Here is a 113457-nt window from a genome sequence, read left to right as displayed (position 1 = left end):
GACCAGGCGGCGGCCGGCGCCGGTCAGCCGGGCGCGCAGGGCCAGCGCGTCGTCGAGGGTGCGCAGGGTGTGCACTCCGGCGATGCCCTGGGTGCCGGGCAGCGTACGGGCCGCCACACCGGTGGCGATGATCACTCCGGCGCAGGCGAGGGACGCGCCCCCGTCGAGGGTGAGGGTCCGGCCGGCCACGTCGAGGCCGGTCGCGCGGGTGCCGAGCCGCAGGTCCAGGCCGAGCGGTGCGAGCTGGTCCGCGGTGCGCAGCATGAGACGGTCCGGCTCCCATGCGCCGTGCAGCAGCTGCTTGGACAGCGGCGGCCGGTCGTACGGCAGATGCGGCTCCTCGCCGATCAGGGTGAGCGGGCCGCTCCAGCCGGAGCGGCGCAGCGCCTCGGCGGCGGCCAGCCCGGCCGCCGACGCGCCGACGATGGCCAGGGGCCGGGCGGTCATCAGTGCACCTCGATGACGGCGGCCGGGCAGACGGCGGCCGCTTCGCGGACCGCTTCGTGCTGCTCGGCGGGCGGTTCGGCGTCGAGGAGGACGACGATGCCGTCCTCGTCCCGCTGGTCGAAGACCTCGGGGGCGATCAGTACGCACTGGCCTGCGCCGCAGCACTTGTCGGCATCAATGGTGATCTTCATTGCGGTGACTCCGTGGGGGTTGTGGACGTGCGTGGTGGGACGTGCGGTGTGCAACTGGATTATGGAGCCCGGCCGTTGGGGATGTCCGGTCACCAGGTGACGGGCAGCGCATGGCAGCCGTAGATCGCCATGTCGGTACGGAACGGGATCTCCTCGACCGGCACCGCGGGCCGCATCGCGGGGAAGCGGCGCAGCAGGGTGGCGATCACCACCTGGAGTTCGACGCGGGCCAGCGCCTGGCCGAGGCACTGGTGGATGCCGTAGCCGAAGGCGACGTGGTGCTGGGCGTTGGGGCGGCAGATGTCGAGGCGGTCGGCGTCGGCGAAGACGCTCTCGTCGCGGTTGGCGGACGGTACGGCCGCCACGACGCCCTCGCCGGCCCGGATGAGGTGTCCGTCGATCTCGATGTCGGCGGTGGCGACCCGGCGCGGGCCGTTGCGGATGATGCTGTGGAAGCGCAGCAGTTCCTCGACGGCGCCGCGGATCAGCGCGGGCTCCCGGCGCAGCCGTTCCGCGGTCTCCGGGTCGCGCATGAGGGTCAGGGCGCTGAGGCCGATCATGTTGGCGGTGGTCTCGTGCCCGGCGATGAGCAGCAGGGCGGCGAAGGCGGCGACATCGTCGTGGGTGATCTCGCCGGTCCGCTGCTGTTCGGTGATCAGCCGGCCGAGGATGTCGTCGCCCGGGTCCGCCTCCTTGGCGGTGACCAACCGGTCGAGGTAGTCGCGTAGTTCGATCCTGGCGGCCTCCCGCTCGTCGTCCGGGACGGTACGGGAGAGCAGCGTGCCGGTGAGCCGCTGGAAGACGTCGTGGTCGTCGTAGGGGACGCCGAGCAGCAGGCTGATGACGAGCGAGGGAACGGGCAGCGCCAGCGCCTCGATGAGGTCCACGTCCTCGCCCGCCCGGCGCTCCATGGCGTCGCACAGCTCGTCGGTGAGGCGCTGGATCTCCGGGCGGAGCGCCTCGACCCGCTTGACCATGAATTCCCGGGTGACCATGCGGCGCAGCCGGGTGTGCTCGGGCGGGTCCATGCGGATGAAGCCGCGGTTCTGGGTGTTGCCGCCGCCGGTCATACCGCTGAGGGGGTAGCCGTGGAGGGTGGTGTCGGAGCTGAAGCGGGTGTCGCCGAGGATGGCGCGGAGGTCGCTGTAGCGGGTGGCCAGCCAGGCCCAACTGCCGTCCGGGAGCGAGATCTTGGAGATCGGCTGCTCGGTGCGCAGGGCGCCGAATTCGGTGGGGGGATCGAAGGGGCAGCCGGCCGGGGGCTGCACGGGGAGCGGCGCGGGTGCGGTGGGAAGTGTCATCTCGCTCATCTCGCTCATCTGGCTTCTCGCGCGCACACCGGGCAGCGGCGTGCGCCATGAGTCGAACGTTCGCCTAACGACTGTAAGCTTACATGTGTAATACACAGGTAAATGTGTGCCGGGCGATCACGCTTCGGGGGGAGAGCCGGGGGGAGAGCGGGTGACGGGGAGAGCGCGTGACGGGTGACTGCGCCTCGGGGGCGAGAACGGGCGACCGCGCGCCGGGAGAGCGGCTCAGCGCTCCAGCAGCAGCTGCAGCATCTCGTCCACGAACCGGTCCAGCCGGCGGGCGTCCTTGCGGCTCGGCATGACCTGCCAGAGCATGACCCGGCCGTGCACCGCCGACCACAGGACGTACGGCGCCTCGGAGCGCGAGCCGCGCACCTGCCAGCCGGCCTCCTCGCAGGCGGTCAGCGCGTCGTGGAAGCCGCGCACCAGCGGCGCGGCCGGGTGCCCGGCGAGCCGCTCGGGGCCCACCGGGGTCTGCCGGGTCTCGTAGAGCAGGCGGTAGGTGGCGGGGTGCCCGATGGCGTAGCGGCAGTAGGCACGCAGCTGGGCGCGCAGCCGTGCGACGGGATCGTCGTCCGCCTTCGCGGCGGCCTCGGCCATCGCCCGGCCGAGCCGTTCGTAGCTGACCTCCATGGTCGCCCAGACCAGCTCGGTCTTGTCGGCGAAGTGGCGGTAGATGCTCGGCGCGGCGACGCCCGCCTCGCGGGCCACCGCGCGCAGCGACAGCGCGTCCTCGCTGCCGACCTCCTCCAGGAGGCGTTCGGTGGCCCGCAGGAGCTCTTCCCGCAGCCGCTCGCCCTGGCCACGCGGATTACGGGGCCGGGCGGCCGCACTCTCGCTCACTGCCCTCCCGTCCTTCCCTGGCCTCGCGGATGTCACAGCGGTTCGCGATCCGGCGCGATCCGGCAGGTGACCAGGGTTTCATACCGCGGGGGCCGGCCGTACCGGAGTACGCCGGGGCGCCCGCGTCAGCCGCCCATGCGCAGCCCCTGCGCGCGGGCGCCCCGGCTGAGCACGGCCTTGCGGATCGCCTTGCGGACGTCCGTGTGGCCCGCGGTCCTGGTGAGGTTGCGCACCCGCAGCGGCGGCCCCAGGACGGCGAGCTGCGGAATGTATTCGGCCCTGGTGACCTCCCAGCGCCCGCCGGGCCGCTCCGGCGGGGCGAAGCGGAAGCGGGCGAGGGTGCCCCAGTTGCCCTCCGGTTTCTTCATGGCGCCGGAGATCTGGTCGCCGAGGCCGTAGACGACCCAGGTGCCGTTGACCTTCTCGTACGGCTGGGGGGTGTGCGCATGGGTGCCGACGATGAGGTCGATGTCGGGGCGGCCGTTGGTCTGCGAGGCGGTGAGCGCGCGGGCGAGCTGCAGCTGCCGGCCGGTGGGGGCGGTCCGGTACTCCTTGCCCCAGTGCGGGCTGACGACCACGACGTCGGCGCCGGCCCGGCGGGCGGCTCGGGCATCCTCGATGATCCGTCGCACATTGATCAGGTTCACGGTCCAGGGCGCCGACGCCGGGCGGCGCTTCTGGTCGGTGCCGTAGGTGTACGCGAGCTGGGCCACCCGCGCACCGCCGTCGGCCCGCAGCAGCGCCGGACGCCCTCCCTCGGCGAGGTTGCGCCCGGATCCGGCGTGCCGCAGCCCGACCGTGTCCAGGGCCTCCAGGGTGTGGCCCACCCCCGGCACGCCCCGGTCCAGGACGTGGTTGGACGCCGTGGAGCAGGCGTCGTAGCCGGTGTCCTTCAGCGCGGTGGCGAGCTGTGGCGGCGCCTGGTAGACGGGGTAGCCGGTGAAGGGGCCGGACAGCGGGCCGAGCGGGGCGCCCAGATGACACAGCGCCAGGTCGGCGCCGGAGACGAGGGGCTTCACGTCCGCGAGCATCGGCCGGTAGTCGTAGCCGGTGCCCGCCGCGTCGTCCCGTGCCGTGTCGAGGACGTCCGGGGAGGACGGCAGGATGTCACCGGCGGCGACCAGGGTGAAGGACCGGGCGGTATGCGTCATGGGGGCGCCGGCATGGCCGCGCGGCTGGGCCTTGGCGAGCGGCGGCCGGGGGCGGTGCGGGACGGGGTGCGGGGTGCTGGGCGGGCCGGCGCAGCCCACGGCCAGGGCGGCGACCAGGGCGAGGGCCGCACACCGTGTATACGCGCTCATGCCCGACACACATATCACCACTTTCCGGCGCATTTTTGCCGTACCGCCCCGTCGTCCGGCGCTCTCCCCCGTACGGCCCCCCGCCGCTCCCCTCCCGTCGTACGCTGCCCGGATGGCGCACACCTCGCAGGGCAGCACGCACGAGGACGAACGGTTTCCCGCCGGGCTGCCCGTCGTCACGCGGATCGGCCGGACCGCCTCCGGACGGGCCTGGCTCGACCGGCTCCCGGGGATCGTGCGGGAGGTCGAGGAGCGCTGGGAGCTGCGGCTCGGCGCCCCGTTCCACGGCGGCAGCTGCTCCTGGGCGGCACCGGCCCGGCTGCCCGGCGGCGGCGCGGCGGTCCTCAAGGTCACCTGGCCGCACCGCGAGGCCGACGGCGAGGCCCCGGGCCTGCACGCCTGGGACGGCAACGGCGCCGTACGGCTGCACCGCTGGGACCGCGAGCGCGGCGCGCTGCTCATCGAGCGGTGCACCCCCGGCACCTCGCTGGCCGACACCGCCGCGCTGCCGCCCGCGGAGCGGCTCACCCTCGCGGCCGGTCTGCTCCGCGGCCTGTGGAACGCGCCCGTACCGCCCGACGGCCACCTGGAGCGGGTCGAGACGGTGTGCGCCGAGTGGGCCGATGTCCTGCAGGAGCGGATGCTGCGGCTGCGCCCCGCCTACGACGCCGGGCTGGTCGCGCTCGGCGCCGACCTGCTGCGCAAGCTCCCGGCCACCGCCGCCCGGGAGGTCGTCGTCCACGGCGACTTCAACCCCGGCAATGTGCTGGCGGCGCAGCGCCGGCCCTGGCTGGCCATCGACCCCAAACCGATGGTCGGCGATCCGGCGTACGACCCCTGGCCGCTGCTGGCGCAGATCGACGACCCGTTCGCCCGTCCGGATCCGCGCCCGGTGCTCCGCGAGCGGTATGCGCTGGTCGCCGAGGCGCTGGGCGAGGACCCGGCGCGGCTGCTGGCGTGGTCGGTGGCGCGGGCCGTGGAGAGTGCGCTGTGGAGCGCCGACCATGACGATGCGGCGGGCGGGGCAGAAGAACTGACGAACGCTCGGATTCTGGCGGAGCTGGCCGGACTGTGACCGTGGCGCCGACGAGCCGGCCGGGCGGCCGAAAAGGCGCTCTGGCCGCGCGACGGCCGGCTCCCGCATAACTGGTGCGGCACACCGGCCCCGGAGCGACGGGCGCCGGCCCAGCAGCCACCGCATCCAGGGAGCGCATGCCGTGAAAATCTTCGTCTCCTCCGACATGGAGGGCACCGCGGGCGTCGTGGACTGGTCGCAGTGCCGGCCCGCGGAGCCCGAATACGGCTACTACCGGGACCTGTTGCAGGAGGAGGTCAACGCCGCGATCGAGGGGGCGCGGGCCGGCGGCGCGACCGGCTTCCTGGTCAACGACGCACATGCGGCGATGGCCAACCTCCGGCCGGACGCCCTCGCGGGCCGCAGCCGCTATGTGTCCGGGCGCCACAAGCCGCTCTACATGATGCAGGGCCTGGACGCCTCGTTCGACGCGGTCTTCTTCGTCTCCTACCACGGCTCGATGTCGGGCACCCCGGCCACGCTGTCGCACACCTACAACCCCCGGGCCATCAGCGAGGTGCGGCTGAACGGTGTGATCGCCGGGGAGAGCGGCATCAACGCCCTGGTGGCGCTGGGCCATGGCGTGCCCGTGGTGCTGGTCACCGGCGATGACACCACGGCCACCGAGATCGCACCCTTCTGCCCCGGCATCCGCAGCGCCGTGGTCAAGTCCTCGGTGTCGCGGTTCGCCGCGGACAGCCTGCACCCCTTCGAGGCACGGGAAGTGATCCATGAGGCGGCGCGCGAGGCCGTACGGTCCCTGCCGCGGGCCGTCCCGCCGCGTATCGCGTTGCCGGCCACGCTGACCGTGCGGTTCCGCAATCCGGACCTCGCCGAGATGGCCGCGTGGGTCACCGATGTCGTACGCGTCGACGCCGTGACCGTCCGGCTCAGCGACGAGGACCCCATCCGGCTCTACCGCAGGTTCGTCACCGTCGTGGTCCTCACCCGGGGCATCGCCGAGTGAGGACGCGGGTCCGGGGCGGCGAGTGCTAAGAGGCGCTGATGCAGAACGGATGACCGGACGGGTCCAGGAGGACCGTCCAGCGCTCTCCGCCCGGCTGGTGCGCGGGCTTCGTGGCCCCCAGGGCCAGCAGCCGCTCCTCGGCCGTGGGGATGTCGTCGACGGACAGCTCCAGGTGGAAGGCGAGTTCGTCCTCCGGCCAGTTGGGAGCCTGGAAGTCCCGGGCCGTGTAGAAGACATAGCCGGTCGTGCCGTCGCTGATCATCACCGCCGCATCGCCGAACGTCTGGGTGACCTCCCAGCCCAGGGCGGCGGCATAGAAGTCGGCCAGCACCTTGCCGTCGTGCCCGCCGAAACCCGCCCCGCTCAGCCGCGCCACGCCCTCGCCCGTGTTCTTCGCCCCGCTCATCGCGCCACTCCTCACCTACGTGCCGATCGCGCCCTTCGCGACCGGCTGCTGCCGACGCTAGGGGCCCAGTAGGACACCGGGTGTCCGCGATGCCGCTGCACGCGGTCGCCCCGGGGCTTCGGGGCATGCCGCAGCTGTCAGGCCGCGGCTTGCCGCTGCGCCGCCGACGCGTCGTAGTCGTCCGCGACACACGGCACCAGCACCAGATCCCCCTCGATGTGCCGGGTACGCAGCGGCAGGATCTCCTGATACGCGGGCGAGTCGTACCAGTCACGGGCCGCGTCGAAGTCCGGGAACTCGATGACCACGACGAATCCCGGCCAACTGCCCTCCTTGACCTCGTGCTTGGCGTTGTGGACCCGGAACCGGCCGCCGAAGGGGTCCAACGTCGCCTGGATCTCGTCGATGTAGCGGGCGATGTCGGGGTGCGGCGCGGTCGGGCGGATGTGGGCGATGGCGAATGCGGTCATGGGACTGCCTCTCTCGTGGTGTGCGGGCCTGGGGGCCGCTGACGACCACATTTCCATTCGCCGCCGGACGGGTCGATTACCTCCGGGGTAGGACGAGGCCGAACAGGCACAGGAAAGGACGCCCCAAGCCGGGACTGTGAGCTGGAGTTGCCCCACGGTCCGTCCGTCACCGTCCGGAAGAGTCCGACTGAATTTGCCTCTGGTGGCTCCCCCTTTGGCGATCTGGTGGCTCCCCGTTGGCGATCAGTCCGGCCAGCCAGTATGTGCCGTCGGCCTTCTGATCCGTAGCTCTGGATAGATCGGTTAGCGACGGTCTACCAGCTACCGAGTCGTTGGGATTGGGCGCTGCTGGACGAGGGGGGTTGCTGCGGCTGCTGTACTTCGCTTCTTCACGAGCCATCTCGCAGTGACGCCTACAGAACCATCATTTGTCCAGCGAGTCGCGCAGCATGCCAATCACTCGTCCCAGCCGTTCGTCAGCCTCGGTAGCAAGATCCGGGAAAGGAACGCCGGCGGCGATGTGCTCACCTACAAGGTCATCCGGCGTGCCGGCAAACCATCCGACGCGCCGCCGCGCGGCTCCACACACAGCACCGGGCGCCCAGCGGGCAAACACCCGATCCGCCTCGCGTTAAGTCACGCTTGGGCGCTTCGGCGCTGTGGATGGTCAGGTCGTCCGCCGGCAAGTTGCGTGCGGCGCGCTTCTCCCCGAGGTGGGCTGGTCAGCAGGTGTTGCCCTGTCGCTGCCTGACCTAAGGTGACGCTGTCAATGATGCTTAGGGGGCGTTCATGGATCCGGAGAAAGCAGCCTTAGCGGGCACCGCAGGTACAACACTCGTAACTCTGCCGGCAACCGATGCATGGAACAGCATCAGAGACGGCCTGGTCTCGCTGTGGCAGCGCGCCCGGCCCGACAGGGCGCCGGTCATCGCCGCTGAGCTCGGTGCAGCCCGGGAGGAGTTGCTCAGTGCTCAGGCCACAGGTGACCGGGAGATCGAAACTGAGGTCAGGGCTGACTGGCAGGGCCGGATCCGACGGCTGCTCTCCGCCCACCCCGAATCGGTCGAGGAACTGCGCACGCTGCTCGTTGACGTGGCCCCGGACAGCGCTGCGCTGCCTGTCATCACTCAACACGCCACTGCCTGCGGTCAGGCCCTGGCCTACCGGGCGGGCCGCGACATGCACCTGGGGCAGCGATGAACGGCCGCAACGACGGACAGGCCGACGGGCAGGGGCGCGTCTATCAAGCATCCGGCGACCAGCACATCACCGAGCACCACCATCACAGCCCATCCTGGGCCGGCCCCGACTCCGTACGTCGCCCAGCCGTCGGCCGGGCGCCTGTGGTACTCCGCGACCGCACCGAGCTGATGAGCCGCTTGGAGGCCTCTGTCGTCCAGGGCGTCGGGAACGAGGTGTTGGTACTCCATGGGCTCGGCGGCTGCGGCAAGACTGCCGTTGCCTACACGCTCTTCCAGCACGCGACCGCCAAGGGCGAGCGACTGGGCTTCTGGGTGAACGCTTCGGACCAGGCGTCCCTGCGAGCCGGAATGCTCGCTGTGGCCGCTGACCGAGGAGCGGGCGAGGGCGAGCTCATGGCTGCGCGCAGTGGTCTGCGCGCGGCAGCCGACCTGGTCTGGGAATACTTGGACCGCTCCGACCAGCCCTGGCTGCTGATCCTCGACAATGCTGACGACCCCGCGGTACTGCGCGACGGTGGCTGGCTGCGCACCAGCCCGCGCGGAACAGTCCTCGTAACCACCCGTCAGGCGGCTGCCCACTGGTGGCCCGCTGCGGAACTGCTCCACCTCGGAGTTCTGCCGCGAACTGAGGCCGCCGAAGTCTTGTGCGATCTCGCGCCGGGGACAGGAACCGTCGAAGAGGCCGCTGGTATCGCCGACAGGCTCGGCCGCCTCCCCCTCGCCCTGACCCTGGCCGGCGGGTTCCTGGCCCACCAGGTCATCCAGCCCTGGACCATGACCGAATATGGCCGCCGCCTAGAAGGCGACCAGGGACTCGACCCCATCGAACTGATCGACCAAGGCGCCGCATCCGACGCCGGCAACGACTCACGCCACCTGGTCAGCGGCACGTGGCAACTGTCATTGAACCAACTTGTCAGTCGTGGCCTGCCTGAAGCTGTCAGCCTCCTGCGCCTACTGGCCTGCTGGTCGAACGACCCGCTCCCGCTCTCTTTGCTGACAGACGCGTCACTCCACCCGGGTCTTCCAGCCGCCCGCGTCGAGCTTGCGCTGCGGGGCCTGCTTGATCACTCCCTCACAGAAATCGTGCCAAGCAGTGTGCGGTGCTTGCGTACCCACGGAGTCCTGCTCAACAGCGTCGCTCGCAGCACACCCCAAGACCAGCATGAACCACTCGCCGCCGCGGCCGCCAGGATCCTGGCGGCCGCGCTCCCGGAGGTGCCTGAGCGCGGGATGAAAGATGCCCGGCTCAGTCTCCTCGGGCCCCACGTCCTCGTCCTCCTTCGACGCGTACGCGACTGGGGTGCTGTGCGCCCGCAGACTGCGGAAGCCGCAGTGGAGTGCGCTCTGCGGCTCGCGATAGCCCAGCATCGTGCGGGCGACTACGCCTCTGCGCTCGCCCTGGCGACCCAGGCCACGGAACTCGGCGAACAACGCTTGGGGGAGGATCACCATTTGGTCCTGAGCCTCAGGCAGCGCGCCGGCAGGGATGTCTACCGGCTGGGGCGCTTCGAGGAAGCAGAGGCGATCCACCGCAAGGTCCTAGCGGACTGCGAGCGCACTGCCGGCCCTGCCTCGCTGGCTACCCTGGAGAGTTGCCTGGCCCTCTCGCGTCCACTGTGGCAGCGTGGGCGGACCGCGGAAGCCGTGTCCCTCATGCGTCGAGCCGCGACCGGCCGGGCCGATTCGTTGGGGCCGTTTCATCCCTTGACGCTGCTTGCAAGGTGTCACCCCTTGGAAGTGCCCCCGGGACCTGAATTGGAAGCTGAGGCACCGGCTGGACCCGGCCTGGTCACAGACTGCCATCGAGAGCTGGGCTCAGACCATCAGATCACCCTGGCAGCCGAGCTCAATTGCGCCTATGCCCTGTTTTACACCGGGCACCCAGCTGAAGCATTGCCCCGCGCCCGCAAGGCTCTTGCGGCACACGAGCTGCGCTACGGGGCCGACTACCCGATTACGTTGGCTGCACGAAATCTGCTGGGCAATGTCCTCGCCGCAGCAGGCGAGCACGCGGAGGCAGTCGAGGAGATGGCGATGGTGGTAGACGGGCGAGAACGCGTGCTGGGCCCCGAGCATCCCTGGACTCTGGCAGCCCGGGTAGAACTCGCCAAGCATCAGAAATCGAAGGCGACACTGCCGCCAAAATCCACAGGGCGTTGAACCACACCGACGAGCCGGAAGGGCAGCCACAACCTCATCTGTGCGCTCGCCATACAGGTCGTTGGCGGACTTGTTCGCGGCGGTCAGCCGTCGGCTTCGGTCCACCTGACTCCCACTGCCTCGGTCAGCAGAACGACACGGTCGGCTGAAGCGGACACACACCAAGCGGAAGCCATCGGGTACCGCCGGCGAGCGCGGCTGCTGTGCAGGACAGAGGAAACCTGCACAGCAGCCAGGCCTCGGGGCCCGTCGCCAAGGAGGGGCCGCACCAGCCCGGCGCCCCGCTCAGATGGTGCCGTCCCGCCCCTCCCAATACGGCTCCCGCAGTCGCCGTTTGAAGAGCTTGCCCGACTCGTCGCGGGGCAGTCGCTCCTCGAACACCACGGCCCTGGGCACCTTGTACCCGGCCAGCCGCTCCGCGACATGGGCGCGTACTTCCTCGGCGCTGAGCACCACACCCGGTTCGGTCTGCAGATGGGTGGCGAGCACCTCCCCGAACTCCTCGTCCGGGATGCCGAACACCGCCGCGTCCCGCACCCCGTCGAGGGCGAGCAGACAGCCTTCGATCTCGGCCGGGTAGATGTTGACGCCGCCGGAGATGACCATGTCGTTGCGGCGGTCGCTGAGGTAGAGATAGCCGTCCGCGTCGAGGTGGCCGATATCGCCGATGGTGACGTATCCGGGGAGGCCGGGGGCCTCCATCGCGGCGCGCTTGGCGGGGTCGCCGAGGTAGGTGAACCGCGGCCAGGTGTCGCTGGGTTTGAGGTAGATCTCGCCGGTGGCGCCGGTGGGCACCGGCGCGCCGTCCGGCCCGATGACCGCCACCCCGCAGGTCCCCTCGGCCCGGCCGACCGTACCGGGATGGGCCAGCCACTGCGCGCTGTCGCACCAGGTGACGGCGCCCGTCTCGCTGCCACCGTAGTACTCCCGCAGCACCGGCCCGAGCCAGTCGATCATGGCGTGTTTGATATGCGGCGGGCAGGGCGCCGCGGCATGCACCACCGAGGTGAGCGAGCTCAGGTCGTAGCGCTCGCGCACGTCCTTGGGCAGCCGCAGCAGCCGTACGAACATCGTGGGCACGACCTGCACCTGCTCGATCCGGTGCCGTTCGATCAGCCGCAGGAATTCCTCGGCGTCGAAGCGCGGCATCAGGGTGATGTCCAGACCCGCGGCGAGGGCGAGCACCGCGTGCTGGCTGGGCGAGGCGTGGTAGAGCGGCGCGGGAATGAGCGTACGGCCGCCGGGGGCGACCGCGAAGTACTCCAGGAAGGACTCCACCGCCTCGGCGATCCGCTCCTGGGGGACGGGCTCGCGCAGAACTCCCTTGGGGCGGCCGGTGGTTCCGGAGCTGTAGATGACGGTGGACGGGCGCTCCTCGGCGGCCTGCGCCAGCGGCTCGTGGCCCGCCAGCCAGGAGTCCAGGAGAGGGTGGCGGCCGGTGGCGGCCGGCGCGTCGATACCGCAGGCGGCCGCGACACCGGCGGGGACCGGGGCCTCGATGATCCGCGCGCCCTCGGGGAGCACCGCGGTCACCGCGTCCACCATGTCCGTGTGCACGAAGACGACCTTGCTGCCGCTGTCGGTGAGCACATGCCGCAGATCGTCGTGCTTGAAGTGCCAGTTGACGGGCACGGCCGAGGCGCCGAGCAGGGCGGCCGCGGCGGTGATCTCGAGATACGCCGGCTCGTTGCGCATGACGACGGAGATACGGTCGCCCGGCTCAACTCCCATGTTCTTCAAGCCCGTTGCGATACGTCCGGCCCGTTCGAAGAACTCTGGATAGCCCCGCTCATGGCCGGCCGAGCGGATGGCGGGCGCGGTGACGGAGGGAGCGAGGACATCATCCATGGTGCCTCCAATGAGTGTCGGCCGCGCCCATTGAACAGGCAGCCGGGACGGGTTTCCAGAGCGCTGACGCGATGTCAGTACGTACGCCCTCGCCCGGTCCGTGTGCCGCCGCGCATGACGTCGCCGGTCACTGGGCGTGAGGGGCAGGGGCCGCCACGGATCCGCCACCGCGGCGGTGCGCCGGCCGGGACCGCAGGCCGGCGCCGCGGCAGGCACCAGGGGCCGAGCGTCGCAGGGCGAGCAGCGCCGGACGGACCCGGCAGGGCAGGCAGCGCCGGACGGGCCCGTCCGGGCAGGCGGCCCGTGCGCACCACCGGAAAAAAGTTCCCGCACATTGGCCCGATCGAGTCATCGGTGTCCGGCGGACCGCGACTCCGCCCGCGCGCCGTGCGCCGTCGCGCCGCACTGTCAGTGCCCGCTTCTATCCTCGGGGAGCATGAACCATGACGAGATCCTGCGCCTCCATGGCGAGGCCCTTGAGCTCTTCGGGACCCGGGTCCATGCCGTGCGTGACGACCAGTGGGACAACCCCACACCGTGCACGGAGTGGTCGGTGCGCGATCTGGTGAACCACCTCACGGCGGAGCAGCTGTGGGTGCCCCGTCTGGTGCGTGACGGCGCCACGATTGCGCAGGTGGGCACGGATTTCGACGGCGATCGGCTGGGCGTCGACCCGGCCTCGGTCTGGGACCGCGCGGCGGTGGCCGCCGTGGCGGCGTTCAGCGAACCGGGCGCGCTCGACCGCACCGTCCATCTCTCCTACGGCTCCAGCCCGGCCGACGCGTACTGCGCCCAGATGATGGCCGACGCGGTGGTCCACGCCTGGGACCTGTCCCGCGCGATCGGCGCCGATGAGCGGCTCCCCGACGGCTTGGCGACGGCGGCCCTGCGCGAGGTCGAGCCGTACGCGCCGGGTCTGGGCGCCTCGGGGCTCTTCGCCCCCGCGATCGAGCCCCCGGCGGACGCCGACGACCTGACCCGGCTCCTGTGCCTGCTGGGCCGCCGGCCCTGACCCGCAGACGGTCGGGAGCGGCCGCCCATGGCGCCGCTCCCGTCCCTTCGCTGCCCCGGCCGCGGTGCCGCGGCCGGCCGATCGCCCGCGCGGAGACCTATGCCGGTCCGGTCTTCGTCGTCGCGACCGGCCTCGGTCGATCCCGCGGAACTCAGTCGATCCCGCGGAAGATATGCGGCTCGGCGGGGTCGTCGTCGCAGCCGGCGAGGCGCACCGGGACGCAGCGGCCCCAGACCTCGAGGTTACGGAGCTCCTTGATGCGACCTTGCCGGTCACCTTGCTTCATCGGGGGCTGCTTGTACTGAGCCTTGTGCAATGCCACCACGCACTCCTTCATTGAGGTAACGGTCCGACGCGGTGGCGCCTTGTTCACAAACCGGGAGGTCAGCCAGGGTTTGTGGCGGTCCCGCGACGGGCCAATGGTGTTGGCGTCTCCCCGAAGGGTCGTCCGTCGACCACCAGAGTATCGACGTCGGGCACCGCCCGCCCGGCATTTTCCGGCGATATCGGCATCGCGTCGGGAGGCGGAAATCACACCCCCACGATTAGTGAATTCGAACGAAATTCGTATGGCGGCGCTCTTGGAGAGAACAGGAGCCTTGGCGAGATCGGCAGCCATGGGATGCGGCGGCCCGCGAGAAAGCGGCGTCGGTCTTCGCGCCCGGCCGGTGACGCCCGGCCCGTGAGGGATCGCTCCCCGCGGCCGCGCGCCTGTCCCTCAGGTGTACGGCCGCAGTGCTACCCATGGGCGGGTGGAATGGTTCTCGGATCCTGCTTACTGGCTGGGGCGGCTCGTTTTTCAGCGGATGCTGGCGGTGACCTATGCCGTCGCGTTCCTTGCGGCGGCCCGGCAGTTCCGGGCGTTGATCGGGTCCCGGGGGATGCTGCCGGTGCCCGAATTCGTGGCGCGGGTGCCGTTCCGGGCATCGCCGTCGGTCTTTCAGCTGCACTACTCGGACCGGTTCTTCGCGCTGTGGGCGTGGAGCGGGGCGCTGCTGGCGGCGGCGGTCGCGGCGGGGGCGGCGGACGCCGTGCCGCTGTGGGCGTCGATGGTCATGTGGCTGGTGCTGTGGGCGATGTATCTGTCCGTCGTCAATGTGGGGCAGACCTGGTACAGCTTCGGCTGGGAGTCGCTGTTGCTGGAGACGGGCCTGCTCGCCGTCTTCCTCGGCAACGCCGATACCGCTCCCCCGGTCCTGGTGCTGTATTTGCTGCGCTGGGTGCTCTTCCGGGTGGAGTTCGGGGCCGGGCTGATCAAAATGCGCGGTGACCGCTGCTGGCGCGATCTGACCTGCCTGTACTACCACCACGAGACCCAGCCGATGCCGGGCCCGCTGAGCTGGTTCTTCCACCATCTGCCCAAGCCGCTGCACCGCGTCGAGGTCGCCGCGAACCATCTGGCCCAACTCGGCCTTCCGGTAATGCTGTTCGCTCCGCAGCCGGTGGCCGGATGGGCCGCGGTGGCGATGGCCGTCACCCAGCTGTGGCTGGTGCTGTCCGGCAACTTCGCCTGGCTGAACTGGCTCACCATCACGCTGGCCCTGTCGGCCGTCGCGCCTGCGTGGTGGCACCCCGCCTCGGCACCGGCCGCGCCGCCGCTGTGGTTCGAGGTCCTGGTCATCGCGGCCACGGCCGGCGTCGTCCTGCTCAGCTACCGCCCGGCCCGCAATCTGCTGAGCCGGCAGCAGCGTATGAACACCTCCTACGAATCCCTGCATCTGGTCAATTCCTACGGCGCGTTCGGCAGTATCACGCGGGTGCGCCGGGAGATCGTCGTGGAGGGGACGGCCGATGCGGTCACCGGTCCCGGCACGACCTGGCTCGCGTACGAGTTCCACGGCAAGCCGGGCGATATCCGGCGGCTGCCGCGCCAGTTCGCGCCGTATCACCTTCGGCTGGACTGGCTGATGTGGTTCGCCGCGCTCTCGCCGGCCTACGCACGGGCGTGGTTCATGACGTTCGTGGAGCGCCTGCTGGAGAACGACCGGGACACGCTGCGGCTGCTGCGCACCAATCCGTTCCCCGACGTCCCGCCCGCGCGGATCCGGGCCCGGGTCTTCCGGTACCGCTTCACGACCTGGCGGGAGCTGCGGGAGACCGGGGCGTGGTGGCACCGGACCCTGGAGCGGGACTTTCTGCCGCCCGTGGCGCTGTCGCCCCTGCCGCCGGCACCGTCCCGGCCCGCTCGCTGATCAGGCCGCTTCCTTGTCGTCGGCCGCCTCGGCCGTCCCGCCCCGGCCGCTCTCTTCCGTCACCTCGGCGCGGAAGGCGAGGACCATGGCGCGGGCATGACGCAGCCCTATGCGCGCGAAGTCCCGCTCCAGTACCGCGAGTTCGGCCAGCGTCTCGCCCAGGTCGCGGCCCAGGCGGGCGCGGGACTTGGTCAGGCCCAGGCGGGAGAGGGCGGCGCCGCGCGGTTCGTTCATATCGCTGAATTCGGCCAGGGCGAGGGCGTAGGTGTCGCGCGCCGCCTCGTACCCTCCGGCGCGGTAGTGGACGTTGGCGCGCATCTTGTGGTTGTAGGCGAGGGCGCTCGCGAGGTCCATGCTGCGGCAGATGGTCTCCGCCTCGGAGAGCAGGGCCAGCGCGCGGTCGGGGTCGCCCTGCACCGAGAGGACGTCGGCCACGCCGCGGAGCGACCAGGCGCGCCCCCGGGCGTCATCGGCCTCGGTGGCTATCCGGACGGACTCCTCGAACAGCTCCAGCGCCTTGGCGTAGTCGCCGGTGTTGCGGTGCATCTGGGCGATGCCGGACATCGCCCAGACCATATGGCGGGCCTCGCCGTGCGCCCGGCCCTCTTCGAGGAGGCGCTCGTGGAGTTCGGCGACCGCGGCGTAGTCGCCCTGTATGCGGCCGGTTTCGGCGAGGCCGGCGAGGGAGTAGCCGTGGGCGAGCCGGTCTCCGCTGTCGGCGGCCAGCTCCACGGCGTGCGCGAGCAGGCGGCGGGCGAGGGGGAGGGTGCCGCACTGGCGGGCCAGCGTGCCGCCGCTCCACAGGGCCCAGGACATGGCGGCCGCGTCGCCCGCATCGCGTGCGCTGCGGTAGCTGTCCCGCCAGGCGGTGCCGGCGTCCGCGACCCGGCCCAGCCGCCGGTTGGCCTCGGCAACCGCGAGGGCGGCGCGCGCCCGCTCCAGCGCCGTGCCCGCGTCGGCCTGTGCGCGGCTCGCCGTGGCCAGCACCTCCTCGTACGAGGAGTTCACGCCCAGCTCCGAGCCCAGTTCGCCCTGATATTCCGGGGCGAATGCCTTGCCGTACATAGATATGTTGCCTCTCGCTCATCTCCGTGCCTTGATCACGAAACTACGGGCCGTTGCGGCGCCGCGAATCACTCCAGATAGGGGTTCTTGATGTCCGTCTGGAGTGCCACTGAGGGGGTGCGGGTCATCATCTGGGTGTAGGGGAATCTCAGGGTCCGGTGCCCGGACCCCTTGCGGGATCGCCCCTCCCCCGCGTTGCGCACGGTGCAATGCGGGTTGCCGCACTTGCCTTGGCGTACGGCACCGGCCACCCTGGCTGCCACATCCGCCATCCGCGATCACCGACGCCGAGGAGTGGCATGAGCGCAGGACCGGGCACGGGGACCGGGGCAGGGTCAGGCATCGGCCGTCGTCAGTTCATGGGGATCGCCGTGGTCGGCGTGGCGGGGCTGACGGTCGGGGACGGGGCCCCCGCGCAAGGCCGCCGGCCCCGCGGCGCCCGGCGGCCCCGCGGCACCGGCCGCCCGAGCACCCGGCGCCCGCTCTTCCTGGGGACCTACACCTCGCAGGAGGGCGGCGGCACCGGCATCGGATGGGGGACGTACGACACCGCCGACGGCACCATCACCGCGACGGGGGTCGTGCCGGGCGTCGCCGACCCCTCCTATCTGGCGCTCGCGCCGTCCGGGCGGACCCTCTACGCGGTCGATGAGCAGGAGAACGGCGGTGTCACGGCGCTCGCCCTGCCGCCCGGCGGCGCGCCCCCCGAGGTCCTGGGGAGGCAGTCCACCGGCGGCGCCGGGCCCTGCCATCTGTCGGTGCACCCCGGCGGGCGCTGGCTGCTCAGCGCCAACTACCTCTCGGGCAGCGTGGCGGTGCATCCGATCGATCCGTCGAGCGGTGCCCTCGGGGAGCGTACGGACCTGGTCGCGCATACGAGCCCGCCGCCCGGTCCGGGCCAGGACGGGCCGCATGCGCATCAGATCATCACCAGCCCGGACGGCCGCCATGTCCTCGCCGTCGACCTCGGCAATGACACCGTCTACACCTACCGTCTGGACGAGAACACCGGGCGGCTCGGCCAGGTGGCGTATGCCGCGCTGCGGCCGGGCGCCGGCCCCCGGCATCTGACGTTCCATCCCTCCGGCGCCTTCGCCTATCTGGCGAACGAGGTCGACGACACGCTCGTGGTCTGCGGATACGAGAGGAGCAGCGGGCGGCTGACGCCCGGGGCTCCGCAGTCCACGGGGACGGGCGAGGGCACCAACTACCCGGCGCAGATTCTCGTCACCCGCAACGGCCGCTTCGCGTATCTCGCCAACCGGGGTCACAACAGCCTCACCCGCTATGCCGTGGAGGCGGGCGGGGCGCGGCTCCGGCTGCTGGACACGGTGCCGGTGAGCGGCGACTTCCCACGACAGATCGCGTTCTCGCCGGACGAGCGGCTGCTGTTCGCGGCGAACCAGAAGTCGGGGTCGGTGACGGTGTTCTCGGTCGATGCGGCGACGGGGGCGCTGCGGAGGACGGGCGAGCCGTTCGCCGCGCCGATGCCGGTGTGCGTCCTGCCGGTCTGACCCGAAACACTGCGGCAACAGCCCCGCAGGGTTGGCCGATTAGCGTCGCCCCCCATGAGTACGGAAACGGTACGGGACGACCGTCCCCCGCAGGCCGCTGCACCCGCGGCCGAGGGCGGACTGCGACAGGGCCTCAAGCGCCGCCATATGCAGCTGATCGCGCTGGGCGGGGTGATCGGGGCGGGGCTGTTCGTCGGCAGCGGTGTGGTCGTCCGGTCCGCCGGGCCGGCCGCCGTGCTGTCCTTCCTGGCGGCCGGTGTGCTGACCGTGCTGATCATGCGGATGCTGGCCGAGATGACCGTCGCCCGCCCGGCCCTCGGCTCGTTCTACGCCCATGTCCGCGAATCCCTCGGACTCCGGGCGGGATTCACGGTCGGCTGGCTGTACTGGTACTTCTTCGTCATCGTGGTCGCGGTCGAGGCGGTCGCGGGCGGCCGGATCATCCAACTCTGGCTTCCCGGCGCCCCGTTGTGGGCGATCAGCCTGGTGCTGATGGCGCTGCTGACGGCGAGCAACATGGTCTCGGCGCGGTCCTACGGCGAGTTCGAGTACTGGTTCTCGTCGATCAAGGTCGTGGCGATCGTGGTGTTCCTCTTCCTGGGCGCGGTGTACGTCCTGGGGCTGTGGCCCGGCGCTCAGGGCGGGCTGGCCCATCTGACGGCGCACGGCGGATTCGCACCGGAGGGGGTCGGCGCGGTGCTGGCCGCCGTCGTGCCCTGCATCGGGTTCTTCACCGGCGCGGAGATCGTGACGATCGCGGCCGCGGAGTCGGTGGAGCCGGAGCGGGCGGTGGCGGACGCGATCCGCTCCATCGTGCTGCGGGTCGTGGGTTTCTACGTGCTGTCGATCTTTCTGGTGGTCGCGGTGGTGCCCTGGACGTCGAAGGCGATCGAGGTGAGCCCGTACGCCGCGGTGCTGGACCGGCTGGCGGTACCCGCGGCCGGCACCGTCATGAACGCCGTGGTGCTGATCGCCGTGCTGTCCTGCCTGAATTCCGCGCTCTACACCTCGTCGCGGATGCTGTTCGCGCTCACCCGTAACGGGGACGCGCCGCGCGGATTCCTCGAGGTGAGCGGAAGCGGGGTGCCGCGCCGGGCGTTGCTCGCCGGGACGTCGGTCGGCTATCTGTCGGTGATCGCGGCCTGGATCTCGCCCGATGTCGTCTTCTCCTTCCTCATCAACTCCTATGGCGCCATTGCCCTGTTCGTCTATCTGGCGATCGCTGTCGCCCAGGTACGGCTGCGGCGCAAGCTGGAACGCACGGAGCCGGAACGGCTGACGCTGCGGATGTGGCTGTTCCCGTGGCTCAGCTGGGTGACCATCGCGCTGATGGTGCTGGTCATCGGGGCGATGGCGTTTCTGCCGGACAGCCGCGCGCAATTCTGGCTGAGCCTGCTGACCGTGGGTGTGGTGCTGGGCGCCTACGAAATCCGGCGACGCCGGGCGTGAATTCGACGCCGTATCGGCTACGAATTCGGTGTCGTCGGATGCGCATCCCGTGACGCCGGTACCGAAAATGCGGGCAGGCCGTCCGCGGCGCCACGGACGGCCTGCAAACCCTCGCTCACATCGCCCTCGACCGTATTCGAGGGCGCTCTTCCGGAGGATCCCGAAGCGATTCACCGGAATTCGGTCACCGGAATCTGGTCACCTGAATGCGGCCACCGGAGTCGGTGTCACGGAATACGGTCAGCTGGCGCCGGAGCGCCGTACGGCCAGGCGCATGCCCGGGTAAATGAGATCCGGGTCGGCGCCGATCACCGGACGGTTCAGCCGGTAGAATTCCTGCCAGCGCCAGCCGTGTGCGGAGGCGATACCGCTCACCGTGTCCCCGCGGTTCACCACGACGACATCGCCGGTACTCCGGTGGCGTGCCGCTTTCCATCGCTTCTCCGGGGAGGGCGCGGCGTGCGGGGCCGCGGTCCGCGGCGTGGTCGTGCGCGGGGTCGTGGCCCGCGGTGCCGCGGTGCGTGGCGTGGCCGCTCCCCGCAGGCCCAGCGAGGCCGAGCAGGCGGGCCAGGCCCCCCATCCCTGGCGGGCCAACACCCGCTCCGCCACGTTGATTTGCTGCGGCCGGCTGGCCAGCGCCGCCCGCGAGGCGTAGCTGCCGCCGCCGAACGAGTGCCAGGTGCTGTGCGCGAACTGCAGCCCGCCGGAGAACCCGTTGCCCGTGTCGGCGTGCCAGTTCCCGCCGCTCTCGCAGCCGGCCAGGCGGTCCCACGTCCCGTTGCTGACCGCTTCGGCCGATCCCTCGGCCGTCAGGTTCAGCGCGCCGGCCGCCAGCAGGACCGCGGCCGCCGCGACACCCCGGGCCCCCCGGCCCCGGAATTCACTCCGGCCGACAGATTCCGATCCGGTCTCGTACACCTGAGGAAATTCCACTTTTTGCTCCCGTCGCTCGCCGCGCAGTTGCCTGCCGGCCATTCAGGAAACCTGGCACCCTGACGTCCGCCGCCTGCGCAATGCCCTGCGTATTTCCGTGTGCCGTACCTTGCGAACCGCTTCGCGTATCGCCTTGTGCATTACCTCGCGCCTTACCTCGTGCAGTGCCTTGCGCAGCGAATTCTGCGGGTGCCATGAATTCGACGGGTCAGACACAACCACGCGCGGAGTTCGCATCGACAGAGCGCGCGGTAGCGCCTTCGCCGACCGGCTTGCCCCCTTGCCGCCACATCGGGGACAGGGACCGTCGCATGGTGCACGCGTGGGACGGGTAGGGGCGCACCCTTCATGCCAGAGGCACGTGAACCCCGGGCTGATCGCCCATGCGTTCGCCCCGGCGGTGTCCGCCGGGCGCACTCGTGGGGCTCGGTGCATACGCGCGGCGCAGGTCCGCACGCACCGCGCACGGCCCGTTCGGCCGTGCCACGGTCAGCCGGTGCGCGTGGGAGTGACGTACTGCCGTAGCAGATCGCGCAGCTCGGTCTCGAACTCGTCGTAGCGACAACGGAGTTCGGCCCCCGGCCAGTGACCTGGCAGCAGGGGTTCCGGGAGGAGTGGATCGGTGAGGAGATGGCGCAGTACAGCAGCCGAGACCGTGAAGCGTTGCGCGGGAGTGGCCGCCCCGTCAAGAGCGGCCACCAGGGCGCGCGCCCGCGCCGACCAGCCGGCCAGATCCCACAGCGTGCGCGCCAGCGCCGCCGGGTCGCCGTCCGGGGTTCCGGTCAGCAGGGTGCACTGCTCGGTGACCACGGCCGGGCGGGACCGTTCGAGGTTGCCGGGGCGCAGCCAGGTGCCCTCGCGCAGTTCCCCCAGCCGCAGGGCCGCCATCGCCTGCCGCAGCGCGGTCCGTTCGGCGGCCGGCCGGCGCTCGACGGTGACCACGGCGATCTCCCAGCCGCCGTCCCAGGGGCGGGTCCTGGGCGACCGGCTCTCGTCCTGCCGGGCCTGGCGCGCCAGCAGCCGGGCGGTGAGCTCGTAGCCGCCGTCGCACTGCCGCAGATCGCCGGCGGCCACCATCCGGGAGAGCGCGACCCGGACGGTGCCCTCGGCGATGCCGAAGAGTTCGCCGACCCGTACCAGGGCGCGCGCGGGCATCCGGGGCGGATGGTGCCCGAGAAGGGTGCTCAGCACGATGGAGCGGGCGGTGAGCGGCCGCAGCGCGAGGGAGTCGTCGTTCATATGTGCCCGGAATTCTAGCCAGCCGCTCCCCCCGCCCCACCGTGACTGCCAGGGCCGCCAGGACTGCCAGGACCGCCAGGACCACGACCACTGCCACCGCTGCCACCGCCGCCGCCCCTGCCACCACCGCCAAGGCCGCCAAGGCCGCCAACACACCCACCAGCCGCGCCTTACACTCTTCCCACGACTGTTCGAGATCTGTAACGTCGTCGGTATGACCGTCACTCACGAAGTCCTGAATCAGGCCCCGCCCCTGACCGAGTTCAGTACGGCGGACGAGCCGGCCCTGCTGGAGGCGCTGCGCCGGGAGGGCGCCGGGTGGGGCGAGCCGGAGGTGTCGGCGCTGGGGGCGCTGGCCGGTACGCAGGCGGTGCAGGACCAGGCGCGCTGGGCGGAGGAGCAGCCGCCGCGCCTGCACACCCACGACCGCTACGGGCACCGTGTCGACGAGGTGGAGTTCCACCCCGCCTGGCATCAGCTGATGACCGTCGCGGTGGAGCACGGTCTGCACGGTGCGCCCTGGTCCGACGACCGCCCCGGCGCGCATCTGGTGCGCGCCGCGAAGTTCTATGTCTGGTCGCAGGCCGAGCCGGGCCACGGCTGCCCGATCTCGATGACGTACGCCGCCGTCCCCGCGCTGCGCGCCGCCCCGGACCTGGCCGCGCAGTACGAGCCGCTGCTGGCGTCCCGCACGTACGACTTCGGGCTGCGCGCGCCGCTGACCAAGGCGGGCCTGATCGCGGGCATGTCGATGACAGAGAAGCAGGGCGGCTCCGACGTACGGGCGAACACCACCCGCGCGGTGCCGGCCGCCGACGGCACGTACCGGATCACCGGCCACAAGTGGTTCACCTCGGCGCCGATGAGCGATGTCTTTCTGGCGCTGGCCCACACGGCAGAGGGGCTGAGCTGTTTCCTGGTGCCGCGTGTACTGCCGGACGGCACGCTCAACGGCATGCGGCTGATGCGGCTCAAGGACAAGCTGGGCAACCGCTCCAACGCCTCCTCCGAGATCGAGTACGACGAGGCGGTGGCGTGGCCGGTCGGCGAGCCGGGCCGCGGGGTGCGGACCATCGTCGAGATGGTGAACATGACCCGGCTGGACTGTGTGCTGGGCTCGGCGGCCGGGATGCGGGCGGGGCTGCGGCAGGCGCTGCATCACACCGCTCACCGGAAGGCGTTCGGCCGGGAGCTGGACCAGCAGCCGCTGATGCGTGCGGTGCTGGCCGACCTCGCGATCGAGTCGGAGGCGGCGACGCTGCTGGCGATGCGGCTGGCGGCGGCGGTGGACCGGGCGCAGGCCGGGGACGCCGGGGAGGCGGCGCTGCGGCGGCTGGCGCTGGCGGCGGGCAAGTACTGGGTGTGCAAGCGGGGCAGCACGCATGCGGCGGAGGCGCTGGAGTGCCTGGGCGGCAACGGCTACGTCGAGGAGTCCGGTATGCCGCGGCTGTACCGGGAGGCGCCGCTGCTGTCGATCTGGGAGGGCTCGGGGAACGTCGCGGCGCTGGACGTCCTGCGCGCCCTGGGCAAGGAACCGGCCGCGCTGGACGCCTTCTTCGCCGAGGTGGACGCCGCCGCGGGTGCCGACCGGCGGCTGGACGCGGCGGTGGCCGGGGTCCGCGAGATGCTCGGCGGGCTGGCCGTTCCGGAGCGGGCGCAGCTGATGGCGCGGTCGCTGGCGGAGCGGATGGCGCTGGTGCTCCAGGGTTCGCTGCTGGTCCGGTACAGCCATCCGGCGGTCGCCGATGCGTTCTGCGCGTCGCGGCTCGGCGGGCAGTGGGGCCATGCGTTCGGCACGCTGCCGACGGGCGTCGACCTGGGCGCGATCCTGGACCGCGCCCGGCTGAAGGACCCGGCCGGGGCACGGGTCGGAGCGTGAGGTCCGTACGGGTCGAGCGCACGGGGCCGGTGACGACGGTGGTGCTGTCGCGGCCGGCCGCCCGTAATGCCGTGGACGGCGCGACGGCACGTGAACTGGCCGATGCCTTCCGGGAGTTCGAGGCCGACGACGGGGCGAGCGTCGCGGTGCTGTGGGGCGAGGGCGGCACGTTCTGCGCGGGCGCCGATCTCAAGGCGGTCGGCACCGAGCGCGGCAACGTCGTCGCCCCGGACGGCGACGGCCCGATGGGGCCGACCCGGATGCGCCTGAGCAAACCGGTGATCGCGGCGGTGGCCGGCCATGCGGTGGCCGGCGGCCTGGAGCTGGCGCTCTGGTGCGATCTGCGGGTGGCGGAGGAGGACGCGGTCTTCGGGGTGTTCTGCCGACGCTGGGGCGTGCCGCTGATCGACGGCGGTACGGTGCGGCTGCCCCGGCTGATCGGGGCGAGCCGGGCGATGGACCTGGTCCTGACCGGCCGCCCGGTCCCGGCCCAGGAGGCCTACGACATCGGACTGGCGAACCGCCTCGTCCCGACCGGGACGGCGCGCGTGGAGGCCGAGCTGCTGGCGGCGGAAATCGCCCGCTCCCCACAGGCCTGTCTGCGCAGCGACCGCGCCTCCCTGCTGGCGCAGGAGGGCAAGGACGAGGAGTCGGCGATGGCCACCGAACTCCGTTGCGGGCAGGCGGTGTTGGCGGAGGGACTGACGGGCGCCGCCCGGTTCGCGGCGGGTGCGGGGCGGCACGGGGAGCCGTACCGGGCCTGATGCGGCTGCGCGGCGCCGGGGCGGGCGCGACCGGCGGGCCCCTGGCGGTGGCTTCGTCGGCGCTCCGCCTCCGCGACCGCAGCGGTCGTCAGCCGGCCGACGGCCGCGGGCTGTCCGGCCGCAGGAAGCGGTGCAGGATCAGACGCAGGGTGGGGAGCTGGTCGGCCGGGCGGAAGGACGGGTCGGTGGCGGCGCTGGTGTAGAGGGCGGCGATGAGCGCCATGACCCAGGCCGCGGCGTCGTCGGGGTCCAGGGCGGGGTCGATCACCCCGGCCGCGGCGGCGTTCCGCAGCAGGGTGGTGACGGTGGACCGTTCCTCGTCGTTGTCACGGCTCAGCAGCGCTTCGAGCTCGGGGTCGCGGTAGGCCTGGATCATCGCCTCCATGACGAGGGCGGGGGCCGGCGGCTCCAGGGCGGGGGCGGCGAGCAGGTCCACGGTGTCGAGGAGGGCGGCCCAGGGGTCGTCGGCCGTGCGGGCGGCGGCGAGCCGCTCGGCCTTGGTCGCGCCGTCGTGCGCATCGTCCTCGAAGACAGCGTGGAAGATCGCGCGCTTGTTGGGGAAGTAGTGGAAGAGATTGCCCGCGCTCATACCGGCGGCCTTGCAGATCCCTGCCGTGGTGGTGCGCTCGAAGCCCTTGGCGGCGAAGAGTTCGGCCGCGACGCCGAGGATGTGCCGGCGCCGCGCCTGGTGCCTGGCCGGGTCGACTGTCCTCATCGCAACCTCTCTCGGGCCGGCTCCCGGCCATCTGCTTCGGTCTTCGGTCTTCGGTCTTCGGTGACGTAATAATAGACCGAGCGCTCGGTCTATTATTACGCCGCGATGAGCCAGGGGGAAACATGGACATGCGCAAGAACACCGGGCGGGAGCCGCAGGGAAACCGGCTCACCGTCCTCCGCGAGCCGACGGTGAACACCGTGGGCGTCTTCATCGTCTTCGTGCTGGTGGGAGCGGGTGTCGGCCGGCTCGTCGGCTTGCTGGCCGACTGGCTGGTGACACTGCCCTGGGCACCGTTCCAGGGACCGGCCGAGCTCGTCGCTTCGGTCCCCGCCTGGGCGCCGACCGCCGTGGGCTCGGTGGCGGGGCTGGTCCTGGGACTCGTCGCCCGGCACGAGCAGTTGGTGCTGCGCCTCTCGGACGACCGCGTGGTGCTCCTGCGCAAGGGTCGCGAGCAGGAATTCCCGCACGACGCCATCGCCACGGCGTTCCGGGACGGCAAGCAGCTCGTCCTGCTCGGCCACGACGGCGGCGAACTCACCCGGCAGCAGTGCGACCTGAACGCCGACCGCGTCGCCGACGCGTTCACCGCGTACGGCTACACCTGGGCGGACGCCGATCCGCACCAGGACGCGTTCCGCCGCTGGGTCCCGGACACCCCCGGACTCCCGACGGGCGCGAATGCCCTCCTCAAGGCCCGCCAGGAGTCGCTGGAGAAGAAGGGCCCCGCCGCCGACGACGTCCGGGAACTCCGTGACGAACTGGCCCGCCTCGGCGTCGTGGTGAAGGACGGGAAGCGACGTCAGTACTGGAGGGTCTTCCGGGAGGCGGGCCCGGCCGTGGAATGAGGGTCGCTCGCCCCGCCGGCTTCCGAATCTTCGAGCCGGCGGGCCGTCATTCCCCCGGGCCTGCGGACGACATGGCGGGTGTCGCAGAGGTCCCGGTCCTCGTTGACGATCCGGCCCCCGCCCATGCCGTCGAACAGCGCCTCCGCGAACCGCCGGTGATTCATTGACCAGCGCCGTCGTTCAGGCCGGTCCTACCGGGTCTCCACAGGCTTTCGAGCCCACCGGCTCCGCTCCCGCCCGCCCAGGCGCCGAGCGGCGGAGCCCGTGCCGGGTCCGTAATTCAGGGCCGGGGGTCATTCTTGAACGCGTTCAATTCTGCGGTACTGTCGGTCGCAGCAGGCATGCACACCGCACCGCAGGTACGGACGGAGGGGGACGAGATGACCGTATTGGTGCAACTCATCGTCATGCTCGGAATGTTCGTGGTGATCCCCCTGGGGGTCTCGCTGATCGACGGGCCCGGCCTGGCCCGTATCCGGGGGATCTGGCCGCTCGCCGCCGCGGCCGGCTCGCTCGCGCTGTGGCTGCCGCGCGGCCCGGTCGCCACCGGCTGCGCCGCCGGGTACGCGGCCGCCACCCTGGCACTCGCCGCGCAGGCGCCCCGGCGGCTGGCCCGGAACCGCTCGCTCGCGCCCGCCGAGATCGCCGTCCTGACCGCGCTGGCCACCCCGGCCGTCGCGGGACTGGCGCTGGTCGCCGAGCGCGCCGGGTACCGGCTGTTCGGCTTCGACCTCGACATCCTGGCGCTGACCGTCCCGCACTTCCACTTCGCCGGTTTCGCCGCGGCGCTGACGGCGGGGCTGGTCTGCCGGGGCAGCGGCGGCGGCCGGGCCGGCCGGTTCGCGGCGCTCAGCGTCCCGGTGGGCACCCTCCTCGTGCTCGCCGGATACTTCATCGACGACTGGGCCGAACTGGTCGGCGCGCTGGTCCTGACCGCCGGCATGTGGCTGGTGGGCCTGCTCACCTGGCGGGACATCCGGACCACCGGTCCCGACCGCACGACCCGCGCACTGCTCGGCTGCTCCGCCGTGGTCCTGGTGGCCACCATGCTGCTCGCGCTGAGCTGGGCGCTCGGCGAGGCGACCGGCCTGCCGCACCCCTCCGTCGCCTGGATGGCCGCCACCCATGGCCTGGGCAACGCCCTCGGCTTCGCCCTGTGCGCCCTCCTCGCACACCGCCGCCGGCACCGCGCGGCGCGGCGAGCCGGGGCAGGAGCCGCCGCCACCACCCGTCCTACCGCCTCCCTGAAGGAGCGTCACGCATGAGCGCCACCCACCACTCCGGAGACGTCAGCTACCCCGAGGAGGGGGGCACTCGGCGCACCCCGCTGCCCTCCGGCTACACCCACCTGTACGTCGAGGTGCCGGTCGGCCACGGCCGGGACGTCCTGGTGGCGGCGGGCGAGGCGGTCACCACGTTCCGGATGCACCGCTCGGCGGGCGCGGTCATCCAGGCCGACGCCACCCGGGCCGCACCGGGGGTGGCCGTCGAGGTCGGGCTGGGCATCGGCCCGCTGCGGCTGCGGGCGCCGTGCCGGGTGGTGTGGACGGTGGCCGACGAGGACCGGATCGGCTTCGCGTACGGCACTCGGCACGGGCACCCCGAGTGCGGCGAGGAAGCCTTCGTCGTCGAGCGGCGCGCCGACGGCTCGGTGTGGTTCACCGTGACGGCCTTCAGCCGACCCGGCGTGTGGTACACACGGCTCGCGGGGCCGCTCGTGCCCGTGCTCCAGCGCTGGTACGCCCGGCACCTCGGCCGGACCCTTCGCCGCCTCGCGCGCGGGGCCGTCCCGGGCTCGTATCTCACACCCTGATGACGTGCGGAGACGCGGAGTTACCGACTGGTAGCCCCGGCTACGGCCGATCGCCATACGTCCACCTCTGATTCATCTTTTCGTCACCATCACCCCTGCCGCTCGTGAGAGAAACCAGGCATGTGTGATGACGAACTGATCCCGCCTCAGGCGGACATGACCGAGCGGGAGTGGCTGCGGGCCGGCTCGGAGGCGACGGCGGACGGGCCGCCGATGCGCACCACCGGGCGGGTACCGCAGTGGGTGAACCGGCGGACGCTGCTGGGCGGCGCCATGGCCGGTGCCGCGCTCACGGTGCTGGCATCGGGAGCGGCGGCGCCCACCGCGTCCGCCGCGCCCCGCCTCGGGGCGCCGGGGGCCTTTCCGTTCCCCGAACACCCCAATGGGAAGGGCGAGTTCGCGGTCCTGGTGACCGGCGATGCGGGTACGGGCGACGAGGCGCAGTACGCGGTGGCGGCCGCCGCCCGCGATGTGTGCAAGGCCGAGGGGGTGGGTCTGGCGATCGGCCTCGGCGACAATATTTACGAGAACGGCCCGGAGTCGGCGCACGACTCGGAATTCCAGGACAAGTTCGAGAAGCCCAACAGCGGTATCGATGTGCCGTGGCTGATGGTTCTGGGCAACCACGACTGCTCCGGGCTGATACCGGGCAGCGGGGGCGACCCGTCCCGCGGCGACCGCGAGGTCGCCTATGCCACGACGTCGAAGCGCTGGTACATGCCGAGCCGCTACTACAGCGTGCCGCTGCCGGCCGCCGACCCGCTCGTGGAGTTCTTCGCCCTCGACACCATCCCCTGGTCGTCGTATGTCGCGCAGCTCGACCCGTACTTCCACTGGGACGGCCCCTACATGCGCGAGCAGCGCAGCTGGCTGGACGGCGCGCTGCGCGCCTCGCGGGCCCGCTGGAAGGTGGTGATCGGCCACCACCCGTACCTCAACAACGGCAAGCACGGCAGCGCCGGTTCCTACGACGGCTTCAAGATCGGGAACTACACCAGCGGGGTCCACCTCAAGGACATGTACGAGAAGGTGGTGTGCGGGCGCGCCGATCTGATCCTTTCCGGGCACGACCACACGCTGCAGGTGCTGGAGCCGACCGCCCGTACCGGCGGCACCCGGCAGGTGGTGTGCGGGGCGTCGGCCAAGACGGAGGACGGCAAGGCGCACTTCACGAACCCCGCGGCCTGGCAGAACTTCTCCGACCACGGGTTCATGGTGCTGAAGGTGGCACAGGCGCGGCTGACCATCGACGTCTACACGGTCGATGTGGCGACGCGGACGGCCACCTTGGCGCACCGCACGCGGCAGACCGGTCCGGTCGCGGCGGCGCGGGCGCACGCCTGACGTGGTGTACGCCTTACCTGCCCGTACGTGCCGCACATGCCGTACGGGCCGTACGTGCCGTACGTGCCTCACGTGCCGTACACCTGATGTGCCGTAGGCCGTCCCGGGACATCCGCGCCCCGGGACGGCTCGGCCGACCGGTGCAGGTGGTGCGTACGAGTGATGCGCAGGGGTGATGCGTACGGGTGATGCGTCCGGCGGCTGCATACGGCCGCCGCGCCCCGTCACCCGTCCTCCGTAACGCCCGTTGCCGCCGCTCGCCGCCCGCGGTGCAGGAAATGCGGGTCATCCGGCCGCCACCTAAGGTGATCGCACGGCCGCGTTCCGGTGGACAGCGGCCGCGGAGGCGCAGCGCACCATGACCACACAGAGCGGACCGCCGCCCGGCGGCTACGACCCCCGCGCCGACCGGGAACCGCGACGCGTCCCGGAGCACTGTCCCGGCGTCTCGCACCACGAACCGATCGGCCTGCGCCGGCGGCTCGCCCTCAACCGGATGGGCACCTTCGACTGGGACCTGGACCGGGGGTTCATGGACCTGGACGCCGGTGCGCTGGAGGTCTTCGATCTGCGCCCGGACGAATACGACGGCGCGCCGATGTCGCTGAGCGCCCGGGTGCCGCCGGAGGAGAGCCTCCGGCTGGATACCGCGGTCACCCAGGCGCTGCAGGCGGGCGGCTCGTCCTACGGCGCCTATTTCCGCGTCCGGTGCCGGGACGGGACGCCGCGCTGGGCGCACTCCCAGGGCCGGATCCTGCACGACGAGGACGGACTGCCCTACCGCATCATCGGCATCGTCCGGGAGGCGTCCGGCGAGCTGGCGGAATCCGCGCTGCTGCGCTCGCTCCAGCAGGAGCGGCAGCGGCAGACCGCGATGGTGCAGCAGGTCACCGTCGCGCTGTCCCGGGCGCTGTCGGTCGCGGATGTGACCCGGGTGCTCACCGGTATCGGCGGCGCCCGGCGGTTCGGCGCGGACGGGCTGGTGCTGGGGCTGACGGAGGGCGGCCGGTTCGAGGTCATCGCGATGGCCGGGATCGAGGGCGAGGTGCCCGAGGAGATGCGCAGAACCGAGCTGGACGACACCCTGCCGCTGTCCGATGCGGCGGTCTCGCGACGGCCCTCCTTCGTGGGCTCCCGGGGCGAGCTGCTGGCTCGCTATCCCCGGCTGCGCCCGTACGGGGAGCTCCTCCCGACCGGCAGCTCCTCCTTTCTTCCGCTGATCGCGCAGGACACCGTCATCGGGGCGCTGGGGCTGTTCAACACCGAGCCCGCGGTGCAGTCGACGGAGGCCAGGAATCTGGCGCTGGCGCTGGCCGGTGTCGTCGCCCAGTCGCTGCAGCGGGCCACGCTCTTCGACCAGGAGCGGGAGTTCGCCACCGGGCTGCAGGCCACCATGCTGCCGCGCCGGGTGCCGGACATCTGCGGGGGTGAGGTCACCGTCCGCTACCACCCGGCGAGCGTCGGACGGGACATCGGCGGCGACTGGTACGACGTGATCGCGCTGCCCCAGGGGCGGACCGGCCTGGTGGTCGGCGACGTCCAGGGCCACGACACCCACGCGGCCGCCGTGATGGGCCAGTTGCGCATCGCCCTGCGCGCCTACGCCACCGAGGGACACTCACCGGAGACCGTCCTGGTGCGGGCCTCCCGCTTTCTGGCCGAGCTGGAGACCGAGCGGTTCGCGACCTGTACGTACGTCCAGGCCGACCTGGAGTCGGGGGCGCTGTATGTGGCCAGGGCCGGCCATCTCGGCCCGCTGATCTGCGACAGTGCCCGGCACATCGACTGGCCCGAGGTCCGCGGCGGGCTGCCGCTGGGCCTGGCCAGCACCTTCGGGCACGACCATTTCCCGGAGACCCAGCTGTTCCTGGAACCGGGCTCCACGCTGCTGCTGTGCACCGACGGCCTGGTGGAGCAGCCGGGCCGGGACATCTCCGCGGGCATCGACGCGCTGTCCGCGGCGTTCCGTGCCGGGCCCGGGGAGCTGGAGGCGCTCGCCGACCAGCTCTCGGCGCATCTGTGGGCCGAGCCGGGCTCGGAGGACGATATGGCCCTTCTGCTGCTGCACCGGCTGGCGACTTCGGGCGGCACGGCCACGCCGCGGCTGCGGCTGCACGTCCATCAGGCCGACCCGTCGGGCGCCGGGGAGGTCCGCTCGGCGCTGCGCCGGATGCTGGACCAGTGGCGGGCGGGCGAGGTCACGCACAATGTCGAGGTGGCCGCCTCCGAACTGATCGCCAATGCGCTGACGCACACGGAGAGCGGCGCCCGGGTGTCCGTGGAGCTGCTGCCCGGGACCCCGCGGCGGATCCGTCTGGAGGTCGAGGACCGCTCCAGCTCCTGGCCGCGCCGCCGCAGCCCCGGCGAGACCGCCACGTCGGGCCGGGGGCTGCTGCTGGTCGAGGCGCTCGCGGACCGCTGGGGCGCGGAGCCGCGGGGCACCGGCAAGGCGCTGTGGTGCGAGTTCGTGGTGCCGGAGGTACCCGGGGCGCCGGAGGCGGCGCCGCGGGTGCGGTGAAATCCCCTCAGGGGAGGGGTTGTTGACGGTGGCCCCGATCCCTGCCGGGTGCGTCGGCGAGGGCCGAGCCGCCCAACCTGGCCGTTGGCCGACTCGGCCTGACAGGAACGTACACCCTGCCGCCCACCGCGAAAACCGCTCCGGCGCAAGGCCGGCCGGTCTCCTGGCTCACTCCTCCGGGCCGTACCACGTCGTCGTCATATTGCAGAACTCCCGCATGCCGTGCCCGGAGAGCTCCCGGCCGTAGCCGGACCGCTTGGCGCCGCCGAAGGGGAGGCCCGGATGCGAGGCGGTCATGCCGTTGAAGTACACGCAGCCGGACTGCAGGTCCCGTGCCAGGCGGGCCTGTTCGCCCGCGTCCCGGGTCCAGGCATTGGAACTGAGCCCGAACGGTGAGTCGTTGGCGACCGCCACCGCCTCGTCGAGGTCCGCCACGCGGTAGAGCGTGGCGACCGGGCCGAACGCCTCCTCGTGGTGGATGCGCATATCGGGCACGATGCCGGAGAGCACCGTCGGCTCGTAGAACCAGCCGGCCCGGTGGTCGGGCGGGCGGCGGCCGCCGCACAGTGCGGTGGCACCCTGGTGGACCGCGTCGTCGACCAGTTCCTCCAGGTCGGACCGGCCCTGCTCGCTGGCCAGCGGACCGACGTCGGTGTTCTCGTCCATCGGGTCGCCGACGGTCAGCGCGGCCATCCGCTCGGTGAAGCGGGCGGCGAAGGCGTCATAGACATCGGTGTGGACGATGAACCGCTTGGCCGCGATGCACGACTGCCCGTTGTTCTGGACGCGTGCGGTGACGGCGACGGCGGCCGCCTTTTCGAGGTCGGCCGACGGCATCACGACGTAGGGGTCGCTGCCGCCGAGCTCCAGCACGGTCTTCTTGATCTCGTCGCCGGCGATGGCGGCGACCGAACGGCCGGCGGGCTCGCTGCCGGTCAGTGTCGCGGCGGCGACCCGCGGGTCGCGCAGGATGTCCTCGACCGCGCCGGAACCGACCAGCAGGGTCTGGAAACAGCCCTCGGGGAAGCCGGCACGGCGGAAGAGTTCCTCGAGGTACAGGGCGGTCTGCGGGACGTTCGAGGCGTGCTTGAGCAGGCCGGTGTTGCCCGCCATCAGGGCGGGGGCGGCGAACCGTACGACCTGCCAGAGCGGGAAGTTCCAGGGCATCACGGCGAGCACGGTGCCGATCGGGCGGTAGCGCACCACCGCGCGGGCCGCGCCGGAGTCCTTGACGTCGGCGGGGTCGGGGTGCTCGTCGGCGAGGAGGTCCTCGGCGCGGTTCGCGTACCAGCGCATGGTCTTGGCGCATTTCGCGGCCTCGGCGCGCGCCTGGACGAGCGGTTTGCCCATCTCCGTGGTCATGGTGCGGGAGATGGAGTCCAGGTCGGCGTCGAGGAGGTCGGCGGCGGCGAGCATCCGTTCCTTGCGGTACGCGAAGGTCGTGGTCCGGTGGTCCTGATAGGCCCGCTCGGCACGGACCAGGCGGTCTTCGATCTCGCCCGCGTTGAGCGCGTCGAAGGTCTTCAGGGTCTCGCCGGTGGCCGGGTTGACCGTGGCGATGGCCATGATCGGCACCTCCCTTGGGAGCGCGGTGGGGGGACGGGGTGAGCGCCTTGGGTCAAGGGGCTCGGAAGCGTGGGGGAATCGGCTCAGGAGAGCGGTGAGGGAGCCGGGGACGGCTCGGGGACCGGGTCGGGGTCGGGGCCGGGCGGACGCGGTACCGGCGACGGGTCCGGCGGTATGGGATCGGGTGCCGGGGGCGGTGACGGCGGGCCGGGGAGCGGCTCCGGTATGGGCTGGGGAGAAGGTCCACCGGGGTCGGGGGGCGGCACGGGCTGGGGATCGCGGTCGCGCGTGTGGTCGCTGCGCGTGAGCGGTTGCCGCTGCACTGGGGGCCTCCAGAATGAGACGTCTAGTGGCACATTGGCCCCCGTACCCGAGTTTGGCCCGTTCAAGGCACCGGCGCACCATGGATTGCCCCCGGATGGATCACGCAGGCGGCCGGGTGGGTCCCGGCCGGGCCGATGTGACTCGATTGGGCGGCGCCCGCTCCCCGTGCCGCGCTCTACATTGTCGTCATGCCCATGACGATCCGGTCCCGTATGCGGAGCGGCACGGCGCTGTTCTCGGCGGCCTGCGCCACGCTGCTGCTCACCCTCGCCGCCCCCGCCCAGGCCGCTCCCCTCCCGCTCCCGTACCGCATGGCCGACACCGGAGGCGGCACGCAGCTGATCACCGCCCGCGCGCCCACCACGGGCGACACCACCGGGAGCGTGACGTGGTGGCAGCGGCACCACGGCCGATGGCGGGAAGTCGGTTCGGCGCCCGCCCGTTTCGGGTCCGCCGGCCTGACCGAGGGCAGCACCCGCGAGCAGGGCACCTCCACCACCCCGACCGGGCTGTACGACCTGCCGTACGGCTTCGGGAACGACCCGGCCCCGGCCGGCACCGCGGTCCCCTACCGCCGGGTCGGCCCGGACTCCTGGTGGTGCGAGGACAACGCCTCGGCCTCCTACAACCGCTGGGTGGAGCCCCTCCCCCAGGACTGCGCGGCCGGCGAGTCGGAGCGGCTGGCGGACTATCCGACCCAGTACGGCCGGGCGCTGGTCATCGGGTTCAACTACCACCGCCCGGTGCACGGCCGCGGCGCGGGGATCTTCCTGCACATCAACGGGAAGGGCGCGACGGCAGGTTGTGTGTCCGTACCGGCCGACGCGATGGCGCGGATCCTGTCCTGGGTGCGGCCGTCCGAGGAGCCGCATATCGCCATCGGGACGGCGTACGGGCCGACGGCGATCACCCGCTACTGACCCGCGGCGGAGGGAAAGGCGGGCCTGCGGGTGCCGGGAGTGAGCCCCGCCAGGGCTGCGACCTTCAGCGCGGCATCGAGGTCGAAGGGGCGGGTGCGGTCCGGGTCGGCGCGGCGCAGTACGGGCAGGAGGGTTTCGGCGTCCAGCGTGCCGGCGCGCGCCGCGGCGAACAGCGCATCGGCGAAGGCATGGGCCTCCGTCAGGTCGCCGGCCCCGTCGTACCGCTCGAAGAGCCGGTCGCCGTGGGCGTCGTACGGAGCGACGACGAGTCCGCTGCCGTCGTCCTGCGTGTCGTCCGTGGGCACATTGCCCCAGGTACCGTCCGCATCCGTCCAGAAGAAGAAGCCGATGGGTGCCCTGGAACGCACCGTGGCGCGCAGGGGGCCGTCCGCGCGCTCCCATGCGTCCCTGAGCCATCGGTGCCCGTCGGCAAGGGCTCCCGGCAGGTCGTCGTAGAGGTCCCCGGGCAGTTCGTGGTCCTTGCCCAGGACGACCGCCCGGCCGTTGCCGAGCGGCATCAGCTGCCACCAGTTGCTGCTGCCGTCGTCATGCTGCAGCCCGCTGTCCTCGACCCAGTAGCCCTGCTCCGGCCCGGCCGCGTGCAGCACCGCCATGACCGAACCCTCCAGCCACAGCTCGTCCAGGTCCCACATCCGCCCTCCCCCTGTCCGGCCTTCCGGCCGTGCGCCTTGCTGTCCGTGCGGGCCACCGCTTTCGCCCGCGCCATGGAAGCACGTCAGGGCTGAGGGTCGCGCGCGTCGTAGCGGGCGAAGGCGCGGCGCCCGAGGCCGAGTCCGGTGACGACCAGGACGCAGGCGAGACCGCCGCCGATCACCGCGGTGGCGGGTGAGGTCAGATCGGCCGCGGAGCCGGCGAGGAAGTCGCCGAGCCGCGGGCCGCCCGCGACCACCACGATGAAGACGCCCTGGAGACGGCCGCGCATCGCGTCCGGCGTCGCGGCCTGGAGCATGGTGCTGCGGAACACCATGGAGACGGTGTCCGCGCAGCCCGCGACGGCGAGGAAGAACAGTCCGAGCCACAGATGGCGGGAGAGGCCGAAGGCGGCGATGGCGGCGCCCCAGGCGGCCACCGCGATCAGGATGGCCAGGCCGTGGCGCCGGATCCCGCCGAGCCAGCCGGAGAACAGCCCGCCCAGAACGGCGCCCACCGCGGGCGCGGCGACCAGCAGGCCGACGGTCTTGGCGTCGCCGGCGAACCAGAGGACCGCGACCGCGGGGAAGAGGGCGCGCGGCTGGGCGAGCACCATCGCGGCCAGGTCGGAGAAGAACGTCATGCGGAGGTTGGGGCGGGTGGCGAGGAAGCGGAGCCCGTCGAGGACGGAGGCGCGGCGGCGGGGTCCCTCGCCCTGGTCGGGGCGCATGGCGGGCAGTCGCCACATCGCGTAGAGGGAGCCGGTGAAGGCCGCCACGTCGATGAGGTACGCCGCCTGGTAGCCCCACAGGCCGACGATCACGCCGCCGAGCATCGGGCCGCCCATCAGGCCGAGGTTGCTGGTCAGCGAGTTGAGGGCGTTGGCGGCGGGCAGCTGCTCGGTGGGCAGCAGGCGGGGGATCATCGAGGAGCGGGCCGGGGAGTTCATCGCGAAGCAGACGGCCTGGAGGGCGACCACGGTGTAGAGCAGCCAGACCCGGTGGTAGCCGGCCAGTGCGGCGGTCGCCAGCACGATGGACATCACGGTGGCGCCAAAGGCGCTGAACAGCCCCAGTTTGCGGCGGTCGACGGTGTCGGCGATGGCGCCGCCGTAGAGCCCGAAGACGACCAGCGGGATCAGCGAGCACAGGCCCACCAGGCCGACCGAGAAGGTGGACCGGGTGAGGGCGTAGACCTGGAGGGAGACCGCGAGGGCGGTCATCTGCTGGCCCATCCAGGAGACGGTGTTGCCGCACCACAGTCGGCGGTAGTCCGGGGAGGTGCGCAGCGGGGTCAGATCTGCGAATATCCGGGAACGCAGGGGTATTTCGCGCTTCGTCCGGCTCGCGTCGGTCGGTTTGCCGGTCGTCTCGCCGGAGGTCTCTCCCGACGTCTCGCCGGAGGTCGTTGTAGGGGGCACGCGGCGCAGTAAAGCACGCCGCCGGGGCGCGTTCGACGGCAGGGCGGGAAGTGGCGCCGGGCAGGTGCGCCCCTTACGCGGCGTGCGGGCCCGCCGGGAGGCCGTACACCCGTCGCGCGTTGTCCGCCGCGATCATCGCGCCCACCCGGCGCGCATCGTCGGCCGACCAGGCCCCGGAGGCGGTCCAGTCGCCGAGTACGGAGGCGAGCGCGGTGCGGAACAGGGCGCTGCCGACCAGATAGAGCTCCGGGAGGCCGTACGCGTCGGTGGAGAAGAGCAGTTTGCCGAAGGGGACGAGCTCCAGGAATTCGGCGAGGACGGCCGTGGCACGGGGGCCGATATGGGTCAGCGTCAGCCCGACGTCGGCGTAGACGTGCGGGAAGACGGCGGCGAGGTAGGCGGCCTGGCGGTGGTACGGGTAGCAGTGCAGCAGCACCAGATCGGTGCCGGTGCCGGCGGTGGCCCGTACGAGGTCGGTGAGCAGCGCCGGGTCGGCCCGGTCGAGGCGCAGGTCGGGGTCGCCGAAGCCGGTGTGCAGCTGGAGCGGGCGGCCGGTGGCGACGGCCTGCCAGACGAGGTGGCGCAGCAGGACGGGGTCGGTGAGGCGGGGCAGCCCGGCGGCCATCCAGTCGCGGACGGCGGTGTGCACCGCGTGCGGGGTCGGCGGCAGCGGGTCGAGGGCGAGGCCGTGGCGGTAGGCGACGACGGATTTGAAGGCGACGGCGGTGCGTGCCGCGTCCCGGATCGCGGCGTCGAGGGTGCCGGTGAACTCCTCGGCGTCCCGTGCGCCGAGGGCGGCGCGTTCGGCCAGCGCCTCCAGCCGGACGACCTCGTAGCCGGTGCCGCGCCCGGCCCGCGCGGTCTCGGCGGGGTCGGTGAGGTCGCCGGGCAGTCCGGTGTCGACGAGGTAGGCGCCGATGCCGGTGGCGCCCAGCAGCCGGCGGCGGGTCTCCTCCGGGCCGAGGTCGCGGCGGCGGGCCAGATAGCGGTCGGGCGGGCAGTGGGCGGGCAGGTCGAGCAGCGGCGGGCACCAGCGGCGGACCGCGAAGCCGGTCTGGGTGTCGAAGAAGCTGGTGCCCGCGGCGGGCGCGCGGTCGGATTCGGTGAGATAGGCGGCGAACGTCCCGGGGTCCGGTTCGTGCCGGAGCACTCCGTGGCAGTGGTGGTCCACCAGCGGCGGCAGGCCGTCGTCCGGTCCGGGGACGGTCCCCGGGGCGTTCGCCGTCATCACCAGCGCCAGCGGGTGGCGGCGACCAGCTCCTCGGCGTCGGCCTCGGCGAAGCGGGCCTCCTCGGCGCGCCGTACGGCGAGCACCGCGCCGTGCAGCACCTTGCCCATCGCCTCCTGCAGCGGCGCCGACTTCTCGAACCGGTCGGCGGCCTCCGTCAGGGTGCCGGGCAGCCGGACGATGCCGCGCCGGGCCCGCTCGCGGACGCCGAGGACGCCCGGGTCCTCGTCCTCCGGCGCGGGCAGCTGCGCCCCGGTCTCGATGCCGTGCAGTCCGGCGGCGATGACGGCGCCGACGGCGAGGTAGGGGTTGGCGGCGCCGTCGAAGGTCTTGATCTCCGCGCTGCCGCCGTCCGGGTCGTCCGGGGCGCCGGTGATCAGCCGCAGCGCCGCCTCGCGGTTCTCCACGCCCCAGCACTGGTAGACGCCGGCCCAGTGGGAGGGCTGCAGCCGCAGATAGCTGGCGGGCGAGGGGCAGCCGACGGCGAGCAGGGCGGGCAGGGCGCCGAAGACGCCGCCGAGGAAGGCGACCGCGTCGGGCGCCAGGCCCCATGCGGCGTCCGGGGTGCGGTGCAGGCTCTTCCCGTCGCGGTTGAGGCTGAGGTGGAGGTGGCAGCCGTTGCCGACCTCTCCGGCCGTGACGGCCGGGGCGAAGGAGGCGCGCAGTCCGTGCCGGACGGAGACGGCGCGGATCGTCTCGCGCACCAGGACGGCGTCGTCGGCGGCGCGCACCGGGTCGCCGGGGGCGCAGCTCACCTCGAACTGGCCGGGCGCGTACTCGGGGTGGATCTGGTGGACCTCGATGCCCTGGAGGGTCAGCGCTTCGGTGACATCGCGGAGGTAGTCGGAGAGCTCGACGATCCGGGTCATGCCGTACGCGGGTCCCGCGCAGGGGTGGTCGAGGGCCTCGAGCGCGCCGTTCGTGGCCGGATCGTGGCCCTTGGGCGCGCGGGTGACGACCCATTCGGTCTCGAAACCCATCCGCACGTCGATGCCGGCCGCCGCGGCGCGCTCGGCCATCGCGCGGGCGAACTGCCGCTGGCACGCGGGGTGCGGCCGGCCTTCCTGGTCGAACCGGTCCGCCGGGGCCCAGGCCCAGCCGGGCTGCGCGGCGAGTACGGTGAGGCGTTCGAGGTCGGGGAAGAGCCGCAGGTCGCCGGTGGGTCCGCCGAGGTGCTCGGATGCGGTGACGGCGTCCTCGGAGGTGAAGACGTCGAAGACGGGCGACATGCCGACGCCGCGGCGGACGGCGTGTGCCAGGCGCTCGGCCGGAACGGCCTTGGCGCGCACGATACCCGCGTTGTCCACCCAGGTCAGTGCGATGTTACGGACGCCTTCGGCGTCCAGCAGCGCCGCCACCTCGCGGGTGTACCCGTGCCGTTCCGCATCCTGCGGCGCTCCCATAACCGTCCTACCGTCCTCACTTGGCCGTGCCGATGACTCGGCGCCCGATCCCGCCGGTGCCGGTGCGGCTCAGTGCCTTCCCGGTCAGGGGCAGTTGAACTCGCACCATACGCACTTTCCGGTGCCGCGCGGTTCCACACCCCAGACATCTGCCAGCCGGTCCACCAGCAGCAGCCCGCGTCCCGAAACCCCGGCCTCGCCCGGTTCGCGGCGCCGCGGCAGGCTGCTGGAGTGGTCCTCGACCTCCAGGCGCAGCCGCCGCATGGCGCTGTGCGGCATGCGGATGTTGACGATCGCCTCGCCGTCGGTGTGCAGCAGGGCGTTGGTGATCAGCTCGTCGGCGACCAGCTCGATCTCCTCGGAGCGTTCGCGGGCGCCCCAGGCCCGTACGGCGGCGCGGATCATGTGCCGGGCGGCGGACAGCGCTTCGGGGTCGGCGGGCGGGATGTGCTGCCGGAAGCGGCCGACGGTGTCGTGCTCGGGTGCGCCCAGGCGCCGGAGCAGCAGCAGCGCCATATCGTCCTCGCCGGGGGCCTCGTCCAGCGCACAGCACAGCCGGTCGGCCAGTTGCTGGACGTCCTGCGGGCCCTCGCGGATCTCTCGGGCCAGATCGTGCATCCCGTCGTCGAGATCGATGCCGGGCTGCTCGACCAGGCCGTCGGTGCACAGCACGAGGGTGTCGCCGGGGGCGAGATGGACGGTCGTGACGGGGTAGTCGAGCCGCACGAACTCGGAGGCGATGCCGAGCGGCAGCCCGCCGGCCACCGGCAGGCGGCGGCAGATGCCCTCGGCGTGCCGCAGCAGCGGGTCGATGTGTCCGGCCCGGACGAACCGGGCGGCTCCGGTGCTCAGGTCCGCGTCGACGTAGATGCAGGTGGCGAAGCGGTCGGTGTCGAGTTCGTTCAGGAAGGCGGAGGCGCGCGCCATGACGGTCGCGGGCGCATGCCCTTCGGCGGCGTAGGCGCGCAGGACGATCCGCAGCTGGCCCATGAGGGCGGCGGCCTGGGTGTCGTGCCCCTGGACGTCGCCGATGACGGCGGCGACCCGGCCGTCGGGCAGCGGGATCACGTCGTACCAGTCGCCGCCGATGTCCCGGCCCATCCGGGCGGAGCGGTAGCGCACCGCCACCTGGGCGCCGGGGACGCCGGGGATCCGGCGGGGCAGCATGGCCTGCTGGAGGCCCGCGGCGAGATCGTGCTCCTGGTCGTAGAGCATGGCGCGGGCCAGGCTCTGCGCGATGCTGCTGCCGAGCGCGAGCAGGACATTGCGCTCCTGGTCGCGGAATTCGCTCTCCCGCTCGAAGAACAGCCCGATCACGGCGATGAGGCGGCCCTGGGCGATCAGTGGCAGATACGCGGCGGAATTCACGTTCAGCGGTTCGATGGCGTGCCACAGCCGCGGGTAGCCGTACTGGAATTCCTTGCGGCTGCGCACATAACGCGGGGTGAGGGTGCGCACGACCTCGCTCATCGGGAACTCGTCGCCGACCCGCGTGTACTCCAGGTCCGGTACGTAACTGCCCGCCTTGCCCTCCGACACCAGCCGGATGTGCCCCGCCTCGACCAGTCCGAGGATGACGTTCTCCGCGCCCAGCCGGTCCAGTCCCTGTTCATCGGCGAGTACGGCGATGACCTCGCCGACCGTCCGGGCGTGCGACAGGGCGGCGGTGACGCGCTCCACGACGCTGGTGTGCCGCCGCCGCTCCTCGTCGACCGCGAGCCGCTCCGCCGCGTGGGTGTATTCGTCGGTGGCGTCGCGGACCACGCCGATGATCCGGCGGGGTCTGCCGGTGGGGTCGCGGCGGATGCTGCCCTGGGCGTGCGTCCAGCGCAGCTCGCCGTCGCGCAGCCGTACCCGGAAATAGGCGCCGTAGGAGTCGCTGCCGTCCTTGAGGGCGCGGGCCACCAGGGCGTCCAGGCGGGCCGCCTCGTGGGCCGGGACACGGCAGCTGAGGGTGTCCGGGCGGTCGTCGTACTCCGCCGGCAGCATGTCGTAGACCTCAAGGGCGGGCGCGTCCATGTGCATCAGCCCGCTGTCGAGGTCCCAGTCGAAGCCGCCCATGCCGTTGAGAGCCAGGGTCAGGTCCGGGTGGGCGGGCCAGTCGTCCGGCACCGACACGGTGGGGCGCTTCGCTCCCCGATCAGCCATGTCGTCACTTTGCCACATTCCCCCTCCTTTCTGCTGCTCCAGCGGAATTGTCCGCCACATCCGCCCCGCACCTGACTCGTGCATCAGTCACCTCATCACGCACCCGTGCGCACCCCCAAAGAACAGGCCCATCTGCCTTCATCCCGCGCCCTGCTCGTTGCGAAGTTCTCAACACACTGTTACGGTCCCCGACCATGAAGGAAGACGCCTCGGATCCCGGAGCCCGGGTCGCCGATGAGGCCGGAGACATCACGGACCGTGTCCGGCAGGTGATCGACCGGCTCGGCTGCAGCCGTCGCGAGTTCGCCCGCCGGATGGTCATGGACCCCTCGAAGCTGTCCAGGTCGCTCGGCGGCACCCGGCGCTTCACGCTCGCCGAGATCGTGCGCATCGCCGATATCGGCGGCGTGGAGACCGGCTGGCTGCTCGGCGCCCCGGAGCGCCCGGCGCCGCCGCCGGGCCGCGAGCCGGCCGCGGTGCCCGAGGGCGGCCGGCCGCTGCAGATCGTGCGGGAGACCGTACGGCTGATCGCCGAGCACGGCTTCCACGGCGTCCGGGTCGCCGATATCGCGGCCGCCTGCGGTACGAGCACCGCCGCCGTGCACTACCACTTCCCCGGCCGCGACGAACTGCTCGAGGCGGCCGTGCGCTGGTGCATGGACGAGGACACCGAACGCCGCGCCGCGGGCCTGGCCGAGGCCGCCGACGCCCGCGCCGAACTGCTGCATCTGATCGCGCTGCAGACCCCGCGCACCGCTCAGCAGCGCCGGCAGTGGCTGGTCTGGCTCGACCTGTGGGCGCAGGCCGCCCGCTCCACCGCCGTCGGCCGGCTGCACGAGCACTACTACCGGCAGTGGCGCACCACGGTCGCCGACGTCCTGCGGCGGGGTGTCGCCCAAGGCGTCTTCCGCCCGCTGGATCCCGAGTTCACCGCGCTCCGCCTGACCGCGCTGATCGACGGCCTGGCCACCCAGGTGCTGGCCACCGCCCCGGACAGCACCTCCCCCGACACCATGCACGCCGCGCTCCTCGCCTTCGTCGAGAGCGAGCTCACGCCCGGCTGACACCGGGCCCACCACCGGCCGCCGCCGGGCCCGCACCGGCCGGCGCCGAGATCACCCCTGCCCGCCGCCGGTCCCCCACCGGCCCCAGAGAAGGGAACCCCGTGAACAACGAGGTCATCATCACCTGCGCGCTGACCGGCGCCGGTGACACCGTCCGCCGCTCCCCGCACGTCCCCGTGACGCCCCGGCAGATCGCCGAGTCGGCCGTCGAGGCGGCGGACGCCGGCGCCGCGGTGGTGCACATCCACGTACGCGACCCCGAGACCGGCGCCCCCTCGCGCGACCCGCGGCTGTACGCCGAGGTCGTGGACCGCATCAAGCAGACCGGCACCGACGTCGTCATCAACCTCACCGCCGGCATGGGCGGCGACCTGGTGATCGACCCCGACGCCCCGCTGACGCAGCTGCCCGGTACCGACCTGGTCAGCGGCCTGGAGCGGCTCCCGCACGTCGAGGAACTGCTCCCCGACATCTGCACCCTGGACTGCGGCTCGCTCAACTTCGGCGACGGTTCCAACCTCTACGTCTCCACCCCCGACATGCTGCGGACCGGCGCCCGGCGCATCCAGGAGCTGGGCGTACGGCCGGAGTTGGAGATCTTCGACACCGGCCAGCTGTGGTTCGCCAAGCAGCTGCTGGCCGAGGGGCTCCTCGACGACCCGACGATCTTCCAGCTGTGCATGGGCATCCCGTGGGGCGCACCGGCCGACCCGGGCGTGCTCCAGTCGATGGTGAACATGCTGCCCGAGGGCGCCCAGTGGGCCAGCTTCGCGCTCGGCCGGATGCAGATGCCGTGGGTCGCCCAGTCGATCCTGCTCGGCGGCAACGTCCGGGTCGGCCTGGAGGACAACCTGTACCTCAGCCGCGGCGTCAAGGCCACCAACGCCCAGCTGGTCGAACGGGCCGTGCAGATCACGGAGTTGCTCGGCGCATCGGTCGCCACGCCGGACCAGGCGCGGGCCCGGCTCAACCTGAAGCCGCGCGGCTGACCCCGCTCCCTCCCCCACCCCCACTCCCCCGTCTGGAGCCGCTCCCCCATGCCCGAAACCACCCCCGGCATCCCCGGAACCACCCCCGTTTCCCCCGCCGCCCCCTGCGCCCCCGAGGACGTACGCCGCGTGGCCTGCATCGGCGCCGGTGTCATCGGCGGCGGCTGGGTCGCCCACTTCCTGGCCCGTGGCTATGACGTCACCGCCTGGGACCCGGCCGACGACGCCGAGGACCGGCTGCGCCGTCTGGTCGCCGCCGCCTGGCCCGCGCTGGAGCGGATAGGCCTGGCCGAGGGCGCTTCCCCGGACCGTCTGACGGTCGCCGGGACGTTGGCCGAGGCCGTCGCCGACGCCGACTTCGTTCAGGAAAGCGCCCCGGAGAAGCTGGAGTTGAAGCGGTCGCTGCTGGCGGAGCTGGCCGCCGCCACCCGCCCGGGTGTCGCCATCGCCTCGTCCACCTCCGGCTACCCGATGACCGATATGCAGACCGAGGCGGCCGCGACGGCCGGCGCGGGCCGGCTGGTCGTGGGCCACCCGTTCAATCCCCCGTACCTCATCCCGCTGGTCGAGGTCGTCGGCGGCGAGCAGACCGACGCGGACGCCGTGGCGTGGGCCTCCCGCTTCTACGACGTGGCCGGCAAGTCCGTCATCACCATGGACCGCGAACTGCCCGGCTTCATCGCCAACCGCCTCCAGGAGGCGCTGTGGCGCGAGGCGCTGCACATGGTCGCCAACGGCGAGGCCTCCGTCGAGGACATCGACGCCTCGATAACCGAGGGTCCGGGCCTGCGGTGGGCCTTCATGGGCCCCTGCCTGACCTTCGCGCTGGCCGGCGGCGAGGGCGGCATGGCCCATATGCTCGACCACTTCGGCCCGTCGCTGAAGTCCCCCTGGACCCGGCTGGAGGCGCCGGAGCTGGACCGGGCGCTGCGCGATGCGATGGTCGACGGCTGCGCGACGGCCGCGGGCGACCGTACGTACGCGGACCTGGTCGCCGAACGGGACCAGGGCGTGATCGATGTGCTGCGCGCGACCGGCAGGCTGGGGGGCGACACGCGATGAGCGCCGCTCTCCCCCTCTTCCGGCAGACCGTCCGGGACGAGTGGATCGACTACAACGGCCACCTCAGCGAGGCCTACTACGTCCTGGTCTTCGGCTTCGCGACGGACGCGCTGATGGATGCGGTGGGGCTCGACGCCGACTACCGGGCGGGGAGCGGCTGCTCGCTCTACACCGTCGAGGCGCATGTGCGGTACCTCGACGAGGTCGCCCGGGACAGCCAACTCGCCGTCCGCACGACGGTGTTGGGGGTGGACGGGAAGAAGGTCCGCGTCCTGCACGAGATGTATGTCTGCGAGGCGTCGTCCGGCGAGCCGATCGGCGATCCGGTGGCGACGGAGGAGCTGTTCACCCTGCACGTCGACCAGGGGGCGGGGCGGGCGGCGGCGCTGCCCGAGGCTGCCCGCGCCCGCCTCGGCGCGCTCGTCGCCCCCGCGCCGGAGTGGGCGGGCCGCGGAATCCGGGAGGTCTGAGGCGCGCGCCGCCCGCTCCTCGCGGGCACGCCCGGTGCGACCCTGGAGTGACCAGCGCCCGCCCACCACCGACAGGGAGTCACCATGGCCACCACCCGAGGCCACCGCATCGAGGTCACCCAGGGCACCGAGCACATCCGCGTCGTCGTCAACGGCCGCCTCCTGGCCGACACCCACCGCCCCCTCCTCCTCTCCGAGACCGGCTACCCGGTCCGCTACTACCTCCCGCCGGAGGACGTCCGCACCGACGAACTCGTCCCGTCCGACACCCACACCGTCTGCCCCTTCAAGGGCACCGCCTCCTACTGGTCACTTCCCGGTGGCCCGGAGGACATCGCCTGGGCCTACCCTGAGCCGCACCCCGAGGTGGCGGAGATCAAGGACCATCTCTGCTTCTACGAGGTGGAGTTGGGCTGATCCAACGGGAACGCACGCGAGGTCCGGGATCGACGGCGGAGAAGTTGGGAAAGTTTCCTAACAAATACTCCGCAGCTCCTTGACGCGTACATGGCCTCCCGTCAGGATTCCTCGGAACGGCTCCCCCACGCCGACCCAGGAGACGGACATGACGTCGACCCCGCGCGCCGAGAAACACCCGAGGAAGCGCACCGGAAAGCACCCCGGGAAGCGCACCGGTCCCACCTCCCCCCGCTGGGGCCTCCCCGCCGCGGGCGCGGCGCTCGCGCTCGTCGGCGGGGTGGTGCTCTGGTCGCCCACCGGCCGGGCCGACGCCACACCGGACCGGGCGGCGGGCGCACGGGCCGGCGGCTTCACGGCCGTCGCGGCGGGCGATATCGCCGAGCGGTGCACCGCCGAGGACAGCGGCTGCGAGCATCCGAAGACCGCGGCGCTGGTGAAGAAGATCAACCCGGCGTTCGTCATGACCATGGGCGACAACCAGTACGACGACGCCCGGCTGAAGGACTTCAAGCGCTACTACGACACCAGCTGGGGCGCCTTCAAGGACCGGACGCACCCGGTGGCCGGGAACCACGAGACCTACGACCCGGACGGCGAACTGTCCGGCTACAAGGCCTACTTCGGCGATATCGCCTACCCCAAGGGCAAGAGCTACTACAGCTACGACCAGGGCAACTGGCACTTCATCGCGCTGGACTCCAACAACCTGGACTCCGCCCAGACCGACTGGCTCACCTCGGACCTCGCCGCCAACTCCAAGAAGTGCGTGGCCGCTTACTGGCACCATCCGCTCTTCTCCTCCGGCGAGCACGGCAACGACCCGGTCAGCCGCCCGGTCTGGAAGCTGCTCTACGACGCCAAGGCCGAGCTGATCCTCAACGGGCACGACCATCACTACGAGCGCTTCGCGCCGCAGAACCCGGACGGCAAGGCCGACAAGAACGGGATGGTCGAGCTGCTGGGCGGGATGGGCGGCGCGAACCCGTACAAGATCGAGGAGGTGCAGCCGAACAGCGAGAAGCGGCTGACCGACACCTTCGGCGTGGTCAAGCTCAACTTCACCGACGACGGCTTCTCCTGGGACCTGGTGGGCACGGACGGCAGCGTCAAGGACACCAGCCCGAGCTACCGGTGCCACTGAACCCCAGGGCGGACGGGCCACCGCGACCACGGGCGGTCTGAACGATGTATCTCGCGACCACCGACGCGGCCGCGACGGCGGCAAAGGTGACGCGGGGCCGCGTCGGGGGGCCGGTACTGGCCCTCGGCGCGGTCAGCCTCGTCACGGACATCTCCTCCGAGATGGTCACCGCCGTACTGCCGCTCTACTTCGTCCTCCAACTCGGTCTCTCGCCCCTCCAGTTCGGGTTTCTCGACGGCCTCTACAACGGTGTCACGGCGCTGGTACGGCTGCTGGGCGGGCAGGCCGCCGACCGCGGCGGGCGGCACAAACTCGTCGCCGGGGCGGGCTATGCGCTCTCCGCGCTGTCCCGCCTCGGGCTGCTGCTCGCGGGCGGCGGCACGGCCGGCATCGGCGCGTCGCTCGCCGCGGACCGTATCGGCAAGGGCATCCGAACCGCGCCGCGCGATGCGCTGATCTCGCTCAGCGCCCCGCCGGACGCGCTCGGCCGGGCGTTCGGCGTACACCGCGCCATGGACACCACCGGCGCCCTGCTGGGCCCGCTCGCCGCGTTCGCGCTGCTGTGGGCCACGGCGGATGCGTATGACGCGGTGTTCGTCGTCAGCTTCTGTGTGGGGCTGGTGGGGGTGTTGCTGCTGGTCGCCTTCGTACCGGGGCGCACTGCGCAGCCCGCGGCCCCGGCCACCGGGCCCCGCCCCCGCGCCGTCCCGCGCCGGCCCGCCCCGCTCCGCGACCCCGCCTTCCGCCGGATCTTCGCGGCCGCGGCGCTCCTCGGCGCGGCGACCATCGGCGACTCGTTCGTCTATCTGCTGCTCCAGCGCCAACTGGGTTTTGCGGTGAGCTGGTTCCCGCTCCTGCCGCTGGGCGCCGCCGCGGTCTATCTGCTGCTCGCGGTGCCCGCCGGGCGGCTCGGTGACCGCATCGGGCGGCGGGTTCCCTTCCTGTGCGGACATGCGGCGCTCCTCGGCGGCTACGTCCTGCTGCTGGCGACGGACGCGGGACCGGTGCTGCTGGTGGGCGTGCTGCTGTTGCTGGGGGTGTTCTACGCGGCCACGGACGGTGTCCTGATGGCGCTCGCCGGGCCCGTTCTGCCCGCCGCGCGACGGGCGAGCGGAATGGCGCTGCTGCAGACCGGCCAGGCGCTGTGCCGTCTGCTGGCGGCGGCCGGCTTCGGCGCCGCCTGGACGCTGTGGGGCGCCCGGCCCGCGCTGTTCCTCGCCGCCGCCGCGTTGGCCGTGGCGCTCGCGGCGGCCACCGCGCTGCTTCCCGGCCGCGGCCGGCGCGGACAACGCCCGGAGCGGCCGGAAGGGCGCCCGTCCGCGCCCACGCCCCCATGACCGCCCCCCGGTCCGCCCCGCCGAAGGACCCGAAGGAACCGAACGGACCGAAGGAACCGAAGGAACCCACGCCCGTGTCCGAAACGCCGTCCACACCGCCGCCGTCGCAGCAGGCGGACCGGCCCCTCCCGGCGCGCACCGCCGCGCCGCCGGCCGCCCTCTCCCTCCGCGCCCGGATCATCGCCGTGGCGACCGCCACCGCGCTCCTCGCCGCCGTCGCCGTCGTCTACACCGTGGGCGCCGCCCGGCGCGCCCAACCGGCCGACACCGCCTCGGCCTTCGGCCTGGACCGCGGCCGGCTGTACTTCCGCAGTACGGGCGCCGGTTTCGGCCGGGTGGCCCGGCTGCCCGCCCCCACGGGCGCCTCCTCCCGGGCATCGGCCCGCACCGCCCGCACCACCGGCGGTCCCGCCTGCGAGCGCTTCTACGCCGCCGCGGGCACCGGCCTCTGTCTGCAGCGCCGCCCCGGCATCCCGCCCCGGTCCTACGCCGTCGTACTGGACCGGCGGCTGCGCGAGAAGCGGCGGATCGCGCTCACCGGCATCCCCAACCGGGCGCGGATCTCGGCGTCCGGCCGGATGCTGTCGTGGACGATGTTCGCCACCGGGGACTCGTACGCCACCAGCGCGTTCTCCACCCGCACCTCGATCCTGGACACCCGCACCGGCTACCTCATCAAGAACATGGAAGAGATCCCCCTCACCCTCGACGGCCGCCGCTACCACTCCCCCGACGTCAACTACTGGGGCGTCACCTTCGCCCGCGACGACAACCGGTTCTACGCCACCGTCTCGACGAAGGGGAAGACGTACCTGGTCGAGGGCGATATGCGGAAGTGGGCGGCGCGCACCCTCCGCGAGAACGTCGAATGTCCGTCCCTCTCCCCCGACAACACCCGCCTCGCCTTCAAGAAACGGGTCCGCGAGGGTGCCACCCGCCCCTGGCGGCTGTACGTCCTGGACCTGCGCACGATGCGCGAGCACCCACTCGCCGAAACGCACAGCGTGGACGACCAGGCCGCCTGGCTGGACGACCACACCCTCGGCTACGCCCTGCCGGGCCGCGGCGGCCGGCCCTTCGACATCTGGACCGTCCCGGCGGACGGCGGCGGCAGCCCGTCCCTGCGCGTACCGGACGCCTCCTCGCCGGCGCCGGTCCGCTGACCGGGACTCCCGCCCCGACCGGGTCCGTCCGTCGCGGCCCGGACGCCACCCCCGCGACCGCCCTCACCCCCACGTCCCCTCACCCCGCACGCCCCAGGAGACGCAGGCCCCGCGCACCCCGCACAATCGAAGGATGAACGGCGCGGAGGAAACGAACGACAGGTCCGGCGGGTCCGGTACGGGCGGCGATCCGGCCTGCTGGCTGCACATGGTGTGCGACGCCTGCGGGCGGGTCCGCGAGCGCGCGGACAGCGAGGTGTGCGAGCACTGCGGTGCCGGTACGGGGATCGCCGCCGCATCGCCCCCGGAATCCCGCCCCGGCTCCCGTTCCCGTTCCCGGGACCGTGATGAGCAGGGCCGGGCCCGCAACGCCCGGCCGCGGGACGGGCTGGGCCGCCCGCTGCCCTACGACTCGCCCGGCGTGGCGCGGCAGCCCGAGGGGGTGCCGCGCACTCCCGAGCAGGCCCTGACCGAGGCGCAGCGGCTGCTGGACGAGGGGATGCCGTTCCATGCGCATGAGGTGCTGGAGGACGCCTGGAAGGCCGCACCGGAGGCGGAGCGCGGGCTGTGGCGGGGGCTGGCCCAGCTCGCGGTGGGCCTCACCCATGCGGCGCGGGGCAACGCCACGGGTGCCGTGGCGCTGCTCGACCGCGGCGCGGGCGCCATCGCCCCGTACGCGGACTCCGCTCCGTACGGCATCGACATCGCCGGACTGGCCCGCTGGGCAAGGGACTTGACGGGCAGGCTGCCGGAGCTCGGCGGCCCGGTTCCGGCGGCCGGGACGGCGCCCCGGCTGCGCACCGGGGCCGCGTAGGCCGCACAGGCCGCACAGGCCGCACAGGCCGCGTAGGCAGGGCCGTTGGCCCGATACCGGGGCCGGGGCCGGACCGGCCCCGGCCCCGGCCCCTCAGGCAGGCCTCAGGCCTTCCCCTCCGGCGGGCCCCCGCGGCGGCGGCCGTGCCGTCGCCAGGCGAGCGTGCCGACCAGCGCGAGCGCCAGGGCGCCGACACCGCCGCTCCACAGTGCGGTGGCGGAGTTCCTGGGCGTGTCGTGGTCGGCCTTGGTGGCGACCGTGGTCATGGTGCGGGTGGTGCGGGTGGCTCCCTTGGGGCCGCTGGTCACCGGGCGTCGCACGGCACGGTCCTCGGGAGCTGTCGCGGTCCGGCTCTCGGGGGCGGCACGTACCGCGCGCAGGGCGTCGATCGGGCGGGCCTTGCCGGCGCTTTCGAAGCCCCAGTCGAGGAGGGCTCCGGCCTCCTTGTAGACGGCGTTGTACTCGCCGGACCGCGGGTTCATGACCGTGACCAGCAGCGTACGGCCGTCCCGCCGGGCGGCGGCGATGAGGGTGTTGCCGGCGTGGGTGGTGTAGCCGTTCTTGACGCCGATGATCCCGGGGTAGGGGGTCAGGCCGTGCGTACCGGCCAGCATCCGGTTGGTGTTCTCGATCTGGGTGAGGCCGTCGCGGGTGGGGAAGCGGGCGCGGGCGGTGGCGCAGTAGCGCGCGAACTCGGCGTTGGCGAGCCCGGCGCGGCCGAAGACGGTCAGGTCGTACGCCGAGGAGAGCTGGCCCGGCGTGTCGTAGCCGTCCGGGGATTTCACCGTGGTGTCCCGGGCGCCCAGCCTGCGGGCGGTCTTCTGCATCTCCTGGGCGGTGGCATCCCAGCCGCCGTTCATCGAGGCCAGGACGTGCACGGCGTCGTTGCCCGAGCGGAGGAAGACGCCGCGCCACAGGTCGGCGACCCGGTAGCTCTCGCCTTCCTCGACGCCGACGAGGCTGCTGCCGTCGCCGACGCCGTCCAGGTCCTCGGCGCTGACCCGGCGGACCGAGCCGGCCGGGAACTTCGGCAGCGCAGTGACCGCGAACAGCGTCTTGAGGGTGCTGGCCGGCGGGAGCCTGCGGTGCGGCGCCTTGGCGGCGAGGATGTCGCCGGTCTCCACGTCGGAGACCATCCAGGACCGGGCCGACAGGCCGTCCGGCAGCTCGGGCACACCGGGGGCGGCGGCGACGCGGACGTCCGCGCCCGGCGCGGCGGGCCGACGGCTCGCGGGCCCGGCGGCTGCGGTGTGGGCCGCGGCCGGTATGGACGTCAGGGTGATTCCGGCGGCAGCGAGCGCCGCGACCGCGGCGGCCTTCGTGGTTTTCAGCGCGTCGGTTGCCATGCCGTCACGCTAAGAACGGCCGTTGCGGCCCGCAGCGTGGGTGCGCCAGACGGACCACGGGGCGGGGGCCCGCTCGGCGTGTCGCGTCGCGGAGGGGCGATGGGCCCTGCCGTCGTCTCGCGGGAGACGGTGTCGCATCTGCAAACGACGGCCCGCCCGGTGCGACGGGGGATGCACACCGGGCGGGCTCAAGACCTTTCTACCGCATCGGCGGGTGGTTATGCCTCAAAAACCTGTTCGTTTCTCGTTTCCCAGGCCACCGGCAGCGAAATCAGGCCATGTGCGCGCAGGGCGCGTCGGTGCTGCAACGACTCCTTCGGAACGGCCAGTCGCAGGCCCGGGAACCGGCCGAGGAGCGCGCCGAGCGCGGTCTCGGTCTCCATCCGGGCCAGCGGCGCGCCGAGGCAGTAGTGGATGCCATGGCCCAGCGCCAGGTGTCCGGAGACGTCCCGGCCGTGGTCAAAAGTGTCCGGATCGGGGAAGCGGGCGGGGTCGCGGTTCGCGGAAGCGATGCCGAGCAGCACGCTGTCGCCCGCCGGGATCCGCACCCCGCCGATCTCCAGGTCCTCCTTGGCGAAGCGCCGGATCGCCAGCGGCGCGGGACCGTCGTGGCGCATGAACTCCTCTACCGCGGTGCGCAGCTCGGCCGGATTGCGGCGCAACCGGTCGCACAGAGCGGGGCGTTCGAGCAGGGTGAGGGTGGCGTTGCCGATGAGGTGGACGGTGTTCTCGTACCCGGCGAAGAGGATGAGGAAGGCGAGCGAGGTCAGCTCGTCCTCGGTGAGCCGGTCGCCTTCCGTCCCGGTGGCGTCGTCGCGCACCGCGATCAGGTCCGAGAGCAGATCGTCGCCGGGCTCCGCGCGCTTGGTGGCGATCAGGCCCGCGAAGAACGCCAGCATCGCCCCGACCGACTGCTTCATCAGCTCCGGCCTGCCGGGGTCGGGGGTGATCAGGGCGTCCGTCCAGGCCCGGAAGTCGTGCCGGTCGCGCTGCGGGACGCCGAGCAGATCGCAGATCACGATGATGGGCAGCGGCCCCGCGTAGTCGGCGATCAGATCGGCCCGGTCGCCGCGTTCGGCCATGGCGTCGAGGAGTCCGTCGGCGACCCGTCGTACGGGCTCCCGCAGCGCGTCGACCCGCCCCGGGGTGAACGCCTTGACCACCAGGCGGCGTACGCGGGTGTGGTCCGGCGGATCCATGTTCAGCAGATTGGCGTCCAGCGCCGGCGGCAGCGCGAGACCGCGAAAACTACCGGGCGTGGCATGGCGCTTGTCCAGGGCGAGCTTCGGGTCGGCGAGGGCGCGGCGGACGTCGTCGTAACGAGTGACCAGCCAGGCGGGGTTGCCGTCCGCGCCGGTGATCCGGTGCACCGGGCCCGCCTCGCGCAGCGCCGCGTAGGCGGTGTGGGGATCGTCGAGGAGGGGCGTCACGTCGATGGGGGCGTCGGGGCCGGTCTCGGCGGTGTTCTGCATGGGGCCCGACTCTAGACGGACGGCTCCCGGCGCTTCGGCGGCGGGACGCGGACGGCAACGGGCGGGGCGGCACCGGCGCCTACGATCCCGTGCCGCCCCTGTCGTACGGGTGGCCCGGACCCCCGTGCCGGGCCACCCCGTCTGTGTGGTCGCGCCGCCGCTAGCCGCGCGCCAGGGAGCTGCGCTGCCGCAGCTCGGTGAGCACGGTCTCTATCAGGGGCGAGTGATAGACATCCGCGACCAGCGCCAAATGCTCGTATTCCGCGGAGAGTTCGGCTCCTCCGGGGTGCTTGGCCGTCCCGGCGGACGTCCCGCCCGCCGCCTCCGCGACGACCACCACGCTGTCGGCGCCATGGGCGGGCACATGGCCCACCGCGCGGTTCTCCAGCCCGCGACGCAGCGCGGCAGCCTCGGCGACGGCGGCCAGCTGACGGTCGTCGAGCGAGACGGCGCGGGCCCGTTCGCGGGCGATGTCGACGGCGTCGGACTCGACATGGCGGCGGATGCCGCGCTGGACGTCCCGGATCTCCGCCATCTGGCGGTTGGCGCGCCATTCGAGGTCGGCGAACGGCCAGCGGACGGTCCAGTTCGACCGTTCCATGGTGACCTCGGGAGTCCCTGCGGTGACGGTCCGCCAGAGCGGGGAGAGGCGACGGAGCCGGCGCCAGGCGGCGGCGCGGGGACCGGCGGCCGGGAGGGCGAATCCGGCGAGTACGAGGATCGCCGCGACCGAGGCGCTGAGCGGGGCCACGCCGTTGGACAGCCAGGGCGCCGGGTGGCCGGCCCAGGACAGGACGAAGCCGATGACCTTGCAGGCGCAGTAGACCAGGCCGAGCCAGCAGCCCGCGGCCAGCATCCGCAGGCCCCGGGCGAGCCAGGAGGCGCCGAGCCGGGTGGCGTAGCGCGGGCAGAGCGTCCCCAGGGCCGCCAGGCTCGATCCGAAGATGGCCAGATACAGCACCAGGAAGAGCATCACACCGGGAGAGTTGGTGTAAGCGGTGCTGAAGTCGCGGGGGTGCTCGACCGCATCGGGGCGGCCGACCGCGAAGCCGACGATCGCCACCGCCCACAGCGCGGCCACGCTCACGACGGCGGCGCGCGTCTTCGTCCGCGCGCGGGCCCGGCCGGCCTCGCCCTCGCCGGCCGTCCAGCGCAGCAGCAGCACCAAAGCGCCCGCGGCGAACACCACGACGGAGGAGTAGAGGAAGACCATGGCGAGATTGGCCACGCCGACCAGCCGGTCGAACCAGCGGTAGAGGCTGGGCGCGGAGAAGAGGAAGACCGTCGCCACCCCGCCCGTCATCAGGCAGGCGAGGCCCAGGTCGGTATTGCCGCGGTCGCGGAACCAGGCGGCCGATTTATAGCCGACGATGGTCCAGGCGAGGGCTCCGAAGCAGAGGTAGATGACGTCAAACACGCCGCGGCCCCCCGTCCCCGGCCGCCTCGGCGGCCGCCTCTGCGTCGGCGTCGGTGTCCGATTCCTGCTGCTTGCGGATGTGCTGCAGCGCGGGGCCGAGCGCCGCGGCCAGCTCGGCCGCCTGGCCCTCCAGCGGGAGTTCGCGCTCCCCGGCCGACGGAGCGACGCGCTCCATCAGCAGCGTGCCCAGCACCTCGGTCTCCCGCTCGGCGACGTTGTCATAGCCGTGGTGCCGGGCGAAGCCCGCGGTCAGCCCCATCCGGCGCATGGCGGTGGCGACATCGACCGACGGGGTCCACAGCCGCAGCGCGTCCTCCGTAATGGCCGGATCCTGCGCATGCCCCAGCAGGAGATGGCCCAGCTCGTGCAGCACGATGTGTGCCTGGTGCCAGGGGGACGTCTTGAGCTCGAAGAAGATCCAGTAGCCGTCATCCGTGGATGCCGTCATCCCCGACACCACCCCGCCGAGGCTCATCGGCACCATATGGACGGGCCGTTCCACACGCGCGGCGACGATGTCGCACATCCCCCGCAGATCGATGGAGGCGGGCAGCGCCAGCTCCTTGATCAGCTGCTTGCACCGCCTGCGTATCTGCCCCACTCGCATGCTCGTCCCGTCCTCGTGTCCGGCCCGCCGCCAGATGGCGAAGATCTGGTCACACTCGGCGGTCCCCGTCCGATCGCCGGTCGGTTCGCCCGCCGGTTCGTCTGTCGGACCGCCTGTCGCCTCACTCCGCACGCCGCTCACCACCCTGATCCGGCGGATCGGCCGGCAGATTCATCTGCTGCCGGAACTGGGAGATGATCGTCGTCAGGCTCTCCTGCACCTCCGGCGGCAGCCCGACGGAGCGCAGCGCGATGGCCCGCACCCGCTGATCGCGCATCGCCGCCAGGAAGCGGACCTCTTCCGCCACTCGCGCGGCCTGCGGTTGCGAGAGGTCGCCCAGCAGATAACCGACCGGTACGGCAAAGAACTTGGCCAGCGCGCGCAGCAACTCCGGGCTGGGGTTGGTGCGTTTGCCGTTGCGCAGCATCGACAGATACTGCTCGGTGACCTTGACCCCGCCGTATTCGGCCGTCTCACCGCTGATCTCGTCGGCCACAAACGCGTTGGTGTACGGAGCCCCGGCCGGGTGCATATGCGCGAAGAGATGGTTGAGCCGTTCCGCGAGCGGGCTGCTCGCCCCCTTGGGCCGGCCGTCGCCCCCCACTGTCATCCCCACCGTCCTCCGGACTCCTCCGGGTCCCGTGCGGTCGGTGGCCCAACGGGCCGAGCCCAACGAACAGTTAAGGGCCCCGGAACCTCTGTCCTCATCCTTTCATGGGACGAACGCCCCGCACCAGTCCACTTACGGACAGTGAGGCCCGACGAACTTAACCGGGAGTTGAGTTCACTCTGCGCGCGCACCGGAGCGGTCCGGGGCCGCCGCGGTCGTCGTCGACACCCTCCGGGGTCACCGGAGTTCGGCCGTCGTGAGCAGTCTCAGCTGGGCCTCCACCCACGCCGCGACCATCGCGTCGGGCTCGCCCTCCGCCACGGCCCGGGACAGCGCGCCGACCAGCCCTCCGGCGGTGTGCAGCCCCACGGCCGACAGGGCCGCCGCCGCATCGCCGAGGCGGCGGCGGACGCCGGGCGGCACCTGACGCAGGCCGTGGTGGGCGGCGTCGGCGCAGCCGGCGAGGGCGGTCCGCAGGGCGTCGTCGACGGGGTCGCACGGGCCGTGGTCCTCCTCCGGGGCGGCGCCGAGGTCCGTATCGCCGTCGCCCGGCGCGAGATCGGGCAGGACGGGGCCGTCATCGGTCAGTACGGCCAGGGGGCGCAACGTGATGCGGCCTCCGGAGCGGTGGACCGGGCCGCTGAGGTAGCGGGGGGTGCCGAACTCGCCCTCCAGGGCGGCGGCCAGGCAGTCCAGCGCCGCCGGGCAGGCGGCATCGTAGGTGGCCGAAATCAGCGCCTCCGTCCCCTGCTCGTCGGCGAAGACGGCGTCGAGGCGCTGGTCCCCGGGGTCGTAACCGATCGTCCGTACCTCGGCGACCGGTACGGCCCTGACCAGTTCGGCCTCGACTCTGGGGCGGAGCACCTTCGGCGGGAGTCCGGCGAGTTGGCGCTCCAGGGCGGCGAGGCCGGGGGCCGTCACGGATGCGGGCAGACCGCCCCACGCCAGGCCGTCGCCCAGCGGGGTGACGCTCGTCCGGGCGACCCGGCCGGGCGCCAGACGGACGATCCGGCTCGCGCTGCGGGACGCGGACTCGGTCACCACCTGGCCGGTGGCCAGGGAGCGCAGCGGCACGCCGCTGAGCCTGCGGGTGGCGAGCCGTGCGCCGGTCAGCGGCCGGTCCTCGCCCTCGGGGACCGGCCAGTGCTTGCGGAGCACCAGGACCGTGCCGCTGTCGGGGTGCGCGAGGAACACCTCGGCGGTGCGCTCGGTGGCGCTGCCGCCGATCCGGCAGCCCAGGCCGGTGAGGTGCACGCGGCGCAGCGGTGTCTCGGCGGGCTCGTCGCTGCCCAGGACCCGGGAGCGGGGGCCGGCGCCGCCGTTGACGGTCGCCCGGTGCCGGGCGTGGATCTCGGTGAGGAGCTCCGCGAGGCGTTCGGGGCGGTGCACGGTGGTGCGGTCCCGGTAGGCGTCCAGCTGCTCGACGAGATCGGTCAGCGCGGCGGCCGGCCAGCGCAGGCCCTGCCGTTCCAGGCTGCGGACGGCGCGGCGCAGCGAGGCCGTCGCCACGGCGCCCGTGTGCGCGGCGCCGTCGAGCAGCAGCTCATCGGCCAGGGCGACCACGGCCGCCAGGCCCGGGGCCGCCCCGGCGGCGGGCTTCTCGGCGGCGCCTCCCACGTCGAGCCGGACGTCGTCGGCGTCCAGGCCACGTGCGTCCGCCGCCCGGAACGCCCACACCGCGAGGACGACCATCTCGTGACGGGCGGTATCGGCGGCGTCGGTATGGGCGTAGCGCACCTCGCCGGGCACCAGGAAGCGGACCGTGCAGGAGCGCAGTTCCGCGCGCGCCACGGGATCGGCGGGCGTGGGGCGCACCAGCCGCGCCGGGAAGCCCGCGGTGAGGGTGCGGCGGGCGGCGGCCAGGGCCGGCGCGCCGTACAGGGCGGTCAGGGTGGCGTCGTCGACGCCGCCCGGCGACCAGGGGGTGAACGGCGCCGGCTCCGCCTCGGCCCGCGGCCGCCCGAACTGCCGTTGATACGCCAGGACCAGGCCGATGCGATGACGGCACACGCCGGGCGCCGCGCAGCTGCAGGACGCCGCCTGGAGATCGGTGTCGGGAGGCAGCGCGGCCGTCACACCGTCCTCGAACGCGCCCCGCACCGTACCGTCCGCGCCGACCTCGATGGCCGGCGCCGTCCCGGCGTCGAGGGCCTTGGCGGCGCGTTTGACCAGGCCGCGGTTGGCGAGCGCGGCGAGCGCGTCCGGGGTGAGGGTGAGGAGGTCGTCGCGGGTCATCGGCCCAGCCTTTCCGCGACGAACGCCGCCAGCTGCCCGGGGGTCATGGCGCCGATATGGGCGCCGGTGTCGGCCAGCCGCTGCGCGAGGTCGTGGTCGTAGTCGGGGTTGGCCGCCTCGTCCAGTGCGGCGAGCCCGAGCACCTGCGTGCCTTGCTGCACCAGCTCGCGCACCGTGCGGACCAGCCATTGCGCGTCGCCGCCCTCATAGAAGTCGGTGACCACCGCCAGGATCGTCCGGCGTGGGTTGTCGATGAGCGAGGCACCGTACGCCACCGCCTTGGCGATGTCCGTGCCACCGCCCAGCTGCGTGGTCATCAGCAGCTCCACCGGGTCGGTGACGTCGTGGGTGAGGTCCACCACGCCGGTGTCGAAGGCGATGAGGTGCGTGCGCAGTCCCGGCAGGCCCCACAGACAGGCGGCGGTCACCGCCGAGTGGATCACCGAGGAGGTCATCGACGCGGACTGGTCCACCAGGAGGATCAGCTGCCACTGCTCGACATGGCGCCGGGTCCGGGCGAAGAACCGGGGGTTCTCGATCGCCACACGGCGTGCCGCGGGGTCGTAATGCGCGAGGTTGGCGCGGATGGTGGCGTGGAAGTCGAAGTTGCGTGCCTGCCGGAAACGGCTGGGCCGACGGGCCCGGGTGCCGGCGAAGGACTGCCGGATCTCGGGCTTGAGCCGCTCCATCAGCTCACGGACCACCGCTTCGACGATGCGCCGGGCGAGCGCCAGCACCTGAGGGTTCATCAGATGCTTGGTGCGCAGCACGGCGCGCAGCAGGGTGGCGTTGGGCTCGATACGGGCCAGGACGTCCGGGTCGGTGACCACTTCCTGGATCCCGTACGTCTCGACGGCGTCCCGCTCCAGCCGCTCGATGGTCTCCTTGGGGAACAGCCGGTGGATGTCGTCGAGCCACTCCACGGTCGTGAGCACGGAGGGCTCATCGCCGCCGGCCCGTTCCCTGGCGCGGCCCGTACCGTCGGTGGCGTCCGTGCCGTCGTCGCCCTCTGCGCCGTCCGCGCCGCGCAGTCCGCCGATCCGGATCTGGCGTCGCGCCCGCTCCGGGTCGCGGCCGTAGAGCCACTCCAGCGCGGCGTCGCGGTCGGCGTCCTCGCCCTCCGGCGCGCCCGTACGGCGCCAGGCCGGGGCGCCGAGGATCAGCCGCCAGCGTTCGATCTCCGGATTCGGCGCGGTCATGATGTCCCCCGTGCGGTCGTGATGTCTCTTGTGCCGGGTGTGCCGGGGGCGATCGGGCCGAGCCCTTCTGCGGCCAGGACACGGGTCACCCGCTCCTCCAGGGCCATCGCCTCGGCGGCCACCAGGGGGTCGGCCACCGTCCGGGTCAGCGCCCTGGGTGAGCCGCGCAGCCCCCGGCGGTCCAGCAGTCCGCCGGCGATCGTCTCCCGTTCGCGGGGCGGGAAGTACGCGAACGCCTGGCGCAGGGCGGGCAGCGCCACCAGGAACTCGTCCCCGGTCATGGCGGCGACCACGGTGTCGAGCGCCCCGAGGACGCCTTCGCCGCCGCCCGTACCGCCGTCGGCCAGCACCTCGCTCCTGGCCAGCGCGAACAGCCCGGCGAGCCAGTCGCCCAGCACCTCGGGGCCGGCCGTACCGGCGAGGGCCTCGGCCGGGTCGAGGCCAAGGCGGCCGCCGCCCTCACGGGCGTCTTCGTCGTCCTCGCCTTCGCCGACGCTCTCCAGGGACCAGCACAGCCCGAAGGCCGCGCCGCGCAGATCGGGCGGCGCCGATGTGTCCGCGCTGATCCGGCGCGCGGTGGCCAGCGCCGGCGCCCGGTCCAGTCCGAGTTGCCGCCCGGCGTGCACCAGCGCGTCCCGCGTCGCCGCCAATGCGGACAGCCGGGCCCGGTCGGCGGGCGCGGGGCCGCCGTGCACGCCCTCGGCCAGCCACAGGATCCGGGTGACGGCGGCCCCGATGACGGCGCCCAGCAGCGGGCTCCCGGCCGCTCCCAGGAGGCGGTCGTGCCGCCACAGGCCGAGCGCGGCGCCCAGCGCCCTGCCGAGCCCGCCCAGATCCACCGCCTGCGCGATCCCGGCGTCGACGGCTTCGAGCGCACCCGCGGACAGCTCGGCGAGACCGCACAGCGCGGCATCGAACAGCACCCCGGCGAGCCGCCCGGCGTCATTGCCGGCATCGGCGATCCGCTCCCGCAGCACCGCCGCCGCGGCGTCCCGCAATGTGGCGCCGTAGGCTCCCGCCTCGATCAGCCGGGGCAGGCGCCGGTCGGAAGGGGACAGCTGCCAGCGCTCGTTGAGCACCAGCTCGGCTCCGGTGTCCGGCCCCGACTGCCGTACGCATCCCGGGATACCGAGCACCTGCAGCCGGTGCAGGACGCGGCTGCGGCGCAGGCCCCGGTCGTCGGCGAGGTCCAGGGTCAGGGCCGACGAGGCCGTGGCGGCGAGCCCGAGGCGTTCGAGCTCCGCGGTCGCGTCGTGGACCAGCGGCGGCGTCGGGGTGTCCGGGTGGAGCCGGCCGACCCGGTCGCCGCTGAACGCCGCCATCAGCTCCGCCACGACGGGGTGGGCGCCCGGGGCCAGCGGGCCGCGCGCGGCCCACGGCAGCCGCTGCCCGAGATCGTCCGAGACCAGCGTCCCGGCCAGGCCGTCCAGCACATCGGTACGGAACGGGATGCGATGGCCGCGCAGCCGCGCGAGCCCCTCGGTCATGGTGCGCGCCGCGATCAGATCCGCCGTGGACACCACATGACCGCGCCGCCGCAGCCGGGCCACGGATTCCGCCGCCAGCCCCTCGGCGGCGGCCCGCGCCCCGCTCTCCCACAGCCGCTGGTAGTACTCCGGGGACGGCATGCCCGACTGATAACCGGCGAAGGCGTCCAGCCGCCGGAAGGAGTACGGCACGAGGTAACTTGCCGCCACCGCCTCATCGGGCGGCCTCGGCACCTCGGGCCAGTCGTCCTCCCCCGTCGTCTCCGCGTCGCACAGGGCGCGCAGCGCCGGCTGGTGGAAGCCGCCGGTCACCACGACGACCGGCCGGCCGGCGGCCTCGGCGACCGCCGCCCTGACCCATCGCGCCATATACGCCTCGCGCGCCAGGTCCTCCTCGCCCGCGCGCTCCTCCCCGCGGATCAGGTCGAAGTAGGCCGAGAGCCGCTCGTCGAGCCCCTTCCCGAGGCCCTCCGCGCCGTCTCCTCCTCCGCCGTCCCCCTGGCCGTCTCCTTCACCGCCGGCCTCGAAGAGGTGATCCCACAGGGCATCCTCATCGTCGATCGCGAAGGTCTTGCAGAGGTGCGCGACCGCCTCCGCACCCCAACGGTCCGCGTCCGCATAGCGGTTGCGGCGGCGCGCGAACGCCGGATGCCAGGCCGGGAGGTCGATGAACCGCACCTCGGCGCCGCACTCCCGACCCGCGGTGAGCGCCACCCACTCCGGGGAATACGCACAGAACGGCGTCCAGGAATTCTCGTACCGCTCGCCGTCCCGGTAGGAGCTGAACACCGCGATCGGCAGCTCATGGTCGAGCAGCAGCTCGTCGATCCGGCCGTTGACGTCCGCGGGCCCTTCCACCAGGACGAACGCGGGGCGCAGCGACTCGATGGTCGAGGCCACCAGCCGGGCACAGGCCGGGCTGTAGTGGCGGACCCCGACGAAGGTGGCGGTCACCTGCTCCTCACCGTCCCCTCACCGGTCCGGGAGGAGGTGGCGGGCGCGGTGCAGGGCCTTCCACTGGGCGCCCTTCTTCCGCGGCACCCGCTGCTCCAGGTAGCGGCGCAGCCGGGCGAGGTCCTCGGCGTTGTCCTTCGCCGCCGTGCCCGCCAGGCACTCCACGATGTCGGCGGGCGTGCCCGCCTCCCCCCGCAGATACCAGCCACGCAGGCCCACGGCATGCGCGACCGAGACCGCCTCGGCGGTACTCATCACCGTGGAGAGCCGGTCCGTGGATCCGCCGCCGTCCGCCTCCGCGCTGCCGGTGCGCAGCTCACGGAACGCAGTGACCAGCACCTCCAGGACGTCCCGGGGCGCCGGTATCGCCACCCCGGAGCGCCGCAGCAGTGTGTTGGCCTCCCGCTCGACCAGGTCGAGTTCGGTGGCCAGGTCGGCGATGGGGAACACGGTCTCGAAGTTGAAGCGGCGTTTGAGGGCCGCGCTCATCTCGTTGACGCCGCGGTCGCGGGTGTTGGCGGTCGCGATGACGTTGAACCCCTCGGTGGCGAACACCATGCCGTCGGCGCCGGTCAGTTCGGGAATCGCGAGCGCCCGCTCGGACAGCAGCGAGAGCATGGAGTCCTGGACCTCCAGCGGACAGCGGGTGATCTCCTCGAACCGGACGACCTTGCCCTCGGTCATCCCGCGGAGCATCGGCGCCGGCACCAGGGACCGCGGGGACGGCCCCTCGGAAACCAACAGGGCGTAGTTCCAGGAGTACTTGATCTGGTCCTCGGTGGTGGCCGCACCGCCCTGCACGGTGAGCGTGGACTCTCCGCTGACGGCGGCGGCGATCAGCTCCGACAGCAGCGACTTGGCCGTGCCCGGCTCGCCGACCAGCATGAGCCCGCGGCTGGTCGCCAGGGTGACCAGGGCGCGGTCGACCAGGGCGGAGTCGCCGACGAACTTACGGCTGACGCCGCGCTTGTCGTCCCCGACGATGAACCGCCGGGCGGCGTCCAGGCTGAGGGCCCAGCCGGGCGGCCGGTGGCGGTCGTCCGTGTCGCGGAGCCGGGCGAGTTCGTCCGCGAAGCGGACTTCGGCGGGCGGCCGCTGGGCGGACGCGGATTCGGTGGATCCGGGCGTGGATCCCGGCGCGGATCCCGGCGCGGATCCCGGTGTGGATCCCGGTGTGGATACGGGTGGTGATGTCACGGTGTGGTGCCTCGCGGTTCGGAAGATCGGCGCGGTCGTCGGGATCGGCGCGGTCGTCGGGATCGGCGCGGTTCAGGTGTGCGGCACGGTCAGCGGCTCGGGACGGCCAGGGGCCCGTCCCGGTCGGGAGCCGGCCCCGGTCAGGAGTCCCTGCCGGTCAGGCGTCCGCCCCGGTCAGGTCGATGAGGTCGGTAAGCAGTTCGCTGACGGTCACCGGGTCGAGGTCGCCGAAGGTCCGCGCGGGACGCGGCTTCCGGCGCCGCCCGTCCTCGGCGAGGTCACGGATCGTGACGCCGGTGAGGGCCTGCTCGGGTCGCTCGTAGGGCGCCCGGACGACGATGCCCGGGTCCAGCCCCACCGCCACGGAGAGGCCGCCGGGTATCTCGCGGGAGATCCACGGCTGTACGCCGCCGTCCTGGGGAGCGGCCCGCCGCCACCCGCGCTTCTCCAGGCCGAGGACCGCGCCGGTCGGCACGGTGAGGTGCTGGAAGCGCGCGAGATCCGTGCCGCCGCGCTCGTCGTCGGACAGCGCATGGACGGGCCGGTCGAGCTGGGCGAACGGCTGGAGGATCTCGTAATCGGCGAAGACCTCCGCCCAGTTGTGCTCCGCGGCCAGGTGGACGGGATGAAGGATGCCGATCCTTGCCGCGTCCGGAAGGGCGAACGCCTCGTCCTCGATGTCGGCGAGGGTACGGTCCTCCGCCAGGCGGAAGTCGCGGCGGGTGTCGCCGTACTCGGCGGTCCACAGCACCCGCCGGGCGAGGTGCCACAGCAGGGGGTGGTCCGCGAACGTCGCGCGGAACTCGGCCGGGGACCAGCGGTGCTGGGACACCATGGCCCGCTCCATGCGCCGGATCTGGTCCGCGGCGACCACCCGCACGTCCTTCTTCAGCCCGGTGAACCGCCGGTGTGCGAGCGGCCCGAGGACCTGGTCGTCGCGCACGCCGGGCCTGGGCAGACTCTTGCGCCGCTTGCCGTCCTCATCCGTGACATACGGCCGGAGCTGCTCATCGAAGCCTGCGGTGAACCGGCGCCGGCCGTAATCGACGATCAGGCTGCCGTCCCGCTCCAGACCGAAGCCGGGCACCAACCGCTCGGTGAGCTGCTCCGCGGTCAGCCCCCGCTCATCGGCGAGCCGGCGGAGATGGTCCCAGGCCGTCTTCTTGACGCTGTTGTGCCTGGTCCGCTGGGCGATCCCGCTCAGATGCATCAGCGCGACGTCATTGCCGATGGCGGCCAGCACATCGACGCCGGCCATCGCCTTGCGGTAGTGGCCCTGCCGCGGCCAGGTGCGGATGAGGTGGGTCAGCTCGCGGGCCGTCTCCTCGCCGCCGAGCCGCTCCAGCGCGGCCAGTGCCCAGGCCGGCGCCTCGGCGCTCTGCCGGAACAGCGCCCACACGAATTCGTCCAGCGACGCCGGTTCGCACAGCTCCTTGACGACGTCGATGCCGGCATCCGCCGCCCCCGCGGGGCCCGCCTCACCGGGCCGGGCCACGGCGAGCATCCTCACCAGATGCCGGGCGGCCGGCACCGGCAGTGCCAGGCGGCTGCCGCGCACCAGCACCTGCGGCAGCAGATGGACATCGATCTCGTCGCCCGGGGCCGGCTCCCCGCCTGCGGCCTCCGCGCGCCCCCAGGGCGGGTCCACCAGCAGGTCGGGCAGCGTCTCCGGCGCCGCCTCCGCCACCCATTCCCTGGCCCGCATGGCCGACCCGATCGTCTTCCGGGCCCTGTCGGGCAGGGTCGGCACCACGTCCTCGACCAGGGCGGGGTGCGCCTTGAGGTGCTCCCGCAGCAGCCGTCCGGCCATGCGCGCCCTACGGGAGGCGCCGGTGGCCGAGTCGGCCAGCAGCCGCAGCGCCCGCACCGGGAACCGCCTCTTCGCCTCCAGTACGGCCGCATGGACACCCGGCCGCCCGAGCCGGGAGGCGAGCGCGCCGAACGCCTCGTCGCCGGGCGTGGCGGCCAGCACGTCGTAGATGGCGTTGAGGTCCCAGGGAAGGGGGACACGATTCTCATCGAGCAGTGTGACCAGCGTCGGTGCCATCGCGGGGCCGCCGACGCCCTCGGCAACGGTGTGTACCACCGGAGGAATCTGCAGCCAGGCCTCGCCCTGCCGCTCCCGCAGCAGCGTGAACTGTTCCGCCGAACTCAGCGCACACACCAGGAGGGGTGACCAGCGCGCGTAATTGGCCGTCAACGGGGTGGCGACCAGCTCGTCCGACCAGTCCGTCCGGGTCGGCACCAGGTAGGAGACGACGACCCGCTGATACTGGGTCAGCCGGTGGTCCGCCAGCGCGGCGACGACCTCCTGGTATTCGGCCTCGCCGGCGGCGGCCAGCAATTCCCTCGTCCGGCGGGCGGCCCCTTCGATGTCCTCGAAGCCGGAGGCGGAGTTGTCATCGTCCAGGACCGTCACCCAGCCGTCGAACGTCGGCTTCTTGGGCCTGTCCAGGACGAGTACGCGGCTGAGCTCCGCGGTCGCCACGGCGGCGAAGAGCAGCCCGTGCTGCCCGGCCCAGGCATCCGTGAAGCCCTCGCACTTCTCTTCGTCCCACCCCGACATCGACCAGATGGCCGCCGCGACCACGGCCGCACCCAGGGGATCCGGCTCGCCGTTCAGATGGGCACGCGCCGCGTCCGCCATCGCCTTGTCACTGGAGGAGTGGTCCAGGACCCCGTCCAGATCGGTCCGGATCTTCGCCAGCCTGCGCCGGATGGCCCCCGCCGCACGGGAGTCGATCTCGACCGGCGGCCCGGCGATTCCCCCACGCCGCGGATGGACCCGCTCGCGCCACGCCTCAGGAACGACGAAACTGTCCTCCCCCGCGGCCCCGTCCCCGACGTCGCTCACCCGCTCCGACCGGCCCATTCGCGCCTCCCCCGTTGCCTATCAACATCGTTGGCGCCAAGACTAGTTGGGGGGTCTGACAATGACCGTCGCGGTCGGCGTGCTCTCGCGTCGGCGTGCTCGCGTACCGGCCTCCTCGCGTACCGGCGTCATGCGCCGGCCCCACCCCGCCCCGGGCCAACGGCACAACAGAGCAAGGAGCTCGCATGCCTCGGCAAAGCCCGCCGAACGCACAGCAAGCGCACGCCGAACGCACGCCGAAAACACCTCAAACGCACTTCAGGGGCCATCCGAAGATGGCCCCTGAAGTGACAAAACAATCCGACTTCACTGTCGGGACGACAGGATTTGAACCTGCGACCCCTTGACCCCCAGTCAAGTGCGCTACCAAGCTGCGCCACGTCCCGTTTGCCCGTTCCGGCCGGGAGATGCCCCGGACCGACCGCGCACGAGAACAATACCCCATGTCAGAGGGTGGGCGCCGCCACATTCCGGCGCGGCGGACCGGCGCGGTGGGTGCCGCAGATGAGTACCCGTACTCATGCGCCCCTGTCACGGCGCCGCCACGCTACGCGCATGACTACTCCATCCATTCAGCGGCCGACGACCACGGCGTTCTTTGTGCAGGCCGCGACCTCGTTCGGACTGTCGCTGGTGGCGCTGATGATCGGGATCATCAAGCTGCCGGTCGGGCCCTGGGAGCGCGGGTTTCTCGCACTCGGGCTGATCTTCGTGGTGTCGTCGGCATTCACGCTGGCCAAGTGCGTACGCGACCGGCAAGAGGTCGCCGAGGTGACGAACCGGGTGGACAAGGCCCGGATCGACAAGATCCTCATCGAGCAGGACGTCTTCAATTCGACCCAGGCCTGATTCCGGCGACCCGGGGCGCGGAGAGGGATCCGCGCCCCGGGCTTGACCTCAAGGAAACTTGAGGTTGCAGGCTCTGTGGCATGACGAACGCAGCCATCACGCCGCCCCTCCCCGCCCCCACCACCACGGCCGGATTCGACGAACTTCCCACTCTCATGAGCCTGATGACGGGCGATGAGAAGCACGGGCCGGCCGCGACCTCCACCCTCGACGCCCTCTGGGTGCTCTACGACCGGGTGCTGCGGGTCTCCCCCGCCACCGCCGAGGACCCCGACCGGGACCGCTTTCTGCTCTCCAAGGGCCACGGCCCCATGGCCTACTACGCCGTGCTGGCCGCCAAGGGCTTCTTCCCCTCCGACTGGCTGCCGGGCTTCGGCTCGTACGACTCGCCGCTCGGGCACCACCCCGACCGGATGCTCGTACCGGGCGCGGAGATCGGCAGTGGCTCGCTCGGGCACGGGCTGCCGCTCGGCGTGGGCACCGCCCTCGGGCTGCGGGCGCAGGGCCGGACGCGACCGGCCGTCTGGGTGCTGATCGGCGACGCCGAACTGGACGAGGGCAGCAACCACGAGGCGCTGGCCTACGCGGGCGCCACCGGCCTGGACCGGCTGCACACCCTTGTCATCGACAATTCCTCCGCCTCGCACGGCCGGCCCGGCGGCATCGCCGCCCGCTTCGAGACCGCCGGCTGGTCGGCGACCACCGCCGACGGCCGCGACCACGAGGCGCTGTACGAGGCCTTCACCGCGCCGCACCCGGGCCGCCCCCGTGCGGTGGTCGCCCGCGTCGAGCCCAAGACCGGCTGACGGCCCGCCTCCTTCCGCGCCTCCAAGCCTCCGCGTTTCCACGTTTTTCGTGCTCTCAGCGCTTCTGTACTTCGAAAGGGACCCAGTGATGGACACCATGCGTGAGCGTTTTGCCTCGGTCACCTCGCGGCTGCTCGACGAGGACCCGCGGCTCGCGGTCGTGCTCGCCGAGATCGGCAGGGACGGCTTCGCCGATGCGGCCCGGCGGCATCCCGACCGGGTGGTGAACGTGGGTATCAGGGAGCAGCTGATGATCGGGGTGGGCGGCGGGCTGGCGCTCACCGGGATGCGGCCGATCCTGCACACCTTCGCCAGCTTCCTGGTGGAGCGCCCCTTCGAGCAGGTGAAGCTCGACTTCGGCCACCAGGGCGTGGGCGGGGTGCTGGTGAGCGCCGGCGCCTCGTACGACTGGCCCAGCGGTGGCTTCACCCATATGGCGCCCGGTGATGTCGGCCTGCTCGACACGCTCGACGGCTGGACGGTGCATGTGCCCGGCCACCCGGACGAGGCCGAGACGCTGCTGCGGCAGGCCGCGGCGGCCGGTGACGACAAGGTGTACGTACGGCTGTCCGTGCAGGTCAACCAGGCAGCGCGGCCGGTGGACGGAGCCCGGTTCCGGACCCTGCGGGAGGGGCGCGGCGGGGTGGTGGTGGCGGTCGGGCCGATGCTGGACCCCGTACTCACCGCGACCGAGGGGCTGGATGTGACCGTGCTGTACGCGACGACCGTGCGGCCCTTCGACGCGCAGACGCTGCGGACCGCCACCGGGGCGGCCGACGCCGCGCAGGTGGTGATCGTGGAGCCGTATCTCGCCGGGACCTCCACCCGCTTCGCGAACGACGCGCTGGAGGACCGCCCGCACCGCGTACTGGGTCTGGGCGTCGGCCGTCAGGAGCTGCGCCGCTACGGCGGGATGGACGAGCACCTGGCCGGGCACGGTCTCGACCCGCGCAGCATGCGGGAGCGGATCGCGGGCTTCCTGGGGCAGTAGGGGGCGCGCCGCCGGAGCACGGCGGCGCGGGGCCCGCTCACCGCCTCAGACGTGCTCACCGCCTCAGACGTGCTTGTCGAGCCACGCCAGCAGATCGCCGTGGACCTCGTCCCGGTTGGTCTCGTTGAGGATCTCGTGGCGGGCGTCCGGGTACGCCTTCCAGGTGAGGTCGCGGGTGCCGACGTAGCGGAAGTCCTCGAGGAGTTCGTGGACCAGGGTCATGTGCTGGTGGCAGGGGTCCTGGTCGCCGACGGCGATATGGACGGGCAGGCCGCGGGGGATGCGGGCCAGATGGGCGGGGTCGTTGATCTTGCGGATGGCCTGCACCCAGTCGAGGGCGAGGCCCGCGCAGAAGGGGAAGCCGCAGTCGTCGTCGGCCACGTAGCGGTCGACCTCGGCGGCGTCGCGGGAGAGCCATTCGTAGCCGGTGCGGTGGGGGAAGGCGTCGTTGAAGGAGCTGAAGGTGCGCGGGATGAAGGGCGAGAGGTGGCTGCGGCCGTGCGCGGCGATCTCCTGGTCCAGCTCGCCGACGGCGGCGTCGATGTCCAGGCCGGGCAGCGTGCGGAAGGTGCCGGAGAGGATCAGTCCGGCGAGGTCCGCGCCGTACTCCTGGGCGTAGTCGCGGGCCAGCATCGAGCCCATGCTGTGGCCGAGCAGGACCAGGGGGACACCGGGATGGGCGGCGGCGGCATGGTTGCCGATGCCCTTGAGGTCGGCGACGATCGCCCGCCAGGCGTCCTCGGCGACCACACCGCGGCCCCCGGTGGCGGGCGCGGTGCCGCCGTGGCCGCGGTGGTCGGAGGCGATGACGCCGTAGCCGTGGCCGGTCAGAAAGCGGGCGACGGCGTCGTAGCGCCTGCCGTGTTCCGCGGCGCCGTGGGCGATCTGGACGAGGGCCCGCGGCCGGCCGGACTCCGGGAGCCAGGTGTACGTGGCGATGCGGGCACCGTCCGGGGCCTGGTGGAAGTCCTGCTGCATGGCCTGCATGGCGTCGTCTCCTGACTGCCGGGGGTGATGGCTGAGAGTCGTCGGGCCCACTCTCGCGCTCCCGGCGGCGGTCCGCCAAGGGGCGCGCGCCACGGTTGACCCCGTACCCGCGCGACATGACACGATCGGCCGGTTCTTCCCCGGCTCCTGTGCGCAACCCCCTTATCCAGGAGGATCGTTGGATACCGCAGACCCTTCCGAGGGCGCCCGCCGCTCGCCCGGCTCGCCCGATTCCCCCGCCGCGCCCCTTCGTCCTTCGCCGCTGTCCCGCCGCAGGTTTCTCCAGGGCACGGCGTCGGCGGCCGCCGTGACCGGGCTGGCCGGGGCCGCACCCGCCGCCGCCTGGGCCCAGGACGCCCGCTTACCCGGTACGGTGCTCTCCTTCACCGCCGCCACCAATGGCGCGGCCTCCCTCTCCCCGGCCGGCGACCGGCTGGTCGCCGAGGTCCAGGACGTCCTGTGGTCGCTGCCGCGGGCGGGCGGCGACGCGGTGGCCCTGACCCCGCCCGGCCTGGAGCCCACCCGCCCGGTGCACTCCCCCGACGGCCGCCGGATCGCCCTGTGTGCCTATCGGGACGGCGGCTTCCACCTGTGGATGCTGGGCGCCGACGGCACCGGCCTGGAGCAGCTGACCGACGGCCCCTGGGACGACCGCGGCCCGGCCTGGTCCCCCGACGGGACCCGGATCGCGTTCTCCTCCGAGCGGGGCGGTGACGCGGTGGCGGGCGGCCCGTACCGGATCTGGGTGCTGGAGGTGGCGACGAAGCGGCTGACGCGGGTGACCGGGCTGTCCGGTCAGGACGGGCCGCACCAGGACGGCGCCTGGGAGGACTTCGATCCCTGCTGGTCACCGGACGGCTCCCGGATCACCTTCGTACGGGGCCGGGTCACCGGCGCCACGCTGACCTCCCGCACGGTGGCCTCGGTGTCCGCCGACGGTGGCGGCGCGGTGCGCACCGAGCACACCGAGACGGCCGCCGCCGAGGTGATGGCGCCCGCGCTGTCCCCCACCGGGCGGCTGGCGTACCTGCGGACCACCGACTATCCGGGCCCCACCTGCGCCCTGGTGGTGGACGGCGCCCGGGTCGAGGTCGACGGGGACGTGGAGCCGGTGCCGCCGCGCTGGGTCGCGCGGGACGCCCTGCTGCTGACGGTCGGCGGCCGGTTCCGGATCGTCCCGGTGGACGCTCCGGCGCGGGCCGAGACCATTCCGTTCCGGGCGGAACTGCCGCTGGACCGCCCGCGCTACCGCGTCAAGGACTACGGGTTCGAGCGGGCGGAGACGGGTCCGGTGCGCGGGGTGCATCTGCCCGCGCTCTCCCCCGACGGCCGCCGGATCGCCTTTGCCGCCCTCAACTCCCTCTGGATCGCGCCCACTTCGGGCAGCGGCGCACCACAGCGGATCGTCCGGGCCGCGCCCACTCGGTACGTCCTGGCGCCGAGCTGGTCACGCGACGGCCGGGCGCTGGTCTACGCGGACGACCGGGACGGGCTGTTCGCGGTGCGCCGTCACGAGCTCGCCACCGGACAGGAGACGGTGCTGGCCACCGGAGGCCGGGTGCAGCCGGCGCTGTCGCCGGACGGCGGGCGGCTGGCCGCGCTCGACATGTCGGGGAATCTCGTCGTGCGCACCCTGGCGGACGGCACGGAGAAGGTACTGGCCGCGCCGATGGGCGGCGGCGGGCTGCCCGGCCGCCCCAGCTGGTCGCCCGACGGCCGCTATCTGGCGTACTGCGACCGCAATCGCCTCAACCATCGCTTCCGCGAGGGCTACAACGTCATCCGGGTCCTCGACACCGAGACCGGTCAGGGCCGGCTGTACGCGGCCGCCGAGCACCTCTCGATCGCCGACCGCTACGACTCCGGGCCCGTCTGGTCCCCGGACGGGCGATGGATGGCGCTGATCGCCGAATCCGCGCTGTGGGTGCTGCCGGTACGGGCCGACGGCACGCCGGACGGTGCGCCGCGGCAGCTGACCGAGGAGAGCGCCGACCACCCGTCGTGGTCCGGGGACTCCGGCACGCTGTCCCTGCTCTATCTCTCGGCCGGAAAGCTGCGGCTGATCGGCATGGACGGCGGCCCGGCCCGGACCGTACGCGTACCTCTGGAGCGGCACCGGGCACCGGCCCGGGACACCGTCGTCCACGCGGGCCGGTTCTGGGACGGCACCGGGGAGGAGGTCCGCGAGGACGTCGATGTGGTCGTACGGGACGGGCGGATCACGGCGGTCGAGCCGCACCGGGCGACCCGCGCGGGCGCGGCCCGGCGGGTGGACGCCTCCGCGCAGACCGTGCTGCCCGGCCTGTGGGACGCGCACACCCATCCGTGGCAGACGACCTACGGCGGCCGGCAGACGGCGCTGCAGCTGGCGTACGGGATCACCACCGCGGTGTCCTGCGGCGGCTTCTCGTACGAGCAGGCCCGCATCCGGGAGGCCGTGGCGGCCGGGGCGCTCACCGGGCCGCGGCTGCTGACCTGCGGGGAGCTGCTGGACGGCGGCCGGGTCGCGTACAGCATGGGGCGGGCGCACGGCACCCGCGCCGGGCTGCGGCGTTCGCTGGCGCGGGGTGCGGCCCTGGAGTGGGACTTCGTCAAGACCTATGTGCGGGCGCCGGGCTGGGTGATGGCGGAGGCCGCGCGCTTCGCCCACGAGCGGCTCGGCGTCCGCGCGGGCAGCCATCTGCTGTCCCCGGGCGTACAGCTGGGCCAGGACCTGACCACCCATCTGCAGGCCACCCAGCGGGTGGAGTTCGGGCACGCCGTCTCCGGTTCCGCGCACTCCTATCAGGACGTCGAGGAGATCTACACCGGCACCGACTTCCACCTTCTCGCGACGCCGTTCTCGGCGGCCGCGCTGCTCGGCGACGATCCCTCCCTGGCGGACGACGACCGGGTGCGGAGGCTGATGCCGCCCTGGGACGCCGCCGTCGTACGGGAGGACGCCGGGCACCGGCCCACACCGGCCCAGCTGGCCGACATCGGGACCGAAGTCGCCATCTACCGGCGGGTGCTGGACGGGGGCGGGCTGGTGGCGCTGGGTACCGATCAGCCCCTGTCGCCGGTCGGGCTGTCCCTGCATCTGTGTCTGCGGGCGCTGCACCGGGGCGGGATGGGCGTGGCCCGGACGCTGCGGACGGCGACCGCGCTGCCCGCCAAGGTGTTCGGCGCGGAGCGGGACCTGGGGACGCTGGAGGTCGGCAAGCTCGGCGATATGACGCTGGTGGACGGCGATCCGTTCGCCGATTTCGCCTCGCTGGTGCGGATCTCGGCGGTGCTGCGGGGCGGACGGGTCGTCGAGCGGCGGGAGTTGGTCGATTCCTTCCCGGCGCACGGCTCGCCCTCGCCGCCCGAGTCGCCCGCCTCGCCCGCGGACCGGTCGGCACGGTCCGCGCACGCGGCCGTCGACTGGCTGGAGGTGGGCCGGCAGCAGCGTCGCGAGTCCTGCTGCGGCGCCGGGCACTGAACGGGCCGAGCGCGCCGGGAGGCGTGGGGTGGCGCGGTTTCCGGGACGTCCGGAAGCCGCGCCACTGCCGTCCCGGGGAAGGGGTTGTGCGCAACAGTTTCGCGCTTCAACTCATCGCTTGAATGCCACCAGTTGATGTTTTGCGCGCCCCGCAGTAGGTATGCCAACGGGTATTGCACGCGGTAGTCAACGGATCACGTTCCGGAACGACGAGGTGGACGGCATCGCCAGTGCCGTCCACGGGCGACGTACGACCAGCGCGGGATGGATCGCGGAGGAGGTCTCGTCTTGCATCGCTATTTCACCGACCAGAGACATGAAGCACTCCGGCAGCGGGTGCGGGACTTCGCGGAGCGCGAGGTCCGCCCCCGGGTTGCCGAAATGGAGGCGAGCCGTTCCGTTTGCCATGACCTTTCGCGCCTGATCGCCCGCCAGGGATGGATCGGCGCGACCGTACAGCGCGCCTACGGCGGGATGGGTGCCGGACACATCGCCAAGACCATCATCATCGAGGAGCTGTCCCGGGTCAGCGCCGCCATGGGCGCGATGGTGCAGGCGTCCCAGCTGGGCGTCGCGAAGATCGTCCACTTCGGCAACGAGGAGCAGAAGAAGACCTGGCTGCCGGCCATAGCCTCCGGCGACTGCCTGCCGACCATAGCCGTGACCGAACCGCAGTCCGGCGGCCACGTCCTGGGCATGGAGAGCACCGCGGTCCGCGACGGCGACGACTACATCCTCAACGGCCGCAAGATCTACGTCGGCAACAGCCATGTCGGCGATCTGCACGGCGTGGTGGTCCGCACCGGCGAGGGTTCCAAGGGCCTGTCCGCGTTTCTCGTCGAGTCCGACAGCCCCGGCTTCCGGGTCGGGGAACAGCAGCCCTCGATGGGCCTGCACGGCTTCAGCTTCGGCGAGCTGTTCTTCGACGACTGCCGGGTCCCGGCGGCGAATCTGCTGGGCCGGGAGGGCGACGGTCTGTCCGTGGCGTACTCCTCCAGCGTGCTCTACGGGCGGCCCAACCTGACCGCGGTGTCGCTGGGGATCCATCAGGCGGTGCTGGACGAGACCTCGCGGTTCTGCGCCGAGCGGCAGCGCTACGGCAATCCGCTGGCCGAGCTGGGCAACATCAAGCTCAAGCTGGGGCGCATCCAGTCCCGGCTGCTGCTGGCCCGGCTGTCCGCGTATCACGCGGTGCACCTGCTGGACCAGGGGCTGCCGTGCGATGCCGAGCTGATGAACGCCAAGCTGGTCAATGTGGAGTCGGCGCTGGAGTCGGCGCGCGATGCGATGGACATCCACGCCGGGTGCGGGCTGTTCACCGACCGGCCGGTGGAGCGCTTCCTGCGCGATGCGCACCATATGTTCGCGCCGGCCGGCACCTCCGACGTCCAGCTGCTGCGGCTGGGCGAGCTGGCGCTGGGCCGGGTGAAGGGCGAGTGGTCGAGCCGGCTGGCGGATCTGCTGCGGCTGGAGCCCGCCGAGCGGCCGGAGGAGGACGCGCCGCCCACGGTGCCGGGCCAGCGCACGCGCCCGAGGCGGGGATACGCCTGGTTCGTGCCGCAGAAGTGAGCGGCCGGGCCGCGGTTCTCGGTCACCGGCACCGATACCGCGGCCCGTCAGGGGGACACCGGGTCAGGAGGCGTCGGACTGCCGCTGTCCCTGCCGCTGCTGATCCTCCATGTGATGAATCTGCTCGACGAGTTCCGCGGCCAGCGACTTGATGGTCGCCAGCCCCTCCCGCCCCCAGGGACGCGGCTCCAGGTCCACCACGCAGACCGTGCCCAGCGTCATTCCCGTACGGTCGATCAGCGGCGCGCCCATATAGGAGCGGATGCCGATCTCGTCGACGACGGGATTCCCCGCGAACCGCGGGTAGTCGCAGACGTCCTCCAGGACCAGGGCCTTGCGGCGGACCACGACATGCGGGCAGTAGCCGTGGTCGCGGGCCATCACCCGGCCCGGACGGCCGCTGGGCGGCGCCGGTCCCAGCTCGACGGCCTGGTCGAGGCCGGGGGCGTAGAGCCCGGCGAAGTACTGTCGTTTCTCGTCGATGAAGTTGACCATCGCGTACGGCGTCCGGGTCGTACCGGCCAGTTTGCGGGCGAAGTCGTCGAACGCGGGCAGCGGGGAGCTGCCGATGCCCAGTTCGCGCAGTCGGGCGACGCGCGCCGGCGCCTCGTTGTCCTCGGGGGTGAGCAGCAGCCGGCGCGTGGGGTCGTACGAGACGTAGGGAACGCGCGAGGCGGAATGCTTCATGGCAGCTCCTGGGTGGCGGCTAGGGCGGGGGTGAGCAGATGCTCGACGAGCGAGACCAGGATGTTGGTGGCCGAACTGCACTGGCGGGCATCGCAGAGGACGACCGGCGTACGGTCCGGGAGGTCCATGGCGGCGCGGACCTCGTCGGGTTCGTAGCGATAGGAGCCGTCGAACTCATTGACCGCGACGATGAACTGGATGCCGCGCCGCTCGAAGAAGTCGACGGCGGCGAAGCACTGGTCCAGGCGGCGGGTGTCGGCGAGGATCACCGCGCCGAGGGCGCCGTTGGACAGTTCGTCCCACATGAACCAGAAGCGCTGCTGGCCCGGCGTGCCGAAGAGATAGAGGACGTGTTCGGAGCCCAGGGTGATCCGGCCGAAGTCCATGGCGACGGTGGTGGTGTTCTTGTCCTCGACGCCCGCCAGATCGTCGGTGCCGATGCCGATCTGGGTGAGGAGCTCCTCCGTACTGAGCGGTTCGATCTCGCTCACCGCTCCGACGAAGGTGGTCTTGCCGACCCCGAAGCCGCCCGCGACCAGGATCTTGAGCGCGGTCGGAAAGAGGTCGGAGGAGGGATCCCCCGGGGTCAGGGGGTCACAGTCGTTTGCGAAGTCCATTCAGCACCGCCTCCAGCAGGGCTCGGTCGGTACGGGACGCGGGATCCGCCGAAACGGCCGCCGGGGCCCGCGCGGTGAGCGCCCCGCAGTCGACGAGGTCGGCGAGGAGCACTTTGGTGACGACGGCGGGCAGCCGTATGTGGGCGGCGATCTCGGCGACCGAGACCGGTCCGCCGCAGAGCCCCAGCACCTGTGCGTAGTCCGGTCCCTGGCAGGCGACGGGCCGCCGTCCGGTGGCCATCACCATGGTCAGCAGGTCGAAGTGCGCGGTGGGGCGGGTCCGGCCGTTGCTGATGGTGTACGGCCGGACGAGCCGGCCCGCCGCGTCGTCGTACCAGGCCGGGTCGTGGCCGCCATACCGCGTCCGGCGGCGCAACGGCATCTTCAGCGACCGCCTGCCGGTGCCTGCCGGCGGGCTGGCGTGGACAGGTACGGCCGGACGCTCTTGACGAGCATCCCCATCTCGTACGACAGCACGCCCACATCGGCGTCGCGCCCCGCCAGGACGGCCAGGCAGGCGCCCGATCCGGCGGCCGAGACGAACAGGACGCTGGATTCCAGCTCGACGGCGACCTGCAGGACCTTGTCGCCCGGCGCGAAGCGGGCTCCGGTACTGCGGGCGAGGGAGTAGAGGCCGGAGGCCAGGGCCGCCATATGGTCGGCGCTGTCCGGGTCGAAGCCGTGAGCGGCCTTCACCAGGCCGTCGGAGGACAGCAGGAGCGCGCGGCGGGTATGCGGGACGCGCTGCACGAGTCCGGTCAGCAGCCAGGACAGTTCCCCCTGCTGCTGGTCCTGGAGCTGCGCATGCGGCGGCGTGTGCACATCACTCACCATGGTTGTGGTCGTCTCCTCGTGGGTGGGCCGACGGGGCCTCGTGGTCGCGTTCGTCAAGCAGCTCAGTGCTGCCGGGGCCGCTGGTGTCGCCGCCCTGGCCTGCGGTGTTGCGGTTGCGGTAGGCGGCGAGGCCGGCCGCGTAGGTGTCGTCGCCGAGGCTGAAGCCGCGCTGGAAGGTGGCCATCAGGTTCGGGTCGTGGTCGCGTTCGGGGCCGGCGTCGGCGGTGGGCAGGATCGGGTCGCCGCGGAGTTCGGGGACCAGATGGGTCTGCTTGATGCGGCGCGGCAGCTGGGGGCGGGTGCCGTTGTCCAGGTCGGCGGGCGGGGCGGGCGGCAGCTGGACGGGGCCGGGCTCGGAGCGGGGGCGCACGACGCGGGGCGGGGGCATGACCGAGCCGTCGCCGTCGCCGCGCCGGGGAGCGTCGAGCGACGGGCCGGGGGCGGCATCGGGGGCGTCGAGGCCCTGGGGTCCCGTGGCGTGCCGGGGGCCGCCGTAGGCGTCGTCGTACGGGTAGGGGTCGTCGCGCTCGGGCGGCGGAGCGGTCTCCGGGACGCCGGGTGCCGCCGCGCCCGGCTCGGCCGATTCGGCCGGTGCGTCGCCGAGCAGCTCCTTGGGCACGATCAGCACGGCCTGCACCCCGCCGTAGATGTTGCTCCGCAGCTGTACGACGATGCCGTGCCGGCGGGCGAGCGAGGCGACGACGAAGAGTCCGATCCGGCCGTCGCTCAGCAGCTCGGCGACATCGACGTGGTCGGGGTCGGCCAGCAGCGCGTTCATCTGCGTCTGCTCGTCGGCGTCCATGCCCAGACCGCGGTCCTCGACCTCGACCGCGAGGCCGGCGGTGACGAGCTGGGCGCGCAGCAGGATCGGGGTCTGCGGGGCGGAGTAGATGGCGGCGTTCTCGACGAGTTCGGCGAGCAGGTGGACGACGTCGGCGACGGCGTGGCCCTGCAGATGGCCCTCGATCGACGGGACGAGCTTGACCCGGGGGTACTGCTCGACCTCGGCGATGGCGGACCGCAGGACCTCGATCATGGAGATCGGGCGGGTCCACTGGCGGCGCGAGATGGCGCCGCCGAGGACGGCGAGGTTCTCGGCGTGCCGGCGGGTGCGGGTGGCCAGGTGGTCGACGTGGAAGATGCCCTTGAGCAGGTCGGGGTCCTCGACCTGGTGTTCCAGCTCGTCCAGCAGCAGGATCTCGCGGTGGACGAGGGACTGCAGGCGCCGGGCGAGGTTCACGAAGACCTCGACCTTCTGCTCGCTGCCGGTGGCGTTGCTGCGGGCGATGGCGACGGCGTCGATGACGGCGGCCTCGGCGGCCCGCCCGGCGGCGCTCACTTCGTGGGCGAGCAGGTCGAGGGTGTCGCCGGTGGGCGCGGGGGCGGGCTCGTGGTCGGGGTCGCGGCGGTGCAGGCGGTCGCCCTGCCGTACCCGGTCCAGGAGGTCGTAGAGGTCGGACTGGCTGCGGGCGCAGACCTCGCGGAGGCGGGCGTAGCGCTGGACGACGGCGCGGGCCTCGGCGTTGGCGGTGGCGCCCGCGGCGAGCACGATGACGCAGACCAGGCCCAGCCCGCCGGCCAGTACCGGCCACTGGCGGCCGGTGAGGTGGGCGCCGCCGGACTGGACGGCGAAGGCGGCGACGGCGGTACAGGTGACCGCGGCGAGGAGGCAGGGGACGGCGGCGAGCCGGACCAGGCGGGACCGTATCGCCGAATCGGCGGCCGACTCGGGGAAGGCGGCCCGGCCGTGCCGTCCGCCTTCCCGCTCCCGCCGCCGCGTGGGGATGGGTAGGGGCGCGCTTCCCGGGGAACGCTGGTCACCGGAGGAACTCTCCACCTCTGGGGACCTCTGAACCTCCGGGAACGTCTGGGTCCCTTGGGGGAATGCGGTAGGCATCGGCGCCCTCCGGATCGGCCGTTGGCAGTTCACGGAGCACGCACGCTAGTTGTTTCCGGGGTGGGGTCCGGACCCACTTCGGGGTTTCGCTACCCCTCGCTACCTCCGTAAGTGGGTTGGTGCGTACGACAGTGCGATTTCATACGAACTCGCGTTCAGGGAGAGGGAGTTGTCGCCCTTTGGGGGTGTCTGTCGAGGCCGGTGGCACCCGGCACCGGCCGTCGGCCCGTCGGCGCCCGTCGGCCCCCGTCGGCAATGAGGTGACACACGTTCGGGCGGTCCGGGTGGCCTCCGGGGCGCGAGGGCTGAAGGCTGAGGGGCGCGCCCGTCCGCACAAGGAGTTCCCGATGCCCTCCATTCACCGTCACGGCGGCCGGCCGCCGAGCGGTGCCTGCCGGGCCCGGCGATGAACCCCCCGCGCCCGCGTGCCACCGGCCCCTGGCCCCGGTACGTCGAGTTCGCCCCGGGCGTCCTGGTCGCGGGCGGGCTCGTGTGGAACACGTTCTCCCCGCAGGAGTACTGGGGAGACCCGATGCTGACGGCGGCCGCCGTGACGGCGGGTGCGCTGCTCTCGCTACGGCACACCGTTGCGGTCGGCATCGCGATCGTCTGCGGCGTCTTCGCGCTGACGGTGAAGGACGGCACCGCCGACAATGTCGTGGGCCATCTGGAGCTCTTCAACACGCTCTTCGCCGCGCTGATGGGCGTCGGGGTCAACCGGGTGGTCGCCCGGCACGGGCGCCGGCTGGACCTCGTACGGACGGTGGCGGAGGCCGCACAGCGTGCGGTGCTGCCCGCGCCGCCGGAGCGGATCGGCTCGCTGGCCATCGCGGCCCGCTACCAGGCGGCCCAGAGCGAGGCCCGGATCGGCGGTGACGCCTACGCCGTGCAGCGGACCCCGTTCGGCGTCCGGCTGCTGATCGCCGACGTGCGGGGCAAGGGGCTCGGCGCGGTGAGCGCGGTGTCGGTGCTGCTCGGCGCGTTCCGCGAGGCGGCGGAGCGGGAGCCGGGGCTGCCGGCGCTGGCCGACCGGATGGAGCGCGCGCTGGTGCGGGAGAGCGAGCAGACCTCCGAGGAGGTCCGGCTGGAGGGGTTCATCACCGCCCTGATCTGCGAACTGCCCCCGGGCGGCGGGCTGCGGCTGCTGGACTGCGGCCATCCGGCGCCGTACCTGTGCCGCGACGGCGAGCTGCATGCGCTGGAGTCCGCGGATGCGGGGCTTCCGCTGGGGCTGGGCGGCCTGGGGGTGGCCCGGCCCGAGCCGGTCGACCGGCCGTTCCCGGTGGGCAGCACGCTGCTGCTGGTGACCGACGGGGTGACCGAGGCCCGGGACCGGACCGGCGCGTTCTTCGACCCGGTGACCGAACTGGCGGGGCGCGGTCCGTTCGGGGACCCCCGGGAGCTGATCGACGTTCTGGTGCGGGAGGTCGAGCGCTGGAGCGGCGGGCCGCGCGACGACGACATGGCAATCCTGGCCATCACCCGGACGGGCACGGCGGGCCCCGCCTAGGCGCCGCCTTGCCTGCGCCGGGCAGCGGGCGCAGGCTGGGCATATGTCCGTCGAGGGCTCCACGCTCATCACGTCCGTGCAGCGCGCCTTCCGTCTGATGGAGGCCGTGGGCGCGCATCAGGGCGGCGCGCCGGCGCAGCAGCTGGCACGCGAGACGGGACTGCCGCTGGCCACCACGCATCACCTGCTGCGCACGCTGACGCACGACGGGTACCTGCGCACACTGGAGGACGGTTCCTTCGTCCTCGGGGACAAGCTGGACACCCTGCATACCGGCGGCCGGGAACAGGCGCAGCTCAGCCACGTCCGCCCGGCCCTGGCGTCGCTACGGGACGATCTTTCGGCCGCCGCCTATCTGACCTTCTACGAGGACGGCGAGATCCGGGTGGCCGAGATCGTCGACAGCCCACAGGCGCCGCGGGTCGACCTGTGGGTGGGCTTCGAGGACTCGGCGCACGCCACGGCGCTGGGCAAATGCGTACTGCGCGAACTCGGCGACGAGGCCCGCGACGAGTACCTCTCCCGGCACGCGCTCGCCGATCTCACGCCGCGCACCGTCACCGGCCGCTCGGAACTCCTGCGGCGGCTTGCGTCGTCGCCCCTTCCGCCGGCCGTCACGGACATGGAGGAGTACACCCTCGGGACGTTCTGCGTGGCGGTGCCGGTGTTCCGCGGGGAGACGCTCGGTTCGCTCGGGGTGTCGCTGCGGGTGAACCGGCTCTCGTCCATCAGCCGGGTCCGCGACCGGCTGATACCGGCGGCGAACCGCGTGACCAGGGCGCTCTCGCTCACCATCTGACATTCCGGCCCTTGCGACGGGCCGCCCCGGCCCGTTCCCTGGACTGAACGGAACGGACGCTTCTACACATACGGGCCGTGAGCATCTAGGTGCCGTGAGTGAAGACCTGCTGCGGCACGTGGGCGGGCAGCTGCACGATGACGCCGCGATGCCGCTGCTGCGCAGGCCCGGCCGCGCCTGCGCAGCGGCGCACGGCTCCGGCGCGACCGCATCCCCGCCACCCGGCACGGCCCCTACCTCATCCGCTCTCCCCTGCCAGGTCGAGTGATTCGGCGAACGCCGGCGCCAGGGGAACGGGCCACTTCCGGGTCAGCGGCAGGGACAGATCGCGCCACCACGGGGACGTCGGAAGGTCTCCGGCCGGCTCGAAGGACTGCCCCGGAACGGGGAACGCCACGTCCTGCGCCACGGCCTTGGCCGCGGCCATGGTCCACTCGGCCGGCTCCGCCCACGGATGCGGCGCGAGCTGGAACGTGCCCCAGTGGATCGGCAGCAGGACCCCGGCCGCCCGGCCGTTTTGCAGGTCGAGATGCGACCGAACCCCTTGAGCGGGATTCATGTGAATGTCCGGCCAGGCTCCCGGCAGGGGCGTGTCCAGCGGGTGGTTCCTGGGCCAGAGGTCGGAGTACGCGCCGAGCTGGATCATCGTCGCGTCGAACGGGCCGTGCGCGGCACCGATCTCGGCGAAGCCGGGGAAATAGCCGGTGTCGCCGCTGTGGAAGATGCGGTGCTCGGGTCCCGCCACCACCCAGGAGGCCCACAGGGTGTGCTGGAGGCCGCGCAGCCCGCGCCCGCAGAAGTGCTGTGCGGGGGTGGCCGTCAGGGTCAGGGCGCCGACCCGGGTGGATTCCTGCCAGTCCAGCTCGGTGATCCGGTCGGCCGGCACACCCCAGAATTCCAGGTCGGCGCCGATCCCGAGCGGTACGACGAAGGCCGCGCCGGAGTCCCGCAGGCCCCGGATCGTGGGCATGTCGAGATGGTCGTAGTGGTCGTGCGAGATGACGACGACATCGACCGGAGGGAGCTCGGCGAGCTCCACCGGCACCGGGTGCAGCCGCTTGGGCCCGATCCAGGTGAACGGCGAGACGCGCTCGCCCCAGACCGGGTCGAAGAGCACCCGGTGGCCGTCGATCTCGGCGAGCACGCTCGAATGACCCATCCAGGTGATCCGCAGGCCGGAATCGGGCGGCCGGCCCCAGTCCGCGGCGGTGGGCCGGTGCACCGGTATCCGGCCGATCGGCGTCCGGCGCCGCCGGCTCTCGCGGCTCAGCTGCTCACGGGCCATGGGCAGCGCGGACCTGCGGAACAGCTGCCGGGTGGCGGCGGGGTTGCGGAACTGGCCGTCGCGGAACTGCGGCGATCTGCGGATCCGCGCCAGCCGCTCGCCGGTGGGATCGGCGCCGAAGCTTGCGGGGCGCAGGGCGCGCAGGGGCGTGGGGCGGGAACCGGGCACGGCACCTCCATGGTCGGGGCGGTCGCGAGGTGAACGCACCGCGCGAACGGCAGGTTCCGGCGCATCGGACCGCGCGGCGCTCCCGGTGCCGGCGCACCACGACACCCGGACCTCCTCACCATCACCCGCTGGGACGAACCGCGCGACCGGCCGTGGCATTCCCCGCCCCCGGGGAAGGGCGTCCCGCCCTCAGACGAAATTGACCTCGGCGCGGCGCAGCAGGGGGTCATCGACCATCTGCCAGAGCGGGACGGCGTAGTTGCCGTAGCCGTAGCGGCCGCCGTAATGGAGGCCGAGGACGCGGTGGTCGGTGAGGTCGAGGACCGGGGAGCCGCTGTTGCCGCCCAGGGTGGAGCAGTCGTGCTTCATGGTGGTGCGCTCGGGCAGCAGCTCCGTGGTGGTGCCGGGCTGGAGGCGTTTGACGTTGTAGACGTCCATGAAGATCCGGCGCATGGATTCCGGTTCGTTGCGGCGGCCGTCCCAGGCGGGATAGCCGACGCAGTACACCGGCCGTCCGGGCAGGTCGGGGGGCGCGTCCGCGGCGACGGCGAGCGGTCCGGGCGGCGGGGCGGGGCCGGCGGACGGAGCGACCCGCAGCAGGGCCATGTCGACGTCCTCGTGGATGCCCAGCACCTCGGTGATGCGGTAGGCGGCGGAGCCGTCGTCCGGGGCGGCGGTGCCGTACTCCTCGCCCATGTCGAGTGCGGCGCTCATGCCCTGCTGGAAGGTCCACCCGGTGCCGTCGCTGCGGGCGAACTCCACCGCGACATGACGGTTGGTCATCACCGCTTCCGGGCTGACGAGGAAGGCCGTGCCGAGCCAGTCCAGGCTGACGTGTCCGCTGACCTCGACCCGGCCGACCCGCACGAGGGATTCGCGTATCGCGGCCCGGTGGCCGTCGAGCACCGCCCAGTCGCCGGCGGGCGGGACGAAGTCGTGGTGCTGGACCAGGAGGGCGGGACGGCCTTCCAGGAGGACGATGGCCTCCATGCCGAAGGACTCGTCGTCGCTGACCTCGTCGGCGCGCCCCGCGGCCAGCTTCTCCAGGCCGTTGGCGCCCGCGGACAGCACCCGGGTGCGTTCCTGCCGGGCGTACTGGGAGATCTGTCCCGCGGGGAGTTCGGCGGCCGGGAGATCCGGCGCGGACTCCGGGACTTCCCAGGTCAGGCCGTCCCGGACGCGCTGGGCGACCTCCCGCAGGTCGGAGAACACCTGCTCGGGACCGGTGGCCACCGGTGATCGGCTCCGGTTGCGCATCATGCCCTCCTTGGACCGATGACGAGGCTTGGTGGTGTTGTCGCTCGGTGATGTTGTCGCCCGGTGGCGCTGTTCAGTGGTGCTGCGCCGTGGCGATCTCGGTGTGGATGTCGGGGTGGGTGGCCTCCAGGTGGCGCATGACGACGTCCATCTGGGTGCCGACGTTGACGAAGGCCGTGGTCTTGCCCTGGAACATCACGTTCTCCACGCGCCGCGTGCCCCGGTGGAGCGCCACCACCTTCCAGTCGTCGGTGAGGACGGGCGAGCCGGAGGAGCCGCCGCGGGTGTCGGTGAAGTAGCGCACGTCGTTCTCGTCCGTCTCGTAGACGAGGTTGTTGCGCAGTGCGACGCGTTTCGAGAGGCCGCCGGGGTGCTGGATGATATTGACGGCCACATAGTCGCCGTCCGCGACGGCCAGCGGTTTCCGCGCCAGTTCCAGGACCGGACGGGCGGGTTCGGCGGCCAGCCGGAGGACGGCGTAGTCGAGTTGCGGGTCGGCGGCGACGAGTCCGGTGATGGCGGCCTCTTCGGTCTCCGTGCCGTCGATGTCGGTGTCGTAGTCGAAGCGGGCGTGGGCGTGCTGCGCCTGGAGGTTCAGGTCGTCGGTCCCCGCGACCGGGCGGCCCTCGCCGGTGCCGGTCCGGGCGTTGACCACATGGTGGTTGGTGATCAGCAGGGAGGGGGCGACGAGCCAGCCCGTACCGGAGTGCGGGAAGCCGTTCGGCTGGAGCGGGGCGCCGCCCTCGAACGGCAGGACCTTGAGCCGGGCGACGGCCGTGGCGGCCAGGCCTCCGACCCGCAGAAAGCCGATGGGCACGGTGTCGTCCCGGTGGACGATTTCCTCCTTGGTCTCCGGGGCGGACACCCCGGCGAGGACGTCCGGCTCGCCGCCGGCCTGCCGCGCCACATCGTCGAGGGCGCGCTGGAAGACGGCGAGCGGGGCGGCCTGGGCGGTCTGGGCGACGGCGTTGCGCAGCCAGATCTCCAGCGGCACGGAGCCGTCCACCAGCCGCTCCACCCCGTTCATGGAGTTGAGGTCGGAGTGCACCTGCTGTCCGGGCGCCGCCAGCCGCGGCAGGACGCCCTGGTACTTCAGCATGATGCCGTCGAAGAGGAGCGGGCGCAGGGCGGGTTCGGCGAGGCCGGTCTCCAGGGTGGCGTCAAGGACATGCCGGACCTGGTCCGGCGGGAGGTACTTGGTCACCGCGCACTCCTTTCGCTCGGCCGCGGGCTCCGCTCCCGCGGGCTCCCGGCCCCGGCGGGCGGGGCCGGGAGCCCGGTCGGCCGGCCGCCGGTGCCCACACCCATGGCCGCGGCCACCCCGGCGTCGATCTCGCCGCTGGTGTCGGCCACCGTCAGCAGCCGGCGGGCGAGTTGGCCGAGGGTGCCGCGGTCGCGGGCCAGGCGCAGCAGGTCGGCGATGCCGTGCTGTTCCTCGCCGGGTCTGCGGTACGTGCCGATGGCGTCGTTCAGGATGTCCATGACGGGTCCGAGCAGCGCCGGCCGGCGGGTGGTGGCGCGGCGCATCGCCCCACCGAGGGTTTCGAGCGTCGCATCGTCCGCCGGCAGCCCGGCGACCTTCAGCGCATGGTCGAGCGCACCGGGGTCCCGGTCGTAGATCTGCGAGGCCACGGCGCGTACGAGGACGGGCTGGTCGGCGAGGACGGCGTCGGGCATCTCCCGTAGCTTTACGGCGAGTTGGCCGCCCGCTTCGGTGTCCTGCTGCTCGGCCGCGGCGGCCAGCCGGGCGCGGGCCAGCAGGGCGCCCATGGCCTCCAGGTCCTGCCCGAGCGCGACGGCGGTGTCCTCCGCCTCCCGCAGATCGCGATCGGCGCTCGCCAGGTCGCCGGCGTTCTCCGCGAGGCGGGCGGCGAGCAGCAGCAGTTCCAGCCGCCGTGCGGCGCAGTCCGCGTCCCGGGTCCCGGCGAGGGCGTCCGCCACCGCCTGCCGGGCCTCGTCCCGCCGCCCGAGCAGGCACAGTGTCTCGGCGAACAGCGGATGCAGCGGGCTGCACGGCGCCCAGGGGCGGCGGCGCCGGATCCGGTCGTGGGCCTCCTGCGCGAAGCCCTGGGCGAGCAGGTCCGCCACCTCGCGGGCGGTGATGCGTTCCCAGTCCGCCTGCTCGGCGGCCTCGGTGACCTTGTCGGACGCCCCGGTGCCGAGCCGGGCCGTGAGCAGCGCCGCCGCCCGGGGCGGCAGGTCCTGCTGGGCGCCGAGCAGGAACCGCTCCACACCGGGCAGCCAGCGTTCCTCCACCGAGCGCGGGTCCTCGTCCAGCCGCAGCCGGTGGTAGATCTCCTCGGCGCGGTCCGCCGGCCCGTCCCGTGCGGCGTAGTAGCCCACCGCGCGGCGTTCGACCTCGTGCAGTACGGCGGTGTGGTCGCCGTCCGGCAGCCTCAGCATGATCGCGCGGACATCGGCGCGGTAGCGGACGGCGTCGGGGCCGGCGGGCTCGACCATGTCGAGGCGGCACAGCTCGTCGAAGAGTCCCCGGGCGGCCTCCAGGGTCGGCACCGGCAGTCCGCAGGGTTCGGCGAGGACGTCCTTGATGATCTCGGGGGTGATGGTCCGCAGTGCCAGGCCCGGACGGGCGAGGCGGCGTACGTCCTCGTCGGCGATGTGGCTGAGGATGCGGTCGTAGAGGACGCCCTGGACGAGCAGCTGGTCGACGCGGCGGAAGTCCCGCTCCCGGCGGGCGGGCAGGCGCTGCAGGAGTTCGCCGGTCAGGTCGGCGCCGTCGCTCCGGGCCAGGGCGACGGCCCGTGCCGCCAGCTTCAGGCTGAGGGGGTGGCCGCCGACCCGCTCGGCCAGCACCGTTGCCACATCGGGGTCGGTGACGCCGCAGTCCTCCAGGAGGGCGACGGCCGCGGCGGGTTCGAGTTCGTGGAGTTCGATCTCCCGCGGAGCGACGTCGCGCGCCGGATGGTCGACGGGGGCGCGGCCCGCGACGACCCACCGCATCCGCGGATAGACGCTCTGGAAGGCGCGGCAGGTCGCCCACATCCGGCCCACCATCGGCGATCCGCGGTACTGGGCCTCCTCGAACGAGTCGATGACCAGCACGAACGGCTGCTCTTCCTGGTCCGATCCGGCCACCGCCCGGCGCAGGACATCGGCGACCCGCGCGATGAGGCCGCTCTCCCGCCCGGTGGCCAGGGTCTGGAACTCATGGGAGGAGCTGCGGCCCAGGACGGAACGGGTGGTGGCGAGGCCGTACAGCTGCGTCACCCGGTCCTGTTCCTCCCGCTGGCTGCCGGCCGCCTGCCGGCACTCCTCCGCCAGTGCCTGGAACTCGGGGCGGTGCGCGGGGTACTGGATGCCGAGCTGCCGGGCGGCCTCGGCGATGAGGGTGACCGGTTCCTGGAGGGAGAGCGTGGGCCGCTCGAAGTCGATGTAGGCGAACGGGAAGCCGGGCCTGTCGTGGTCGATGCTGTGGAGCAGGAACGCGGCGAGCAGGGTGCTCTTGCCCATGCCGCCGGGCCCGTGGATGACCAGTGGGGGCACCGGCGGCGGCTGCGCGTCGCGCACATAGGAGCGGATGGCGGCCAGTTCGGCGGTACGGCTCTCGAACGGTCCGCGTACGAGGCGTTCCAGGGGCTGCCGGAGCCGGGCGCGGTCCAGGGCGAGCTGGAGTTCGTCGGCGTCCGGCAGGCCGTGCACGCCCGGTACGAGGGAGAGCCGGCGCACCGCGTGGAGGGTGTCGGCCAGTTCGTCGGGGGTGTGGTTCTGGTGTGGCGGCGGGTGGCCGGAGAGATAGGCCAGGCAGAGGCGTTCGGGGCCGGAGTCGGCGCAGAACTGGTCGCGGTTGGCCTCCAGGGCGCTGCGGGCGGCGTCCGGGCCGGGCAGTGCGCGCAGGGCGGCATCCCGGATTTCGGGCCGCAGGCTCCATACGACGGTGTCCTTCATGCCCGTGGTCGTGCAGTCGTCGAGCAGTTCCAGGGCCGCGGCTCCCGTGGCGCCGGTCTCTCCGGGGAGCCTGAGCAGGCGGGGGTCGAACCGGGAGAGCAGGCAGGCCGCTGCGCGGTAGGCGCGGCGGGCGTCCGAGACGGTGGCCGACCGGTCCTCGGCGGCGCACAGCTCCTGGCTCAGCCGGGCGGCGAAGACGTTCCGCTCCCCGGAGGATCGATAGACACTGACCGCTTCCTCCGCCGCTGTGCAGACCCTCCGCATGTAGCATCCGCCGCCGTTGCCGCTCTTCGTCGCGGCGCGCAGCACCTCTTCGACGGTCAGATCGACCATCGCGGCGATGCTGTCGTCGGAGCCTTCGCCTTCGCCGAGGCGGGCGGGCGGGGATTCGCGGAAGTACTGGTCGAAGAAGTCGTGCAGGTCGCGCTCTCCGACGATGCGTGCCGTGTCCCGGCACTGGCTCGCCTTCAGCTCCGGCCCGAGGGGGTTCGTGCCGGGTCCGCAGCCGAGGAGCACCAGGCGGGGTGCCTCATCCCCACACGCCTGGTCGTAGATGGCGAGGGCGATTTTTCCGATGGTGTCGCAGACCTCGGAGCCCGGTTCGAACTTGTCGCATTCGTCGAGGACCAGCCAGAGCCGCTCATCGAGGGCGGTTGCCCGGCTGACCACCCGGTGCACCGCGTCGTCGATCGACGACGGCGGATCGTTCGGGCCCGTGGGATTCAGTGCGAGGTGCGCGGCGGGGGCGTCGACGATATCGGCCAGTCGCCCGATGAGTCTGTCGGGGGTGATGTCACGGGAAAGGGTGATGCGCACCGGACGGAATCCGCTCTGCTGCCCGAGGTGGCGCAGAAAGGTGTAGGTGTACGATCTGCCGCTGCCCGGTTCGCCGTCGACGAGCAGCACGAACTTGTCGGGGCTCGCGACGAATTCCCGCAGGGTCTCCCGTAGCTCCGTGCGGTCGATGAAGACCTCGTCGCCGAAGACGCTGGTACGGAAGTTGTCCTTGACCTCGGCGCGTATGTCCGCCCGCATTTGCCGGTCCGAGCGCAATGTGCGCAGAAATTCCTTGCCTTTTTCGACATCGGGCAGAACGGCAAGCGCATCGATGGAGATGACGGCCTCGACGAGTTTCAGCTGCCGCTGGATGTCCTCGCGGGAAGCGCGCACCAGCACCCGGGCGTTGGTGGCGCTGACATTGGTGAGCGGGAGTGTGGCGATGAATTCGTCGGGGAATCCGTAGAGGCGGAGCTGCGCGTACGGATCCACGGCGTTCAGGAGATATTCCCGCACCCAGATCGTGACAAGGTCCCAGTCCTCGTCGGACAACGGCATGACGCACCTACCAAGCCGCGCCTGGTGGAGACACGACGCACGGCCGATCTACTACCACTTGTTATGTTTTCATCCCTTTCCGTCCCGTGCAAGGCAGTTGAAGATCCGTTGCACCGGCTCTCTGACCTGCTGATTCGCCAGATACTGGGTGGCGTTGTGGTGGTTGGGGCTGTCATTGGCGACCAGCAGATCGGTGACCCGGTCGTGTGGCGCGTACTCGGGCCGCAGGGTGTGGTCCAGCGCCACCAGATCCCGCAGGTCCGAGGCGTTGCGCCAGGCCAGCACGCCGGGCGGGACGGCGGGCGGACGCGCCAGTTGGTCCTGCACCTCGGTGATCGCCAGCGGTGATCCGACGGTCACCAGAAGCTGCACCTCGCCCTTCCACTCCGCCAGCACCTCGTAGGCGACGACGGCTCCGAGGCTGTGCGCCACGACCACGACGGGGCCGCCGTCCAGCCCCTCCAGGGCCTTCTTGAACACCTCGCGGATCGCCGGTCCGTCGCCGCCGAAGAAATAGGCGTGGACGTCCTGCAGAGTGCGCTGGGCCAGCAGCCGGAACACCGCCTTGCGAGCGGGCCGGGGCAGCGGCAGCGCCTCGGGGAGGGGCTCGTCGCCGGGGCCCGCTTCCTCGGTCCGCTCGCTTTCGGCGAGCGCATCGGCGAGATAGACCATGTCGCGCAGCCAGCCGGCGAGGGCATCCTCGGCCGCGGGGCCGGGCCCGACCTCCCGCGCGCCCTCGCCCGCCGCGAACCGCGCCTCGGCGAGGGTTCTCGCGACGCATTCCTCGGGCGCTTCGACGGCGTGCGGGCCCGCGCTCTCCTCGCTGTGCCGGAGGCCGCCGTCCAGCGGGTCGGACCGGGAATCGGGCAACGGGGTTTCGTACCGGAGCGAGGCCCAGTACGCCATGCGCGAGGCGCCGCCCATATCCCTGCCGAAAAGCGCCCGGTCCCACTGGGATTTCAGCAATTCCGCACGGACTTTGTTACCGATGCCATGGACATAGACGACCGTCGGGCGCCGGGTATCCGTCATCGGCCGGTCAGCCGTTCAGGACCATGTCGTCATGCGATTCCAGACGCTTCCAGCGTTCCGCGGGGGCGCGGGTGAGCGGCATCAGATCGCAGGCGGGCAGCGGGCCGAGGCCCAGCCCGGTCAGTTCGGCGATGTCCGCGACCGGCACCTGGAAGGTCCGGAAGGCGCCCAGCGGCGGCGGCCCGCCCGGCTCCGCCGGGGCCGGCGCCCGGCCGGTGTCCCGGCTGAGGTCCGGGCTCTGGTCGAGCACATATCCCGTCGAGGCGAGCGAGCCGTCCTGCACGAAGGCCGCCACCTTCCAGAAGCGCAGCGGCACTTGGACGCCCCGGTACGGCGGGTCGGCATCGTGCAGTACGGGCCCGGTGAGCACGGTCATCTTCCGGTCGAACTCGGCGGCGTGGTCGAGCAGATAGTTCTCCAGGCCCTGCCACAGCTTCTTGCCCTGGTTGAACACGTTCGCCTGCGGGGCGGCGTTGGTGAAGTGGAAGGTGTCGTCGTTGGCCGCCGCGCGCTCGGCCGGTTCGCCCCACACGGGGTCGAGGCGGCGCACCAGATGCCCGCGGTCGAGGGTGTTGTCGTGGTAGACGTCCTCGCCGGTCTGCCGGTCCTCGGGCAGCCGGGGATCGAAGCGCCAGTTGTCGTCCCGCGGCGTCACCTCTTCCGCCAGGCGCTGCCCGTCGATGCACACGGCGGTGGCCGCCGCCAGCCGCCGGTCCGGGCGCAGCACCACGCTGAAGTGGGTGTACGGCAGGACCACCGTCTCGACGTCCGGGGCGAGGGGCATCGGCAGCGGCACGGTGGGACCGAGGAAGTTCTCGTCGTAGCCCGCGCGGTGCGCCAGCGCGCCGCGGGGCACTGCCCCGCCGGCCTCACCGGCCCCGCCGGCCCGCGGTGAATCTGAGGGGATCATGCGAGGAGCGCTTCCCGGTGGCGCCCGGCGCCCATCGGCGCCGGCGCCGAAGCCACTCGAACAGCCGCGCGTATCGCCCCCGCTCCGGCGCCGCAGGGACCGTTCAGGCGGTTGGGCCGGCGGCCGGATTCCGTTCGGCCCAGTCACGGAATGCATCCAGGCGTTTTCCGTACCCTCCCGGACCCCCAGGAACAAGGAGATGTCCCCATGGCCACCGGCCTCTCCCTCCATCTCGGACTCAACAGTGTCGATCCAGCGAAATACGACGGCTGGGACGGCCAACTCGTCGCCTGTGAGAACGACGCCCACGACATGGCCCGGCTGGCCCATCAGGCCGGGTTCGACGAGACGGTCCTGCTGACCCCGGAATGCACCACCGAGAACATCACGCACGAGCTGCGCGATGCGGCCGAACGCCTGCGCAGCGGCGACATCTTCCTGTTCACCTACTCGGGCCACGGCGGGCAGGTGCCGAATCTCCCGGGCTCGGACGAGGAACCGGATGAATTCGACGAAACGCTGGTGTTCTACGACCGGCAATTCCTCGACGACGAGCTCTACCGGGAATTCGGGCGGTTCGCCGACGGTGTGCGGATCCTGACGCTGCTGGACAGCTGCCACAGCGGGTCCGGCATCGAGGTGCGGGACGTCCTCAATACCGAGGCGATGCAGGAGCAGTTCCAGACCAGCGACCCGGACCGGATCGAGCACACCTCGCGGCTGATGCCGGTCGTCCAGCAGAGCCAGATCTACGAACGCGACAAGGAATTCTTCCAGGAGATCCAGCGCGGGCTCGGCGCGAAGAGGGGCCGCAAGGCCGACACCAGCGCCCTGCTGATCTCCGCCTGCCAGGACAACCAGCTCGCCTCCGACGGCCCGGTCAACGGCCGGTTCACCGGGACGCTGCTGGACGTGTGGGACCGCGGGGCGTTCCGCGGCGGCTATCGCGCGTTCCACCGCGATATCCAGCGGAACATGCCGCCCACCCAGAGCCCGAATTTCTTTGTGACCGGGCAGCCGGGCACGCGGTTCCTGGAGCAGCAGCCGTTCACGGTGTGAGCCGTGCGGCCCCGCCGGCCGGCGGCTGACGTGCGGGCCCGCCGCCCCGGTCGCAGGCTGGGGGTATGGCTGAGCATCCGCCCGTCATCGTGCATCCGCCGTCCCCCGGCGGCGGCCGGAAGGTGACCATCGGGGGCGAGGACGTCGGCCGCGCCCGCAGCAGCGTCGATGTCCTCGAATTCCTGCGCCGGGCCGGCCTGGGCACCGACATGGTGTCGCTCGACGACCGCGAGGTGATCGAGTGGCAGGGCGGGGACCACGACGTCTGGTCCTGAACGGGGCGCCCGGACACGCCGTCCCACCACCCGGACCCGCCGTCCGGCCCGGCGCGGGCCCGTCTGACGGTGCGTCGGAGGCCGGCCGATGCGCCGAACGATGTACTTACCGTAGTCATTGGGTTACCGCATGTGGCGTGCGGTCGCGATCGCCCATAGCTTCGCCTCATGACGATTCGACAGATGAGGTATCTGGCATGCCTGACAGCGGCCGCGGTCGGTGGCCTGGTCACCACCCCGCCGGCCGATGCCGCGGAACGGCATGTGGTCCACCAGGGTGAGTCGATCCAGAAGGCGGTGGACGCGGCGAAGCCCGGGGACACCGTCTTCGTCGAGCCCGGCACGTACCACGAGAGCGTTCTGATCAAGAAGCCTCGGGTGACGCTGCGCGGATCGGGCCGGCGCACCGTGATCGGACCGCCGACCGCACGGGCGGAGAACGCCTGCGGACGGGACGGCAACGGCATCTGTGTCATCGGCGGACCCAAGCACCGTCTGCGGGGCGTGACCATCCGTTCCCTGACCGTCGCGGGCTTCAAGAAGAACGGCATCTGGGCCACCGGGACGAGCCGGCTGCGGGTGCGCAGCGTCCGCGCGCGGAACAACGGCCAGTGGGGCATCGCCCTGGAGAAGTCCGTCCGCAGCTCCCTCCGGCGCAACACCGCCCGCGGCAACGGCGATGCGGGCATCTTCCTCGCGAACACCGTCGCGGAGGAGGGCGGCGCCCTGGACACCCGCGGCACCGCGATCCTCGACAACCGTGTCGTGGAGAACCGGATCGGCATCACCGTCCGGCGGGCCAGAAAGCTCCGGGTCGACGGCAACGAAATCACCGGCAACTGCGCCGGGGTGTTCGTCGTGGGTGACGAATCGCGGCCCCGGGCGGGCGATCTGTCGGTGAGCGGCAACAACGTGTCGGACAACAACAAGCACTGCCCCGCCACCAAGCGCCTGCCGTTCCTCCAGGGCATCGGCATCGTCCTGACCGGCGCCGAGGACACCCGCGTCGGGGGAAATCTGGTCAACAACAACGTCGGGAAGTCGCCGCTCTCCGGCGGCATCGTCCTCTTCCCCAGCTTTGCGAAGGCCCTCAACGAACGCAATGTCATCAGCGGCAACGTCGTCCTGCGCAACGAGCCGTTCGACCTGATCAACCGGGACCGGGGCGGTTCCGGGAACCGCTTCGTCGGCAACCAATGCCGGACCTCCGACCCGGCAGGCCTGTGCTGACGGTTGCGTACGGCTTCTTCAGCAACACCGGGCAGGACCAACCGGGCACCAACCCCGAGCAGGAACACCCCGCAGGAGCACCGGACCGAGCAGGCGCATCGAACAGCAGAATCGAGGCGGAATGACCACCGTAAGCCCCACTCCCCAGCCGGCCATGCGGCTGCGGGAACTCGTCTTCGGAGCCGCGTGCGCGGCATCCGTACGCGCGGCAGCCAGACTCGGCGTGGCGGATGCGCTGGGGGACGCCCCCGCCACCGCGGAGGAGCTGGCCGCCAAGCTCGAGACCGAGGCACGGCCGCTGCAGCGGCTGATGCGCGCCCTGTCCTGCTACGGGATCTTCGAGGAGACCGACGACGGGAGGTTCGCGCACACCGAGATGTCCCGGCTGCTGCGCGACGACGCGCCCAACAGCCTGCGGTACATCTCCCTGTGGTGCACCGAACCGTGGACCTGGGAGGCCTGGCCGCGGCTCGACGAGGCGGTACGGTCCGGCCGGAACGTCTTCGACGACCTGTACGGCAAGGGGTTCTTCGAGTATCTGCACCAGGACGCCCAGGACTCGGCGCAGGTCTTCGACCGGGCCATGACCACCTCCAGCAAGCAGTCCGCGCAGGACGTGGCGGAGCTGCTCGATCTGACCGGGGTGTCCGTGGTGGCGGACATCGGGGGCGGTCAGGGGCATGTGCTGGCGAGCCTGCTGGAGAAACACCCGGATCTCCGGGGGACGTTGCTCGATCTGCCCGATGTCGTGACGAACGCGGACCCCCGGCTGCGGGACGGCGGCCCGCTCTCCTCCCGGGTGGAGATCGTGCCCGGCGACTGCCGTGTCGACATCCCGGTCCAGGCCGATCTCTACATCATCAAGAACATCCTGGAATGGGACGACGACAGCACCCGGCGGACGCTGGGCAACGTCCTGGAGGTCGCCCGGCCCGGCGCCCGGGTCGTGATCATCGAGAACCTCGTCGACGACAGTCCGTCGATGAAGTTCACCACCTCCATGGACCTGCTGCTGCTCCTGAACGTCGGCGGGGCCAAGCACACCAAGGAGAGCCTCATCAGCCGGATGTCCGAGGCCGGTCTGCTGGTCCACGACATCATGCCGGTCAACCCGTATCTGCACGCCTTCGAGTGCAGCGTCCCGGGGTGAGCGCGGCCGGTTAGCCGGTCCGCCCGTGCGTGTGCCCGCGATCGACGGTGATCGCGGGCACGTTGGCGTCCGGCTCCCGTGGGCGCGTCAGCCGGCGTCACGCTCCCAGCTGTAGAACTGACGGGCCATCGCATCCTTCGGGCTCCGCCAGGTCTCCGGGTCGTACGCGCTGACGTAGGCGGACAGCTTGTCGCTGATGGACCGGAACTCGGGGTGGTCCGTCAGCTTGGCGATCTCGGGGCCCGGGGGCCGCTCGGACTCGATGAGGTGCAGATACACCTCACCGAACTGGAACAGGCTCCGCCGGGAGACGCCGATCAGATGCGGCAGTTCCGTGCGGTCGGAGGCCTCGAAGACCTCGGCGATCCGCGGAGCCGACTCCGGTGCCATCCGGGCGACGATCAGGGCGTGGTGCATCAGGGGCTCCCTTCAGTTGGGGCCGGCCGAGTCCCGGGAGGCGCGCGCCTCGATCTTTTCCCGGATGAGCTTGAGCTGGATCTTGGAGTTGCGGTTGATGTGCTCGGTCATCCCCTCGTCGTCGACCGGGGCCTCGGGCTTCATCGCGAAGTCCTGGGTCCAGTACATCCCGGTGCCGCCGGGGAGCTTGCGGTAGGACCAGTGGATGTCCATGTGCTCGAACGGGCCGGTCTCCACCCGGCGGGCGCGGACGGTCAGCCCCTTGCGGTCGGTCACCCGCTCCGAGACCCAGCTCCAGACGGTGCCGTTGTCGTCGGGGTGCATGGTCAGCCGGAAGGTCGTCTTGTCGCCCTCCCGCGAGAGCACGTCGACGGCGGCGTACTCGCTGAACAGCTGGGGCCAGTTCTCGAGGTCGTTCGTCATGTCCCAGACGAGGTCGAGAGGGGCCGCGATCTTGATGTCGTTCTCGGTGTGACCGGGCATGTCAGGCTCCTGTCGTAGGCACGGTGTTGACGAGGTCGAGGAAGTCGTGCGGCGTCTTGCTGCGCTCGGCGTCGTTGGGCAGTGACCGGCCCAGCTGGTTCTCCAGCTCGCCGACGATGCCGAGCAGGCCGAGCGAGTCCAGGCCGAAGTCGGCGAAGGTCGCATCGGGCCGGCCCGCCAAGTCCTTCGGGTCGACGGTGAGACCGGCGGCCGATTTCATCAGCGAGGCCAGCTCGTCGAAGGTCAGTTCAGCGATCATGACGGGTTTCTCCTTCTCACGAGGGGGACTCGCCGGAGCCCTGACGCAGCACCAGCGCCGCGTTCGAGCCCATCAGTCCCCGGCTCAGCACCAACGCCGTCCGCAGCTCGGCCGGGCGGGCCGAGACGGTGACCAGGTCGAGGTCACAACTCACCTCGAAGACGTTGGGGGTAGGGGGCACGACGCCGTGCTCCATGGAAAGCACCGCGGCCGCCGCGTCCAGGACGGGGGCGCCGCAGTACGCCCGGCCGGTGCCGGTCTTGGGCGCGGTCACGGGGACGGCCTTGGCGTGCCGGCCCAGCGCGTCCGCGATCGCGAGCGCCTCGGCCCGGTCGGCCGACGGCACTCCGAAGGCGTCCGCGAAGACCACGTCGATCTCCTCCGGAGCGCACCGCGCGTCCTCCAGCGCGCCGGTGATCGCCTGGGCCAGCCCCTCGCGGGACTCCTCCCAGCGGCCCGCCCCGGTGAAGGTCGCGGCGTGCCCGGCCACCACGGCGCGGACGTCCGCCCCGCGGTCGCGGGCCGCCCCCTCCTCCTCCACCACCAGCATGGCTCCCCCCTCGGCGGGGACGAAGCCGCAGGCGGCGTCGGTGAAGGGACGGTAGGCGCGGTAGGGGTCCGCGACCTTGCTGAGGTCGTCGTACCCGAGCTGGCAGACCACCGAGTACGGGGCGAGCGGCGCCTCGGCCGCGCCGACGACGACGGCATCGGTGCCGCGCCGGATGGTGCGGCCCGCATGCGCCAGCGCATCCAGACCGCCGGCCTCGTCGCTGGCCACGACCCCGCAGGGCCCCTTGAAGCCGCCCCGGATGGAGATCTGGCCCGTACTGGCCGCGTAGAACCAGGCGATGGACTGGTAGGGCCCGACGTGCTTGGAGCCCTGTCCCCACAGGTGCTGCAGTTCCCGCTGGCCGAACTCGCCGCCGCCGGAACCGGCCGCGGTGACGACGCCCACCGCGAACGGCGAGTCGTTGTAGTCGGCGCGGCCCAGCCGGGCGTCGTCCAGCGCGAGGTTGGCGGCCGCCATCGCGAAGTGCGTGAACCGGTCGGTCTGCACCAGGTAGCGCTCCTCGATGAGCACCGCCGGGTCGAAGTCGCGGACCTCGCCCGCGACCTTCAGCGGCAGGTTCTCGCAGCCTTCCCGGGTGACCAGGTCGAGGACGCTCATGCCCTCTTTGGTCGCCTTCCAGAAGGCCTCGGTGCTCACCCCGTTGGGGGCGATGACACCTATGCCGGTCACGACGGCCCGTCGTTGTTGACGGTGTGGCAGTTGTTGCTGGGAGCTCATCGGGCCCTCCCACCCTGTCTGGTCAGCACCACCGCGGACTGGAAGCCGCCGAACCCGCTGCCGACCGAGAGCACCGACCGCAGCGGCAACTCCCGCGCGGTCTTCGGCACATAGTCGAGGTCACACTCCGGGTCCGGGGTCTCGTAGTTGGCCGTCGGCGGTACGACCTGGTGGGCGAGCGCCAGCACGCACGCGACGATCTCGATCGCCCCGATCGCGCCGAGCGAATGACCCACCATGGATTTGATGGAGCTCATGGGCACCTTGTAGGCGTGCTCACCCAGCGACTTCTTGACGGCGGCGGTCTCGTGCCGGTCGTTCTGCTGGGTGCCCGAGCCATGCGCGTTGACATAGTCGATCTGTGAGCTGTCGACCTGCGCGTGGGCGAGTGCGCGATTGATCGCCTCGGCCATCTCCAGGCCCTCCTGGGTGAGCCCGGTCATGTGGTACGCGTTGCCGAAGGTGGCATAGCCCCGTATCTCGCAGTGCACGGTGGCGCCGCGGGCGCGGGCGTGCTCCAGCTCCTCCAGTACGAGGACGGCGCCGCCCTCGCCCATGACGAATCCGTCGCGGTGGGCATCGAACGGCCGCGAGGCATGGGCCGGGTCGTCGTTGTTGGCGGAGGTCGCCTTGATCGCGTCGAAGCAGGCCACCGTGATCGGGGAGATCGGCGAGTCCGACGCGCCCGCGATGCAGACGTCCAGCCTGCCCTCCTCGATGGAGTGGAAGGCGTAGCCGATGGCGTCGAGGCCGGAGGTGCAGCCCGTGGAGACGGTCTGCACCGGGCCGTGGGCGCCGATCTGTTCCGCCACCGCGGAGGCGAGCGAACTCGGGGAGAACGCCCGCTGCAGGTGCCGGCCGGCCGGCCGGTGGTCCACGTCCCAGTGCCGACCGGAGTCGCTCACGGCGACGTAGTCGTGCTCCAGGCGCGTGGTGCCGCCGACCGCGGTGCCCAGCGACACCCCGATGCGCCAGCGGTCCTCGATGTCGGTGTCCAGGCCCGCGTTGCGCACCGCCTCCCGGGCGGCAACCATCGCGAACTGGATGTACCGGTCCTGCTTGGCCACCTGCTCCGGGCTCAGCCCGTGGGCCGCCGGGTCGAAGTCGCACTCGGCGGCGATCCGGGAGCGGAATCCCTCCGGGTTGAAGAGGGTGATGCCCCGGGTCGCCGTGCGCCCGGCGGACAGGAGGTCCCAGAAGGCGGGCACTCCCACGCCGCCCGGCGCGACGATCCCGACACCGGTGACCGCGACACGGCGCGTCATGACACCGGCTCCGTCCGTTCCGGTGGGCCCGAAGGCGCACCGCCGTCCGTCTCCTCGGTGTCGACGTGCCCCAGGTCCGGCCGCGGGGCCAGCGGGCCGAGGTGGAAGACCATCCGGGCCTCCACGTCGCCGACGTTGCGGAAGCGGTGCCGCAGATACGGCGGGATCAGCAGCCCCTGGTCCGGGTGCAGCGGATGCGGCTCACCGTCGAGGTCGACTTCGAGCGCGCCGCTCACGACGTAGACGAACTCCTCGGAGTACGGGTGGTAGTGCTCGCCGATGCGCTCCCCGGGCTGCACGAGGGCCATGCCCATGAAGCCGCTGGTGGCGCCCACCGCGGTGGGTGTCAGCATGGCGCGCAGATCGCCTCCGCGCCGGCGGTTGGGCTTGGTCTCGTTGAGGTCCACGATGCGTGGGCGGTGCGTGGTCATGGCTGCTTCCTCCTGGTACGGGGGCCGACGGGTGGGGGCCTTGGGGACGGCCGGATGCGCGGTCAGGAGTCCGGTGCCCGGCGGTCGGTGATCAGGTCCATGTCGGAGCGCGCGAGGAAGTGCGCCAGCTCCCGGTCGGTCGACAGACCGCCGGCCTCGTCGGTGTCCATCAGGCGCTTGAAGACGCCGCGCTTGCGGCTACCGTGCACGCCGATGACGAGGTCGGGGTCGATCTCGTCGAGGCCGGTCCGGAGGTCGATGAGCCGGACGACGATGTCGTCGCGCTGGAAGATGGTGCTGCCCTCGATCGGGCAGGTGGGGTCGTCCGCGGCCAGCTCGTCCTGCCCGGCCAGCATCCGGGCCAGCGCCATCCCGCAGCCTTCCTTGGCCGGGTAGTACAGCGCGTGCCGCTGCGCGTCGCGGGACTCCGGCCCGTCCGTGCCGATGTGGTGCACCGCGGGCAGCGCGGCCCGGGTGAAGAACACGCGGGCGGAGTTGGGGTCGGTGAGGTCGCGGTCCTGCTCGAGGTAGGGGTTGATGGCCTCCTCGACGGCCCGGACCTCGGGCTGCTCCGACACATGGCGCAGCGCCGCGACGAGGTCGCCCTGCACCTCGACGGCCCGCACGACGCGGTTGCCGTACATGAACAGCGAGGTGCGGCGCAGCCGGGTGGTGTCGTCGACCTGCGATTCCGGGGAGCTGTAGCCGGCCAGGATCTCGGCGACCATCGACTCGCTGCCGGGCTTCACGGTGAAGGTCAGGGCGTGCCGGACCACACCGTCACCGACGCGGGGCGCGGCCTGCAGCCGGCCCTTGGCGGGGGCGTCCGGGGCGGGCGAGGAGACGTTCGAGGTCTCGCGCAGCACGCTGAAGCGCAGCGACCGGGTGTTGCGGACGCAGCCGTGCAGGGGCTGCACCATCTTGACGTGTTCCTCGCTGTTGACCCAGGCCAGGAACGGCGGTGCGCTCTCCCATTCGCTGGTGATCAGCCACTGCGAGGGGTTCTCGATGGACTGACACAGCTGGTCGGTGATGTGCCCGGGGACGGAGGCCACCTGGTTGCGCAGGTACTCGTAGGCTTCGAGGAAGCGCTGCTGGGCACCTTCGTGGAGGTCCAGCATCAGGACGACCCGGAGTCTCGAGCCGTCGAACGCGGACTGCGATATTCGTTCCGACACTGTTGTCATCGTCTACGCATCTCCCTCGGAGCGATCCGGCTCCTGTGGTGCGTCGTCAGCTCCGGAGGTGATCCGGTCACTGACCCGGCGTACCGGGACGACCGGCCCCGTGGCGGGGGTGGCCGTCCCGGAATCGATCGTGGACGGCTCCCCCGGGGCGCGCGAACTCTGTGGGCCATGCGGGTGAACCATGATCGAACGTTCCGGCCGCCGGGGAAACTCCAGCTCCGTAGGCGCCCTAGGAGCTGGAGCAGCGAATGAATGCAGCGGTCGAAGAGCGGGTTCCGGTACTTGTCGTGGGCGGGTCCCTGGTGGGCCTGTCCGCGTCGCTGTTCCTGGGCCGCCTGGGCGTACGGCACATCCTGGTGGAGAAGCATTCCGATACGTCACGGCACCCACGCGGACGGGGGAACAACGTCCGCACGATGGAGCTGTTCCGGGTTGCGGGCGCCGAGGAGCGGATCCGCGAGGCCGCATCCGTGCTGGCGGACAACCACGGCATCCTCCAGGCCCCGTCGCTGACCGGCGAGGAGCAGGAGTGGCTGTTCAAGGAGATCGACCCGGGCGGCGGGCTGGCCAAGTTCAGCCCCGCCGGATGGTGCCTGTGCAGCCAGAACGACCTGGAGCCGGTGCTGGTGCGCTGCGCCCGCGAGCACGGCGGCGATCTGCGCTTCAGCACCGAGCTGCTCTCCTTCGACCAGGACCGCGAGGGCGTGACGGCGGTGGTCAAGAACCGCGAGAGCGGGGAGCACACCACCATCCACGCGGACTACGTCATCGCCGCGGACGGCCCGCGCAGCCCGGCCCGTGAGCGGCTGGGCATCGGCCGGACGGGCCCCGGCGACCTGTTCCACAACGTGAGCATCACCTTCCGGGCCCCCGCGCTCGCGGAGGCGGTGGGCGACCGGCGCTTCATCGCCTGCTATCTGACCAACCCGGAGGCCGACGGCTGTCTGCTCCCCGTGGACAACGAGGCGGAGTGGGTCTTCCACGCGCCCTGGCACCCCGACCAGGGCGAAACCCTGGAGGACTTCACCGAGGAGCGGTGCATCGACCACATCCGCCGGGCGACCGGCGTATCGGACATGGCGGTGGAGATCACCGGCAAGGCGCCCTGGCACGCCGCCGAACGCGTCGCCGAGCGGTACGCGGCCGGCCGGGTCTTCCTCGCCGGTGACTCGGCCCATGAGATGTCCCCCACCGGGGCGTTCGGCTCCAACACCGGCATCCAGGACGCGCACAACCTCGCCTGGAAACTGGCCGCGGTGGTGCACGGCTGGGCGGGCCCCGGCCTGCTGGACACCTACGAGTCGGAGCGCCGTCCGGTGGCCCGCGCGACCAGCGCCCGCGCCTCCGCCCGCTCCGCGGAACACAGTCACCCCGGGTATGCCGCGGCCCCCGGCGCGGGCGGCGGCCGGCAGAGCGGTGTGCTCACCGTCGCCCTCGGCTACAGCTATCCGAACGGCGCGGTGGTCGGCGCCGACCCCGAACTCCCCGTCGTCCCGGCCCGAATGCAGCTCTCCGGAGCCCCCGGCACCCGGGCCCCGCACATGTGGGTCCAGCGTGCCGGGGTACGGATGTCGACCCTGGACCTCTACGAGAAGTCCCTGGTCCTGCTCACCGGCCCCACCGGCGCCCCGTGGCGCACCGCCGCCGCGCACGCCGCCGAACGCTGGTCCGTCCACCTTCCCGCGTACAGCATCGGCACCCGCCCCGAGGACGATCTGGCCCCCGAGAAGGGCTCCGACTGGGCGGATGTTTACGGCACCACCCCCGCGGGCGCGGTACTGGTGCGCCCGGACGGGTTCGTGGCGTGGCGGTCGGAGAGCATGGCGGCCGACCCGGAGGCGGAGCTCGATGAGGTGCTGGGGGCGCTGCTCTGCCGCGGCTGACGGCCGCCGGGCTCAGTCCTTTCGGCCGACCCCGCCGTAGAAGACGATGTCGTTGAGCTCTTCGGGGCTGGGCACCGGGCCGTCCGGCCGCCACAGCGGTACCCGTACGACGCCCGGCTCCAGCAGGGTGAACGGCCCGAAGAGCGAGGCGATCTCGGCCTTCGAGCGCAGATTGAGCCGGGTGGCGGCGCCGTTGTAGACGTCCTCCACCTCCGCGCGCATCCGCTCGTCCACCTCGCCCGCCGGGTATCCCTCGTAGGGCTCGTACGTCGCATGGGACAGCACGAGGTGGCTGCCGGCGGGCAGCGCGTCGGCGAGGGCGGCGATGAGGGCGGCCGGATTCTCCGCGTCCTGGATGAAGGCCAGGACGACGGACATCACCAGCAGCACGGGCCGGTCGAGGTCGATCAGCTCACGGACCGCGGGGTGGTCCAGGACCGACTTGGGGTCGCGGAGGTCGCCGAGCACGAAGGCGGTGCGTTCGGTGGTGGTGAGGCGGGCCCAGGCGTGGGTGGCGACGATCGGGTCATTGTCGACGTACACGACGGCGGTGTCGGGCGCGACCTCGCGGGCCATCTCGTGGGCGTTGGGCGAGGTGGGGATGCCGGTGCCGATGTCGATGATCTGGCGGATGCCGCCGCCGACCAGCTCGCGGACGGCCCGGCCCAGGAACGCGCGGTTGGCGACGGCGCTCTCGCGGACCTGGGGGTGCATGGCGAGGATGAGGTCCCCGGCCTCCCGGTCGACCTCGTAGTTGTCCCAGCCGCCGAGGTAGTAGTCGTTCAGCCGTGCCGGGTGCGGCCTGCTGGTGTCGATCTCCTCGACCGAGAAGCCGGTGTGCTCGGGCCCCTTGACGAACGGCCGGAAGGCATCGATCCCGTCGCCGGCCGCTTCCCGGGGGAAGTCCTGCTCGCTCATGCCGTCCTCCGCTCCACGCGCCGGCACGGTGCCGCGGTGAGCAGGAAGTCGGCGTGACCGGCCTTTGCGCCCTCGATGAAGCTCACCATTTCGTGATGGGTGTAGATCAGCGCCGGGCCGTTGGGGTCGGTGGACTGGCGCAGGGCTATCCGGCCGTCCTTGAGCCGCATGGCTTCGACGCACTCGCCTCCGTTTCCGCCACTCCACGGCTTGTGCCAGCCTTCGTTGCCCAGTTCACTGGCGGGCATGCCGTTGTAGATGCGTATGCGATCCATGGGGGGTTAGATCTCCTTGCGAAAGCCACCCAGAATGGCCCTGGTGGTGTGCGCCGGCGCGGCCTGCGCACACATCCGGTCCAGGGCTTCCAGGAACTGCGAGACGTCGTTGCGCTGGTCGAAGTACACGGCTCCGACGAGGCTTTCCGCGTACGCGATATCCGGAAGTTCCGGGATCGGGAAGCGGAAAATGTGGAACGGCCCGTACATCGCGGGATGCGGGCCGGAAGCGAACGGAATGACCTGGAGCCGGACGTTCGGCAGCGAGGTGGCCTCCATCAGCCGGGTGATCTGGTCCCGCATCACCTTGGGGCCGCCGATCGGGCGCCGCAGGACGGTCTCGTCCATCACGGGCCACAGCATCGGCGCCTTCTCGCGGGTCAGCAGCGACTGCCGCTCCATGCGCAGCGCCACGATGCGGTCGATGTCCGCGGCGGGGGCGTGCGGCATACCGGCCCGCAGGACGGCGGCGGCATAGTCCTCGGTCTGCAACAGGCCGGGGATGTAGTGCGGTTGGTAGGCCCGGATGAGGTTGGCCTCGCTCTCCAGGCTGACGAATGCGCTGAACCACTCGGGGAGTACGTCGCGGAAGTTGTGCCACCAGCCGGGCTTGTTGGCCTCGCGGGCGAGTGAGAGGAAGCCCTCTGTCTCTTCCTGGTCGATGACGCCGTAGGTTGCCAGCAGTTTCTCGACGTAGGGGATCTTGAGGCCGACCTCGGCCTTTTCCATGCGCCGTATCGTGGCGTGGGTGACATCGAGGGCCCGCGCGGCTTGCTCGAAGGACAGTCCCGCCTTCTCGCGCAGGTCCTGCAGTCGCTTGCCGAGCACCACCCGAAGGACGGTCGGCGCTCCGGCCGAACGTGGATCCACCACGTCTGATCCCCTCCAACTGACTTATGTGGTCAGCAGTGTGTCATGTCGTCATGAGGACGAACAGACTGCATATGCGATTCTGCAAATTGCAGAGTGATCCTTGCCATCGGTGACCAACATCGCACATAGTTACGTCGTGGCTTCCTCCAAAAACGCTCCTTCGTTAGGGCGCTGGTGCGGCTTTGCCGCCGGGCACCCCCAGGACGCGTTCCATTTGCCGGCGCGGCGCACCTCGGTCCCCGAGGCACGTAAGCGGGTCATCGCGCTGCTGCACTCATGGGGCGCGGCTCAGCAAGTCCGCGACGACGTGGAGTTGGTGGTGTCCGAACTGTTCACCAACGCGGTACGGCACACCGACAGCGAGAAGGTCGGCTGCGAGCTGACGCTCGTCGGGTCGTACATCCGCATCGAGATCACGGACGAGGGCGGCCCCGGCGTTTCGGCGCCGCACGCCCAGCCCAGCAGCGTGGACCAAGAGGGCGGACGAGGCCTGTTCCTGGTGGGCGCGCTCTCCGAGAGCTGGGGGACGCGGCCCGACGACGGCGGCCGCGGCCGGGTCGTCTGGGCGGATCTGCCGTACACCTCAGCGGCACACTGAGGCCCCGGCCCGCCTTCCGCGGGAAGCCGGGGCCTTGTCGTGTCGCGCGTCCGCCCTACCGGAAGCCGCCGCTACAGCGGCAGCAAGTCGGGCCGCTTGGGCTCGACATGGTCGCCCGAGGACTCGCCGCGCAGTCGGCGCCCGATCCACGGGACGAGGTGTTCGCGCGCCCAGTGGATGTTGTCCCGCCGCGCCTCGGCGGCCGACCGCTCCGTCTCCGGAGGCCACGGCTGGTCCGGGTCGGCCGGCACCTGGAGCCCGAGCACCTGCGCCGCGCGCAGCGCCACCCGGGTGTGCCCGTCGGCCGACAGATGCAGCCGGTCATCGCTCCACGCCCGCCGGTCCTGCACCGACTTCAGCGACCACAGGTCGAGAACCGGGCAGTCGTGCCGGTCCGCGATCGCCCGTACATGGGCCGTATAGGTCGCGATCTTGCCGCGCAGATGTTTGAGGACCGGCACTCCGCGGGTGTCGAAGCCGGTGCACAGCAGCACCGTTCCGACCGAGGTCCGCAGGTCGGCGACCGCCCGTTCATAGCGCTCGGCCACCGCGTCCGGGTCCGAGCCCGGCCGCAGGATGTCATTGCCGCCGGCACAGAAAGTCACCAGCGCGGGGGCAAGCTCCTTCGCCCGGGGCACCTGCTCCTCGACGATCTGGCCGAGCAGCCGCCCCCGCACGGCGAGATTCGCGTAGCGGAAGTCCCCCTCTTCCCGCTGATCCGACAGGAGGACCGCTAGCCGGTCCGCCCAACCGATGTACGCCCCGTCACGGCCGGGATCCCCGACCCCCTCGGTGAAGCTGTCCCCGACGGCTGCGTACGACCCGATGGCGCCACCGGCGCCGCTGCTGATGTTCTTCGAATCGTCTGCCACGTCAGGACATACTTCACCTTGAGAAGTGACCTACGCCACCGTAACCAGGGGTTGACGGGAGGTGATTAATGCCACCAGGTCAAATTCTTCTCAAGTTGGAATAATGATCGATCACAGACCGCTTCAGCTTCGCTCCATAATTCACTCCACACACGGTCACGAACGGTCGCCCGGCCGCACCGCATACCGGACGGCATGCCGACACCGTTGCCAGCTGATTGCGTATTGCACCAATGTCGTATCGTCGGAGTTGCCCGCCGCGACGACGGCCAGCGTCGGCGGCCGAACCAAAGGAGCGCCCGTGACGCAGACGCCGCAGGTCCCGCAGGACCAGTTCGAGCTCGCGGAGGTCCGCAACTTCCGTGATGTGGGCGGACTGCCGACCGTGGACGGGCGTCGGATACGTCAGGGGCGACTGTTCCGCAGCGGCCATCTCGCGCATGCGACCGAGGCGGACGCGGCGTTCCTCGGCGGCCTCGGGCTGCACACCGTCTTCGACTTCCGCAATGCCGCGGACATCAAGCTCGAGGGCCCCGATGTCACGCTCCCCGGCGTACGGAACGTGAACATCCCCCTCACGGACCCGGCCGACGGCGCGGAATTCTGGTCGATGGTGCGCGACGGCCACCTGGACCAGCTGCGGGGCATGCTGGGCGACGGCAAGGCCGCGGCCCGGATGACCGCGACCTACCGGCACATCATCACCACCCGCACCGAGGACCACAGCCGGGTGCTGCATGCGCTCGCCGAGGACAGCGTGCCCGCGCTGATGCACTGCGCGGCCGGCAAGGACCGCGCGGGGCTGTCCGTCGCGGTGACGCTGCTGGCGGTCGGTGTGGAGCCGGACGCCATCGAGGCGGACTACCTCAAGTCCAACGATCCGCACCGCCGCTACAAGATCCGCCGCAGCGACAACTCCGCGGTCGGGATGTCGGCGGAGGTCATGGAGCTGCTCTCGCCGCTGTTCGGGGCGCACACCGACTACCTCACGGCCGCCTTCGACACGATCGAGCAGACCTGGGGCTCGACGGAGAGCTACCTCAGCGAGGGCCTCAAGCTGGCCCCCGAGACCCGCGAGCGGCTGCGCGCCCAGCTGCTGACCGACTGACCTCCGCACACATCACCACAACGGCCCGGCGGATGACCGCCGGGCCGTTGTGTGTGCCGTACCTCACCACGGGTCGCCGAGCCGCCGCCGGCGTTCCGTCCAGCCGTCCGGGTCGGTGACCCAGCCCGCGACCAGCACCAGCCCCGATTCCCGGTGCATCGCGAGAAAGCCGAAGGGCCGGTCGAAGTCGGCCGACACCAGCCGTGACCGCTCCTGGGGACCCAGCGCGGACCCTGCCCGCATCCCGATGGCCGTCACGGCCGCCGCCCGGAATCCCAGCGGCCCGAAGCTCGCCGTGACGGTCTGCCGGGCCGACGACACCGCCAGCGGCTGCTCGCTGATCCCCGGGAAGTGCCCCCGCGAGGCATCGGTGGCCGCGGCGAGCCCGAACAGCCCCGCCCGCTCCAGCAGATCGTGCTCGGCATCGACGGTGAACCGCGGGCAGGTCAGCTCGGTTTGCGGGGCCCCGTCCCAGCTCTGCACCGTCCGCACCCGCACGCCCGGCCCGGCGCCGTCACCCAGCGCCGCGCCGGAGACCGCCGGATACACCCCGCCCAGGGCCGCAACACCATGGCGCAGCACCTCGCCGCCGGGCATCTGCGGCGGACCGAGCAGCAGCCGCACGTCCAGGCCGTTGTCGCCCGCGACCTCCGCCACGGTCAGCTCCCCGGCCGGCGTGCGGTGCACCCGGATCTCCTCCCGGACCGTGCCGGAACGCCACAGCCCGGTCAGCTCCCGCCCGGCCCAGGGCCCTTCCGCCACCCGCAGCGGCTGCTCCTGGAACGGCTCGCGCCATGTCGTACGGACCAGCAGCGCGCTCGCCAGCACCAGCAGGGTGCCGGGGTCGGCCGGTACGGGCATCCGCTCGATCAGGCCGTCGGTGTGCCGCCGCACCCAGGCGTTCATCGCCGTCAGGTCCGCCGCCGCGTCCCCGGTCAGCTCGCCGTGCACGTCCAGCGGCAGGCTCCGCAGCCAGTCGGGGCGCAGCTCCAGCGCGCGCCGGGTCCACAGGCCCACCGCGGCATCGATGCCGTCCGCCGCGGCGAGCGCGTCGAGCAGCTCGCGCCCTTCGCGGACGGCGTGCTCCGCGTCCGTGCCGAGGGCATCGGCCAGTTCCTTGCGGGCCGGGCCCGCCGCCGGTCCGGCGAGCAGCGCCAGCAGCGGCCAGAGCCCGGTGGCGGTCAGGGCCGTGCCCCGCTCCCCCACCGCCGCCCGCGCCCAGCGGGCCGTCAGGTCGTTGACGGTCCGTACCGTCGTCTCGGCGATCATCGCTCGCGTCCCCCCGTGTTCGTCAGCCGGAACTCCTCGTCGTCCGAGTCGTCCTCACCGTCCTCGCCGCCCGCACCGTCCGGGTCCAAGTCCGCAGACGCATCGCGCAGATGCGTGGCGATCGGCCGGTCCAGCTCGTCATGGGTCAGGAACAGGCTGCGCAGCAGGGCCACCGGGTACACCACCGCCGGATCGTCCTCCCCGGGCGGCCCCGTACACGGCTCGTCGACCGTCCCGCTCTCGTCGGAGCCGAACAGGGCGGGCAGCGCGCCGCCACCGGCCGCGAACGGCTCGAACTTCCACTCGTGCCCCTTGGTACGACGGACCACTTCCCCGATGTACCAGGCGGCGCCCTGCAGGAACGGTCCCCGTCTCGCCGCGCCGATCTCCTCCTCGCTGGTGTACCGGGCGCGGACGAGGGCTTCGAGCGCGTCCAGGGACTCCGGGCCGAAGTCCCATCGGTCCGGCCGGCCGGTCTCCTTCGCCCACTCCGCGAAGCCGGCCGAGCGGTCGGCCAGCCACACCGCGAGTCCGGCGCCCGCCCGCTCCTGCTCGGGATGCGGCCTGGCGGTCGGCTCCCAGCCCGGCTCCCGCGCCCGCCGCTCCCGCACCGCCTCACGCAGCCGCGCGACCTCGGCCGCGAACGCGCTGCCGGTGCGTTTCCGCATCGCATGGGTGAGGAGCAACAGGGGTGCGATCGGCTGGAGTTGCAGCTCGGGGTCGGGGCAGATGACCGGCTGTCCCCGCCACTGGTGGCCCCCGACCGGCCGCCGGTTCCAGCCCCAGGAGCCGCCGGCCACGGCCAGCAGGGATTCACCGAGGTAGGCCATCGCCCCCTCGGTGATTCCCGTGCCTCTGTCGACCGTGTCGCCCGGCCCGTAGTGCTCCAGCAGACGAGCCTCCAGGGCATCCAGGGAGGCGGGGCTGCGGTCGAGCGGGAACGTCGCGGGGAGCAGGGCACCGGGCAAGTAGCGCAGCGCTTCGGGCATCAGGCTGATCCACATGCTCAGCCGCCGGAGCATCTCCCGGTCATCGGCCATCGGCTCACTCATGGTGGACACTCTAGGAGCGAGGACTGACAACGCCCGTGCATTCCTGGCCGGTTGACACCGGGGTCGGCGCCTGTGCGCTCACGACCGGCCGAGCTGCGCCTTGACCAGCGTCCGGCCGAAGTCCCACATCAGACCGCCGCCGTTGTGGGCGTCGTCCATGACGGCCGTGAACGCCTCCAGGAACCGGTCCACCTCCCGCTCCCCGATGATCAACGGCGGAATCAGCTTGATGACCTCCAGATGGTCGCCGGAGACCTGGGTGAGGATGCGGTGGCGCTGCAGCAGGGGCGCCACGACCAGCTGCGCGAACAGGCCCTTGCGGGCCGCCTGCAGCATCGTCCAGCGCCCGCGCAGCACCAGGGACTTCGGCCTGCCGAACTCGATGCCGACCATCAGCCCCCGGCCGCGCACGTCGTGCAGCAGCTCGTACTTGCCGATCAGTGCGGACAGCCGCTCGCGCAGCAGATCGCCGGTGTGCCGGGCGTTGGCGACGATCCCCTCGTCCTCCATCACCGCGAGCACGGCGAGACCGGCCGCCATGGCCTGGGCGTTGGCCCCGAAGCTGGCGGAGTGCACCAGCACCCGGTCCATCGACGAGTAGACCTTCTTGAAGATCCAGTCCTTGCCGAGCGTCGCACCGACCGGGACATAGCCGCCGGAGAGCGCCTTGGCCACACAGACCAGATCCGGTTCGACGCCGTCCTCGTGCTGGTAGGCAAAGAAGTCGCCGGTCCGGCCGAGACCGGTCTGCACCTCGTCGGCGATCAGCAGGGCCTCGTGCCGGTGCAGCAGCTCCTGGGCGGCGGCCAGGAATCCGGGCGGGGTGGGGTGGACGCCCTTGCCCTGGATCGGTTCGACGACAAAACCCGCGACGTCGCCGCGCCGCAACTCCCTTTCCAGCGCGGCCAGATCGCCCATTTCCAGGGCGGTGTCGGGCAGCAGCGGGGCGAAGCCGTCGCGGAAGCCGTCCTCGCCGTTGACGGAGAGCGAGCCGGTGGTCAGGCCGTGGAAGGCATGGGTGCAGTAGAGGATGCGGGGCCTGCCGGTGGCGTAGCGGGCGAACTTCAGGGCGGTCTCGACGGCTTCGGTGCCGCTGTTGCCGAAGAAGACCCGGTCCAGGTGGGGCGCATGGGACAGCAGCTTCTCGGCGAGCAGGCCGGGCAGCGGCTGGCAGTCGAAGCGGGTGAGGTCGGGGAGGTCCGCGTCCAGGACGTCGTGCAGGGCCTGGCGTACGACGGGATGATGGCGGCCCAGGCCCATGACGCCGAATCCGGCGAGCATGTCGAGGTAGTCCTGGCCGTCGCTGTCCCAGAAGTAGGCGCCCTCGCCCCGCTCGTAGACCTTGTCGAAGCTGATGGTGTGCAGCATCCGCGGGAGCTGGTGGTTGAGATGGCGGGCATGCAGGTCATAGCGCTCGGCGCCGCGGTCGGCGAGCAGCTTCGCCAGGTCGAATCCGGTCACGAGGCGTCCTCCCCCTGGGCCGGTGCGGCGTTCCGGCGGGCCAGTTCGGCGCTGATCCGGCCGGCGATCTCGGCCGGGGTGAGCCCGAGGTCGGCGAGCAGTTCGCCGCGCTTGGCGTGGGCCAGGAACTGCTCGGGGACGCCGAAGGTCCGCAGCGGTACGTCCACCTCCGCGTCCCGCAGCGCCTGGCCGACCGCGGATCCCACACCGCCGTTGCGGCTGTTGTCCTCGACGACGGCCACCATGGCGTGCTCCGCGGCGAGCGGGGCGATGGCGGGGTCGACCGGCTTGACCCAGCGCGGATCGACGACCGTCGCATCGACGCCGCGCGCCGCGAGGAGTTCGGCGACCCGCAGACACACCGGTGCCATCACGCCGACCGCGACCAGCAGGACATCCGGCTGCGGGGCGCGGTGCAGCACGTCGACGCCGCCGATCCGCCCCACGGCGGGGATCGGGTCGCCCACCGGCTCCTTGGGGAACCGGATGACCGTCGGGGCGTCGTTCACGTCCAGGGATTCGCGCAGCTGGGCGCGGAGTTGGTCGGCGTCGCGCGGTGCGGCGATCCGCAGCCCCGGTACGACGCCCAGTACGGACAGATCCCACATGCCGTTGTGCGAGGCGCCGTCGGTGCCGGTGACGCCGGCCCGGTCCAGGACGAAGGTCACGCCGCACTTGTGCAGCGCGACATCCATCAGGACCTGGTCGAAGGCGCGGTTGAGGAAGGTGGCGTAGACGGCGACGACGGGGTGCAGTCCGCCGGTGGCCAGGCCCGCGGCGGAGGTGGCGGCGTGCTGTTCGGCGATGCCGACGTCCCAGACCCGGTCCGGGTAGGCCTTCGCGAACTTGCCGAGCCCGACCGGCTGGAGCATGGCGGCCGTGATGGCGACGACGTCCTCGCGCTCGGCGCCGATCCGTACCATCTCGTCGGCGAAGACGGACGTCCAGGAAGGGGCGCTGGGCGGGGTGACGGGCGCGCAGGTGAGCGGGTCCATCACGCCGACGGAGTGGAAGTGGTCCGCCTCGTCCTCCAGCGCGGGCTGATAGCCGCGGCCCTTCTCGGTCAGGCAGTGCACCAGCACCGGGCCGTGGAATTTGGCGGCGCGGCGCAGCGCGGACTCGACGGCGGGGATGTCGTGCCCGTCGATCGGCCCGAGGTACTTCAGGCCGAGGTCCTCGAACATGCCCTGCGGCGCGAAGGCGTCCTTGAACCCCTTCTTCGCGCCGTGCAGCGACCCATAGAGCGGCTGGCCGACGACCGGGGTGCGCTGAAGGACGTCCTTGCCCCAGGCCAGGAACTTCTCGTAGCCGTCGGTGGTGCGCAGCGTGGCGAGGTGGCTGGCGAGGCCGCCGATGGTCGGGGCGTAGGAGCGCTCGTTGTCGTTCACGACGATGATCAGCGGGCGGTCCTTGGCGGCGGCGATGTTGTTGAGCGCCTCCCAGGCCATCCCGCCGGTGAGCGCGCCGTCGCCGATGACGGCGACGACATGGTCGTCCTTGCCGCGCACCTCATTGGCCTTGGCCAGGCCGTCGGCCCAGCCCAGCACCGTGGAGGCGTGACTGTTCTCGATGATGTCGTGCGGCGACTCGGCGCGGGAGGGATAGCCGGACAGCCCGCCCTTGGCCCGGAGTTTGGAGAAGTCCTGGCGTCCCGTCAGGAGCTTGTGGACGTACGACTGGTGGCCGGTGTCCCACAGGATGCGGTCGGCGGGCGAGTCGAAGACCCGGTGCAGGGCGATGGTCAGCTCGACCACGCCCAGGTTGGGTCCCAGATGGCCACCGGTGCGGGTGACGGCCTGCACGAGGAACTGCCGGATCTCCTCGGCGAGTTCGTCCATCCGCTCCTCGGGCAGCGCCTTGAGGTCGCGCGGCTCGCGGATGTGTTCCAGCAGGGTCATGCTCGGTCCCCTCCATGGGTTCTGCTGACGGTGACATCGGGGGCGCGGGGCGGCGCTCCCCCGGCCTGCCTGCAGGCGGGCCCGGCCGGCCGCGGGCGCGCCGTCCGCCGCGCCGCCGCCGGTCCGGGCCGGGACGGCGGGCAGCCGCGGCGGCACGGGCGCACCGCTCCCCGCGTCAGCCGCGGTTCCCGCCGACGGTCTCCCGGGCGGCCCGCAGCGACTCCTTGAGGGAGCCCATGGTGGCCAGGACGGCGGTGGGCTCATAGCCGCAGTGCGCCATGCAGTTGGCGCAGCGCGGGTCCTTGCCGCGGCCGTACTTGCTCCAGTCCGTCTCGTCGATGAGCTCCCGGTACGTGGGCACATAGCCGTCGCTCATGAGATAGCAGGGCCGCTGCCAGCCGAAGAGCGAGTAGTTGGGGATCGCCCAGGCCGTGCAGGGGAAGTCCGCCTTGCCCTCCAGGAAGTCCAGGAAGAGCGGGCTGTGGTTGAGCCGCCAGCGGCGGCGGTTACCGCCGGCGAAGGCCTTCCGGAACAGCTCCCGGGTCTGCTCCACGCCCAGGAAGTGTTCCTGGTCGGGGGCCTTCTCGTAGGCGTAGGCCGGCGACAGCATCATTTCGTCGACCTGGAGGTCGTCATTGAGGAAGTTGAGGACCTCGATGATGGTCTGCGGGGTGTCGGTGTTGAAGAACGTGGAGTTGGTGGTGACCCGGAAGCCGCGCCGCTTGGCCTCCTTGATGGCCGCCACCGCCTCGTCGAAAACGCCTTCCTTCGCGACGGATTCATCGTGCCGCTCCCGCATCCCGTCGATATGCACCGCGAACGCGAAATACGGCGAGGGCGTGAACTTCTCCATCTTCTTGCGCAGCAGCATCGCATTGGTGCACAGGAAGACGTACTTCCGCTTCGCCACCAACTGCCGGACGATCTCGTCGATCTGCGGATGCATCAGGGGCTCGCCGCCGGCGATGGAGACCATCGGCGCGCCGGACTCCAGCACCGCGCCGACCGCCTGCGCCACCGGCATCCGCTGCTTCAGCACGCCCGCCGGATGCTGGATCTTCCCGCAGCCCTCACATTTCAGATTGCACGCGAAGAGCGGCTCCAGCTCGACGATGAGCGGAAACTTCTCGCGCCGGCGAAGCACCTTCTGTTCAAAAAGATAGGTCCCGACCCGGATGGTCTGACGAAGCGGCATGGCCATCTGGCTCACCTCCTGGGGAGCAGCAAAGAACGGTGCCATTCGAAAAACACAGGAAGAACGCAGCGCAGCACACGGAAGGCCGATATTCCACCGCGCACCGTGCCGATCCGTACGAGTTCATGTTCTGGAGCGTCCACGATCACCCGGACGGCCGCAACCGGACGATTTCCGGCACGCCGCGCGGCACGCAGCGTCGCATCGGATTCCATGTCCACCGCCACCGCGCCCGCGGCATGCAGCGCGGCCCGCTCCGCGCCGCGTACGACGTGGTCGGAGCCGCGCAGCAGGCCGGTGTGCACGGTCAGCCCGCGCTCGCGCAGGGCCGCCAGCAGCGGGCCGTTGTCCCGGCAGACGATGTCCGGGGCGTCGGGCCGGTGGTCGCGGGTGGCCTCGGCGACCACCACGTCACCGGGCCGCATCCCGGGGGCGAGGCCGGCACAGAAACCGCTGGCCACGACCGGTGACTGCGCGGTGGCGGCGCCCTCGCGCAGCGCGTGCGCCAGGGCGCGTTCGGCCGCCTGGGGGCCCATGCCCGTGCGGAGGGTGACCACCGGCGGACGGGTACCACCGCCGCGGCCCCGCAGCGCGAGCCGCTCGATGCCGAGCGCACAGGCGATCAGCAGCGGCGGATCGGCGTCTGCCGGGGCCGGTCTCGGCATCAGTCCCCCAACGGCGCGTCGGCATGTCCGCCGTGGACATAGCGGCCCAGGGCCGTCAGCGGGAAGACCTGGCGGTAGAGGTGGTAGTTGATGGAGAAGTCCCAGGGGAAGCCCGTACCGGTGAAGTACGGCTCCTCCCAGGAGCCGTCCGGGCGCTGGGTGTCGGCCAGATAGCGCACCCCGCGCCGGACCACCTCGCTCTCCCGCTCCCCGGCCGCCAGCAGCGCCATCAGCGCCCAGCCGGTCTGCGAGGCGGTCGAGGCGCCGCGCCCGGCCCAGGCCTTGTCCTGGTAGGAGCGCTGGTCCTCGCCCCAGCCGCCGTCGTCGTTCTGCACCCGGGCCAGCCAGCCGACGGCGCGGCGGATCGCGGGATGCGAGGCGGGGAAGCCGGCCGCGGCGAGCGCGGGCAGCACGGATCCG

At 72.1% G+C, this 113457-nt stretch carries 100 protein-coding genes and 1 tRNA gene (2 of these 101 only partly in view); 40 read left to right on the top strand and 61 right to left on the bottom strand.

Annotation, left to right across the window (positions count from 1 at the left end):
- The 5 genes from AC5677_RS33505 to AC5677_RS33485 form a co-directional block, all read right to left on the bottom strand.
- Positions 1-447, bottom strand: the 5' portion of a protein-coding gene (locus AC5677_RS33505; protein WP_497191632.1) for an NAD(P)/FAD-dependent oxidoreductase. Its footprint begins 870 nt before the window's first position; only the first 447 of its 1317 coding nucleotides appear in the window; its start codon is at positions 445-447; its stop codon lies off the left edge, out of view.
- A complete protein-coding gene (locus AC5677_RS33500; RefSeq protein ID WP_497191631.1) occupies positions 447-638 on the bottom strand; it encodes a ferredoxin in 192 nt (63 codons plus the stop codon). Before AC5677_RS33500 ends, AC5677_RS33505 begins: the two co-directional genes overlap by 1 nt.
- Before the next feature lie 89 nt (positions 639-727).
- Complete coding sequence (locus AC5677_RS33495) at positions 728-1957, bottom strand: cytochrome P450 (RefSeq protein ID WP_497191630.1); 1230 nt, start codon at positions 1955-1957, stop codon at positions 728-730.
- 216 nt (positions 1958-2173) lie between these two features.
- Positions 2174-2791 (bottom strand): TetR/AcrR family transcriptional regulator, encoded by a 618-nt coding sequence (locus tag AC5677_RS33490; protein WP_497191629.1) that lies wholly within the window; start codon positions 2789-2791, stop codon positions 2174-2176.
- A gap of 125 nt (positions 2792-2916) precedes the next feature.
- Positions 2917-4092: a CapA family protein gene (locus AC5677_RS33485; protein ID WP_497191628.1), complete on the bottom strand. Its 1176-nt coding sequence runs from the start codon at positions 4090-4092 to the stop codon at positions 2917-2919.
- A 112-nt stretch (positions 4093-4204) separates the two neighbouring features.
- Between AC5677_RS33485 and AC5677_RS33480 the strand changes: the two genes are divergently transcribed.
- Together AC5677_RS33480 and AC5677_RS33475 are read left to right on the top strand one after the other, a co-directional pair.
- A complete protein-coding gene (locus tag AC5677_RS33480; protein ID WP_497191627.1) occupies positions 4205-5167 on the top strand; it encodes an aminoglycoside phosphotransferase family protein in 963 nt (320 codons plus the stop codon).
- Positions 5168-5309: 142 nt separating this feature from the next.
- Positions 5310-6134, top strand: coding sequence for a M55 family metallopeptidase (locus tag AC5677_RS33475; RefSeq protein ID WP_497191626.1), 825 nt, complete (start codon positions 5310-5312; stop codon positions 6132-6134).
- 25 nt (positions 6135-6159) lie between these two features.
- On the opposite strand, the gene AC5677_RS33470 is transcribed toward AC5677_RS33475, so the two are convergent.
- Both AC5677_RS33470 and AC5677_RS33465 read right to left on the bottom strand, forming a co-directional pair.
- Positions 6160-6540, bottom strand: coding sequence for a VOC family protein (locus tag AC5677_RS33470; RefSeq protein ID WP_497191625.1), 381 nt, complete (start codon positions 6538-6540; stop codon positions 6160-6162).
- 137 nt (positions 6541-6677) lie between these two features.
- Positions 6678-7010, bottom strand: a complete 333-nt coding sequence (locus AC5677_RS33465; protein ID WP_497191624.1) for a DUF1330 domain-containing protein — start codon at positions 7008-7010, stop codon at positions 6678-6680.
- A 789-nt stretch (positions 7011-7799) separates the two neighbouring features.
- Here AC5677_RS33465 and AC5677_RS33460 point away from each other — a divergent pair.
- Together AC5677_RS33460 and AC5677_RS33455 are read left to right on the top strand one after the other, a co-directional pair.
- A complete protein-coding gene (locus AC5677_RS33460; protein WP_497191623.1) occupies positions 7800-8210 on the top strand; it encodes a hypothetical protein in 411 nt (136 codons plus the stop codon).
- Positions 8207-10375: a tetratricopeptide repeat protein gene (locus tag AC5677_RS33455; protein ID WP_497191622.1), complete on the top strand. Its 2169-nt coding sequence runs from the start codon at positions 8207-8209 to the stop codon at positions 10373-10375. Before AC5677_RS33460 ends, AC5677_RS33455 begins: the two co-directional genes overlap by 4 nt.
- A 285-nt stretch (positions 10376-10660) precedes the next feature.
- Here the strand turns inward: AC5677_RS33455 and AC5677_RS33450 are convergent, their stop codons facing one another.
- A complete protein-coding gene (locus tag AC5677_RS33450) occupies positions 10661-12223 on the bottom strand; it encodes an AMP-binding protein (protein ID WP_497191621.1) in 1563 nt (520 codons plus the stop codon).
- 436 nt (positions 12224-12659) lie between these two features.
- Between AC5677_RS33450 and AC5677_RS33445 the strand changes: the two genes are divergently transcribed.
- The gene (locus AC5677_RS33445; RefSeq protein ID WP_497191620.1) at positions 12660-13235 is read left to right on the top strand and encodes a TIGR03086 family metal-binding protein; all 576 of its coding nucleotides are present in this window, start codon (positions 12660-12662) and stop codon (positions 13233-13235) included.
- A gap of 151 nt (positions 13236-13386) precedes the next feature.
- On the opposite strand, the gene AC5677_RS33440 is transcribed toward AC5677_RS33445, so the two are convergent.
- The gene (locus tag AC5677_RS33440) at positions 13387-13557 is read right to left on the bottom strand and encodes a hypothetical protein (protein ID WP_497191619.1); all 171 of its coding nucleotides are present in this window, start codon (positions 13555-13557) and stop codon (positions 13387-13389) included.
- Positions 13558-13987: 430 nt separating this feature from the next.
- Here AC5677_RS33440 and AC5677_RS33435 point away from each other — a divergent pair, with 430 nt between their 5' ends.
- The gene (locus tag AC5677_RS33435) at positions 13988-15427 is read left to right on the top strand and encodes a lipase maturation factor family protein (protein WP_497191618.1); all 1440 of its coding nucleotides are present in this window, start codon (positions 13988-13990) and stop codon (positions 15425-15427) included.
- Here AC5677_RS33435 and AC5677_RS33430 read toward each other — a convergent pair whose 3' ends face one another.
- Positions 15428-16492 (bottom strand): tetratricopeptide repeat protein, encoded by a 1065-nt coding sequence (locus AC5677_RS33430; protein ID WP_497191617.1) that lies wholly within the window; start codon positions 16490-16492, stop codon positions 15428-15430.
- A gap of 299 nt (positions 16493-16791) precedes the next feature.
- Here AC5677_RS33430 and AC5677_RS33425 point away from each other — a divergent pair, with 299 nt between their 5' ends.
- Positions 16792-18006 carry a lactonase family protein gene (locus tag AC5677_RS33425; protein ID WP_497191616.1) on the top strand — a complete coding sequence of 405 codons (1215 nt, stop codon included), beginning with the start codon at positions 16792-16794 and terminating at the stop codon, positions 18004-18006.
- Between the two features lie 54 nt (positions 18007-18060).
- A complete protein-coding gene (locus AC5677_RS33420; protein WP_497191615.1) occupies positions 18061-19455 on the top strand; it encodes an amino acid permease in 1395 nt (464 codons plus the stop codon).
- Between the two features lie 240 nt (positions 19456-19695).
- On the opposite strand, the gene AC5677_RS33415 is transcribed toward AC5677_RS33420, so the two are convergent.
- Both AC5677_RS33415 and AC5677_RS33410 read right to left on the bottom strand, forming a co-directional pair.
- The gene (locus AC5677_RS33415; protein ID WP_497191614.1) at positions 19696-20388 is read right to left on the bottom strand and encodes a transglycosylase family protein; all 693 of its coding nucleotides are present in this window, start codon (positions 20386-20388) and stop codon (positions 19696-19698) included.
- 489 nt (positions 20389-20877) lie between these two features.
- Positions 20878-21627 (bottom strand): PaaX family transcriptional regulator C-terminal domain-containing protein, encoded by a 750-nt coding sequence (locus AC5677_RS33410; RefSeq protein ID WP_497191613.1) that lies wholly within the window; start codon positions 21625-21627, stop codon positions 20878-20880.
- Between the two features lie 214 nt (positions 21628-21841).
- Here AC5677_RS33410 and AC5677_RS33405 point away from each other — a divergent pair, with 214 nt between their 5' ends.
- Both AC5677_RS33405 and AC5677_RS33400 read left to right on the top strand, forming a co-directional pair.
- Complete coding sequence (locus tag AC5677_RS33405) at positions 21842-23506, top strand: acyl-CoA dehydrogenase family protein (protein WP_497191612.1); 1665 nt, start codon at positions 21842-21844, stop codon at positions 23504-23506.
- Positions 23503-24270 carry a crotonase/enoyl-CoA hydratase family protein gene (locus AC5677_RS33400; RefSeq protein WP_497191611.1) on the top strand — a complete coding sequence of 256 codons (768 nt, stop codon included), beginning with the start codon at positions 23503-23505 and terminating at the stop codon, positions 24268-24270. The genes AC5677_RS33405 and AC5677_RS33400 overlap by 4 nt, the downstream gene beginning before the upstream one ends.
- A gap of 88 nt (positions 24271-24358) precedes the next feature.
- Here AC5677_RS33400 and AC5677_RS33395 read toward each other — a convergent pair whose 3' ends face one another.
- The gene (locus tag AC5677_RS33395; RefSeq protein WP_497191610.1) at positions 24359-24985 is read right to left on the bottom strand and encodes a TetR/AcrR family transcriptional regulator; all 627 of its coding nucleotides are present in this window, start codon (positions 24983-24985) and stop codon (positions 24359-24361) included.
- 128 nt (positions 24986-25113) lie between these two features.
- On the opposite strand from AC5677_RS33395, the gene AC5677_RS33390 reads away from it, so the two are divergent.
- Positions 25114-25833, top strand: coding sequence for a YqeB family protein (locus AC5677_RS33390; protein ID WP_497191609.1), 720 nt, complete (start codon positions 25114-25116; stop codon positions 25831-25833).
- Here the strand turns inward: AC5677_RS33390 and AC5677_RS33385 are convergent.
- Positions 25788-25997, bottom strand: coding sequence for a hypothetical protein (locus tag AC5677_RS33385; RefSeq protein ID WP_497191608.1), 210 nt, complete (start codon positions 25995-25997; stop codon positions 25788-25790). The two genes, AC5677_RS33390 and AC5677_RS33385, sit on opposite strands and share 46 nt — an antisense overlap.
- 216 nt (positions 25998-26213) lie before the next feature.
- Here AC5677_RS33385 and AC5677_RS33380 point away from each other — a divergent pair, with 216 nt between their 5' ends.
- The 4 genes from AC5677_RS33380 to AC5677_RS33365 all read left to right on the top strand — a co-directional run bounded on the left by AC5677_RS33380 (position 26214) and on the right by AC5677_RS33365 (position 31508).
- Positions 26214-27098, top strand: a complete 885-nt coding sequence (locus tag AC5677_RS33380; RefSeq protein ID WP_497191607.1) for a YndJ family protein — start codon at positions 26214-26216, stop codon at positions 27096-27098.
- Positions 27095-27646: a DUF1990 domain-containing protein gene (locus tag AC5677_RS33375; RefSeq protein WP_497191606.1), complete on the top strand. Its 552-nt coding sequence runs from the start codon at positions 27095-27097 to the stop codon at positions 27644-27646. Before AC5677_RS33380 ends, AC5677_RS33375 begins: the two co-directional genes overlap by 4 nt.
- Positions 27647-27766: 120 nt before the next feature.
- Positions 27767-28990, top strand: coding sequence for a metallophosphoesterase (locus tag AC5677_RS33370; RefSeq protein ID WP_497191605.1), 1224 nt, complete (start codon positions 27767-27769; stop codon positions 28988-28990).
- A gap of 358 nt (positions 28991-29348) precedes the next feature.
- Complete coding sequence (locus AC5677_RS33365; RefSeq protein WP_497191604.1) at positions 29349-31508, top strand: SpoIIE family protein phosphatase; 2160 nt, start codon at positions 29349-29351, stop codon at positions 31506-31508.
- A 168-nt stretch (positions 31509-31676) separates the two neighbouring features.
- On the opposite strand, the gene AC5677_RS33360 is transcribed toward AC5677_RS33365, so the two are convergent.
- Positions 31677-33074: an NADP-dependent succinic semialdehyde dehydrogenase gene (locus AC5677_RS33360; protein WP_497191603.1), complete on the bottom strand. Its 1398-nt coding sequence runs from the start codon at positions 33072-33074 to the stop codon at positions 31677-31679.
- Between the two features lie 536 nt (positions 33075-33610).
- Between AC5677_RS33360 and AC5677_RS33355 the strand changes: the two genes are divergently transcribed.
- The gene (locus AC5677_RS33355; RefSeq protein ID WP_497196852.1) at positions 33611-34318 is read left to right on the top strand and encodes a L,D-transpeptidase family protein; all 708 of its coding nucleotides are present in this window, start codon (positions 33611-33613) and stop codon (positions 34316-34318) included.
- Here the strand turns inward: AC5677_RS33355 and AC5677_RS33350 are convergent.
- The 5 genes from AC5677_RS33350 to AC5677_RS33330 all read right to left on the bottom strand — a co-directional run bounded on the left by AC5677_RS33350 (position 34312) and on the right by AC5677_RS33330 (position 41168).
- Positions 34312-34971, bottom strand: a complete 660-nt coding sequence (locus AC5677_RS33350; protein WP_497191602.1) for a hypothetical protein — start codon at positions 34969-34971, stop codon at positions 34312-34314. The genes AC5677_RS33355 and AC5677_RS33350 overlap by 7 nt on opposite strands.
- 83 nt (positions 34972-35054) lie before the next feature.
- Positions 35055-36296, bottom strand: coding sequence for an MFS transporter (locus tag AC5677_RS33345; RefSeq protein ID WP_497196851.1), 1242 nt, complete (start codon positions 36294-36296; stop codon positions 35055-35057).
- A gap of 166 nt (positions 36297-36462) precedes the next feature.
- Positions 36463-37617 (bottom strand): amidohydrolase family protein, encoded by a 1155-nt coding sequence (locus AC5677_RS33340; RefSeq protein ID WP_497191601.1) that lies wholly within the window; start codon positions 37615-37617, stop codon positions 36463-36465.
- Complete coding sequence (locus tag AC5677_RS33335; RefSeq protein WP_497191600.1) at positions 37617-39020, bottom strand: type I glutamate--ammonia ligase; 1404 nt, start codon at positions 39018-39020, stop codon at positions 37617-37619. The genes AC5677_RS33340 and AC5677_RS33335 overlap by 1 nt, the downstream gene beginning before the upstream one ends.
- Before the next feature lie 84 nt (positions 39021-39104).
- Positions 39105-41168, bottom strand: a complete 2064-nt coding sequence (locus tag AC5677_RS33330) for a SpoIIE family protein phosphatase (protein ID WP_497191599.1) — start codon at positions 41166-41168, stop codon at positions 39105-39107.
- Between the two features lie 194 nt (positions 41169-41362).
- Between AC5677_RS33330 and AC5677_RS33325 the strand changes: the two genes are divergently transcribed.
- The 9 genes from AC5677_RS33325 (at position 41363) to AC5677_RS33285 (ending at position 49628) form a co-directional block, all read left to right on the top strand.
- Positions 41363-42232 (top strand): TetR/AcrR family transcriptional regulator, encoded by an 870-nt coding sequence (locus AC5677_RS33325; protein ID WP_497191598.1) that lies wholly within the window; start codon positions 41363-41365, stop codon positions 42230-42232.
- Positions 42233-42333: 101 nt separating this feature from the next.
- Complete coding sequence (locus AC5677_RS33320; protein ID WP_497191597.1) at positions 42334-43221, top strand: beta-keto acid cleavage family enzyme; 888 nt, start codon at positions 42334-42336, stop codon at positions 43219-43221.
- A 48-nt stretch (positions 43222-43269) separates the two neighbouring features.
- Positions 43270-44283 (top strand): 3-hydroxyacyl-CoA dehydrogenase NAD-binding domain-containing protein, encoded by a 1014-nt coding sequence (locus tag AC5677_RS33315; protein ID WP_497191596.1) that lies wholly within the window; start codon positions 43270-43272, stop codon positions 44281-44283.
- The gene (locus AC5677_RS33310; protein WP_497191595.1) at positions 44280-44753 is read left to right on the top strand and encodes a thioesterase family protein; all 474 of its coding nucleotides are present in this window, start codon (positions 44280-44282) and stop codon (positions 44751-44753) included. The genes AC5677_RS33315 and AC5677_RS33310 overlap by 4 nt, the downstream gene beginning before the upstream one ends.
- Before the next feature lie 84 nt (positions 44754-44837).
- Positions 44838-45170, top strand: a complete 333-nt coding sequence (locus tag AC5677_RS33305) for a DUF427 domain-containing protein (protein WP_497191594.1) — start codon at positions 44838-44840, stop codon at positions 45168-45170.
- Between the two features lie 148 nt (positions 45171-45318).
- Positions 45319-46314, top strand: a complete 996-nt coding sequence (locus tag AC5677_RS33300) for a metallophosphoesterase family protein (RefSeq protein WP_497191593.1) — start codon at positions 45319-45321, stop codon at positions 46312-46314.
- A 44-nt stretch (positions 46315-46358) separates the two neighbouring features.
- Positions 46359-47651 (top strand): MFS transporter, encoded by a 1293-nt coding sequence (locus AC5677_RS33295; protein WP_497191592.1) that lies wholly within the window; start codon positions 46359-46361, stop codon positions 47649-47651.
- A gap of 179 nt (positions 47652-47830) precedes the next feature.
- Positions 47831-48814 (top strand): TolB-like translocation protein, encoded by a 984-nt coding sequence (locus tag AC5677_RS33290; RefSeq protein WP_497196850.1) that lies wholly within the window; start codon positions 47831-47833, stop codon positions 48812-48814.
- Positions 48815-49100: 286 nt separating this feature from the next.
- Positions 49101-49628: a DUF309 domain-containing protein gene (locus AC5677_RS33285; protein ID WP_497196849.1), complete on the top strand. Its 528-nt coding sequence runs from the start codon at positions 49101-49103 to the stop codon at positions 49626-49628.
- A gap of 104 nt (positions 49629-49732) precedes the next feature.
- On the opposite strand, the gene AC5677_RS33280 is transcribed toward AC5677_RS33285, so the two are convergent.
- From AC5677_RS33280 to AC5677_RS33230, 11 genes are all read right to left on the bottom strand, one after another.
- Positions 49733-50974, bottom strand: coding sequence for a D-alanyl-D-alanine carboxypeptidase family protein (locus tag AC5677_RS33280; RefSeq protein WP_497191591.1), 1242 nt, complete (start codon positions 50972-50974; stop codon positions 49733-49735).
- Positions 50975-51192: 218 nt separating this feature from the next.
- On the bottom strand, positions 51193-52446 hold the full coding sequence (locus AC5677_RS33275; protein WP_497191590.1) for a cytochrome P450 family protein: 1254 nt from the start codon (positions 52444-52446) through the stop codon (positions 51193-51195).
- A 160-nt stretch (positions 52447-52606) separates the two neighbouring features.
- Entirely contained in the window at positions 52607-53863 is a 1257-nt protein-coding gene (locus tag AC5677_RS33270; RefSeq protein WP_497191589.1) for an MAB_1171c family putative transporter, read from the bottom strand.
- Positions 53856-54464, bottom strand: coding sequence for a hypothetical protein (locus tag AC5677_RS33265; RefSeq protein WP_497196848.1), 609 nt, complete (start codon positions 54462-54464; stop codon positions 53856-53858). The genes AC5677_RS33270 and AC5677_RS33265 overlap by 8 nt, the downstream gene beginning before the upstream one ends.
- Before the next feature lie 127 nt (positions 54465-54591).
- Positions 54592-55080: a helix-turn-helix domain-containing protein gene (locus tag AC5677_RS33260; RefSeq protein ID WP_497191588.1), complete on the bottom strand. Its 489-nt coding sequence runs from the start codon at positions 55078-55080 to the stop codon at positions 54592-54594.
- A gap of 237 nt (positions 55081-55317) precedes the next feature.
- On the bottom strand, positions 55318-57315 hold the full coding sequence (locus AC5677_RS33255) for a YehQ family protein (RefSeq protein ID WP_497191587.1): 1998 nt from the start codon (positions 57313-57315) through the stop codon (positions 55318-55320).
- Complete coding sequence (locus tag AC5677_RS33250) at positions 57312-58514, bottom strand: VWA domain-containing protein (RefSeq protein WP_497191586.1); 1203 nt, start codon at positions 58512-58514, stop codon at positions 57312-57314. Before AC5677_RS33250 ends, AC5677_RS33255 begins: the two co-directional genes overlap by 4 nt.
- The gene (locus tag AC5677_RS33245) at positions 58511-60955 is read right to left on the bottom strand and encodes a DUF5682 family protein (RefSeq protein ID WP_497191585.1); all 2445 of its coding nucleotides are present in this window, start codon (positions 60953-60955) and stop codon (positions 58511-58513) included. The genes AC5677_RS33250 and AC5677_RS33245 overlap by 4 nt, the downstream gene beginning before the upstream one ends.
- Before the next feature lie 18 nt (positions 60956-60973).
- Complete coding sequence (locus AC5677_RS33240) at positions 60974-62152, bottom strand: ATP-binding protein (RefSeq protein ID WP_497191584.1); 1179 nt, start codon at positions 62150-62152, stop codon at positions 60974-60976.
- Between the two features lie 157 nt (positions 62153-62309).
- Positions 62310-65024, bottom strand: a complete 2715-nt coding sequence (locus AC5677_RS33235) for a DUF4132 domain-containing protein (protein ID WP_497191583.1) — start codon at positions 65022-65024, stop codon at positions 62310-62312.
- A 312-nt stretch (positions 65025-65336) separates the two neighbouring features.
- Positions 65337-65410: transfer RNA gene (locus AC5677_RS33230), tRNA-Pro, on the bottom strand.
- Between the two features lie 169 nt (positions 65411-65579).
- On the opposite strand from AC5677_RS33230, the gene AC5677_RS33225 reads away from it, so the two are divergent.
- The 3 genes from AC5677_RS33225 to AC5677_RS33215 all read left to right on the top strand — a co-directional run bounded on the left by AC5677_RS33225 (position 65580) and on the right by AC5677_RS33215 (position 67670).
- Complete coding sequence (locus AC5677_RS33225; RefSeq protein ID WP_497191582.1) at positions 65580-65873, top strand: YiaA/YiaB family inner membrane protein; 294 nt, start codon at positions 65580-65582, stop codon at positions 65871-65873.
- 80 nt (positions 65874-65953) lie between these two features.
- Positions 65954-66679 (top strand): thiamine pyrophosphate-binding protein, encoded by a 726-nt coding sequence (locus tag AC5677_RS33220; protein ID WP_497191581.1) that lies wholly within the window; start codon positions 65954-65956, stop codon positions 66677-66679.
- Positions 66680-66767: 88 nt separating this feature from the next.
- Entirely contained in the window at positions 66768-67670 is a 903-nt protein-coding gene (locus AC5677_RS33215; RefSeq protein WP_497191580.1) for a transketolase family protein, read from the top strand.
- 63 nt (positions 67671-67733) lie between these two features.
- Here AC5677_RS33215 and AC5677_RS33210 read toward each other — a convergent pair whose 3' ends face one another.
- The gene (locus AC5677_RS33210; RefSeq protein WP_497191579.1) at positions 67734-68657 is read right to left on the bottom strand and encodes an alpha/beta fold hydrolase; all 924 of its coding nucleotides are present in this window, start codon (positions 68655-68657) and stop codon (positions 67734-67736) included.
- A 178-nt stretch (positions 68658-68835) separates the two neighbouring features.
- On the opposite strand from AC5677_RS33210, the gene AC5677_RS33205 reads away from it, so the two are divergent.
- Positions 68836-72120, top strand: coding sequence for an amidohydrolase family protein (locus AC5677_RS33205; protein ID WP_497191578.1), 3285 nt, complete (start codon positions 68836-68838; stop codon positions 72118-72120).
- Between the two features lie 288 nt (positions 72121-72408).
- Positions 72409-73689 carry an acyl-CoA dehydrogenase family protein gene (locus AC5677_RS33200; RefSeq protein ID WP_497191577.1) on the top strand — a complete coding sequence of 427 codons (1281 nt, stop codon included), beginning with the start codon at positions 72409-72411 and terminating at the stop codon, positions 73687-73689.
- Positions 73690-73752: 63 nt separating this feature from the next.
- Here the strand turns inward: AC5677_RS33200 and AC5677_RS33195 are convergent, their stop codons facing one another.
- The 5 genes from AC5677_RS33195 to AC5677_RS33175 are packed head-to-tail and all read right to left on the bottom strand — an operon-like array spanning position 73753 to position 77664.
- On the bottom strand, positions 73753-74376 hold the full coding sequence (locus AC5677_RS33195) for a GAF domain-containing protein (RefSeq protein WP_497191576.1): 624 nt from the start codon (positions 74374-74376) through the stop codon (positions 73753-73755).
- Complete coding sequence (locus tag AC5677_RS33190) at positions 74373-74993, bottom strand: GTP-binding protein (protein WP_497191575.1); 621 nt, start codon at positions 74991-74993, stop codon at positions 74373-74375. The genes AC5677_RS33195 and AC5677_RS33190 overlap by 4 nt, the downstream gene beginning before the upstream one ends.
- Positions 74971-75375 carry a DUF742 domain-containing protein gene (locus AC5677_RS33185; RefSeq protein WP_497191574.1) on the bottom strand — a complete coding sequence of 135 codons (405 nt, stop codon included), beginning with the start codon at positions 75373-75375 and terminating at the stop codon, positions 74971-74973. The genes AC5677_RS33190 and AC5677_RS33185 overlap by 23 nt, the downstream gene beginning before the upstream one ends.
- A gap of 2 nt (positions 75376-75377) precedes the next feature.
- Positions 75378-75827 carry a roadblock/LC7 domain-containing protein gene (locus AC5677_RS33180; protein ID WP_497191573.1) on the bottom strand — a complete coding sequence of 150 codons (450 nt, stop codon included), beginning with the start codon at positions 75825-75827 and terminating at the stop codon, positions 75378-75380.
- Complete coding sequence (locus AC5677_RS33175; protein ID WP_497191572.1) at positions 75817-77664, bottom strand: sensor histidine kinase; 1848 nt, start codon at positions 77662-77664, stop codon at positions 75817-75819. The genes AC5677_RS33180 and AC5677_RS33175 overlap by 11 nt, the downstream gene beginning before the upstream one ends.
- Positions 77665-78130: 466 nt before the next feature.
- On the opposite strand from AC5677_RS33175, the gene AC5677_RS33170 reads away from it, so the two are divergent.
- The 3 genes from AC5677_RS33170 to AC5677_RS33160 all read left to right on the top strand — a co-directional run bounded on the left by AC5677_RS33170 (position 78131) and on the right by AC5677_RS33160 (position 80301).
- Entirely contained in the window at positions 78131-79234 is a 1104-nt protein-coding gene (locus AC5677_RS33170; RefSeq protein ID WP_497191571.1) for a PP2C family protein-serine/threonine phosphatase, read from the top strand.
- A 43-nt stretch (positions 79235-79277) separates the two neighbouring features.
- Positions 79278-80033: an IclR family transcriptional regulator gene (locus AC5677_RS33165; protein WP_497191570.1), complete on the top strand. Its 756-nt coding sequence runs from the start codon at positions 79278-79280 to the stop codon at positions 80031-80033.
- A 94-nt stretch (positions 80034-80127) separates the two neighbouring features.
- A complete protein-coding gene (locus tag AC5677_RS33160) occupies positions 80128-80301 on the top strand; it encodes a hypothetical protein (protein WP_497191569.1) in 174 nt (57 codons plus the stop codon).
- Here AC5677_RS33160 and AC5677_RS33155 read toward each other — a convergent pair.
- From AC5677_RS33155 to AC5677_RS33130, 6 genes are all read right to left on the bottom strand, one after another.
- Positions 80272-81486: an MBL fold metallo-hydrolase gene (locus AC5677_RS33155; RefSeq protein ID WP_497191568.1), complete on the bottom strand. Its 1215-nt coding sequence runs from the start codon at positions 81484-81486 to the stop codon at positions 80272-80274. The genes AC5677_RS33160 and AC5677_RS33155 overlap by 30 nt on opposite strands.
- A gap of 189 nt (positions 81487-81675) precedes the next feature.
- Positions 81676-82743: a trypsin-like serine peptidase gene (locus AC5677_RS33150; protein WP_497196847.1), complete on the bottom strand. Its 1068-nt coding sequence runs from the start codon at positions 82741-82743 to the stop codon at positions 81676-81678.
- 73 nt (positions 82744-82816) lie between these two features.
- Entirely contained in the window at positions 82817-83947 is a 1131-nt protein-coding gene (locus tag AC5677_RS33145; RefSeq protein WP_497191567.1) for a trypsin-like peptidase domain-containing protein, read from the bottom strand.
- Positions 83944-87984, bottom strand: coding sequence for an AAA family ATPase (locus AC5677_RS33140; RefSeq protein WP_497191566.1), 4041 nt, complete (start codon positions 87982-87984; stop codon positions 83944-83946). The genes AC5677_RS33145 and AC5677_RS33140 overlap by 4 nt, the downstream gene beginning before the upstream one ends.
- A gap of 69 nt (positions 87985-88053) precedes the next feature.
- Complete coding sequence (locus AC5677_RS33135; RefSeq protein ID WP_497191565.1) at positions 88054-88854, bottom strand: alpha/beta fold hydrolase; 801 nt, start codon at positions 88852-88854, stop codon at positions 88054-88056.
- Positions 88855-89023: 169 nt separating this feature from the next.
- Positions 89024-89926: a DNA/RNA non-specific endonuclease gene (locus AC5677_RS33130; RefSeq protein ID WP_497191564.1), complete on the bottom strand. Its 903-nt coding sequence runs from the start codon at positions 89924-89926 to the stop codon at positions 89024-89026.
- Between the two features lie 207 nt (positions 89927-90133).
- On the opposite strand from AC5677_RS33130, the gene AC5677_RS33125 reads away from it, so the two are divergent.
- The 4 genes from AC5677_RS33125 to AC5677_RS33110 all read left to right on the top strand — a co-directional run bounded on the left by AC5677_RS33125 (position 90134) and on the right by AC5677_RS33110 (position 93640).
- Entirely contained in the window at positions 90134-90985 is an 852-nt protein-coding gene (locus AC5677_RS33125; protein ID WP_497191563.1) for a caspase family protein, read from the top strand.
- A gap of 65 nt (positions 90986-91050) precedes the next feature.
- A complete protein-coding gene (locus AC5677_RS33120) occupies positions 91051-91260 on the top strand; it encodes a hypothetical protein (protein ID WP_497191562.1) in 210 nt (69 codons plus the stop codon).
- Positions 91261-91428: 168 nt separating this feature from the next.
- Positions 91429-92490 carry a right-handed parallel beta-helix repeat-containing protein gene (locus AC5677_RS33115; protein ID WP_497191561.1) on the top strand — a complete coding sequence of 354 codons (1062 nt, stop codon included), beginning with the start codon at positions 91429-91431 and terminating at the stop codon, positions 92488-92490.
- Positions 92491-92611: 121 nt separating this feature from the next.
- Positions 92612-93640, top strand: coding sequence for a methyltransferase (locus AC5677_RS33110; protein ID WP_497191560.1), 1029 nt, complete (start codon positions 92612-92614; stop codon positions 93638-93640).
- A gap of 87 nt (positions 93641-93727) precedes the next feature.
- Here AC5677_RS33110 and AC5677_RS33105 read toward each other — a convergent pair whose 3' ends face one another.
- From AC5677_RS33105 to AC5677_RS33075, 7 genes are all read right to left on the bottom strand, one after another.
- Positions 93728-94057, bottom strand: coding sequence for a TcmI family type II polyketide cyclase (locus tag AC5677_RS33105; protein WP_497191559.1), 330 nt, complete (start codon positions 94055-94057; stop codon positions 93728-93730).
- Positions 94058-94069: 12 nt separating this feature from the next.
- Entirely contained in the window at positions 94070-94540 is a 471-nt protein-coding gene (locus tag AC5677_RS33100; protein WP_497191558.1) for an SRPBCC family protein, read from the bottom strand.
- A gap of 1 nt (position 94541) precedes the next feature.
- Complete coding sequence (locus AC5677_RS33095) at positions 94542-94799, bottom strand: acyl carrier protein (protein WP_497191557.1); 258 nt, start codon at positions 94797-94799, stop codon at positions 94542-94544.
- A 16-nt stretch (positions 94800-94815) separates the two neighbouring features.
- The gene (locus AC5677_RS33090) at positions 94816-96087 is read right to left on the bottom strand and encodes a ketosynthase chain-length factor (protein WP_497191556.1); all 1272 of its coding nucleotides are present in this window, start codon (positions 96085-96087) and stop codon (positions 94816-94818) included.
- A complete protein-coding gene (locus AC5677_RS33085; protein WP_497191555.1) occupies positions 96084-97352 on the bottom strand; it encodes a beta-ketoacyl-[acyl-carrier-protein] synthase family protein in 1269 nt (422 codons plus the stop codon). The genes AC5677_RS33090 and AC5677_RS33085 overlap by 4 nt, the downstream gene beginning before the upstream one ends.
- Positions 97349-97783 carry a cupin domain-containing protein gene (locus tag AC5677_RS33080; protein WP_497191554.1) on the bottom strand — a complete coding sequence of 145 codons (435 nt, stop codon included), beginning with the start codon at positions 97781-97783 and terminating at the stop codon, positions 97349-97351. Before AC5677_RS33080 ends, AC5677_RS33085 begins: the two co-directional genes overlap by 4 nt.
- Before the next feature lie 62 nt (positions 97784-97845).
- A complete protein-coding gene (locus AC5677_RS33075) occupies positions 97846-98970 on the bottom strand; it encodes a SchA/CurD-like domain-containing protein (RefSeq protein WP_497191553.1) in 1125 nt (374 codons plus the stop codon).
- Positions 98971-99218: 248 nt separating this feature from the next.
- Here AC5677_RS33075 and AC5677_RS33070 point away from each other — a divergent pair, with 248 nt between their 5' ends.
- Positions 99219-100853 (top strand): FAD-dependent oxidoreductase, encoded by a 1635-nt coding sequence (locus AC5677_RS33070; RefSeq protein WP_497191552.1) that lies wholly within the window; start codon positions 99219-99221, stop codon positions 100851-100853.
- A gap of 12 nt (positions 100854-100865) precedes the next feature.
- Here AC5677_RS33070 and AC5677_RS33065 read toward each other — a convergent pair whose 3' ends face one another.
- The 3 genes from AC5677_RS33065 to AC5677_RS33055 are packed head-to-tail and all read right to left on the bottom strand — an operon-like array spanning position 100866 to position 102919.
- Positions 100866-101771 (bottom strand): SAM-dependent methyltransferase, encoded by a 906-nt coding sequence (locus AC5677_RS33065; protein ID WP_497191551.1) that lies wholly within the window; start codon positions 101769-101771, stop codon positions 100866-100868.
- Entirely contained in the window at positions 101768-102046 is a 279-nt protein-coding gene (locus AC5677_RS33060) for a DUF397 domain-containing protein (protein ID WP_497191550.1), read from the bottom strand. Before AC5677_RS33060 ends, AC5677_RS33065 begins: the two co-directional genes overlap by 4 nt.
- 6 nt (positions 102047-102052) lie before the next feature.
- Positions 102053-102919 carry a Sco1979 family transcriptional regulator gene (locus AC5677_RS33055; protein WP_497191549.1) on the bottom strand — a complete coding sequence of 289 codons (867 nt, stop codon included), beginning with the start codon at positions 102917-102919 and terminating at the stop codon, positions 102053-102055.
- A 136-nt stretch (positions 102920-103055) separates the two neighbouring features.
- Between AC5677_RS33055 and AC5677_RS33050 the strand changes: the two genes are divergently transcribed.
- Positions 103056-103517 carry an ATP-binding protein gene (locus AC5677_RS33050; protein WP_497191548.1) on the top strand — a complete coding sequence of 154 codons (462 nt, stop codon included), beginning with the start codon at positions 103056-103058 and terminating at the stop codon, positions 103515-103517.
- Positions 103518-103588: 71 nt separating this feature from the next.
- Here AC5677_RS33050 and AC5677_RS33045 read toward each other — a convergent pair whose 3' ends face one another.
- Positions 103589-104389, bottom strand: a complete 801-nt coding sequence (locus AC5677_RS33045) for an SGNH/GDSL hydrolase family protein (RefSeq protein WP_497191547.1) — start codon at positions 104387-104389, stop codon at positions 103589-103591.
- Positions 104390-104690: 301 nt separating this feature from the next.
- Here AC5677_RS33045 and AC5677_RS33040 point away from each other — a divergent pair, with 301 nt between their 5' ends.
- Positions 104691-105497: a tyrosine-protein phosphatase gene (locus tag AC5677_RS33040; protein ID WP_497191546.1), complete on the top strand. Its 807-nt coding sequence runs from the start codon at positions 104691-104693 to the stop codon at positions 105495-105497.
- 63 nt (positions 105498-105560) lie between these two features.
- Here AC5677_RS33040 and AC5677_RS33035 read toward each other — a convergent pair whose 3' ends face one another.
- From AC5677_RS33035 to shc, 7 genes are all read right to left on the bottom strand, one after another.
- Entirely contained in the window at positions 105561-106766 is a 1206-nt protein-coding gene (locus AC5677_RS33035) for a serpin family protein (RefSeq protein ID WP_497191545.1), read from the bottom strand.
- Positions 106763-107818 (bottom strand): hypothetical protein, encoded by a 1056-nt coding sequence (locus AC5677_RS33030; protein ID WP_497191544.1) that lies wholly within the window; start codon positions 107816-107818, stop codon positions 106763-106765. Before AC5677_RS33030 ends, AC5677_RS33035 begins: the two co-directional genes overlap by 4 nt.
- Before the next feature lie 78 nt (positions 107819-107896).
- Complete coding sequence (locus AC5677_RS33025) at positions 107897-109279, bottom strand: aspartate aminotransferase family protein (protein ID WP_497191543.1); 1383 nt, start codon at positions 109277-109279, stop codon at positions 107897-107899.
- Positions 109276-111177 (bottom strand): 1-deoxy-D-xylulose-5-phosphate synthase, encoded by a 1902-nt coding sequence (gene dxs / locus AC5677_RS33020; protein ID WP_497191542.1) that lies wholly within the window; start codon positions 111175-111177, stop codon positions 109276-109278. Before dxs ends, AC5677_RS33025 begins: the two co-directional genes overlap by 4 nt.
- Before the next feature lie 175 nt (positions 111178-111352).
- A complete protein-coding gene (gene hpnH / locus AC5677_RS33015) occupies positions 111353-112378 on the bottom strand; it encodes an adenosyl-hopene transferase HpnH (protein WP_497191541.1) in 1026 nt (341 codons plus the stop codon).
- Positions 112379-112383: 5 nt separating this feature from the next.
- Positions 112384-113037: a phosphorylase family protein gene (locus tag AC5677_RS33010; protein ID WP_497191540.1), complete on the bottom strand. Its 654-nt coding sequence runs from the start codon at positions 113035-113037 to the stop codon at positions 112384-112386.
- Positions 113037-113457 carry the 3' portion of a squalene--hopene cyclase gene (gene shc / locus AC5677_RS33005; RefSeq protein WP_497191539.1) on the bottom strand. 1553 nt of this gene lie beyond the right edge of the window, so only the last 421 of its 1974 coding nucleotides appear in the window; its start codon lies beyond the right edge, outside the window — the gene reads right to left on this strand; its stop codon occupies positions 113037-113039. The genes AC5677_RS33010 and shc overlap by 1 nt, the downstream gene beginning before the upstream one ends.

This window comes from Streptomyces sp. JLSY215, from assembly GCF_059682825.1.
This window is presented reverse-complemented; position numbering and strand designations above follow the sequence as displayed.

Bases quoted from the DNA above. Each gene is read 5' to 3' on its own strand.
- AC5677_RS33480 (WP_497191627.1), top strand. From the start codon at position 4,205: ATGGCGCACACCTCGCAGGGCAGCACGCACGAGGACGAACGGTTTCCC.
- AC5677_RS33010 (WP_497191540.1), bottom strand. From the start codon at position 113,037: ATGCCGAGACCGGCCCCGGCAGACGCCGATCCGCCGCTGCTGATCGCC.
- AC5677_RS33110 (WP_497191560.1), top strand. From the start codon at position 92,612: ATGACCACCGTAAGCCCCACTCCCCAGCCGGCCATGCGGCTGCGGGAA.
- AC5677_RS33215 (WP_497191580.1), top strand. From the start codon at position 66,768: ATGGACACCATGCGTGAGCGTTTTGCCTCGGTCACCTCGCGGCTGCTC.
- AC5677_RS33330 (WP_497191599.1), bottom strand. From the start codon at position 41,168: ATGGCTGATCGGGGAGCGAAGCGCCCCACCGTGTCGGTGCCGGACGAC.
- AC5677_RS33370 (WP_497191605.1), top strand. From the start codon at position 27,767: ATGTGTGATGACGAACTGATCCCGCCTCAGGCGGACATGACCGAGCGG.
- AC5677_RS33375 (WP_497191606.1), top strand. From the start codon at position 27,095: ATGAGCGCCACCCACCACTCCGGAGACGTCAGCTACCCCGAGGAGGGG.
- AC5677_RS33210 (WP_497191579.1), bottom strand. From the start codon at position 68,657: ATGCAGGCCATGCAGCAGGACTTCCACCAGGCCCCGGACGGTGCCCGC.
- AC5677_RS33485 (WP_497191628.1), bottom strand. From the start codon at position 4,092: ATGAGCGCGTATACACGGTGTGCGGCCCTCGCCCTGGTCGCCGCCCTG.
- AC5677_RS33140 (WP_497191566.1), bottom strand. From the start codon at position 87,984: ATGCCGTTGTCCGACGAGGACTGGGACCTTGTCACGATCTGGGTGCGG.
- AC5677_RS33305 (WP_497191594.1), top strand. From the start codon at position 44,838: ATGGCCACCACCCGAGGCCACCGCATCGAGGTCACCCAGGGCACCGAG.
- AC5677_RS33500 (WP_497191631.1), bottom strand. From the start codon at position 638: ATGAAGATCACCATTGATGCCGACAAGTGCTGCGGCGCAGGCCAGTGC.
- AC5677_RS33070 (WP_497191552.1), top strand. From the start codon at position 99,219: ATGAATGCAGCGGTCGAAGAGCGGGTTCCGGTACTTGTCGTGGGCGGG.
- AC5677_RS33450 (WP_497191621.1), bottom strand. From the start codon at position 12,223: ATGGATGATGTCCTCGCTCCCTCCGTCACCGCGCCCGCCATCCGCTCG.
- AC5677_RS33190 (WP_497191575.1), bottom strand. From the start codon at position 74,993: ATGGACTTCGCAAACGACTGTGACCCCCTGACCCCGGGGGATCCCTCC.
- AC5677_RS33410 (WP_497191613.1), bottom strand. From the start codon at position 21,627: ATGAACGACGACTCCCTCGCGCTGCGGCCGCTCACCGCCCGCTCCATC.
- AC5677_RS33365 (WP_497191604.1), top strand. From the start codon at position 29,349: ATGACCACACAGAGCGGACCGCCGCCCGGCGGCTACGACCCCCGCGCC.
- AC5677_RS33315 (WP_497191596.1), top strand. From the start codon at position 43,270: ATGCCCGAAACCACCCCCGGCATCCCCGGAACCACCCCCGTTTCCCCC.
- AC5677_RS33195 (WP_497191576.1), bottom strand. From the start codon at position 74,376: ATGAAGCATTCCGCCTCGCGCGTTCCCTACGTCTCGTACGACCCCACG.
- dxs (WP_497191542.1), bottom strand. From the start codon at position 111,177: ATGACCCTGCTGGAACACATCCGCGAGCCGCGCGACCTCAAGGCGCTG.
- AC5677_RS33420 (WP_497191615.1), top strand. From the start codon at position 18,061: ATGAGTACGGAAACGGTACGGGACGACCGTCCCCCGCAGGCCGCTGCA.
- AC5677_RS33430 (WP_497191617.1), bottom strand. From the start codon at position 16,492: ATGTACGGCAAGGCATTCGCCCCGGAATATCAGGGCGAACTGGGCTCG.
- AC5677_RS33310 (WP_497191595.1), top strand. From the start codon at position 44,280: ATGAGCGCCGCTCTCCCCCTCTTCCGGCAGACCGTCCGGGACGAGTGG.
- AC5677_RS33095 (WP_497191557.1), bottom strand. From the start codon at position 94,799: ATGATCGCTGAACTGACCTTCGACGAGCTGGCCTCGCTGATGAAATCG.
- AC5677_RS33035 (WP_497191545.1), bottom strand. From the start codon at position 106,766: ATGATCGCCGAGACGACGGTACGGACCGTCAACGACCTGACGGCCCGC.
- AC5677_RS33460 (WP_497191623.1), top strand. From the start codon at position 7,800: ATGGATCCGGAGAAAGCAGCCTTAGCGGGCACCGCAGGTACAACACTC.
- AC5677_RS33470 (WP_497191625.1), bottom strand. From the start codon at position 6,540: ATGAGCGGGGCGAAGAACACGGGCGAGGGCGTGGCGCGGCTGAGCGGG.
- AC5677_RS33150 (WP_497196847.1), bottom strand. From the start codon at position 82,743: ATGCGCAACCGGAGCCGATCACCGGTGGCCACCGGTCCCGAGCAGGTG.
- AC5677_RS33090 (WP_497191556.1), bottom strand. From the start codon at position 96,087: ATGAGCTCCCAGCAACAACTGCCACACCGTCAACAACGACGGGCCGTC.
- AC5677_RS33280 (WP_497191591.1), bottom strand. From the start codon at position 50,974: ATGGCAACCGACGCGCTGAAAACCACGAAGGCCGCCGCGGTCGCGGCG.
- AC5677_RS33180 (WP_497191573.1), bottom strand. From the start codon at position 75,827: ATGGTGAGTGATGTGCACACGCCGCCGCATGCGCAGCTCCAGGACCAG.
- AC5677_RS33495 (WP_497191630.1), bottom strand. From the start codon at position 1,957: ATGAGCGAGATGAGCGAGATGACACTTCCCACCGCACCCGCGCCGCTC.
- AC5677_RS33125 (WP_497191563.1), top strand. From the start codon at position 90,134: ATGGCCACCGGCCTCTCCCTCCATCTCGGACTCAACAGTGTCGATCCA.
- AC5677_RS33235 (WP_497191583.1), bottom strand. From the start codon at position 65,024: ATGGGCCGGTCGGAGCGGGTGAGCGACGTCGGGGACGGGGCCGCGGGG.
- AC5677_RS33350 (WP_497191602.1), bottom strand. From the start codon at position 34,971: ATGTGGGACCTGGACGAGCTGTGGCTGGAGGGTTCGGTCATGGCGGTG.
- AC5677_RS33100 (WP_497191558.1), bottom strand. From the start codon at position 94,540: ATGCCCGGTCACACCGAGAACGACATCAAGATCGCGGCCCCTCTCGAC.
- AC5677_RS33465 (WP_497191624.1), bottom strand. From the start codon at position 7,010: ATGACCGCATTCGCCATCGCCCACATCCGCCCGACCGCGCCGCACCCC.
- AC5677_RS33120 (WP_497191562.1), top strand. From the start codon at position 91,051: ATGGCTGAGCATCCGCCCGTCATCGTGCATCCGCCGTCCCCCGGCGGC.
- AC5677_RS33220 (WP_497191581.1), top strand. From the start codon at position 65,954: ATGACGAACGCAGCCATCACGCCGCCCCTCCCCGCCCCCACCACCACG.
- AC5677_RS33185 (WP_497191574.1), bottom strand. From the start codon at position 75,375: ATGCCGTTGCGCCGCCGGACGCGGTATGGCGGCCACGACCCGGCCTGG.
- AC5677_RS33115 (WP_497191561.1), top strand. From the start codon at position 91,429: ATGACGATTCGACAGATGAGGTATCTGGCATGCCTGACAGCGGCCGCG.
- AC5677_RS33385 (WP_497191608.1), bottom strand. From the start codon at position 25,997: ATGAATCACCGGCGGTTCGCGGAGGCGCTGTTCGACGGCATGGGCGGG.
- AC5677_RS33425 (WP_497191616.1), top strand. From the start codon at position 16,792: ATGAGCGCAGGACCGGGCACGGGGACCGGGGCAGGGTCAGGCATCGGC.
- AC5677_RS33260 (WP_497191588.1), bottom strand. From the start codon at position 55,080: ATGACAGTGGGGGGCGACGGCCGGCCCAAGGGGGCGAGCAGCCCGCTC.
- AC5677_RS33165 (WP_497191570.1), top strand. From the start codon at position 79,278: ATGTCCGTCGAGGGCTCCACGCTCATCACGTCCGTGCAGCGCGCCTTC.
- AC5677_RS33355 (WP_497196852.1), top strand. From the start codon at position 33,611: ATGCGGAGCGGCACGGCGCTGTTCTCGGCGGCCTGCGCCACGCTGCTG.
- AC5677_RS33255 (WP_497191587.1), bottom strand. From the start codon at position 57,315: ATGACCCGCGACGACCTCCTCACCCTCACCCCGGACGCGCTCGCCGCG.
- hpnH (WP_497191541.1), bottom strand. From the start codon at position 112,378: ATGGCCATGCCGCTTCGTCAGACCATCCGGGTCGGGACCTATCTTTTT.
- AC5677_RS33395 (WP_497191610.1), bottom strand. From the start codon at position 24,985: ATGAGGACAGTCGACCCGGCCAGGCACCAGGCGCGGCGCCGGCACATC.
- AC5677_RS33335 (WP_497191600.1), bottom strand. From the start codon at position 39,020: ATGGGAGCGCCGCAGGATGCGGAACGGCACGGGTACACCCGCGAGGTG.
- AC5677_RS33300 (WP_497191593.1), top strand. From the start codon at position 45,319: ATGACGTCGACCCCGCGCGCCGAGAAACACCCGAGGAAGCGCACCGGA.
- AC5677_RS33065 (WP_497191551.1), bottom strand. From the start codon at position 101,771: ATGAGCGAGCAGGACTTCCCCCGGGAAGCGGCCGGCGACGGGATCGAT.
- AC5677_RS33340 (WP_497191601.1), bottom strand. From the start codon at position 37,617: ATGACGGCGAACGCCCCGGGGACCGTCCCCGGACCGGACGACGGCCTG.
- AC5677_RS33295 (WP_497191592.1), top strand. From the start codon at position 46,359: ATGTATCTCGCGACCACCGACGCGGCCGCGACGGCGGCAAAGGTGACG.
- AC5677_RS33455 (WP_497191622.1), top strand. From the start codon at position 8,207: ATGAACGGCCGCAACGACGGACAGGCCGACGGGCAGGGGCGCGTCTAT.
- AC5677_RS33130 (WP_497191564.1), bottom strand. From the start codon at position 89,926: ATGATCCCCTCAGATTCACCGCGGGCCGGCGGGGCCGGTGAGGCCGGC.
- AC5677_RS33250 (WP_497191586.1), bottom strand. From the start codon at position 58,514: ATGACCGCGCCGAATCCGGAGATCGAACGCTGGCGGCTGATCCTCGGC.
- AC5677_RS33275 (WP_497191590.1), bottom strand. From the start codon at position 52,446: ATGCAGAACACCGCCGAGACCGGCCCCGACGCCCCCATCGACGTGACG.
- AC5677_RS33080 (WP_497191554.1), bottom strand. From the start codon at position 97,783: ATGACCACGCACCGCCCACGCATCGTGGACCTCAACGAGACCAAGCCC.
- AC5677_RS33105 (WP_497191559.1), bottom strand. From the start codon at position 94,057: ATGCACCACGCCCTGATCGTCGCCCGGATGGCACCGGAGTCGGCTCCG.
- AC5677_RS33405 (WP_497191612.1), top strand. From the start codon at position 21,842: ATGACCGTCACTCACGAAGTCCTGAATCAGGCCCCGCCCCTGACCGAG.
- AC5677_RS33060 (WP_497191550.1), bottom strand. From the start codon at position 102,046: ATGGATCGCATACGCATCTACAACGGCATGCCCGCCAGTGAACTGGGC.
- AC5677_RS33445 (WP_497191620.1), top strand. From the start codon at position 12,660: ATGAACCATGACGAGATCCTGCGCCTCCATGGCGAGGCCCTTGAGCTC.
- AC5677_RS33085 (WP_497191555.1), bottom strand. From the start codon at position 97,352: ATGACGCGCCGTGTCGCGGTCACCGGTGTCGGGATCGTCGCGCCGGGC.
- AC5677_RS33030 (WP_497191544.1), bottom strand. From the start codon at position 107,818: ATGAGTGAGCCGATGGCCGATGACCGGGAGATGCTCCGGCGGCTGAGC.
- AC5677_RS33225 (WP_497191582.1), top strand. From the start codon at position 65,580: ATGACTACTCCATCCATTCAGCGGCCGACGACCACGGCGTTCTTTGTG.
- AC5677_RS33075 (WP_497191553.1), bottom strand. From the start codon at position 98,970: ATGACAACAGTGTCGGAACGAATATCGCAGTCCGCGTTCGACGGCTCG.
- AC5677_RS33380 (WP_497191607.1), top strand. From the start codon at position 26,214: ATGACCGTATTGGTGCAACTCATCGTCATGCTCGGAATGTTCGTGGTG.
- AC5677_RS33360 (WP_497191603.1), bottom strand. From the start codon at position 33,074: ATGGCCATCGCCACGGTCAACCCGGCCACCGGCGAGACCCTGAAGACC.
- AC5677_RS33170 (WP_497191571.1), top strand. From the start codon at position 78,131: ATGAACCCCCCGCGCCCGCGTGCCACCGGCCCCTGGCCCCGGTACGTC.
- AC5677_RS33325 (WP_497191598.1), top strand. From the start codon at position 41,363: ATGAAGGAAGACGCCTCGGATCCCGGAGCCCGGGTCGCCGATGAGGCC.
- AC5677_RS33390 (WP_497191609.1), top strand. From the start codon at position 25,114: ATGCGCAAGAACACCGGGCGGGAGCCGCAGGGAAACCGGCTCACCGTC.